Raw genomic sequence first — 115,343 nt, forward strand, 5'->3', positions numbered from 1 at the left:
TTTTGACATTCACTAAAAACTAAACACTCAAAACTCACAACTGGAGAATTTTGACTCAGAATTTTGTTGAACAGACACGTTAACACTTTTTAAACGGGTTTCATTACGTCTGATGCACAGATTCCGTATATTGTGAAATCGCTTCCAAATGAATTTATTAGGGAATAATTACTATGTCTGACGCAGTTACCAAAGACAAACCGACCACGAAAGCCGAAACAAACGGACAAGCTCCGCAGCAGAAATATCAGCCCACCCACAGTGTGCGTTTTGTGACGGCTGCCAGCCTTTTTGATGGGCACGATGCCAGCATCAACATCATGAGGAGGATTTTGCAGGCGACCGGGGCAGAGGTGATTCACCTTGGGCACAACCGTTCGGTAAATGAGATCGTGCGCTGCGCCATCCAGGAGGATGCCCAGGGGATTGCGATCAGCTCCTACCAGGGCGGACACGTGGAGTACTTTAAGTATATGGTAGATCTGCTGAAGGAATACGGAGGCGAGCATATTAAGATTTTTGGCGGCGGCGGCGGTGTGATTGTTCCGCGTGAGATTGAGGAGCTACATGACTATGGGGTAAAACGCATCTTTTCCGTGGAAGATGGCAGCAAGATGGGCCTCCAGGGGATGATCAACTTTATGATGGAGGAGTGTGATTTTGATACCAACACGATCCGCAAAGCCGATCCTTCGAAGATATCAGTGAAAAACCACGTCGAGATCGCCCGGTCGATATCGGCACTGGAAAATGGCAATAAGGATGTTCTGACGTTTGATGATGAGATCCTGAAGTCGGGCGGTAAAACGGTGCTTGATGGCACAAAAATGAGCTCCATTCCGCTGATCGGGATCACCGGCACAGGCGGAGCGGGTAAGAGCTCACTGACCGATGAACTGATCCGCCGATTTCTCACCGAGTTTGAAGATCTGACGATCGGTGTGATCTCCATCGATCCGTCGAAAGTGCGGACCGGCGGTGCGCTGCTGGGTGACCGCATCCGGATGAACAGTATCGATACCGAGCGGGTATTTATGCGAAGCATGGCCACCCGGGCATCCAACAAGTCGATCAGCGAAGCGATTAAAGGCGCGATCGCTGTTTATAAAGCGGCAGGGTTTGATTTGATTCTTGTGGAGACGAGCGGGATCGGTCAGAGCGGCAGCGAAATCACCGAAATCACCGACATTCCGATTTACGTGATGACCCACGAATACGGTGCGGCCACCCAGCTGGAGAAGATCAACATGCTGGACCTTGCCGAGATTGTTGTGCTGAATAAATTTGAGAAAAAAGGATCGCTCGACGCCCTTCGGGATATCCGTAAACAGATGCAGCGCAACCGGGGCGACTGGCATATCGATCCGAAAAAGATGCCGGCATACCCAACCATCGCGGCGCAGTTTAACGATGAGGGCGTTCACCGCTTATTCAAAGCGCTGGTGGACAAAATTAACGATCACTACTCGATAGGCTGGGAGACAAAACTGTATCAAAACGCTAAACCGGCCGAAGATCTGCATACACAGGCGATCATTCCGGGCAGGCGTCAGCGTTATCTGTCCGAAATTTCTGAAACAATTGAGGGCTACCACGAGTGGGCGGAACAGCAGGTGGAGGTCGCCTCGAAGCTCGACCAGGTGGAAGGGACACTGCAACAGCTCGAAAACTGGAACCCGGAAGAGAAGCCGGTCATTGGCGAGAAGCTATCCGAGATGAAGGAGCATTGGATTGAGCGTTTGGATCCGCTGCCGAAAGGAATTCTGGATGGCTGGGATGAGCTGTATGAACGGTACCAGCAGGATCAGTTTGAGGTGAAAATCCGTGACAGAGTGTTCAAAAACGATTTATACCGCGAATCGCTCAGCGGCACAAAAGTACCGCGCATTTCGCTACCCAAAACCAAAAACAGCGGCGACAAACTGCGGTTTGCACTGAAAGAGAATCTGCCCGGCTACTTTCCCTTCACGGCAGGCGTATTTCCGTTTAAACGCGAAGGGGAGGATCCCACCCGGATGTTTGCGGGAGAGGGCACGCCCGAACGGACCAATAAACGGTTTCACTACGTAAGTGAAGGACTTCCCGCCGCGCGCCTTTCCACAGCGTTTGATTCGGTGACGCTCTACGGTGAGGATCCCGATATACGTCCGGATATCTACGGAAAAATCGGGAACTCGGGTGTGAGCATCTGTACGCTCGACGACATGAAAAAACTCTACTCCGGATTTGAACTTACCTCGCCGACAACTTCTGTCTCGATGACGATCAACGGTCCCGCACCGATGATCCTGGCGATGTTTATGAACACGGCGATCGACCAGGAGGTGGAGCGCTACCTGAAGGAGAACGGTAAATGGGATGAGGCGAAGAAGAAAATCAAGGACATTTTTGACAAGAAAAGCCTGCCGCAGCCGGAGTATGGCCTCGATCTGCCCGCCACGAACAACGGCTTTGGCCTGAGCACGCTGGGAATCAGCGGCGACCAGCTGGTGGACAAGGAGACGTACGAAAAGATTAAATCGGATGCCATTAAAGTGGTCCGCGGAACGGTTCAGGCCGATATACTGAAAGAGGATCAGGCGCAAAACACATGCATCTTTTCCACCGAATTTGCCCTGAAGATGATGGGTGACGTTCAGAGCTACTTCACGGAACACGGTGTTCGGAACTACTACTCCGTGTCGATTTCCGGCTACCACATTGCTGAGGCGGGAGCCAATCCTGTTACGCAGGCGGCTTTCACGCTGGCCAACGGCTTTACCTACGTGGAGTACTACCTCTCGCGCGGACTCGATATCGACGATTTTGCCCACAACCTCTCTTTCTTTTTCAGTAACGGCCTCGATCCCGAATACGCGGTGATCGGCCGTGTGGCGCGACGCATCTGGGCGATTGCTATGAAGCACAAATATAGCGCCAATGAGCGGTCACAGAAGCTGAAATACCATATCCAGACCAGCGGACGATCGCTGCACGCGCAGGAGATCCAGTTCAACGACATTCGTACCACTCTGCAGGCGCTGATGGCTGTCTACGACAACTGCAACTCACTGCATACCAACGCCTACGATGAGGCGATTACCACACCTACGGAAGAGTCGGTCCGCCGTGCACTGGCGATCCAGATGATCATCAACAAAGAAATGGGATTGACCAAAAACGAGAATCCTCTGCAAGGCTCGTTCATCATCGAAGATCTGACTGACCTTGTGGAAGAAGCGATCCTGGCCGAGTTCGACCGCATTACAGATCGCGGAGGCGTTCTGGGCGCGATGGAGAGCATGTACCAGCGCGGAAAGATCCAGGAGGAGAGCCTGTACTACGAATCCAAAAAACACAGCGGTGAACTCCCGATCATCGGCGTAAACACCTTCCTGAACGACAAGAAATCAGAAGAGGACGATAAAGAGATCGAGCTGATCCGCTCCACCGAAGAAGAGAAAAAGCAGCAGATCGACAACCTGGAGCGATTCCAGAAAATCAACACCGACAAATCTGACGAAGCCCTCAAACGCCTCAAAAAAACAGCCCGCGAAGACGGCAACCTCTTCGAAGAGCTGATGGAGACGGTAAAAGTGGCCTCGCTGGGTCAGATTTCCCGTGCGTTGTATGAGGTAGGTGGTCAGTACCGACGGAATATGTAAAGTGAGTCTCCCCACCGAGGTATCGGCACCAGGTGTGGCTCGAGGGGAGTGCCGAAGCGGCAGCGTAGGCGAGGGGTGTTCATTGGTGTATCGGTTATTTGTTTTTGGGAATGAGCCGACATGGTATTTCTCAAGAACAAAACTCTGGCAAACTTCGAATCGAAAATAGAGATGACATCCCTTGATCTGGCATGAAACCCTCAGAAATACCATGTCTCTTCCTATTTCGATCCCAAATCTCCCCAGCAAAGCATCGGCATTTAGTGTGGCTCGAGGGGTGTTCATGGGGGGGGTACCAATAGATCCGTAATGCCTTTCTAAGACATTGCGGATCTGATGTAAAGACATGCCAAGATCTCGCTCCTCAAACAAATTGCCCTCACACCTTATCCGATCCGGTTTGCAACTCCTGTAAACTTTTATCTGCGACAAGACAAAAACGAGTCGGAATATTACAGGATAACACTTTTCCCACTGTTTGCGGTAGTGGGGGAGAAAAAGTATTATTAGCGCGAAGCAGATTTTAGTAGACTGCGGGGAAATATATGTTAGGCTGCCGAAGCGACAAAGAAAACTTAAATCAGATGATAGGAACAATCCACGTAGTATTCGCGATAGCAGCATTGCTCATAGGAGCGGTAGTAGCCTTTCGACCGAAAGGCGGCCGTAGGCATCGGATACTTGGCTATTTTTACGTCATCTTTCTACTTTCAGTGAACGTCAGTGCGCTTTCGGTCTACGAAGAGGCGGTCGGCATGGGGCCATTCCATATTCTTGCAGTAATTAGTCTCGTCACGCTTATCAGCGGATTCATTCCGGCCTTCCTGCGTCGCCCAGTATCTTCGTGGCTTGATCTTCATGCCTATTTTATTAGCTGGTCATATGTAGGATTGGTGGCAGCAGGTATAGCACAGATCGTGACAATGAGTTCTAGCCTGCCAGCACAGTTTACAGTGGGACTGCCATCCATTTTGGTTGTATTAATTGGAGGCGTACTCATCCACACACGGGTTCCAAAAATTCTTGCAGGTCTTGGCTCGGGCAGGCGTCAGCCTAACAAAGTGCATTAACTGGGGACGCGGACGAGGCTTCGGTTTCCGAGGTTGATTGTTTTAAATTTTTAATCGTTTATTTACTCATAATCTCCGCGCCCGTTATGCGTTGGGACGTTATGTAGCAAAACTTTAAAAGCCAGTGTGGATTCAATCAAGCAACAAACTCCAAAACTCAGATCAAGAGTATGTGAACTTTTTATACAATCATGAAAAGTTTTATATAATGGATAACCATCTTTGTGCCGCCTGGTGTTGGTTGCAAAAAATTAAGAAGACCAAAGGTATAAACCTTTTTCATGTTGACAGGCATTATGATTGTTTATTATTCTCTAAATTTATGAATTCATAGGTTGTAGAAAAGGGTATAAACTTGCAATCTCTTAGCTTCCAAGATTATCGTAATCTAACAACGCAAAATGGTAACCCAAGTAAGCTTTTTCGCTTTGATAATTATATTGGAAACCTATTAATACCATTCCCACAGATTTATCATTTAGCCTATTTTGCAACACATAAAGATGATAGTGACTGTATCAATATCAAAATTTATGAGCCATCAATAATTGAAATGAATACAAATATTCATCATTGGATAAAGTCACCTCATTGGATTTTAAATATTGATATAGATTACTTTTTTACGGAGGATTCAAATGGAAATATATACCAATTTGTTTCCGATGCTTATATACAAGAATTTTTAAAAAATATTGACTCATGTCTTGATCATATTGATGTAGTTACAATAGCGATGAGTCCAAATTTTTGTGGAGGATGGGAGAATAGTTATAGGATTCTGAAACTCATCACAAAATATTTCAATCTGGATTTTCGTCTAAAATCACTAGAGTAAATAGTTATAATTAATGACTAAAAATCCGTTAAAAGTAATTTATACTATCATTTCCATCCCTTTAGGGCTAATAGGACTAATTAGTTTGTCGCAGAATATCTTTCTGTGGAAACAATTTTTTGTAGATTTTGCAGCCATTTATGATGCAATTGTTTATCCAGTATTTAGACTAATACCAATTGATCTTCATGATCGCTTAAAGGACTACTTCTTTGTTGGCATACTTTGCGGTTTTTCTTTTATAATGGCTTTAGATTATGGAAATAAAAATGAATTATTTAAATCACATGGCAACATTAAGGCTGTCAAAGCCTTCTATTTTTTCTTATATCTATTCTTTTGGCCATTAGGTCTTACTATTAGTATTGCACAGTCAATTGGTTTTGCACAAAATCATGCAGAGCGGAAAATAAAGATTATGTTTTTTTATTGGTTGTTATCAATTTTGCTAATCTTCATTGTTATAGTTGTAATTAATTATCAACTGTAGTGATTATTCTTCAACAATATTTTCCCAAAATAATAAGTAAAAAACATTAACAATCTAATAAACCAGCTACATAACAAGTTAAGGCATGGAACGAAGCCTGCCGAGTTCCATGCCTTAACTTGTTATAATGCTTTCTCCAACCTTCTGTATTTAAGCACAAATTTTGGTATATTTAGAGTATGAATTCAGCTACTAATAAGAAGAATATCGACACCATTTCCCGCGAAGCTATGAAGTCACAAAGAGCTTCATTTCGTATTGAAGGGATGAATATATCAAAGAAGAGAGCTGATCAAATTCGACGAGAAGTGGTCCGGGAGTTTCAAAACGGTTCTACTTCTTCAAACTCCTGAATAGCCTGGTCATCGGTTCATAGTTTTTATCTGCTGCTGCCTGAACCGCTGCAATATATTCCGGCATACTTTTCTCGGAAATCATTTCAAAATTGAATCGCTCAAATCCCCTCTTTAAAGCTATAAGATCTCCAAAAAGTCTCGCTGTACGTCCATTCCCATCTCGAAACGGGTGAATGAAAAGTAGTTCAGCATGAAGTGGCGCAGCGAGTTCAATTAGTTCTTCATAATTTTCAAATGAATCTGGTAGTGGCTTCAGGAACTCTTTTTCAAATTCCTCGACGGCAGCAGGTAGAAATCTGGCAGCGGGGAACATGAATCCACCTTTGGACAAATTAACTTGTCGCAACTCTCCTGCAAATTTATATAAATGACTGAATGCTGTTTTGTGAATAGATGAAATAAACTTCCAGTTAAATTGGTTTATATGATCCAGTTCCGATTCGAACTTGATTTCAGCTCTAAGAAATCCCCGGTATTCTTCTTCGGCGATTTTCCCGGGATCTTCTAATCCGAGCTTATTCGGCAGTATTTCATCTTCAGATTCAGGTGTGTGGTATTTCATAGTTCAATTATACTATGGTATCGGGTGAATCGCATTATAACAAGGTATTTCAAGCGGATTTTGCGGCCCATCGACTTAATTAAACCATTGCCCTTGTAGTAGTTCATATATTTTACCACTTTATTTATTTAAACGGTAAAACCGCTTAGCCTCCAAACCGTTATGTTTACAAAAATATCTGGTATCCAGGATGAAGCTAAAAAATAATAAACTCCTTATTAGCCTTTTAATTACGGCTGTTTTTATTACTCTGTTCGCAATTCCCTGGAAAACGGGGAAAGATGAAGTCTACTATCTATGCGGTAATTTCTCGGCTGGTGAAATGAAATCAAATGTAATCAGGCAACTGGAAACAGCTAACCTGTCCAGATATACACACAAAATTGATGTAAACGGATCAGTTATTGTGTTCAGTAGTCGGCTCTTTTTTGTTACGAATCAATGTTTTATCAAATTAGATTCAAGTGAAAAAGTTGTGCTTGCGAGCTATAAGTAAACCTAACAATCGGTTACGGCGAACTCGAACACGGCTTGGACCTTTAATTATTAATTACTCGGCTCGCCGCTTAATCGCCAGGCCGTTATACGGCTTAAAATAAACTTCAGTAAAGAGATTGGAGTGTAACATGAAACAATATATTGACGGATTTGTACTCCCGGTTCCACGAATTCACCTGAACGAATACAAGGGTGTGGCTGAAAAAGTAGCTGAAATTTGGAAAGAATATGGTGCAATTGCTTATTTCGAGTATGTCGGAGAAGATTTAGAATTGGAAGGAACACGTTCTTTCATTGAAGTAATGGATTTGAAAGAAGATGAAGCAATTGTATTTGGATGGGTTTTGTTTCCTTCGAAAGAGACTCGTGATTTAGCAAACGAACAAGTTCCCAACGACCCAAGGATGGCAGAATTAGTCGCACCGTTGACCGACCCTAAAAGATTAATTTTTGATGCCGAACGAATGGTGTATGGAGGCTACCGGTCGTTCGTTTAATCATCCAAATCATCCAGTCAGAGCGCGTATAACATCTTTAAAATGGACCTTGTCAAGGATATTATAGTTTTCCCGCATAAATTTACAAATAGGTCTTAATGATTAAGTTCAATAAAATGAAAAGAATATTATCATATGTTTAGGCTCTCACAGTATCTTTCTATTTTGGATTCTCATTTAGCGAAATAGTTACCAATCAAACCGATATACAAACAGATATGAATCGAGTGACAGGAGTGGGGGGAATATTTTTTAAGAGTGAAGATCCTGAAAAAATTAAACAATGGTATAAGAAGCATTTAGGACTTCAAACTGATCAATGGGGTACAAATTTTGAATGGAGACAAGCAGAAGACAGTACTAAAAAGGGATTTACTCAATGGAGCCCATTTAGTGAGACCACTTCTTATTTTGAACCTTCACAAAAGGATTTCATGATCAATTATCGAGTTCAAAATCTTGAGTGGTTAGTTGATCAACTCGAAGAAGAAGGAGTGAAAGTATTGGATGAAATTGAGACTCATGAGTACGGTAAGTTTGTTCACATTTTAGATCCGGAAGGTAATAAGATTGAGTTATGGGAACCATACGATGAAGAATATGACAAAATTGTTGAAGGTCGGACAAAATAGTTTTGTGAACATGAGCGCAATGTCGTTATTAGCATATAAGTTTTTTAAAAATTTACCTATGAGTATAGAATAATGTTTGCTGTTCGTGAATCAGGCTGGGGGGTAATTAGCATATTTTTGCTGCTTCAAGCTATTCTAATTGTAGTCTTAGTTCATTACTCTCCACAGATTTTTATTCCGATTGCGCAAAAGACGCAGTGGATCCTTCATCCGGATTTGTTATTTGCCGCTACTCTATTTCTGATTGTTATAGTTGGTATTTTATTTGTTTACGGGCGGTTGAAACCAGTTGATATCGGTTTACATTTTCCTCAAATACCGGTTGCACTCTTGATTACAGCCGGATTATGGGTAATTACCCAAACATCATTGATTCTTACCTCTTTGATTGTCACAGGTACGGTGGAGACACACTCTGACTGGAGTCAACCAGGAGTTATTGCTAACCTGGGCTTTTTTGCAGCCATGCTGCTGGGTATGGCTACGTATGAGGAGGTTGCATTCCGCGGATATCTTTTTCCCCAGCTATATAAGAAATTCGGAGGTTCACACAACCTGCGTTTGCTCTATGCTGCTGTTGTTTCATCATTTCTATTTGCAATCGTACATATTCCAACTCGAATAATTAATGCTCAGATGTCGGTAGATGAGCTGTTTGTACAAATGGCAATTCTGACCGTAGCTGGTCTTATTGGCGTTGCGCTGTATGTTCGAACCCAAAACCTGTTTGTAGTTATTGGGATACATGCCTTGATAAATGCTCCTTTGCCACTTGTGCATTCACCCGTGTCACCTTTTATTATTACATCGGTGTTATCCGGGATTCTGTGGATTATATGGCCATATTTACAAATTAAAACTCCTTCCAAATTTACATAGTTTTAAAGCCTATGCCCCATTTCAGATTTTAATGCGCATTCATTAAATTACAGATACGCATTCACTTAAATCTTCTGTTATGAGCAAAAAAACACTCAATCTCACCATCGAAGAAAGCATCAAAGTGCGGGCCAAGCGGATTGCGAAAAGTCGCGGAATCAGTGTCTCGCAGTTAGTTGAACAGGCAATCATCCGCGAGGAAGATCCGGAGGAGTTTACGCCAGAACCGGGAAGCGGAGTTGAACAGTTAATGAATGCTATACCCGAATCTCAGAAACTGGATAACTACAATTACAAAAAGTTGAAATTAGAAGCCCTTAGAAAGAAATATGACCTCTAATAGAGTTCTGATTGATACAGATATATGCATTGATGCAATTCAAAAAAGGAAGCCTTTTGACGTTCAGGCACAGATAATTTTTGATTATTCTGAGAAAGGTATCATAGAGGGTTTCGTGGCAGCACATAGTTTCGATACGATATTTTACATTCTTAGTCAGACAGCATCTCAACAAAATGTGTATCAGGCTATTAATGGACTTCGAAGAACCGTTGATATTGCAAATGTGTCAAGAGAAGTAATCGATCAGGCTCTCAAAATAAAATGGCCCGACTTTGAAGATGCTATCCACTACCAGGCAGCACTTGCTGCGGGGTGTGATGCTTTGGTAACCCGGAATCCAGGCGATTTTAAAAGTGACGACCTGCCAGTGTTATCACCTCAACAATTTTTGTCTGAAATCAGAGAAAGTGAGGGCTGATAGGATATTTCTGTTACCTGGTGACATCTTCAGAGTAGTGAATGCTGTGGCACAACAAAATACCATCGCATAAATCCTTTGTCAGAGGGATATTCATGACGGTGAAAGAACCGCACCGAAGGATTTCAGGGAGACATTGCGGATCTGCTGGCCAAATCGCTTTTCTAACAACTACTCAAAACCATTACAGAATTGCATTTTTACCAGAGGAATAGTACACTTAACCGATTAAGTTGAAGCGAGAAAAATCAATATTCTACCGATCCTTCTACCATTATAATGAACTATGCATTCACACCGTCAATCGGTTCCCAAAATTGTGAATTGAATAAAAATAAAACAGCAGCCTTAAGAATATTACTATAAAAAGTTAACCACATGAATACCCTCAAAAATCATGTTCTTTCGATCTTCATTTTTTACTTTGCAATTACTTTATTTTTCCTGACTGGAAGCAATTCAGATGGTGGCCATAAATCTGTTGACCAGGAGAACAGTATCGATCGTCATGCACTTGTCACCCGTCATAACCCCGTGCTGACTGAAATAAATCGATTATCGCCTCTCTCGGTGGGTAACGGCGAATTTGCCTTTACGGCGGATATCACCGGGTTGCAGACCTTTACCGATTTTTATAACCGGGATGAAGACAACGTTCCCGCTCCCGGTCCTGATGGTTTTCTACAGCAAAGAGAGATTGAAGGGGCTTCTCCTCTTGCCACACAATCGCAATGGGGATGGCACAGTTTTCCGAATCCGGAAGGACATACCATGGCCGACGCCACCCGCATGTATGATTCCCATGGGCGTGATGTGCCCTACGCCAGCTTGCAAAACACACCTGCAGGGGACTGGCTTCGGGAAAATCCGCATCGCCTCAACCTTGCGCGGATCGGTTTTGAACTAAAAAAGAGTGATGGTACTGTTGTAGATATTGAAGAGGTCGAATCGGTCCGGCAAGAGCTGGACTTATGGAGCGGCACCCTTCACAGCCAATTTGAGGTGGAAGGAAACCCGGTTTCCGTAGAAACTCGTGTGCATCCTGACCATGATATGCTTGCGGTTACGGTCGATGCATCCTCACTTTCGCACGAACAGATCGGGGTGGTGATTGCATTTCCGTACGGCAGGGGACTTCATGCCGGGGACCCGTCCGACTGGTCGAAACCCGAACATCATACAACGAATTCCATCAGCAACGGAGATGACTACCGGGAGTGGCACCGTATTCTCGACGAGGATGAATATTTTGTAAAGCTGGCATGGGACGAGCGTGGTGATGTTGAGAAGCGGGCCGATCACGAGTATTTTCTTTCCTTTTCCGATACCGGAAACCCTCTCTCATTTACCGTTGCATTTTTGGAGGAACAAGTCACGGATGACCTGCCTGATGCCTATTCCACAAAAGAGACTGTTGAAGGGTGGTGGAATGATTTCTGGCTGAGAGGTGGCGCGATTGACCTGTCAGAGAGCAGCGACCCGAGGGCTCATGAGCTGGAAAGGCGAATCGTTCTTTCTCAATACCTGATGGCGATCCAGAGTTCTGGTTCTATGCCGCCACAGGAAACAGGGCTTACATATAATAGCTGGTTCGGTAAATTTCATCTTGAAATGCATTGGTGGCACGGCGTCCATTTTGCATTATGGGATCGCCTGGATATGCTCGAAAACAGCCTGGATTGGTATGATGAGATTATGCCCGTTGCCCGTGCAGCTACTGAACTGCAAGGATACGAGGGGATACGATGGCCCAAAATGGTAAGTCCGGACGGCCGTGATTCACCATCCGGTGTGGGAGTTTTCCTGGTATGGCAGCAGCCTCATCCTATCTATTACGCTGAACTGGTACACCGGCAAAAACCCGGTCAGGAAACTTTAGAACGATTTCGGGATGTCGTCTTCGAAACCGCTGATTTCATGGCGAGCTACCCCAGCTGGGTTGAAGAAAAAGGAGAATATGTGCTTGGGCCGCCATTGATTCCCGCACAGGAAATCTTCCCGCCGGAGGAGACGTTTAACCCTGGTTTTGAACTTGCATACTGGAAATTTGGACTGGAAACCGCACAGCAATGGCGTGAAAGACTGGGATTGGAAAGAGATCCCGAATGGGACAGGGTTCTGGAAAACCTCTCCCCACTGCCGGAGAAGGACGGTTTATATGTAAATACTGAGTCGCATCCCAATACCTTTACCGATGCGAACGAGCGACGAGATCATCCCACCTTACTGGGTTCGTGTGGATTTTTACCCTGCAATGGGGTTGACAGGGAGAAGATGAGAAGAACCCTGCACGAGGTGATGGATTCCTGGAACTGGGATCACACCTGGGGCTGGGATTACCCCCTTGTTGCGATGACGGCGGCCCGGGTGGGGGAACCAGACATTGCTATCGACGCATTGATGATGGATGTTCAAAAAAACACGTATCTGCCCAATGGCCATAACTACCAGGATACAAGACTCACCCTATACCTTCCCGGCAATGGCGGAGTACTTACGGCTGTTGCCATGATGGCCGGCGGATGGGATGGCGCACCGGATATGGATGCTCCCGGGTTTCCACAGGATGGGAGCTGGGTAGTAAGGCACGAGGGGTTGATCACAATGCCGTAGTAAACAGAAATTTCTGTCGGCGGGTAGCAGAATCAGCAAAAAATGCAAAAGCTGGTAGCTCAGATGCATAAGAAATAGTAATCTCATCAAAAAAAAGCAGTTCTGCTATCAACAGAACTGCTTTCGGATACTACGAATTATAAATGCAGTGATGTACATTTATAGTCTTGATTATTGGGGTTCCACTACTGTATTGGCATCAAAAATAGCTGCTGTTTGAGCTAAAACCCGGCCATTGAGTGAGGCGCCGGTATTCAGTGTGATGCCTGTCATCGAAAGGATGATACCCTCAAAATGCGAGGTTGTGCCTATCGTTGCTTCTCCCGCTACCTGCCAGAAGATATTTTTGGCTTGTGCACCGCCGCTTAGGGTAATGGTAACATCTGAACTCATGGTGATATTTTCGGCGATCTGCAAAATCCAGACATCATTTTCATCACCTGAAAACGTTACATCTTCAGTAACCAGAACGGTGTTGCTCCATTTGTACAGGCCGGGTGAAAGTGTTCTGCCGCCAATTTCACCGGTGTAGAGTTCGACAAAATCGGGTGCTGTTCGTCCAGCGGCATCGTCGTACGCAGTGGTCATATTTTCAACGGCTGTTGTTAAGTTTGCAGGTGTTGGGTCCGTCATATCAGCGGCGTAAATTCTTCCGGTAACCTGGTCAGATGTTGAATACCCTGTTGCTGATGTCTGTGAAAAGCCTGTAATAAAGCTTTCGGCCATTGGACTTAATCCCAAATCGCCTGTAAAAGCGGATGTCGTGTTATTATTTATAGCCGATTTTGCCAGAACAACATAATTTCCGGCTGTTCCGAGATCTACAGCTTCCAGCTGGTCACTGCTGCCTCCGGTTGTGAAACTCCACGAATTATCATTGGCAAGCGCAACACCTTCGAGACTTCTGGCATCGGCTGATACAGTTACGGTGTAATCAGTTTGGGCAGCCAAAACATTTTCAGAAGTAAACGTGGCCGTAGTACCGGAATAGTCTACACTTCCGCTAACGGGTGTCGATCCTTCCTGAAGTCTAATGGTTGAGTTGTTAATCGTTGACGGATCCATTGCCTGATCGAAGGTGATTTCCACAACCTTGTTTCGCTCAATATTATTTTCATCATTCATCGGACTGGTAGAGTAAATAACAGGTGCATCGGGATCGATATCAGGATCTGTACTATTATCACTGCACCCAATCATAAATGAGGTTAAAAAAAGTGACGCCATCAGTATGGCACTAAAAAATGTATTTGCTTTCATAAGAATGGGATTGCCTGATTTGTCAGGTTTTTGTGATATGATTAACACACCAACAAGATATCTCATCAGGCTGCAATAAGTGTTACAAGAGGGTGTGCCTGAGGTTGCATGTATCACTGAATCTGACCGATATAGCTGACTTAGTGATTTTACAGCAGTTACAGGTGGCCGACACAAAACTGCCAGGACTCTTGAAGGAAGCTGAAAGACTCGGCTGTCTGCAAAATCCATTTCCCCTATTCGAAAGCGTGTTTTTTCTTACGTCGGGAATTGGACAAATTTTTTTCTGTAACTACATGTGTGTGCACGCAATAAGGATTCAGTAGAGGCAAATAAAAAACAAGAAAAATAAATAATTTTAGTTATTTCTTTAAATCCTTTGCTATTGATGAGTTGTATCATGAGGTTATCTTATGTACAACTTTATAATTTAGCATGAAAAAAATACTCTTTTTTTGGAAAGAATTAGGAGCAACTTTCTGGTTTCTTCCGGTTTTAATTATCGGCTTTTCAATTCTGTTGTCTTTTCTCCTTGTTTATGTAGATAGCTTCATAACGATTCCAAGAGAAGGGTGGACTCGTTTCTTTTTAGTAGAAAGCCCTGATTCAGCACGCAGCATCTTATCGACTATATCCAGTGCAATGATGGGTGTAGCCGGGACTGTTTTTTCCATTACACTGGTTGTTTTAACGCTCGCATCTTCACAATTTGGTCCGAGGCTCATCAAGAACTTCATGTATGTCCGGCTCAATCAGGTAGTACTGGGTTTATATATTTCAACATTTCTCTACTGCCTGCTTGTATTAAACTCAATAACAGACAGTGATGGTTTCACCTTCATACCTTCCCTATCTATTCTTGTGGCCATTTTTGTCACCATAATAAATATTGTTTTACTCATCATTTTTATCCACCGAATCGCCGTAAGCATTCAGGCTGATAAAGTGGTTTCTGATATTTCAGAATATATGTTTGAACAAGCCGAAACACTGTTCCCTGAAAAATTAGGGGAGGAAGAAGTTAATGAAGACCATGTGTCTGCTTCTTCTGCAGTTTCAGGTTATTTGAAACAGGCTCCTGTAATTTCACCAAAAAGCGGATATCTTCAGTATGTGGATGGTGAAGCTTTGATACAAACCCTGTCCAGGCAGGATGCACTCGTAGAATTGTACTACAGGCCCGGAAAGCATATTGTTGAAGGTGAGGAAATTGGATTGCTCTTTTCGAATGGAGTATGGGAAAAGAAAGATTTTGATAAGATTTTTAAACCATTTGTAATTGGGAATACAAAAACTTCTCAACAAGACCTGGAATTCTCTATCCAGCAGCTGGTCGAAATAGCGGCGCGAGCACTGTCTACCGGAGTAAATGACCCATATACAGCTATGGTCTGCATTGATAACCTTACGTCGATTATGTGCTATTTAGCGCAAGCAAAATTCCCTTCAAAATATCGGTTTGATGATGAGGGAAATCTCAGAATTATTGCTGACACATTCAACTTTGAGGGTGTTTTAGATTCTGCTTTCAACCAAATACGCCAGTTCTCAGGGGGAAGTCCTGCAGTTATTATAAGGATGATGGAAGCATTGACAATCATTAATGAATTTACAATTAAGGAGAGTCACAAAAGAGCTGTACTTAAACATGTTGTAATGGTTTTAAGTAGTGGCAAGGATAACTTTGAAGAGAAGAATGACCTTAATGATCTGTCTGATAAAGCGGTGAAGATTTTCAAAAAATAAAGGACCAACAGTGTCATTTTATTGATGCCGATACGTGTATAGCAGTTGGTGATCACCGGATATATTCGCTTTGCCTGGTGAATTGTATAACCTGGCAGAGTAAAATTTAGCCCTTAACTCCATCATTTCAATTACAACATCTCAATGATTCTTAATACAGAGATACGTGAATCATGTAACAGCTTCCATAACTGTGTAACGCTTAATTTCAGCAATAATCATATTTTATAGGAGGTCTGAGCTCCAGATGAATCCCTCCTTAGATTTTATCATTGGGTAATAGAATTTTGAATTACTGAAACCCTAAAAAACAGATATGACAATCAGAGAAAAATTAGAAAAGTTAGCTACCGAAAAAAACGAACCATGCGTTACCATTTCACTGAACACATTCCGAACTCACCCCGATAATGCTAACGATTCAGCTCAGTTACGAAATCTTTTAAAGGAGGCTGAAAAACGGGTAATCAGCGAATTTGGCAAAAGGCCGGTGTCGTCACTATTGGAGCGACTTTCAGAAGTAGAAGATGAAATAGATATAAATTATAACCTGGACAGTTTACATATCTACATATCCAACGATACAAAAGAGATCATCAAATCGGCCTGGCCCGTTAAAGAGAATGGCGTATATATTTCAGATACATTTAACATTCTCTCTTTGATGAAATCGTATATAAGAAGTGAAGAGTATTTTATTCTCTTGCTCTCTCAGGGGGGCGTTAATCTCTACAACGCAATCAATGACGGCATTATTGATGAAGTAAAAAATGATGATTTTCCGTTTTCTGAAACCAGTTACACCAATACAAATTCAGAAAGAGTCAGCGATTCAAAACGCCTTGACGATTTGGTTCGCGAGTTTTTAAATACGGTTGATAAGGCTGTTGTAAAAATGCACAGCGCAACGGGCCTGAACTGTGTTGTAATTTGCACGGAAGACAACTACAGCCGTCTGATGCAGGTTGCCGACAAGCCGTCAATATATATTGACTATGCAAGCATTGACTATAACGATACCGAAAAACATACGATTGCAGAACAAAGCTGGGAGATAGTAGAGGAATTACAAAAAAATCGTAGAACGGAGGCGATTGAAGAGATCAAAGAAGCTGTTGGACAAGATGCCGTTTTGACCGATCTCCAGGAGATATTTCAGGCATCCATTGATGGACGCGGCGACCTGTTAATTGTACACCAGGACTTTTCCCAACCCGTAATCATGACCGGTGAAAGAACGTTTGATTTGACAAAAGATATAAACCAGGAAGACGCCATAGACGATATTACAAGTAACATTGCCTGGTCAGTATTATCGAAAAGCGGCAGAGTGATTTTTACCGGGCAGGACGAAATCAAAGAGCTTGGAAAAATCGTTCTTAAAACGAGATACTAAACACTACTGTCGTTATTGGCGAACAGGTTGCTGAGAGATTGCCAATCCTGCAATAAATCCTAAAAAGAAAAAGGACGAGGGATAATCATACCAAAATTACACAAGAACTTATTACCACACCAATAATTCCAGCTTCAGGTGAGCTGGGCAAAAATATATTAACATGAACAAATCAAAATTTTCCGGACTAAAAGCAATTTACGTCAACTGTACTTTAAAAAAATCACCCCGGGTGAGTAATACCCGCGGGCTGGCGAATGTTTCGATATCTATTATGGAAAAAGAAGGCGTGGATGTGGAAACCATTCGACTGATTGATCATGTAGTTCCCCACGGCGAAGAAGCAGATATGACTGAACACGCGGAAGAAAAAGACGAATGGCCCGAATTATTTAAGCGTATTATCCAGGCAGATATTCTTGTGGTAGCCACACCGATATGGCTGGGGGAATTATCATCCGTGGCAAGAAAATTTATTGAGCGGCTGGATGCCATGAGTGAAAAGCAAAATGACAAGGGACAGACTATTTATTATGGAAAAGTGGGAGCCTGTATTGTTACCGGTAATGAAGATGGCATCAAAAACTGCGGAAAAGGCATCCTTTTTTCCCTTCAGCATATTGGCTATACCATCCCGCCCCAGGCCAGTACAGGATGGATTGGAAAAGCCGGCCCGGGTCCCAGCTACCTGGATGAAGAATCAGAATCCGCTGATCACGAGTTTACTAATAAGACAATCACGTTTCTTACGTACAACCTGATGCATCTGGCAAGTTATCTCAAAGAAAAAGACGGTTATCCCTCCTATGGAAATTCCGAAGAAAAATGGAATGAAGGTGAGCGCTGGAAATTTGAAAAGCCGGATCACTAATCTTAAGAACCTTTGCTCAACTCGGCTTAAAGAAATTTCTCAATAGCTGTACATGTTCATCAGCGGATTAAAATTGCTGATGGTGGTATAGGTGTAATTGCATTAGACGTTAAGGGAATTTTTGACAACTTTTTTTAGAGATAGAAAAATTTACTACAAATTCTCTTTATGGAACCAATTGCATGTATGTATATGACTTGCATATCCTGCAACAGGGAGGTTCAAGAAGCAATATATAATTCTGAATTCCTCCCGAATCTTCTAACGATGACTATCCTTGTAATCCCAATAACGGTTTCCAGATCCGGATAATCGTTTGTACTGGCCGGAAAATGATTTTATTAAGTCCGTTTCTGCTTACAATTATCCGTTTCTGTGAAGAAAAAAGCCTCCTATATCATGTCATTAAAATCTGAATCGAAAAGTCTTCATTTCTACTGTCGCATTGCTATGGGATTGCTTGCGCTGGCAATGATTTTCTTTACTGTAGTCACTTTGTTTCGCAGCGACGCCTGGTGGGTACGAATTTTCGATTTTCCGCGCGTACAAATTGCGTTATTGATCATAATAGCGCTGGCAGGCTATGCGGTGCTGCGTATATACGGAGGATTGCGTTTTTGGGAATATGCTCTTGTTGGAGCAATGGGACTTGCGCTGATCTGGCAGCTCATTTCAATCGCTCCCTATACAATATTATATCCAAGGCAGATGTCGGACAGCCATGCTGAAGACGATTCAAACCGTATTTCAATTTTGATCTACAATGTACTCCACGATAATCGGGAAGTGGCAGCCCTTCGCGATCTTATTCGAGATACCGATCCTGACCTCCTTTTACTGAGCGAACCGACCCAGTGGTGGCTTGAACATCTTGATGGTTTGGAAGATGACTATCCTTACACGCTTTATCAGCCACAGGAAAATCATTATGGAAAGCTTCTTTACTCCAGGTTAGAGCTGATAGACCCGGAAGTCCGGTTTTTGATTGATCCGGGAGTTCCGTCGATTTTAACAGGGTTGCAGCTTCGGTCTGGAACAATTGTGACTCTCTATGGTGTGCATCCGCGCCCTCCCGGTCTAAAACGTCCTGAAGATCAGGAAGAAGGTGGTGGCAGAGAAGCCGGGGGAGAGGATGATGAAAATGGCGAGCGCGAAGATTCAGATATGAGGGATGCCGAGCTGCTGCTTATTGCCAGAGAAGTAGGTGAACTTGGGGACGTCCCGGTTATCGTGGCCGGTGATTTCAATGATGTGGCCTGGTCGCGCAGCACGCATCTTTTTCAGAGGACCAGTGGTTTGCTTGATCCACGGGTGGGTCGGGGCTTTATCAACACCTTTAATACCAGAAGCCGATTCATGCGCTATCCGCTTGATCACGTTTTTGCATCCCGTCATTTCCGGCTCGTGGAACTGCGTCGTCTTCCCGATATCGGATCCGACCACTTTCCCATGCTCGTAGTCCTTGACTACGATCCCGGTGCCGATTCAGATGAAGAACCCCGTCCGGCCGCCGGTGATGAACAAGAGGCTGACGAGGCGATTGAAGAAGGGAAGAATGAGAACTGAAATATTTTAAAAGAACAGAATCATAGAATTTAGTGAAGAAACGATATTCTACAGCATTTCAATACTTATTTATTCGGCCTCAAAAGATCATCTCCTTCTTCAGGAGAACGTGACATTCGGGCCTGTTTCAAGATATCCTCATCATTACTTTCTAATTGTCCTTCTGTCTTCGTTATTACTTTTGAATCCTCTGCAACCTGTCCACTCACCGGTTTTTTCTTATCGGAAGTTGCACTCTTTCCTGGGGGTTGAATAGTTACTTCATCCAGGAATATTCTTTCTCTTGAATCATCAGGCATGGAAACTCCCTCAGCTAAATATGCATTTTTGATCTGCCTCAATACGGATGATTTTACCTTGAGTATATTATGCCTGCTTCCGTCCACCCAAACATAGAACTTCAAATTTATCGTGGATGAAGCCAGCTCATCAACTAAAACCCAGGGTTCAGGATCTTTTAAAACGGCGGGGTGAGCATCAAAAACTTTTGCGGCGAGTTCCTGTGCCGTAGCAACACTGGCATCATAACCAATACCAATAACAAATCTGATTCTCTGGTTTGGATTGCTTGTGAAATTGAGGATGCTGCTTTTGTAGACGGTGGAATTCGGGATTTGCATATGGTTGCCATCGAGGGTCATAAGTAAGGTAGCCCTAATGGTAAGTCGCTGGATAAACCCCATATTGTCATTGATCTCAACCAGATCCCCCGCATGAAAAGGATTTTGCACGCTCAGGAAAATACTGGCGAGGAAATTTTCCGTTATATCCCGGAATGCGATCCCCAAAACTATACCTAATAAACCTGTACCTCCCAGTATCGTGAGGGCAACATTGGTTAAATCGGCAACATGAAAAACGATATAGATACCCAGGATAAAAACAGCAATGGCAATGCCCCGAGCGGCAATATCCTGTAAAAGGTCGTTCATCTGACGATTCCTTAAATATGCCCGGGCACCTTTAGCTACCAGCATGGATATCCCCCAGAAAATAACCAGCACCACGATTCCGAAAATCAGGAATGGAACCGCGCTCATAATATTTCGCCATAATTCCTGCAGGCCGGTAAAAGCGGGCTCATAATCCCATATATCCGGGTCCCGGACCTCAATTCTGTTTACAACAGCGGTTACATCCTGTGTATTCCGGGCCAAATCTCCTGCCCAACGTTTATGATCGCCGGTTTCTGTGGATCCGCTTAGAAAAACAACACCATCATTAACTTCAACCTGCGGATTTTCAAACCATTCAGTTGCAGTTAAAATGCCGGCAAGCCGATCCCGTATCTGGGAGTCCTGTGCCAATGGAGCAACATCAACACGTTCGGGAGCGGCAGTTTCATCCGCTTCAGTCGATTCTGTCTGGGTTTGACCCTGCGCAAACACGCTGAACGGTACGAGAAATAGCAGGAGAAGCAGTATAAATAAGAAATGATCTTTTTTCTGCATACAGGTCTCTTAATTACGTCAATATCATTTGTTTAGAATTGCTTTTTATGCATCAGAAATATGGCTAACAAATTGCTTAATCACAATTTGTATGTTCGTTTGCGGGGTGGGCGCCACTTGTTGTTGATTTTTTTAATCATAAGTGGGTTAATTTCCCGACCCTCTGGGGAGGAAAGGATAAAAGTCCGGGGCTGTCCAAAAAGAGCATCATCCCGTATCTGAAACAAAAATTAAAGTGTTCACGATTTTAAATTAGCACTTATGGGGCCGGGGATGGGGTAAGAAGCCCGAATGCTCGATTATAGTACACCTGAAAAGATGTTTTATTGATCGAAATTTTTACGATTGAAAAGTATCGAACTCAGTAAATGAACTTTACAATACTTTTTCGCTTATTCGAAGAAAATCAGGACTAATGGCAGATTACAGTTTATGAGGAATGTGATTTAAATCCTTTTCTTTTCATCTGTCCCCAGCTTTTCTTCCCTTTTATAAAATCAATCAACCCTGTAATTTGCCACCAGGCGTGAATCTGTCGATACCCGAGATTTTCCACAAATGAGTAGAGGATCAATATGAGCACATCTTTTGAACTGCTGTAGGTCTTGAATGCGATCTCTTCGGCAAACACCGAGATTAGTGACACAATCATGCCGTAGACAATCGATATTGCAGCAAACAGAATTACAAAAGGAACGCTCATGTAACCGGGAATCAGGAAGAGGGCGGCGATATAGATATAGCTTCCGAGGATTACAATCGGGCCGATCAATTCAAAAATCAAAAAAAACGGAAGTACAAACAGTCCGATATGTTTATACTTTGGATTGAAAAACATGTACTTGTGGCGCCACAGGGAATCTGCAAGTCCGCGATGCCATCGGTTCCGTTGATTTTTCAGGCTTTTATAGTCAGTTGGCACTTCTGTCCAGCAGATCGGTTCGGGAAGAAACCGAACGTGATACTCCTCCTTTTTCTTTAAAAAATGGCTGTGCATCCGGATGATTAGCTCAATATCCTCACCAACCGTATCGGGCAGATAGCCGCCCACTTCCAGTAGAGCCTTACGATCAAATATCCCAAAAGCCCCGGAAATAATGACCAGGCTGTTCAGATAATCCCATCCAACGCGCCCAAACAGAAACGCACGTATATATTCCACAGACTGCAGCCGGCCCCAGAACGTATCGGGCACGTGGATCGCCTCAATTTCGCGGTTCCTGATCTTGCATCCATTAATCACACGTATGATACCCCCGGCAGCTATCGTATTTTTTTGTGTGATAAATGTTTGAATCAGCTTTTTTAAAACATCCTGTTCCAGAATCGAATCCGCATCAATTGCACAGATAAGGTCATTTTCCGACACATTAATACCGGTGTTCAGGGCATCCGCTTTCCCGCCATTTTCCTTGTCGATCACGATCAGGGATGGGATGTCCGGGGATTGATAGATTCCACTTACTTGCTGATGGGAGATCGTCTGCTGATAGTAGAGATCCGTTTTCTGCAGATCAAAATGGCTGATCAGTACACCCAGGGTGTTGTCACTGCTCCCATCATTAATCACGATAATGTCATATTCCGGATATTCCAGCCTGAGTAGTGATTCTATAGATTCAACAATATTTTCAGCTTCATTGTAGGCCGGAACCAGGATACTGATAGTTTTATAGAGATTCGACTGAAACAGGCCGGAGGGCTTAATTACATTACTGAGCAGCATCTGTTTGCGAACATAGATCAGCGAACTCACCACTAATAGCAGGTATACGGTATTGATGCTGAAAAAATAGGCGATGATACTCCATTCGATAACATTAATCATAGAGTCCCTGGGGTATTAAATCAGTATCTGACCGGTCTGATTTTCTTATTGGTCAGTATTCTGATGCCTGTTGTGATACTATTTATAACTTTTACTTTATTGAGCTCTTTACCGGATGGATTTTGTACCAACCGTATGTTGTTGATATAGTACATAATCTGGAGCAAAATGTTCTGAAGCAGAGTATGTCCTGTTCCGGGATGCTGAACAAGAATTTCGATTACCTCTTTTCGAATTTCAAACTCCATATCGATTATACGCTTTTGTATAAACTGCAGATGCTCCGTTTCACCCATATGGTTCAGGGCCTTTATGCTCGCAAGCCGGACTTCCGGGTCTCTGTTCCTTGCATATTTCATCAAATCAGATGACGATTCAAGTATCTCTAATTCTCCGAGCGCTTTAATAAGTGCGATTATCAGTGGTTTTGTGGTTTTACTTAAGGTTAATTTCTTAAAGTACTCATACAGAAATTCACTGTACTCATAGAAGTTTTGTTCCGCAAAATAGATTACTATAATCCGCTTTCGGTCAGGGGGAAGATCGTTCCTTGCAAGCATCTCTTTTAATGACATGGAGGTGATAGCATGGAGTTTTTCACCATCCCGGTAGAAGATATGGATCAGTTCTCCAAACATGAGGCTTGAAGCGTCGTTACGTTTTAAAAAACGAATGAGAGCACTCTCGCGCACCGAAATGTCGCCGGATGACTGCAGTGCTTTTGTCGCAGCATATGCAAGCTTGACATTTCCTGATTGGCTCAAAGTATTCAATCTGCCAGTTACCCTTTCATCATCCACTCCACACTTTTCAAAGTAGAGGCAGGAGAGGAGTTGATTTTTACCTGACCGGCTAAAGATTTTTCTCGAATAAAAAGAATGAAAAAGAGGACGTTTGATCAGCCAGACAAGCTTTTCATTTTCTTCCCCCTTCATGATGTCAGAAAGTTCTTCAATGAGTTCCAGGAAGTAGACAAGATCCCGGGTTCGTTTTTTGACCCTGGCAAGCAGCTTTTCTGCATCCTCCGGCTGTTTTGCTGTTTCTACAAAATGAAAAAGTTCAGTAAGATAGAGATCCCTGAATTTATCCCTGTACCTGTTCCATAACTGGTTTCTCGCCCGGGTCCAGAACGTATAGCTCACCAGGGCGATAAAGACCAGAATCAGGCAGCATAGTAGTACCAGTACGATATGGAACATCGGTGTTGAATACACATTCAGCTGGCTTTGAGAAGTTTTTTAACACGTACGATAAACTCTCTCTTCTGAAACGGTTTTGTAATGTATTCATCTGCTTTCATTTCAAAACTCCTTTCAATATCCTCCGAACTGGATTTGGCAGACATCATGATGATTTTAGTCTCTTTGTGCAGCTCATCACTTCTAAGTTCTTTCAGGATTTCATACCCATTCATGCCGGGCAGCATGATGTCGAGCAGGATCAGGTTAGATTTATGTTTCTTTGCATACTCGAGTCCTTCCAATCCATTTTTAAAGGTGATTGTATCGCATTTAAATTCACGCTGCATGATACGTTCAATGAGCATTTGAGTGACTTTATCGTCCTCAATAATTACAACTTTGTGCTGATCCATGATCTAAACGTCCTTTATTGGGCCTGGCAGATTTCTATTAATAATGTTATCGGCAAATAACGTTTTAACTATACCCTTATATAATTGTGATTTTCCTCAATTGATGTAAAAAAGAAATGGTTTATTATCACCATTATAGGGTGATTTTTAACGTCACATTATGTTCTCATATAAATCCTTCAAAAATCTGAAATAAATAGAACATTTTAAAAAGTCTGATTTCTGCAAAGAAATGCAGCACGAAAGTATACGCTTACGTCTCGCCCTATACCCTTGTTCTAATTGGCGTACAAGTGACTGCTATTACCCGTGAAATTTTATGATATTGGTTTTTGTATACCCCCGGTTGAAAATTATAATATATTCGGGTTAATATTTTTGCATTTGAACAGGTGAGTTGTTGAAAGAAATGATTTTATGGCCAAATTAAAGAAAAAGGTGCTTTTTGTTCTATACCCCATAAAACTCAGGCTATCCATGTCGAAGCTATGGCTTGGGAAAAAGCTTGGATTTGTCCGTTCGGTGATGATTATGCCGTACCAGGGCTTTGGCAACGGGAAAGAGTTGTTTTTCCTTGGACGAGTGTTGGGGGACAGGCAGATCGGCCTTTCACAACCGGAGGACAGCAAGTGGCGGAATTTTAAAAAAATGTATAAGCGCTTCATGACATGGAAAATTCCGGATGCGAGGCTGGAAGCATCTTTTGATGGCGTTTCAAAATCGGTGCTATCCGACGAGAAAGGATATTATGAATTCAGAATGGAACTGTCTCAGCCCTTAAGGGGGCACAATCCATGGCAAAAAGTTCAGGTGGAGCTGGTAGATAAGGTGGTTAAAAATCAGAAATCCCCTGTTGTTTACAGTGATCTGTTTGTTCCCCCGGAAGATGTGGAATTTGGGGTTATTTCCGATATCGATGATACCATTGTACCCACGGGTGCCACAAGAGTGTGGGAAATGATGAAAACAACGTTCCTGGGCAATGCACAAACAAGGGTTCCTTTTCCGGGGGTAGCTGCATTTTACCAGGCACTTTCAAAAGGACTTGTGGGACACGAAAACAACCCCTTTTTCTATGTATCGAGTTCTCCCTGGAATTTGTACGATTTTCTGCGGGAATTAATGACCATTCATAATCTTCCGCAAGGCCCCTTAATGTTAAGAGACATTGGTTTATCCAGGGAACAGTTTTTTGCCGGAAGTCACTCCGAACATAAGCTGGTACAAATTGAAAGAGTATTTGAAATTATCCGTGACATTCCTTTTATCCTGATCGGTGATTCCGGTCAGCATGATGCTGAAATTTACCTCCAGGTGATCAAGGATTATCCCGGCAGGGTGAAAATGGTTTATATTCGAGATGTTGATCCTGCCAGCCATGAGAAAGTGCTAAAAATAGCAGGGGAAATCGAAAAGCTGGGGGTTGAAATGATGCTGATCAGTGATACGATCGAAGCCGCCAGTCATGCGGTTTCCAAAGGATGGATTCTGGAAGAGGATATCGCCGATATCGCGGAAGAAAAGAGAGAGGATGAAGATTTAGCTTGATCCTGAATTTAGATAACCTCATAAAGATGCCGACGGATTTACGTAAACGCATTGAAAAAGACAATCAGACGATAGTCCCCAACTGTATCAACCTGATATGTGAAATGTAAAGTTAAAGGCATGGGTAAAAACTGTATCAATTCTTACCTCTTACCCGGTAACGACTCCGGGTTGATCATCATCATTGCGGGACAACTCACGTTTGCAATTGTTTTTGCTATGATTCCGTGCATGGTTAACAGATTGGAAAACAATCTTTTAACCCCAGAGCAGATGATTTCGATCATTAGCGTGGGATGGCTAATTCTGGCTGTGGCCAATGTGTCGTTTATCTGAGCTCATTGCAGATTTAATGAACGGATTTCCGGAAATTTATACGGGTTTTGCTGTTTGAAATCTTGACGCCAAAAGAACTACCACACCATTTGAAATCTCGCGAATCCACCATCTAAAATAGCCGGGTCTTGATTTTCACGCCGAGTACCCCAGCCGGTGTAGCGATCACCATCGAGATCTAAAGAGGTGCCGATGGTCAGTTTTGAATGATCGGTGAAACGGAAACTGATGCCCAGTGTGAGCCGCTCATTTCGCGACACAATCTGGTTGTGATAGTAAAAGCGATAGCTGATGGCTCTTACGGTTTGAGAATAGCTGTCATATGCAGGGGTACGCCAGTCTCCGTTATGTTCCAGATAAAGCGATATCAGCCGGCCTTCAGGGGCGTAGAATATACGGGATTTATTGAAACGCCTGATCTCGTTGAAGTCAAACGGATAACTTTGGCGATGTACTAATGGATCCTGTGCCGCATAAGCCTCGGGATTTTCGTCGAACTGCTGATCGCGGTTGCGCTCAATCCAGAACCATTGCTCAACACCAAAACTACGCCAGCGGTACGTTAGATAGAATCCACCGCGATGCTCTGTTTGGCGGTTGCCGTAATCAAGTTCGTACTCCGATCCGGTTGCGGGTTTTCGCTGCATCCGTGTAAATGTTCGTTGATAGATAATCCCTGCAGTACCACCGGGAAACAGAACTTCAAAAAGGGCCGCCTGGTAGTTGACCCATTCTTCCAACAAAAAGTTCGCATCCGGAAAATCGCGCTGTGATACATCGGCTATACTGCGTGGCTGAACTGCCACAACTGCCTCACCACGAAAGCGCCAGATCAACGGACTCTCCAGCCGCAGCGTATACAGATTCGGTCTTTGGGAGTAGGTGTGCTGAAACTCAGGCTGAGACTGTCGCATATTGGAGATCCCGCTTACAATATTATTGGCCCAGTCGAGTAGCGTAACATCAACCGTGACAAATCCCAGATCACGATTGCCAAATCGGTAGAAAAATGAAGCGTCCAGGTCTGCTTTCATATTGCCGAGTGTGTGTTGAAGGCCCAGTGTATGAAGATTCCCAAATCGGTGATTATAGCCCAGGATAAATAATCCCCGCCTGGCACGGATATCTTCCTGCTGGTAAGCCCATATGTTGAATTCACTGTTTTCAGTGATATTGATTCGATTCCTGAACTCGCTGCGAACCGCGAAAATTTGAGTGTCCAGGCTGCCAACAAATGAGCGGAACCCATTGTTGGAGGTAGTCCAGTCATAATCATCAAAGTAACTAAACCGATAGGTCAACAGATCAATCTCGTATTCCATAGGCATATCCTGGGTATGCATGCGGAAAAGTCCGCGATCGTAATAGACGCCGCCCATATTGTTAGACCGGTCGAGGATATGCATCCGAAGGTGATTTTCCCATCCGGAGAGAGTTGCTCGCGGAGAGTCAGCTCCCTGACCTGCAGCAGAGGAAGGCAGTACCGACCATAGCACGAGGCAAAGACTGATCATCCACAGCATAGGATGGATTGCTTTGGCGAGATTCTGGCTCAATTGGAAATAGTTTAATTTTACTAATCGTTTTTTTAAAAATAGGAATTGAAAGACTTTAGGGGTGCCAAAGGTTAAAAGTCCTACTCCAGTCTACTCATCTTTTTTTACTTTCAGACCCTATTCATCCCAGGCTTTAAAGACGGTCGCAGCCCCGGTTGCAATAACAAGCAGTCCAATCCACGGCTCCAGGCCTGAAGTTGGTGTAGTTATTTCTGGAACTGATAAAAATGTGTACAGAGTAAAAATTATTCCTGACAACAGAACTACGATTCCAATCACCTTCATAAACTCCCCATTTCGTTTAATTTGATATGTACATATATCTTTAATCTACCATTAAATAAAATAAATTGTCAGATTTTTGGATACAAAATTATGAGATTGTATGCTTGTACTATAATCTTAATAACGTTATTTGCTGCGTAGTTGTGATGAAAGTAATCTGTAAAGAATTACATTAATTTCTAATGTTTGAATTTGCAATTATTGGAGCATTTGGTATCAACTGACGGTGGAGTTTTAGATTTTACTTCCTTTATTGTGAAATATTGCAAACGAAATGATGACCACCCCGGCAGATTGTTTACTTGAACATATCGTACAAAACGATATCTTAACAATCTTGTGTTCGGGTATATACTCTAAACCATAGTATCATCATACTTTTTTATGGACATTGTCTGGATCGGACTGGCATTTTTTCTTGGTTTATTGCTCAATCGAGTTCATATCCCGCCACTGGTTGGTTATCTGCTTGCGGGAATTGGTCTTTCGTTTACAGGTTACGAACCCGGGATTTTACTTCATGAAATCGCTCACTTAGGAGTTATTTTTCTTCTTTTTACTGTAGGGCTGCACATCAGCTTGAAAAACATACTGCAGAAAGAGGTTCTGGGAGTTGGTTTAATACATCTGATGATATCTGCAGGGATTTTTATTCCGGTAGGCCTCTACTTTGGACTGAGTACGGAAGCGGCTGTTATCGTGGCTATAACTCTTGGTTTTTCGAGTACCGTTTTGGCAGCAAAAGGGCTTGAAACGCGAAATGAACTGAGTTCGTACTATGGCCGCCTTTCAATTGGGATTTTAATTGTTCAGGATTTAGTAGCGATTGGAATTATTGCGTATGCCGGTGGTGGAGTTCCGTCACCATGGGCAGTTATTTTACTTGGTCTTCCCCTGCTTCGACCGCTCCTGTCACGCCTTCTTTATATCGTTGAGCGTGATGAGTTGTTATTGTTGATGGCCCTTTCACTCGCAATGGGGGGTGATGCACTGTTCGAAGCGGTGAACCTGAGCGGTGAGCTGGGTGCACTCGTCATGGGTATGCTTTTTGTGAATGATGAAAAAGCTGATCAGCTTGAAAAAAAGATCTGGGGCATAAAAGAAGCTTTTCTGGTTGGTTTTTTCCTTGAAATCGGACTCGGCGGATTCCCTGATACATCAGGTTTCTACTTCGTAGGGGTCCTCTTGTTGCTTCTGCCATTGAAAGCAGTTCTGTTTTATGGACTTTTTGTGGCTTTTAAACTTCGCTCGCGAACCAGTTTCCTTTCAACAGTAACTCTCACAGCGTACAGTGAATTTACACTTATTGCCGGAGCTGTTGCTGCATCAGCCGGTATTATACCGGGAGAAGTAATTGTGATTTTAGGGTTGCTTACTGCAGTATCATACGTGATTAACTCAGTTCTTGTCAGGTACGAGGATGTATTGTGGCAACGAACCAGTTCACTCCTCCGAAGATTTGAGCGCGATGTAAAACACCCGGATCACCAGCCGGTATCTCTTGGCGCTGCGCAATACCTGGTAATTGGAATGGGGCTGACCGGACAGGCCGCTTTAAAAATGTTTAATCAGGAAAACCAGGCTGCTGTAGGAATTGATATAAATCCAGACCGGGTAAAGCAAATCCTGGATGAAGGATACCGTGTGCTGTATGCCGATGCACAAGATGCCCTTTTCTGGGAAGAACTGGATATGCAGAAAGTAAAAACAATACTCATCGCCATGTCGGGCGATATCTATACCAAGGAGTTTATTGTAGAACAGCTTCGCCGAAAGAAGTATCGTGGAACTATTCGTGTATTAACACAAAATGAACGGGAAGGTGAACGGATACTCAAAGCCGGCGGAACTCCGGTTTCGGTCCCGGCTGTACAGATGGGGGAAAAACTCGCAAAGATGAGTTTAGAAGAGCAGGACTGAAAGAGAATACATCCGGAAGGGAAGTTGAGTGTGTCCAGGGATGCTAAGTGAATACATTACCAATTACGTTTCCTGTAGATTTTAGTTTTTCAAAGCCAGTTAGCGCTACTGTCAAGTCACTATTTATTTGTCGGGTTAATGAAATACCTTCATCCGCTGTCTCCGCGTCATCGGATGAGTGGATAGGGGTAAGATATTACTCTATAAGATTATGCTCTGGATAATTTAAAATAAGGACAATTCACCGGATGAAGCGAATTCATCTGGAGAAGATTTGCACCAAACATACCCGTCAATATATCAATGACACGACACTACACGACACTCAGCATTGGTTTTAGGAAGATTAAAAAAGCCCACGTATGTTATAAAGATTTCTAATTTAGATGATTAACTTCAATTAACTGGTTATGATAATATTCAATCGCTGCTGTTTTTCCTTTAAAAAGGCACTCTTCACACTTGCTGTCCTGGTACTATTCATCAACCTCTCTTTTGCACAATCTCCCGTACCGGAGGATGTTGAGGTTGAGCATCTTGCAGATGGATTCACCCTTAGCGAAGGGCCGTTTTGGCACCCCGACGGTTATTTGATTTTCAGTGACGTATCAGAAAGTATCATCTATAAGTGGACGGAAAGTGGCGGAGTTGAACCATTTTTAGAACCATCCGGAGAGGCTAACGGTATTACTTCAGATCTGTTCGGTAACCTGGTTATTGCCCAGCATGATGCACGGCAGGTAGGAAGACTCGAATCCGATTTAGAAACCATCACACCGCTGGCTACAGAGTATAACGGAAACCGGCTGCACAGCCCGAACGATCTGGTCGTAAAGTCAGATGGTGCGATCTTTTTTACAGATCCTCCGTGGGGTGGGAATGAATCAGAAATAGACTTTCACGGCGTATACCGAATCCCGCCAGATGGGGGTCCGATTCAACTCCTGGTTGATGACCTGGATTATCCAAACGGACTCGCATTCTCGCCTGATGAAAGCAAACTTTACATTTCAGAAACACTCAACAGTTATATCCATGTGTATGATGTGGTGGATGATTCAACTCTTGCAAACGGATCGGTATTTGCGATCGCTAATCAGCATGGAGACAATCCCCAAAGCGGGGCAGACGGCATTAAAGTGGATAATGACGGGAATGTATGGGCTGTAGGGTCTGATGGTGTAGCAATATTTTCCCCCAACGGTGACCTGCTCGATATAATCCCGGTTCCCGAATCCACAACCAACCTGAACTGGGGAGGAACAGACAGACTGAAGCTTTTTATCACAAATTTCAGCGATCTCTACAAAGTAGATTTGGGACCACTTGAACGTCCCGATGCCCCGGTCAACCTCGTGGCAATGGATTCCGAAAACGGCGTATCACTTCAATGGGAAGGCACCGGCGAAAGTATCAGGCATTTTACGGTTTACAGGAGTGCCGACGGAGAACCGTTTGAGAAAATTATCGCAGCACCCTTCAATAATTTTGTTACAGATACGGATGTTCAATCCAATGCCGCATACACCTACAAAGTAACGGTTACGGATATCATGGGGTTTGAATCCGGTTTTTCGAATGAGGCAGGGGCGATGAGTACCGGTTTGGATGAGAGTCAGTATCAAATAGACAGTCACAAACTTCAGCAAAATTATCCTAATCCATTCAATCCTTCCACAAATATCACGTTTTCACTCGAAAATAGCGGACGGGCAGCTCTGAATGTTTACAATCTCAACGGCCGTCTGATTGATTCCATTTTTGAAGGCACAAAAAGTGCCGGTTTTCATGAAGTGGTTTGGGATGCAAGCCGATTTCCGTCCGGACTCTACATTTACACGTTGAAAACAGAGCGCGACAGCCATTCAAGGAAAATGCTATTGATAAAATAAGATCATCAACTGTTTGGGGGTGATTGGCTATTAATTCAAAGAAAGTGTGATTGGTTATCACCCTTACCACTCCGGATGGATGATTGATAAGTGTAAAAAACACACTAAAAATATTGAATCTAAGCTGTATAAATCAGAAATTGAATACAGAGTCGGTTATGAATTCGCGAATGGCCATAGGTTTGGAGTTACAAGAAACAAAGAGATGAATTCTGAATCTTCATTTCCGCATCGGAGCCGGTATAAATGGGAGTTTTATCAATTTTAAAAAGAGCGAGCTATGAAACATACATACCAATGTCTTAAAAAGTACAGAATTGCCTTTTTAACACTAATGATTGCACTGTTTTCTTCTGTACATCTGAGTGCACAACAAAATGCCCCGCTGTTTTCACAATTTGTCTATGAAGGGGACGACCAGATTTATAAAGATCATCCCCTGGAAGAGGATGAATTTTACACACCGATTCTGCAGGGTACCTATCCCGATCCGGCGATTGTGCGCAGAGGTGATGATTATTTTATGGTACACTCTTCGTTTTCGATGTGGCCGGGTATCCCGATTTTCCACTCCAATGATCTTGTTAACTGGACCCAGATAGGCCATGTGTTAGATCGAAAATCACAGCTTTTCGTTCAGAATGCGGGGATCAGTGAGGGGCTGTACGCACCGGCGATCAAATACAATCCGCATAATGAAACTTTTTATATGATTACCACCCAGTTTGCGGGCGGAATCGGGAATATGGTCGTTACAACCCAGGATCCTTTTGAAGGATGGAGCGATCCATATCCGCTTAATTTTAACGGAATTGACCCATCTCTTTTCTTTGATGATGACGGCAAAGCATTTGTTGTGCATAATGACGCTCCTGATGAAGGAGAAGAACTTTATGAGGGCCATCGTGTGATTAAAATCTGGGATTATGATTTAGAAGAGAACCAGGTGATTGAAGGTACCGATAAGATTATCGTGGATGGCGGGGTTGATATCACTGAAGAACCCATTTGGATTGAAATGCCGCATATCTACAAAAGAGACGACGGCCGCTACTACCTTTCATGTGCAGAAGGGGGAACCGGTGACTGGCACAGCCAGGTCGTTTTTGTGTCTGATAATCCGCGCGGCCCATATAAACCGGCTGACAACAATCCGATTCTTACCCAGCGTTATCTGAACCCCGACCGCGAAAACAGAGTGGAATGGGCTGGGCATGCTGATATGGTTGAAGGTCCGGATGGAGAACTTTATGGCGTGTTCCTGGCAATTCGTCCCAATGAAGAAAACAGAGTTACAACCGGCCGGGAGACTTTCATTTTGCCTGTAGACTGGAGCGGCGAATTCCCCATTTTCGTGAACGGGCTTGTACCTCTGAAACCTAAACTGAAGATGCCGGAAGGTGTGGAAAACAAAACCGGTCAGGATGGATTTTTCCCGAACGGAAATTTTACGTTCACGGAAAATTTTGAATCTGAAGATCTCGATTATCGCTGGATCGGCATGCGAGGACCGCGTGAAGATTTTATTTCAGTGGATAGTAACGGATTAACGATAAACCCGTTTGACACAAATATTCATGACACGGCACCTATTTCTTCTCTGTTCAAGCGGCATATGCACGACACATTCACGGCAACAGCCACACTGGAATACAGCCCGCAATCCGAAAACGATCTGGCAGGTCTCGTGAATTATCAGCGGGAAACGTATCACTACGTGTTTGGTGTCACCAAAAAAGATAATGAGCACTATATTTTGTTACAGCGAACCGAGGATGGGGAATCCACCATTGTTGCCAGCACAACCATTGATGCCGACAATCCGATACATCTTCAGGTGAGGGCTGATGGAGATGACTACCGCTATTATTTTTCAACAAACGGAACCGACTTTACTAATGTAGGCGGTACGGTTTCAGCTGATATCCTTTCCACCAACATGGCCGGCGGATTTACCGGTGCGTTGATTGGCTTGTACGCAACATCGTCGAACGATGCCCGGCCTGAATAGAAAATGAGCCTGACAACCCTCCAGGAGTTTTGAACTCTTGGAGGGTTCTTAATTCGACTGACGAACTCAGACCTCCAATGTTTTAGAAACCTTGGAGGTCTCTGGTTTTAATGCAATTGTGAAGGAGATTTGATTATCTGCGGTTGGAACGGTTCTGGCCTCATCATTAAATTCAGCAATATTGGGCCGGACTTCATAAATCCAACTGTCGGCATCGCTGGCTGAATCGTACTTCATAAATTGCCAGTTATCATTTATGGAAAGGATTTACCTGGCATTTTTCGAGCGGTCTGCTTCACTGCATATTGTGGTAAAGGTAGAGAGGGGAAACGAAAAAATCCGTACAGACAAAAGAGTTATTTACTCAGACTCTGATAGCCTAAAATATTTTTCATGATTGGTGAAGATTAGGTTGGCTCCTTAAGTTAGATCAAACTGATTTTGTTCAATTCGATATATATTTTGCGCAGTATTACTTTGGGATTAGGTTAATAATTGTATCTTTTTAGAGTACAAAGAAATATTTGTATTATTTTAGGTAAATGAGTTGGAGGTAAAAAGGCGATTATTGCTCAGATAGAGTCATTTTTTGTGCAGCTCTCACATTTAATAAAATTTGAATACACATGAGATATATATTAGGAATTTGTCTGATTTTGTTGGTCAGCGGATGCACCAATAATTCACACGAGGAAACAAATATGGTGTTAAAAGATGCTTTCGACGGTGACTTTTTAATTGGATCGGCTGTTAATGAAGGCATCATATCCGGCGGGGATGCCGAAGGTCAGCGAATTGTGATGGAGCATTTTAATACCATTACGGCTGAAAATGTGTTGAAGCCGGAACCGATTAACCCCGAACCTGGAGAGTATAATTTTGGCCCGGCTGATGCTTTTGTTGAGTTTGGAGAGGAAAATGATATGTTTATTGTCGGGCACGCACTGGTTTGGCACAATCAAACACCGGACTGGTTTTTCCATGATGAGGATGGAAACCCCAATTCCCCGGAAGCCCAGATTGAACGTATGCGGGAGCATGTTGAGCTGGTGGCCGGACGATATGCCGGCAGGGTTGATGCATGGGATGTGGTAAATGAGGTGATCGCCGAGGATGGTTCCTATCGCCCCACAACATGGGTTGAAGGCGTGGGAGATGGTGATGAAATGGTGAAGCAGGCTTTCCGTTTTGCTGAGGAATTTGCCCCGGATACGGAACTTTATTATAACGATTTTAACGCATGGCGGCCTGCTAAGCGAGATGGTATCATGAGATTGGTGCGCATGCTGCAGGATGAAGGAATCCGGATTGATGGAGTAGGAATCCAGGGGCACTGGGGCCTCAATTATCCTAAGAATGAATATATAGAAGCCGCAATCGATTCATTTTCTACACTGGGAGTTAAAGTGATGGTCACTGAGCTGGATATAGATGTGCTGCCATTTACACGAGAAGGGCAGGTGATCGGTCAGGCGTTTAGTCATTCCCAGTTTCAGTTTGAAGAGTTCAGAGAATACCTGGATCCTTACTCTGATGGGCTGCCGGATGACGTTCAGCAGCAACTGACAGATCGTTACGCCGAAATTTTCCAGATTTTTTACGACCGCCGGGATAAGTTAGATCGCGTTACGCTTTGGGGGGCTCACGACGCAATGTCATGGAAGAACGATTATAATGTACCGGGACGAACAAACTATCCGCTGCTTTTTGACAGAGATTATCAACCGAAACCTGCGGTGAATGCCATTACAAATATTCCGGAATAACTTGCGCCGAATCCGGTTTAAATTAAGATCATAAACAACGCTCCGGAGATATGGTATTTCTCATGCCACCCAATCCAGTTCAAAAATCAGATGTTGTAATAGGTGTTTTGCTTTGCAAATCTCAAAACCCTCAGAAATACCATATCTGAGGGGCTGTGAGTTTTGGAAGAGAGAGATATGGTATTTCTCAAGCTAACCAATCCAGTTCAAAATTTAGATGTCGTAGTAGGTGTTTCGTTTTGCAAGACACAAAACCCTCAGAAATACCATATCTGAGGGGCAATGAGTTTTGAAAGGCTCAAGATCTTCAGAAATACCATATATGCCAACTGAGTTTAATCGTTCATGCAGGATCTGATCGGCTGGTCATAGTACTTTGAATAGGAAATAGAGGCACATGAACTCGTCCGAAGAAAAATACAATCGCCGGACGTGGCTTAGATCTTATTGTAGTTCTAATAGATGAGGTGAAAAAGTACGAGTGATTTAAAACTATTAGACTTTCGTTGTCGTCTTACCAGCAGAGATCCTGTATGAATTGAAACGATAACAAATCACTCATGGTTTATGCCTTTTTTAAATAGAAAACAGATTTTACTGTCATTCATAGCTACGTTTTGCTTTACACTTGGTTTTATGACGTCACAATCGATCCAAAAAACCAACTGGGTGGGATATATGGTGCATGGAATTGATGCGCCGGTTGAACGATCACTTATCCCTCAGCCCGATGGCTTCAAGACCAAAGTAGAAGGTCAGGTCGTTATCGGCTTGCGGGATGATGGCGTAGTGGTGTGGAAACATGTTGAGAGTGAGGAAACATCAGCCCGTTAAACTTTCCCACGGTTCACCAATTCTAAGTATCCAGTACTTCAACCATATCATCAACCCGATTAGAGGTGCCTTCATCAAAAGGATGAAGTCCGATGACCAACTTTCCGAGAAATCCTTTTCTTGATTTTAGCGGAATAACGGCTGCTCCATCTATTATTTCAGCTTCGCTTCCCCTGTTTTCACCCCACGATTCATCTGAAAAATTGTAGCGGATGTTCCATTGGGTCAGGTTGCCGCTCTCTGCCTGAGTGGCTCGTATCGTAATATTTTCCCTGAAAATATTCTCTTCAGGAATCCGCTGACGTGTAAAGATACTTCCATCAATCCGGTACTCTGTCGTACGGACGGCAATATCTGCGGAGAAAACGAGCGTATGTCCAGATTCGATTCGTTTGGTGTCGAGCGGTACATTAAACAGAATCGGCATTTTTGGTTTTGAATTTCCGTCGGGAAACATCTCATCAAACTTTTTGAAAACGGCGGAGTGATTTTCGGCACGCCGGTCACTCAGCCTGAAACGTGACGCCCTTGGCATCACCACCGATTCAAACAGATAGGAGGCCCGGACTTTTCGCCCCTCATCTTTCGCTCTCTTCACAGAGGGGGGGGAGCGGTAAATGATCGGCGTAAAGCACGGCTTTTACCATCATATCTCCAAACAGAAACCGGACCAGGTTCTGGTAACCCTCTTCAGAATTCACCATTCCGTAGTGTCCGCTGTGGCTGTGGTGGGTATACGTTCTTGGTGCTCCCTGAACAGAAGCGTTACTGATCATTACAAGACCATCACTCATCGGTCCCACCGCAAGTTTCATCGCATAATAATCGCGATGATTGGTACCAACAAGGCAGAAAAAACGCTCAGAAGGAAACTTATTATTCAGAGAGTTTACTTGTGCTCCCGATGGCAGCCCAAGGTATTCTGCCATATTCTGACGATTAAAATTGTTCATATCCCACGTGCCAAGAAAGCGGGGTACGTTTGTTCCGCGGATATCAATCCCGTTATGGGGTGTTCCATAGGTAAAGACCTTATCCACACTGTTTTTCGCTTCCGGTTCTCCCACATTATCGTTCTGTAACAGACACCGCGCGATTAGTCCGCCCATAGAGTGAGCGACCAGGTAGACCTTAAACATCCTTTTTGCTTCATCATCATCTCCGCAAACCTGGTGTTTTACCGTTAGGATGAGCTCGCTGAGCTTCTTTGCGGCCTCTATGATGGATGGAGCTCCGCCGCCGCTTCCTATTTCTGAATCGGCATCATCATAATAGCGGTGAATGATGATGCTTTTGGCAGGAATTTCGCCCTCCAGTTCAGCACCGTTTCCGTAGTTATCTGCGTAACCATAATCTTTCATCAGGCGGATCAGTGGAGATTCAAAAATGTGTCGTTTGACTTCCCCGGTCCAATCCTGCCTGATTTTTGTTGAACCAAGATTAAATCCCATATAGGGTGTAGAAACGGTTTCATCGATTGCATCCTGCGTCATCGCATATCCGCGGATGTAGATTATTGGATAGAAAGGTGGTTTGATTCGCGGCATACCGTTACCTCAGGATTTGATGTTTAAACTTTTTAGAAGAGAACCGGATATTGTACTGATGATCGCATTTTGTAGTTTATTCATCTGCACAACGGCCAGCCCATGTTTTTTGATCGCTTTCATTTCGATCAGGTTTTTGTCGGACTGAAGGAGCCATTTAAACTCATCTTTACTCAGTTTTCCTTCCTCTAAAAGATGTGCGCGTCGTTCAAGATTCTCCTTCCGGCGAATGGCAAAATCAGTACCATCACTTACAATATCGTCGACATAATCCCGCCCAAACTCTTTACCGATATCGGCAAGATCTGATTTGAGAGTATTCAGAAATTGATTAAAATCGATCATTGGACATCTCCCGGCCTGATTTTCCCGCTTTCAAGCCCAATGATTGTATCAAATCCTTCAGCGATGTTTTCTTTTGCTTCAGTGATAAATACGTCTGACATCGTCCCGCTCTCTTCCCATAGGCTGAGAAATCCGCCCATCATTTCCCCGTCAGGGTCGATCATAATACGCCAGAGTCGGGCCGAATGATCATTGTCCGGTCGGCCGTTTGCAAATTCGTATGCTCTTTGAAGGCCAAGACGCAGCTGATCCGCCTGCTCTTTACGATCCTCGTACGGCTCTGTGGCTTGATTCATCAGATCGAGCGAAGCGACTTTCAGTTCTACAGCTTGTTGATAGGCGTTTTCGCTGTAAAGTGATATCGATGGTGCGCAGCTTTGAATGGTTAACAGTGCAATCCATAAAACGAAGATGGCTGCAGTTCCCCGATTACGTAAAATTCCCCCCGGCATGTTTACCTCCCGTATATTTATTTATCAATGATAACCCCTTATAAAACCCGGTGCCTTAATTTGTAATTAATCTATTTTAGCAGGCAGTAGCAAACACAAATTTATTTCCGATAAAAAAATATGAAAGTAGGGGAAGAGGACGAGGTGTAGGCAAAAGTGGAAAGGATCAAAAAAAAATCCGCTATTTTTAAATTAAAATAGCGGATTGTTAGATAACTTTCAGAACTGTAAATCTGTAAAACTGTAAAACTGAAATAGGTTAGTTGTCCCGGGTCAGCACACCTTTCAGGCGCTGAGCTTCTGTAGCTTGCTGACTGTTCGGGTAATTATCCAGAATTCGATTTACCATGCGGAGTGCGTTGGTATCATCCCCGGCCTCACGATAAGCTTGTGCGGCTTCCAGAAGATTCAACGGTGTGGTGGAATTATTCTCGTTCCATTCAGCGGCACGTACATACATTTCAGCAGCTTCTTCATAGCGGTCGAGTTCGGAAAGTATAATCGCATGGAGTGATATCGGGGCGACACCCATAATTCCACTTGGCACATCAAACCGCTGAATGCGATCAAGTGCATCTTCATAATTGCCGAGTTCCATTTCGGAAACGGCAGCATAATAGTTTGCAAGATTTCCGGCGGATGTTCTGCTATAGTTATCTGCAATCTGTACAAAACCAAGGGAAAAGTCATCTTCATCCCCTAAAAGAGCAGTTTCATAGTTGCCGCGCATAAATTGTTCTTCTGCTATTCCGAGAAGATCCTGCGCTTCCTGTTCCTGCTGACCTGAGTAGACAAAATAACCGACAATTAACCCGATTACGAGCAAAACGCCAAGCACTCCGCCAATGACGGTCGCTTTGTTCTGTTCGTAGTAATACATGAACCGTGAGGAATATTCTATCAGAATATCCTGTTCTAAGTCTTCTTTCTTAAGTCCCTTACTCATATAAAGCCGTTCAAATTATTTTATCTTTAAGCCGTGAAAGTTATCACTGTTTATCGTTTTAACCAAGTGAAATTGAACCTTCAATCTTATTTGGGAACAAAATTTTGAAAGAATTCAAAAAACACCACCTTAGAATGGATTGAACGGATAAATATTACTGACTGAGACATGAAAATATCATGAAAAGTGTGGATGTGGTAGTTGGTGAGTCAGTGTTATTGAGGTCGTACGTTGAAGTAAATCACACAATGTATGACTCTTTAATTGCCAGTGTCATTAAAGTTAGATTTGGGTTCAAATTAGTTATACCATACAGATTTTTAGAATGATAAAATTTGAAGCTCATCGTATTTTCGATCAGTTATTTCTTCTCTCTCGTGACGTTCGATAGCTCGGTGTAATTCAAAAACACACTTTATTTTGAATTTCAGCTTTTTAGCTATGGAGATAACATTTAGCCCCATTTGAGTCAGGCTGGTTTCATCTCTCCTTCGAACAGTTTTCCCATCTGTTTTTTTGTTGTTCCAAGTCGTAGAAGTGCTTTAATCATCAGATCTAATGATATACCTTGATCACCACCTTCAAGTTTGGCAATACGAGACTGGCTTGATCCAATGGCCTGTGCAAGCTGTTCCTGGGTCCAGCCTTTTTTTGCTCGTTGAGTTTTTACCAGTTTGCTGATATCCAGACGAATATCGATATAGGTTTCCTCTTCTGGTGTAAGTTCAAGAAAATCGGAGGCGGAGCCCACGCGATATCCTTTTTCTTCCAGTATTTTGCGTTTCTTCTTATCCATAATATTTCCAGTCTATCCTACTGTTTGTAATGAGACAGCCGTTTTTTGCATACATCTATGACTTTCATCGGTGTCTTTTGAGTTTTCTTGGCAAAGACCTCCAATATGACAATGGCATCATCATCGATGAAATAGATGATGCGCCATGTTTTATTCTTGCCATTGATTCGGAGTTCATGACATTTATTTCCAACCGCTGGCATGGGTCTGGAATCCGGCATTTCAACCATATCACCTTTTTGAAGCCTTCTTAACAGAAAACCGGCTTTGAGTCTGGCATCTTCTGAAAAAGGAGGTGTCTTTACTTCACCCTGAATCCACACTAGTGGTTTATCATTTTCAGACATAGCTTAATATGTCGAATTTGACATAAATACGCAATAACATAGCCCGGAATTCTACAAGCATTTAAGCGGGTTTGGCTGCCCATAGATTAAAGAAAAGGCAATGCAATTGTAGAAATTCCGAGTTTTCAGCACTTAAATACCAAACCGCTATTCGACGTCTTTTATGGAATTATAATTTCTTATACAAATAAATATATGCAGTATAAAAGTTGGTCCGACAGCGGTAAATCAACTAATTAAACTTAAATATTTACATCAGGAGAGATCAGCAGAGAGTTCATTTTTTGTTAAAACTCCGCTTTGCAGGGTGTAAAGCGAATCACACCGGGATGCAATTTCCTCTTCGTGAGTGATCAGTACGATGGAGAGGTCACGATCTTTACGCAGTTCAAATAACATGGATAGAATCAGTTCTGTATTCGTTTCATCGAGGTTACCGGTGGGTTCATCGGCGAGTATGATGGACGGATCGTTCATCAGCGCCCGCGCCATGGAGACCCGCTGCTGTTCACCGCCGGAAAGTTGTGAGGGACGGTGAGTCAGACGGCTTCCCAGGCCGAACCGTTCCAGCAGGGCAGAGGCTTTTTTTTCCGCGGTTTTTTGACCGATTCCTTTGATGAATGCCGGCATCATTACGTTTTCGATGGCTGTAAATTCGGGCAGCAGATGGTGAAACTGGAACACGAACCCAACACTATTGTTTCTGAAATCTGCAAGCTTATCCGGCTTCAGTGAATAGACTGAATCTCCTTCCCAGTAAACGTCGCCACTATTGGGGCGATCGAGTCCGCCGAGAATATGCAAGAGGGTGCTTTTCCCACAGCCGCTGGACCCCACAATGGCTACAATTTCGGAAAGGGCCACAGAGAGTTCAATGTCTTTCAGGATTTCGAGCTTGCCGGTGCCTGCATCTGTATCAAAAGATTTGGCGATGTGTTCAGCCCGTAATACCGGTGTGCCGGTTTGTGTCATGGTTTGCTGTTTTGGAATTCTGGATAAATGATAGAATCAATGTGGGTGCATTTAGCCGTTTCTGTATTGATCTCGGCTATGACTCCACACAGCCGGTTCTCTTTATCGGCCACAAGGAATCGCTGAGGTGTACCGAGCAGAAACCGGTTGATAGATGTTTTCTTTTTCATGCCAATAACGGAATTGAAAGGACCTGTCATGCCCGCGTCTGTGATGTAGCCGGTTCCCTGCGGAAATATCCGTGCATCATTGGTGGGAACGTGCGTATGTGTGCCCACGATTACGGATACCTGTCCGTCGAGATGCCAGGCCATGGCCAGTTTTTCAGCGGTGGCTTCGGCATGGAAATCAAGAAAAATGATATCGGTTTCCTCTTTGATTCGTTTTATCGCCCATTCCGAGGTTGCAAATGGATCGTCGATTTGCTGCATAAATGTTCGGCCCTGCAAATTTAACACCCCGATTTTTTTATCACTTCCCGGCAGATCATAGATTCCAAAACCAAATCCCGCATTCCCTTTGGGATAGTTGAGCGGACGAAGCAGGTTGGGGTCTGTTTTCATGTACGAGAAAATCTTCCATTTATCAAACGAGTGATTTCCGCCGGTAATTACATGTACGCCAATATCATAGAGCCGCTGAACAATAGTCCGGTTAATACCGCGCCCTTCGTGGGAGTTTTCACCGTTGGCGATCACAAAATCGGGTTGATGTTTATCAAGAAGGGGAGGGAGCATCGTTTCGAGAAATTCGAGACCCGATTCGCCTACAATATCTGCTATAAAAAAAATCTTAACCGTGTCTGCTGCCATATCTGGTTGTTAAATTTTAACGGGCAAATGGAGCAAGGTACAAAATGTAGAGCTCAGGATTGGAGTGTTCTTGATTGATCCTATGGATGATTTCACTCTGGATTACGTTACATATCCGGCCACAGAGATGAAGTGGCTCAGGCTTCCGGCGAGAACAAAGATGTGCCAGATCCCGTGAGAAAAGCGGTGTTGGCTGTCGAGAACATAAAATATCACGCCAAATGTGTAGAACATTCCACCGGCAATAAGCCAGTAAAAACCGGCTGTTGCAAGATTACTCACCAGTGGATCGATTACAATAATAACCAACCAGCCCATCAGGAGGTAAATGATGAGCGGCAGGATCCGGTGTCCTTTACTTGGAATAAGATCAATGATAATACCGAGCGTAGCCAGCCCCCAGACGATGGCAAAAATGGTCCACCCGAGATCCCCGCGAAGTGTAACAAGCGTAAATGGCGTATATGTTCCTGCAATAAGCAGGTAAATGGAGACATGATCGAGTTTCTGGAAGATTTTTTTCAGCTTCCCCTGTACACTGTGGTAGAGTGTTGAAAATGTGTAGAGTGTGGTGAGCGTGGCTCCGTAGATAATAAAACTGGTAATTTTCCAGGCATCACCGCGGGTTACGGCAAGGTAGATCAAAAAAATAAATCCAACAGCCGATAAGATGGCTCCGGCAAGGTGGGTATAGCTGTTAAATCGTTCGCCTTTATACATAGTGCTTCTCAAACCTAAATATTGTCGATCCCATTCCGCTGGATGGGTCAGGAGATTTCGGTAATCAATTTCTCCATCTTGCCGTTGATCTCACGCATCAAAAGCTCCTCACTTTCCTCAGTAGCTGCAACTTCCTGCCGCAGTTCAAACAGTTCTCCTGCGATGCTGAGAGATGCGAGGATCATAGCCGTAGAGTCGGGCTGATTGGTAAGCTCCTGGCGGTAAATTCGGAATTTTTCATCAACAAATCCCGCAATTTTTTTCATGCTTTCCACCTCGCCTTCTTCCACTTTCAATGGAATCTGTTTGCCGAGTATGGTCACTTTAATAGACTGCATGGAGATCCCGTTATTCTATATGTTTATTAATTTTATTGATCAGGCTCTTCACCTGGTGCCGCATGGCAATTCGTTCTGATTCACTGATCTCAGAGAAAATATCGCCCTGTTTTTTCTGAAGTCCTTCCAGCTTGTCCTTAAGCCGTAAATTTTCACGTTTCAGATCTTTATTCTGTTTTTTCAGCAGGGTAACCTGCTGACGAATCTGATCCAGGTAGTTTTTAAAGGTCTCTTTTTGTGAACCAAGGTCGGCCATGGGTAACAGAGGCTTATGATCTTAACTTTGCGTCGTAGGTGCGTTCAAGTTGATGTACAACTTTTTTAACAATAGGTTCCACATCCTTGATCGACAATGTTTTATTAGAATCTAAAAAAGAGAGCCTAAAAGCAATACTTTTTTTATTGGATCCGATATTCTCTCCTTCATAAACGTCGAACACCTCAATAGATTTTAGTACAGATCCCGCTTCTTTACGGATCGATTGCTCCAGTTCCGATGCTCTCACGTCCTGGTCGACAATGAATGCGGCATCAAAATCAAATGCCGGGAAACGGGAGACTTTCTGAAACCGGATATCACGGTGAATTGCATCGATAGCAGAGAGTTCCGTGATGTTGATTTCTGCAATGTATGCGGCGTGATCAATATCGAACCCTTTTCGAAGCTTCTCGTCAACCACGGAGATCGATCCAACCACTGCTTCACCGATGGTGTAGTTGAGTCGGTAATTACTCACAGCTTCTTGTTCCACCATTTCGGCGATACCAAGCAGTTCAAAAAGGGCTTCAACGTCTGCTTTCAAATCAAAAATATTGAAAGTCTTCGCATCCCCGGTCCAGGAGTCGTGGGATTTATAACCGCATAATCCCAGCAGCAGATGCGTGTGCTCTTCCACACCATCCACCCAGGTTCCGTCATCAGAAGCGTTGAAAACGTGACCAATTTCGAAAAACCGGAGCTGCTCTTCGTTTCGGTGAAGATTGTATTTTACCGCCTTCAGAAAGCCGCCGGAGAGATGGGGGCGAAGCGTTGTATTTTCCTGGGATACAGGATTTAGTGTGTCGATATGATTCCCCTCATGCGACAGAAGCGTGGCCTCTTTTTTGGAGAGGAGCGAATTCGTTGTGATCTCTTTATATGCGAGAGACACAGCATAACCGCGAATTCTCTCAACCAGATTCTCCCAGTCGGTGAGCGGTTCCGGTGTTACAAAGGGAGCCGTATCTGGACGCGGGATCCGGTTGTAATCATACACCCGGCCCACTTCCTCAATCAGATCCACTTCCCGTGAAACATCCGGACGGAAATGAGGAACCGTGCAGTTCAAAGTGTTTTCATCTGTTTGCTCGGTTTCAAATTCCAGGAGATTCAGAATCTTTTCCGACTCCTCCAGGGAGAGATCCGTACCCAGCAGCGAATTAATCCGTGAAATCCTGACCGATACCTTTTTCTGCTCAGGTTTTACCGGGTGGATATCAGCGTAGCCATTCACGACACTGCCGCCGGTGACTTCTGCAATCAGGTCTGCCGCACGTTTGGCTGCACGAACCTGCAGTGTTGGGTCGATACCACGCTCAAAGCGGTAGGAGCTGTCGCTTTGCAGGGTAAGCGCCTTGGATGCCTTTCGGATGGATGAAGGATCGAAATAGGCGCTTTCAATGAGAATGGTTTTGGTTTGATCGGTTACTTCCGAATCTTCTCCGCCCATCACACCGGCTACTGCAACCGGCTCTTTTTCATCACAAATAAAAAGTGTTCCGGCAGGTACGGTTCGCTTTACATCATCGAGCGTGGTGAAGGTTTTTTCTTCATCAAAATCCTGGACAATAATTTTTTTGCCGGCGATCTTGTCGTAGTCAAACGCGTGAAGCGGCTGACCGATCTCATGAAGCACATAATTGGTGATATCCACCACGTTGTTAATGGGCCGCAGACCGATGGAGAGAAGTCTCTGTTTCAGCCAATTCGGGGATTCCTCTACCGTAACCCCTTCAACCATAAAAGCGGCGTAACGATGGCATTTCTCACTGTTTTTGATGGAGATCTCAATTGAATCAGATAAGTCATTTGCTGGTTTATCAACCTGGGTGTACGGAGATGAGAGTTCTGCCTCAAGGACGGCTGCAAGATCTCGTGCAACACCGATATGGCAGGCGGCATCAGGGCGATTTGGCGTCAGCCCGATTTCAAGAACCGTATCCTGTTCGATATTGAGGGCCTCATTGAGCGGAGTTCCGATTTTGAGATCATCATTCAAAACCATAATTCCGGAGTGATCTTCACTCAGTCCGAGTTCTGCTTCGGAACAGATCATTCCTGATGAACTTTCACCGCGGAGTTTCATTTTTTTGATGGTCAGATATTCTCCGTTTGGCATCGGTTCGGGCATGGTGGCACCTACTTTTGCAACGGCTACTTTTTGTCCTTTAGCAACATTGGGTGCTCCGCAAACAATCTGAGATACTTCATCACCGGTATTTACATCACAGAGCTGCAGTTTATCCGCATTTGGATGTGACCGAACAGCCTGAACTTCACCGACGACCATTTTGTCAAAACTATTACCGATCTGTTCAATCTCTTCCACTTCAAGACCCAGAAGCGTGAGTTTATCTGCAATTTCATTCGGGTCGAGATCGGTTTCTACGTACTGTCTGAGCCAGTTAACAGAAATTTTCATAATCTAAAATATATAAAGCGTTTGATGAGCGTAAACTTATTTGAACTGTCGGAGAACCCGGATGTCATTTTCATAGAGGGTCCGGATGTCGTCAATACCGTAGCGCAGCAGGGCGATCCGATCCACTCCCATTCCAAAAGCGAAACCGGTGTACGTTTCTGAATCCACATCAACGGCGTCGAATACGTTGGGATCCACCATGCCGGCACCCAGGATTTCAAGCCACTGACCGCCTTTTTCATTGTTCCACCAGATATCCATTTCAAGGCTTGGTTCCGTGAAAGGAAAGAAGGAGGGACGCACCCTGTATTTTACGTCGCTTCCGTACATCAGTTTGGCGAACATCACCAATGTTTCGATGAGCTCACCGAGGGTTACATTTTCATCCACATAAAGGCCTTCCACCTGGTTGAACTGGAAGTAGGATTTTGCCGTAACCGCTTCATTTCGGTAGACGCGTCCCGGCATAATCGATCGGATAGGCGGCTGGGTATCTTTCATCAGCCGGATCTGTACGGGCGATGTATGTGTTCTCATCACCAGGTTTTCATCAGGATTTTCCTCCGAGCGCTTCACGAAAAATGTATCCTGCATATCCCGGGCGGGATGGTCAGGGGGAAAGTTCAGCGCCGTAAAATTGTGAAAATCGTCTTCCAGCTCGGGTCCGTCAGCAATATTAAAACCGAGGCGCAGGAAGATCTGTTTGATTTCGCGCAGTGCCCGGGTCAGCGGATGGAGAGAGCCGGTGTACTTTGGAGTGACCGGAAGGGAGATATCATCCGCTGCACCGAATGTGACGGCTTCTTTCCCGGATAAACTCTCTTTTGCGGAATCAAAGCGTTCCTGGGCAAGATTTTTCACCTCGTTCATCGCTTTACCCATGGCGGCTTTCTGGTCATTCGGTACTTGACCCATGAGCTTAAACATATCCTGAACTTTTCCATTACGCGAAAGAAATTCGAGCCTGAACGCTTCAAGTTCCTCTTCTGAGTTGATGGTGAACGAGTCTATCTCCTGTTTCAGAGAGTCAATTTTTTCGATCATAAACGATGGATATGTTCTGTAGCGTTTGGTGTGAAAGTTAACGGCGGTTCGTTATTGGCAAAATAGCGGTGAGATTATATAAAAAAACCGGCAGTCCAATTTACGGGAACTGCCGGTTTATAGAAATGTACAGCAAACCGTTACTTCGCGGCTGCGTTTACAATTTCAGAAAATGTTTCAGGATCGCGCACTGCGATATCCGCCAACATTTTACGGTTGATCTCCATCTCATTGGATTTCATACCGTTAATAAGTTTGGAATAGGTGGTTCCGTTCAGGCGGGCAGCGGCGTTGATACGAGTAATCCATAGCCTTCGAAAATTCCGTTTCCGGTTTTTTCGGTCGCGGTATTGGTACAAAAGACCTTTTTCAACCGCGTTTTTAGCAACAGTATAAACGTTTTTACGTCTGCCCCAGTAACCTTTCGCCTGGTTTAAAATCTTCCGGCGACGGCGACGGGAAGCCACCAAATTTCTTGATCGTGGCATTTTTGTAACGTTTTAAAAAGTTAATATTTATCGGAAGCGTTAGCTGTAGGGGAGAAGTTTTTCGATCGATTTCTGATCGTTCTCGTGTACGAGAGTACTTTTCCCGAGCTCATTTTTCCGTTTTGGTGATTTCTTGGTCAAAATATGGCGTTTAAACGCTTTCTTGCGCTTCAGTTTTCCTGAACCGGTTCGTTTGAAGCGTTTCTTAGCACCACTGTTAGATTTCATTTTAGGCATAGTATCTTCTATTATCCTGAAAATTTAAAGACTTGCAATATAGGAAGTTTAAGTTTCCGAATAAAGAGTAGATCAACTTTTTTCAGGGGACAGTATCATAATCATCCGGCGACCTTCCATCGTGGGCCTGGACTCTATTTTACTGATGTCGCTGAGCTCCTCTGCAAGATTCATAAGAAGCTCTTTTCCCTGTTCGGTGTACAACATGTCACGGCCGCGAAATTGCACGGTAGCTTTTAATTTATCCCCATCTTCAAGGAATTCACGCGCATGGCGTGTTTTAAATTCAAGATCATGATCATCCGTCTGCGGGCGGAAACGAAGCTCTTTCACCTGGATGGTGTGCTGTTTCTTTTTGGCTTCTTTTTCTTTCTTCTTCTTCTCATACATGAATTTTCCAAAATCGATCACCTTGCAAACGGGTGGTTTTGCATTAGGTGCTACTTCTACCAGATCTTTTTTAAACTGCTCTGCAATCTGGAGAGCCCTTTCAAGGGATACGATTTCGTGTTCTTCATCCGGACGGATTAACCGAACTTCGTCGGCGCGAATTTCGTCATTGATATTCGGCCGGTCATCATTCCGTTTTCTTCTTTGAATTCTGCGTCTTGCGATAAGTTACCTCAATGTTTAATTAACTGTTATGTTCAGGTGGCAAATGTTTCTCTGTCACCTCTGTGTCTAATTTATAAATAAAATCTTTAAGTGAAAACGTTCCAATGTCACCCTGTTTATGTCTTCGGGCGGAGACGGTTCCGCTTTCCTGTTCTTCTGAACCCACAATAACCATGTATGGTATTTTGGACGTTTCCGCATCCCGTATTTTAGAACCGATTTGTTCACTTCTGTGATCAGTCTCTACCCGTATTCCGATTTTCTTCAGCTCTGCGGCTACTTCATCAGCATATTCTGAATAATCTTCGGAAATGGGCAGTACTTTAACCTGGAGCGGTGACAGCCAGAGCGGGAAATCTCCGGCAAAATGTTCGATCAGTATACTAACAAATCGCTCCATTGATCCAAACGGTGCCCTGTGGATGATCACCGGTCGGTGTTTTTCATTATCCGAACCTACATAGGTGAGGTCAAATCGTTCCGGCATCACATAATCAACCTGAACGGTTCCAAGCTGCCATTTTCTGCCGATGGCATCGCGAATAATGAAATCAATTTTGGGTCCGTAAAAACTCGCTTCACCTTTAGCGATGCGATATTTGAGTCCCATCTCATCGGCTACTTCACGAATTTCATTTTGCGCGCGATCCCAGTATTCGGAGTTTCCGCCATATTTTTTCTCATTATCATCGCGGAAGGAAAGACGAATATCAACCGGCATTCCAAATGTGCTGAATACGTGTTGTGTAAGCTCAATCGTGTGTTTGATTTCACCTTTCAGCTGATCGTGTGTGCAGTAGATGTGCGCATCATCCTGCGTAAATCCGCGAACGCGCGACAGTCCGTTTAATTCGCCGGATTGCTCGTAACGATAAACACTTCCAAACTCTGCGAGTCGGATCGGCAGCTCCCGGTAGCTTCTCAGGTCTGAGGAGTAGATGCGGTGGTGATGCGGACAGTTCATCGGTTTGAGCATATACTCATCACCTTCAACCCCAAACGGATTAAACTGCGAATCCTGGTAGTAGGGGTAGTGCCCTGACGTTTTGTAGAGCTCAAGATTGGCAATGTGAGGAGTAATGACCTCTTTGTAACCGCGTTCGAGCTGTTCCTCGCGTAAAAATGCTTCGAGTGTTCTGCGCAGTGTTGTTCCGTTTGGAAGCCACATCGGCAGGCCGGGCCCCACCATGGAGTCCATCATATAGATTTTCAGCAGCTTGCCAAGTTTCTTATGGTCTCGGCGTTTGGCCTCTTCAAGCTGTTCAAGATGCTCTTTCAGCAATTTCTGTTTTGGAAAAGAAACCCCGTAAATTCGGGTTAGCTGTTTGCTCTCCACATCACCCCGCCAGTAAGCTCCAGCCAGGCTGGTCAGTTTTACCGCCTTCACCAGCCCTGTATGAGGGATGTGGGGTCCGCGGCAGAGATCCGTAAAGTTTCCCTGCTTATAAAAGGTGATCGTTGAATCTTCGAGGTCCTCAATCAGGTCCACTTTATATTCATTATTCCGTTCCTTGTAAAATTTGAGAGCCTCCTGCTGACTCACCACTTCACGGGTGAACTCCGATTTGTTACGGGCCAGTTCAATAATTTTGTTTTCAACTCTTTCAAGGTCATCCTGCCCAAATGAGTGGTCACCAAAATCGATATCGTAATAAAAACCGGTTTCAATAGGAGGGCCAATTCCAAATTTTGCATTCGGGTAAAGTTCCTGAACGGCTTCGGCAAGCAGGTGGGCTGATGAGTGCCAGAACGTATACTTTCCGTCTTCGTTATCCCATGTATTTATACTGATTTCACCATCTTCGGTAAGTGGCAGGTCAAGATCAAGAATGGAGTCGTTAAATGTGATGCTCAGAGCATTCCTTGCAAGGCCTGTGGAGATACTTTCGGCAACCTGGTAGCCGGTTGTCTGTTTCGGAAATTCTTTTTGAGCGCCGTCGGGTAGGGTTAGAGTAATAAGATCGTCAGGCATCAGTTTTTTTGAAATACTCTTTTAAATGGAGTTAAATTTAATATATTGCAATGTAGTGCAGTGTCACTTAAAATACGAAATCATTCCGTAGCATTAAACTATAATATCATCACGAATACCGGAATTGGGATGACCGGTCTGAGAGTTTAATAAATTTAGGTTTTACAATTTTAACGACATACAATTTTTAAGGCCACAACACACAACATTTACGGCTGGGGGAACCCGAGAGTGGTAGCGCGGTAGAACTCTATCTCCAATGTTGGATATGGTTTTAGGATGAAGAGGAAAAACTAAGAGACCGATACGTTGTATACACAATCAAATCAATCGTTTTTTAACAGCGAATCGATATTTGTTGTCGATATCGATTCACTCTACATATTGGACGCAAATTCACATGCAATTGAACAGTATGGCTATTCGATTGATGAGCTGAAATCAAAAAAAATTACTGATCTTGGCAAACGAGTAGAACTGACTGGATTTGAAGGCCCGGACCTGGATCAATCCGTGATTCATCCAAGGGACGTATGGGTTCACCGAAGTAAAGATGGGACTGAATGGATGGTTCAGATGACTCACCAAAAATTCAGGCATGCCGGCAGAGCTGTCAAAATGGCCATTGCGCATAATATCGACCATCTTATATCTGATGATGAGGTTCAGATCAGCCGATTGCCAAAAATTGACCTGATCCGTACACAGATGCCATTTGGGCTGATTGAGTGGAATTCAAAGCTGGTTGTACAGGATTTTTCTGAAAAAGCAGAGATGATATTTAGTGCTGATCATGCAGAAGTCATCGGGAAAAAAGCGGAAGATCTCTTATTTCTGCCGGATAAATTTGTAAATCAATTTCGCGAACGAATTTCATCCCGAATTGAAAACGGGGATACTTATTTTGTGATAGAATCAAAAATTGAAGATCCGCTCTACGATCAGAAAATCTGTTTGTGGCATAACACGGTTATGCGCAGTGAAAATGGGGAGCTGTTGAGCGTGTATTCGCTGATTGAAGATGTCACCGATCAGAGAAAATCGTATGTTGAACTTCAGAAGTCGGAAACCAAATTCCGTGTGATGAACGAACAGTCGTTCGTTGGAATCTATATTCTGAAAGACCGGTCATTTGTGTATGCAAATCCCAGGCTGACTGAAATTACCGGTTATAGTGAAAAGGAGCTTCTGGACGATATTAAATTCAGGGATCTCGTTCATCCAGATGACATTGCACATGTGAATGAACAGCGTAAAATCTGGGAGGCAAATCCTAAAGAATCGTATGATTTCAGCATAAGAATCATCTCAAAATCAGGGGAGGTTCTGCACATTAAGACATACGGTTCATCCATTGAAAAGGATGGTGAACGGGCTCTTTTAGGTGTTGTAACTGATCAGACCCAGCAGATAAAAGCCCTCGAAAGTTACCAGTCTCTTTTCGATTGTATAAACGACAGTATGTACATCCAGGATGTAGACGGAACGTTTATTGAGGTTAATAAAGAGGTCGAAAATACCACCGGATACTCAAAAGAAGAGATTATCGGGAAAGATCCTTCATTTCTCGCTGCTCCCGGAAAAGTGGATATGGAGGACGCAAACCGAAAGTTTAAAAAAGCTCTCACCGGTAAACCTCAGTCATTCCGGTGGTGGGGGAAAAAGAAAAACGGTGAGATATACCCAAAAGACATCAAACTTTCACAAGGTAATTTTTTTGGTCAGGATGTTGTGATCGCCGTTGCAAGAGATGTAACGGAACAGGTGCGGCGGGAAGAGGAGTTGAAGCGCAACGAGGAGTTATTTGAACAGCTTTTCAGAAATTCGCCTCTCGGTATTGCCATGCTGAACAGGGATTCTGAAATTGTGCAGGTGAACGACAGTTTTGAGTCGATGTTCGGGTATTCGGAAGATGAAATTGTAGGGGAAAACCTGGATGATCTGATTGTACCTGAATCAGAGATCGAAGAAGCTAAGGCCTTGTCTGACCGTAAAACCACATTTACACTCACTAAAAGAAGAAAGACAAAATCGGGCGAGCTGATTGATGTATTTATCTATGGTGTGCCAGTTGTGATTGACGGGGAGACAATTGCAATCTATGGAATATATACCGACATCACCGATCGTATTCGTGCCGAAGATAAAGTAAAGCAGTCTCTGGAGGAGAAAGAGATTCTGCTTGCCGAGATTCACCACCGGGTGAAAAACAATCTTGCCGTGATCACCGGGTTACTGGAGCTTCAATTTCACAATCTTGAAAGTGCTGAAGCGAAGAGCGCACTCCGCGATAGCCAGATGCGAATTAACTCCATGGCCCTGATTCACGAAAAACTATATCAGAATGAAAGTCTGTCGAATATCGATTTTGGGGTGTATATCGATGAGCTGGTTCGTGTGATTGTGAAATCTCACAGCAAAGAAGGGGTTAATGTAAATGTGAAGATGGAGGCGGACCCCATTGATTTACCCATTACCAAAGCGATTCCGTGCGGACTGATTATCAACGAGATTGTGACCAACTCAATGAAATATGCATTTCCGGCCGATCATGAAAACCCTGAGATTGCCATTCAGCTGAAGCAGAAAAACGGAGGGGCACAAATACTGATCTCCGATAACGGTATTGGCTTGGAGAAACCGTTCGAGCAGATGGGTGGGAATTCCCTGGGTACACTGCTCATCCGAACTCTCAGCAGCCAGCTTGAGGCGGAAATGGATGTAGACGGCTCCGATGGGACCTGCTATAAATTGTCCTTTGATCTCGAGAAATCGTAAGAAGGTACTTCCCGGAACCTTATCAACGAAAAAATTTCGCGAATTCTCCGATGACTGATTTTGGATGACTTAGCACTGATACGACACTTTCTCAAATTGAATATTTGCCATTCCGATGCTATTTGCTTGAAAGGAAAAAACTCCCGTCCCTCTAAATTTTCTCTATGACAGGCAATTATTTAAAGCGGAACGTTTCATGTTCAAATTGCAGAAGCAGGTCTGTAAGAGAAGCGAATGCCCGCGCAGACCGGCCGGCAGTCCACTTTGCTTCTCTCCAGTATACGCCTGAATTTGATTTTGAGTGACTCTCACTCATCCAGTCTACACGTCCGGTCACGGTCCCATCTGCTATTAACAGGTTGTATCGTACATATGTAGTCAATCCTATATCGCGCCCTTCTGTATTGATGCTCATCAATTCCCGGTCTCTTTCAATGCGGTGCCCCTCTCTGATTAGAGTTTCTGAAATCGTATCAAAAAGTTCATCATCAGACAATGATGTCTCAATAATCACCTGATTTGCCTCAGAGGGTATTTGATTTGATACTCTTTCATCAATTATATCCTGTGTATGAATGCACGATACAAAAATGAATAGTAACGAGCTTAGGAAATACGTTTTTTTCAAGGTGAACCATCTTTTTTCTGATTATATGTACATACTCACTTGCATAAATGCCGATAATAGGCAAAAAACAATAGTGGTTCAATTCCCCGATCCCATGAGCAGGTAATGATTTTAATATCATCTCTGAAAAGCATTCCATCATTCTGTACAATATTTGTACAATCCCTCTTTACCTAAATATTACCTTCATAATTTAAAATTATATTGAATAAAGGTGCAATCTAAAAATCAACGATTGGGGCATTATGGGAAAAGAAATCAAGTCACCATTTTTTAATAAATTATCAAGACGTGAATTTGTAAAAGCATCATCCATAACGGCAGGAGGTCTTTTACTGGGATCATTGCCGCTCGGTACGTCGGCTTATGCAGCCGGCAGTGATATGCTGAAAATAGCACTGATCGGATGCGGCAGCAGAGGGACAGGTGCCGCGGCTAACGCATTGAGTTCAACTGAGGGAGTACAGCTTGTTGCAATGGCGGATATCCTGGAAGAACAGCTTGCTGACAGCTATAGAATATTGTCCACCCGCTATGCTGATACGGATAAAGTAAATGTGCCGGAAGAGCATAAATTTGTTGGGTTTGATGGTTTTAAAGATGCAATCTCACTGGCGGATGTTGTGCTTCTCACAACTCCAACATTTTTCAGGCCGCTCCATTTTGATGAGGCAGTCCACCAGGGAAAGCACGTTTTCATGGAGAAACCGGTAGCTGTTGATCCTGCAGGTGTTCGCCGGGTGCTTGAAGCCGGTAAGAAGGCGAAGGAGCAGAATCTGAACGTGGTGGTAGGTCTGCAGAGACGTTATGATATGCGCTACCGCGAACTTCACAGGCGCCTGCAGGATGGTCAGATCGGAGAGATTATTTCGGGACAGGTTTACTGGAACCAGGGCCCGTTTTTTATCCGGGAACGACAGCCGGGATGGTCAGAGCTTGAACATCAGATAAGAAATCATTTTCATTTTATCTGGCAGGCAGGCGATCAGGTTCTGGATCAGATGATTCACAACATCGATGTGGCAAACTGGTACCTGGGTGAGCATCCGGTCACTGCACAGGGTATGGGCGGACGCGAAGTGCGGACCGGTAAGGAGTACGGGCAGATTTTTGATCACAATTTTATCGAATATACCTATCCGAGCGGTGCCGTTATTTCTGCACAGTGCCGGCAGATACCGGGTGTTTTTAATATCGTAACCGAGCGGTTCAACGGCAGCAAAGGATTTCTGTCGACCGGCGGGCCCGAAGGCCCCACGATACACGACCGAAGAAAGAATGAACTATTTCGGTATGAGGGTGAGGACGATCCGAGTCCGTATGATCATGAACACGTAGAGCTGTTTGATGCGATACGGAGCGGGAATACAATCGACAATACGGAATACGCATCTATATCAACCATGACCGCAATTATGGGCTTTATGGCAACCTATTCCGGGCAATTTCTGGAATGGGATGAAGCTTTGAATTCAGATAAACGAATGTATCCGCACCATGACCTGCTGCCGGAAGATGTGACCTGGGATACCCCGGCTCCGGTACAGCCGAAAGAAGATGGATACTATCCGGTTCCGGTGCCCGGCGTAACTGAAGTACTCTGATTTTAAATTTTGTTATGCAAAATCAGATGATCGGAATTCAGGGTTGTTTCCCGTTTCGATGTGGTAATATTTAGTTCATTAAATTTGAATTGACCCGGCTGCTCAACAAATGTTAATCCTGTAATTTGTTTAACAGACGAATTCCGTTCATCATCGCCCGCCCGTCGTGGTAATTTGTTTTCCAGATATGACCTTTGGCGTCGTACCTGGAGTCGGGCGATTTATCCAGGCCGGATTCATACCACCCACCATATTCGTGATCGATGAAATATTCGTTAATGTAGTCCCACATCTGCAGGAAATAGCGTTGATACTCCATTTCATCATCCGGGTATAGCAATGACATCAGCAGCAGTGCATTTAATCCTTCTGCCTGTGCCCACCATGTTTTTGTATCACGAACAACAACAAGATCTTCGTCTTTATCGAAATAATACCCTCCATCATAAAAACCCCCATTTTCATGATCCCAACCGGTTTTGAGCGAGTGATCCACCATCTGTTTTGCATAGTGGTGTGTCGTGGAATCATTCCGGATTCCAAGTGTTTCCGAGGCTTCGATCATTAAAAAAGCTGTTTCTACATCGTGCCCGAAAGAGACGTGGTCGAAATAGTAATTTTCCTCTCTGACCTGATCCGATGAATCGCGGTAAGACACCGGTGTCCAGTCCGCTTCAGAAAAGAGTACCAGGTAACCCGGGTCGATTCGGATGGTATCCCGTATGAGTGTAAGCATTTCGTTTAGCCGCTCTTCCAGCAGGGGATCGGGCCATACATGGTAAAGTTCTGTAAACGCTTCAAGCAGGTGAATGGATGAGTTTTGATCTTTTGGGGGAGTGCGATCGAGTCCGGTTGTGAGCGGAGTTCCGTCCCGTTCCATAATATTGAAATAACCACCATGTTCGGCATCGTATGAATGGGTTTCAAGCCATTGGAAAGTATCAACTGCCAGTTCAAGGGCATCCTGATTGCCGGTTGCCTTTACGTATGCTGCCAAACCGTAGATCGCAAAAGCATTTCCATAGGCCTCTTTTATCGTGCGGTCGTTGAGATTTTGCACAACCGAGTCTTCTCTGCTGACCTGGTTATAAAAACCGCCATATTCCTGATCCCACATCACTTCTTTTAAATAGTGGAATCCGTGTTCAGCGGCTTTTAGTAAACGGTCAGTTTCCTTGTCATCAACAAACTCAGCAGCAATGGATGCTGTCCAGATGAGCCGGGACTGCGATACAATCATCCGTGGCTGCTGATCGTCCGCATTCCACTGGTAATTAAACCGGGTGTTGAATCCTCCGGATTCTTCATCCACTGATGCCGGATACCACGGATTTAAGATGTGATTCATCAGATGAGATTTAAACTCCCCGGAGAGCGACTTCCGTAATTCAGGATCAAGCGTGCCGGCAGGATTTCCGGCATGTTCATCACTGGCATTACATGCAGCAAATATCAGAACGGGCAGTAGAATGACAATTAAAATAAAACTGGTCATCTTTGTGAGTCTAACTCTGTAGTTGAACATTATTAGCGGAAAAAATTAATTGAACTTCGTGCAGGATCACTTTGATCTCTGAAAATATCTTTGACAGGTTACTAAATATTCTAAGCAGAATCACAACGGTTTACGTGAATTAGAAGAGCAATCAATTAGTTAGCGGATTGAAGCTGTCTTGAATAAATAAAACATGATACTGTGTTTTTCAGCAAAGCCCTCTTTTATTAAATGAGTGATCTGATACCTGGACGTGATGATCCAAAATGGATATGATTAAGGCTAAGTAACTCAACACTGTTTTCTCTCTCCCTGGTAAATCGGCTTATTCATTGTTTATTCAATTTAGGGCAGTTACAAGATTTATATAAATATCTGCCTTTTATATATAACGGTTATTGTCAGCAGAATAAATATGTTTTTGTACATATAAAGAGACATTAACATTTAAAAAAATATTTCAGAGGGGAAATATGGGAAATATAAAAAAAGTTAATCCCTATACTCACGAACCTAAAAAGGGAGTATCCTGGAGAGCTATTTTTGCAGGAACGTTGACGGTATTATCAATTCTGCTGATTCTCAATCTAATAGGACTCGCTATTGGACTGGGTACCATCGAGCCTACCGAGGATGCCAACCCATTGAGCGGAATTGGTACCGGGGCCTTGATTTGGTGGGTCGTCAGTAATTTAATTGCACTCTTTGCAGGTGGATTTGTTGCTGCCCGTGTCGGTATTTCACTTACTGATATCAGTGGTGTTGTTCAGGGAATTATGACTTGGGCTCTGTATACGCTTATCTCAATATGGCTATTAACCACGGTGGCCGGTACCATTATATCGGGTGTCGGAAGCGTGGTTGGCGGTGTGATTTCCACAACTGGAGATGCTGCAGGCGATGCAATTGCACCGGCGATTGAAAGGGCTGTTGAAGATCTTGACGAATCCCTTGACGATGCTAAAGAAGAAATTTATGCTCTGATGAGAGATGCCGGAACGGATCCTGATGAACTGGAATCTGATGTAGAGGAAGGCGTCGCTCAGGGTCTCAGGGATGGTGACGTAGAACAGGCTTTCAGAAATGCCCGTAACAGAATAACCCAGACCTTCGAAGAGGTGGACAGGGATGAGCTCGTCAACATTCTGGCAGAACGGACCGATATGTCCCGGGGTGAAGCTGAGCAAGCTGTAGATAATGCACTGGCCGATTATGAATCACTGCGTCAGGATGTTGAAGAATTCCTTGCCGAGGCCGAAGAGGAGGCAAGAGTGCAGGGAGAAAAAGCGGCTGAAGCAGGAGCCAAAGCCGCAGGTTATCTGTCTGTAGCTCTCATATTTGGATTGTTTGCCGCTGCAATAGGCGGTGTATTTGGTGTCAGAGATCTCAGGGATGATTATGAGGCTCATTATGTGCATCACAAAACTGTAGCTGAAAAACATGTGTATACAGACCCGCACCCTGTTAGTGATCCGAATCCACCTAACAGACCGCACCCGTCTGATTCACCTAATCCATCTGATGGTCCGAACCCGAACCCGCCTGACAGACCAGGGAAATAATGGGCGGTAGGTCAAATAAAATCCCCATTTCTCTCATGGATCGATATGGGAGAAGGGGAATGACATTCACAGTCACGCTTGGTCAAAAAAATGATTTGTAAGCACAAAGATTTTCCCAAAAATAATGAGGGATTAAAACAGTCTTAAAACTCAAAACATAACCTCAATAAATAAAAAAACAAGATCATGGCAAAAAATAAAAAAGAAGGAAAAACAGCTAAAGAGATAGAAGATTATACTGCGGAAATCCCATCAGATGCCTATCTGTGGACCGCTTTTAGTGTAATGGGTGTGTCATTAACCCTTAAACTTCTGCAAAAAAACGACCATGCATTGTTTGTAGGTCAGTGGGCCGCTCCAATTTTATTGATGGGAGTATATAATAAAATTGTAAAAGCAGAAGGGTCAGATTAACTAAAGAAGAGAAATCAAGGACCTTGAATAAAGTAATATCAAAGGAAAATAAGCTTCCCGGAGAATCCGAGTCATTGCCGGATGAAGAATCGGAAATGGCGACGAAGCTTTAAAGAGTTTATTTAAAATTCTTAACAATCTTGTAAAAAAACAAGATTTTAATAACAAAAACAGTAACAATCAAAAACCCTAATATTATGAAATCAAATATTTTATCTTCATCATCAATTACCGGACAAAATGTCTACAATCTTAAAGATGAAAACATAGGTGATATCAAGGACCTAATGATCGATCCGAACAATGCAGAAGTTGTATATGCTGTATTGTCTTTTGGAGGATTTATGGGCATTGGTAACAAATTATTTGCCATTCCAATAGAAGCCCTTCAGTTTTCAGATAAAGACGAATCAATACGTCTGGATGTCGATAAGGAGAAACTGGAAAATGCCCCCAGCTTTGACAAAGACAACTGGCCAATGACAGCCGATAACAAGTTTGTCGATTCTGTATACAGCCATTATGGAGTTCAGAACCAGCGACATGCTTCTGTTTAGTCAAAACTGTTTTCTCTTAAAGTAGATTTAAATCTATTTTTTTGAGGAGGCCAGTTTTTTACTATGAAATCAACAGGTATCCTTCATTTTAAGATTCTATTAAAATGTAGGGATGCCTTTTTTATTCTACTATACCGGAATATGCGGCAAATATAGATTTAAATTTCTTACTTTTATTCTTTAAGTCCATCGTCCTCTGCCTGATCTTCTGCCCGATCCATGTCCTCCTTATTTTCCACTTCGTCATTTTCATTATCAATAAGCGCATGCTCTTGTCCCAATCCCACGATCAGTATAATGTTATGGATGATTTTATACAGCATTAAGATCACCGCAACCATCATACCGCTTAGCAACGAGGAAACAAATAATATCAACCAATAGATGGTACTATACGACGATGTTGGAATGTTTTCCGCCTCGGCAAACGGTATATTGAGAAATTGAAAGAATACCAGGGTTAAAATAAACAGGAATGATGCGAATCTGGCCAGGCTCAATACCTGTTTATAGTGATATTTTTTCAATTTAGAATTGCTTGACGAACTGATACCGAGCAGGGTTAAAATCAGAGCCAGGATTGTCGCTGATGCTAATATAATCGTATTGAAAAGTGTACTAATGCGCGGAATAGTTGTTTCAATGAGCTGTATCGCTTCGAAGCCTGAGAGATTTCCGAGAAGATAAACGGCGGCACCCGAAAATACCGCGGTTAATAACCCGCCAGACAACGGCATTTTATATTCATTAAAAAACTTATCCATTCTTCTTTCTCTCTATATATTAATTTTTATTTTTAAGTGATTTAAATAAAGTAACAGACCGTTAAGCATATTCACTATTATTCTGGTACGGTAATCATTCATTTATTTATGTAATTCTGAATAAATTCAGCGGCAAATAAACGTCCGTCATTCCATTGGGTCTCATTAAAATATTCAGAGACAATCCCCTGCAGAAAATCTGGATAACGAACAATCGATTTACCGATAACTACACTTGGGTGCTCAAATCGATATATAGCAACTATGTTACTGAATGGTGGGCAAGTCCGTGTTAAAACCGGAGTGTATAAAAAACGGATGTTATATAACCAATAGCCATTACTCCATTACCTGAAACAGTAAAAACGGTAATTTCATCGCTTGCATACCGGTTATATTTCTCTGACACTGTTGTTCTTCGAGATCCGTTTCTATTCAATTACATCCTTTAGCAGCGAATATAAAACCTGAAATAATAGGTATTCAGGGTGAAAAACCCGTGGTTAATAAGTTACGATGAAATATCGTCACACCCTTTGTAACAAGGTCTGATAACATTGCATATTTACTGCTTATTAGACTGAATCAGTTTAAACTCCATTACGAGTATAAAAGGATACTACTATTCTTATCTCTCTTCCGCTTGCTAAATTATTTATAAGGTAAATCTGTAACAATTACTTAAATAGATATAAATAATTAACTAAGTAATTTTCATAAAATGAAAATCCAATGAATACACGAATTCTAACATAAAAACGAAATTAAACACATGTCAAACGATAAATACCGGGAATGCATAGAAGCGTGTAATGCGTGTGCTGTTGCTTGTTCGTACTGCTCTACGGCTTGTTTGCAAGAGGATGATGTTAAGATGCTGACCAGATGTATTCAACTCGATCAGGATTGTGCAGATATATGCCAACTTGCTGCCAAATCTATGGCCCGGGGATCCGAATTTTCAGACCGGATATTTCTTATCTGTGCCGAGATATGTGAAGCTTGTGGAGAAGAATGCAGACAGCACAAGAATATGGAGCATTGCCAGGAATGTGCAGACGCCTGTTTTGAATGTGCAGACATGTGCCGTGAAATGATAAGCATGAAAGTACCCGCGTAGTCTAATATAGTTTAAGTGATGAATTTTTAAAGGAGTGTCCCCCTTCCGCCATAGGCATCCATGCGGGGGAAGGAGGCAATAGGGGATGACCATTTTATTTATCAGTTTGGTTTTGGACCATTCTAGATTATGATGAACATCCCCCTGCTCTCTCCGTTCGCTTTCCCCCTTCAAAAGGGGGACTCATTTTTCCAACCCAGAAGATTAAGAATTGAACCAATTATAAATTAAATCAAGTTAATACCATGGCCACATCAGATAACAAAAAAAATGAGAGAAGAGATATAGATGAGAATACAAAAAATGAGGATTTAGAACAGTTCCGGGAATCCTCTGATGGTGAATACCTGACGTCGGAACAGGGAGTACGGATCAATCATACCGATGATTCTCTGAAAGCGGGTGGCCGCGGACCGACCATCATGGAAGATTTTCATTTCCGTGAAAAAATGACCCATTTCGATCATGAAAGAATTCCCGAACGAGTGGTTCATGCCAGGGGATCGGCCGCTCATGGATTTTTTCAGCCCTATGAAAACGCAGCTAAATTCAGCAAAGCCGGTTTTCTACAGGATCCATCTCAAAAAACACCCCTGTTTCTGCGAATTTCAACAGTTGTGGGCTCACGTGGTTCTGCTGACACCGTGCGGGATGTGCGGGGTTTTGCCACTAAATTCTATACAGAAGAAGGAAATTTCGATCTGGTTGGCAACAATATGCCTGTGTTTTTTATCCAGGATGCGATAAAGTTTCCCGATTTAGTCCACTCCATTAAGCCTGAACCGGATAATGAGGTGCCCCAGGCTTCAGCTGCACACGATACTTTCTGGGACTTTGCGTCACTAACGCCGGAAACAACTCATATGCTGATGTGGGTACTATCTGACCGCGCACTCCCACGCAGTTTACGAATGATGGAAGCTTTTGGAGTTCATACGTTTCGGTTGATAGATGCCGACGGAAAATCCCGTTTTGTAAAATTTCACTGGAAACCTATCCTCGGTATTCATTCACTGGTATGGGATGAAACCCAGAAACTGGCCGGAAAAGATCCTGATTTTAACCGGAAGGATCTGTGGGAAGCGATCGAAAATGAGGACTATCCGGAGTTTGAACTGGGAATACAGGTTGTGGAAGAGGAGGATGAACACTCTTTTGATTTTGATATTCTGGATGCCACGAAAATCATACCAGAAGAAGAAGTACCCGTCACACCGATCGGGAAAATGACGCTCAACCGAAACCCCGATAATTTCTTCGCTGAAACAGAACAGGTGGCATTTCATGTAGGTAACGTCGTTCCCGGTATCGATTTCACCAACGATCCGCTGCTGCAGGGGCGTCTGTTCTCCTACCTCGATACGCAGCTCACTCGTTTGGGCGGACCCAATTTTGCGGAGCTGCCGATCAACCGTCCGGTAGCTGATGTACACAATAATCAGCGGGATGGTTTTGGCCGGCAAAAAATCAACAAGGGTAAGGGATCCTATCTGCCAAACAGTGTACGGAGCGGCTGCCCGATGCACGCACCTGAGAATATGGGTGGTTATGTACATCATACCGAAAAAGTTGACGGGCATAAAATCCGGGAACGCAGCGACAGTTTTAAGGATCATTTCAGCCAGGCAACGCTGTTCTGGAACAGTATGTCGAAGCCGGAAAAAGATCATATTGTGAAAGCAGCCCATTTTGAACTTGGAAAAGTGAAAGATAAAGAGATCCGTAAGCGGGTTATTTATGAACTGTTTAACCATGTGGATCACGATTTTGCAGTGCGGGTAGCTAAAGGCGTGGGCATTGACCCGCCATCTGATGAGCCGGTTAAGAACCATGGAAAAAAATCACCTGCGCTGAGCATGGAAAACACGGTGAAGGATTCCATAAAAACCCGGAAAATCGCTCTTCTTGCCCTGGAAGGATATAATCATTCCCATGTAAGCCAGGTAAAAGATGCATTGATGAAAGAGGGGGCCCAGGTGAAAATTATTTCCGAACGCGGAGATCCAATACAAAATGGTAAAGATGAGGTTGAAGTGGATATGACGTTCATCACGACCGGTTCCATCATGTTTGACGCGGTATTTATTCCGGGCGGCAAAGAGAGTGTGGAGGCATTGAAGGAAAATGGAAATGCTGTCCATTTTGTGAATGAGGCCTATAAACACTGCAAGCCCATTGCAGCAGTTGCAGAAGGCGTCAGTTTTCTGAAAGTGTGCAGGCTCCCGGGTGTGACCCTGCCGGGTCCAGGGTCAGACGAGGTAACGAACGTAAAAGGAATCGTTGCTGGAAATTCCGATAACCTGGAATCCTTCACGAAAGAGTTCATCCGGGCGATCGCCCAGCACCGGCACTGGGACAGGGAGGATATTGATAAAGTGCCGGCGTGATTGTTTGAACTGAAATTTGCCCATTATGTCACTGGAAGTGATGTAGTGGGTAGTTTAAATTAATTACTTTTGGTGAAACGGATTGGCAATTATGCTACTGTAAATATTTGCCTTATATGTTTATGCTTCTTCAAAACAATTCATAAACATAAAACTCAATTCCCTCATCCGTTTCTCCGAACGTATATAAGTTTCCGTTTTCATCAACAGTTATTTGATTGAAGCGCCGATCCAATTTATAGGCATCAATCAAATTTAAATCCCAATCATATTTATGAATAATATTGCCACTTAATCTCTCATCGTCCCAGAGCTGGCCGGAATACAATCCATAAATATAATTTTCATTGGAGTCTATATTCACGTAAGAAACAGCTCCGGCATTAAAGGGCCATTCATTTCTGATTTCCATGTTTGGCTCAGGGTTTTGTGCACCCTGAATTCGTTTTATTAGATTTCCATCACCATCATACATTTCTATAAAATCGGCATTCACTGAAAACAGGTATACGTATGGTTCATCTGGATGTACAGTTCCATTAGAACGCCATCCTAAAGCGAGATCTCTTCGCGAAAAATCTTGATTAAATTCTATCAGGTCGCCAAATTCTGAAATAGTCTCGCCATTAGAATCCATTGTAATGAATCGACTCCCAAAAAAAAGGCCAATTCCTATAAATTGTTCATTTGTAAAGGAATAGATGCTGGCGGGCCTGCCTGTAGTACGCAGGTGGATATCATTATAAGACGCCAATTCCCCTGAGGCAGGGTCATAACTTACCATCTTCAGTTGGTTACCATCGTAGATGTAGATTAGTGAATCAGTAGCTATAATATCATTAATTTCTAAAAACTCTCCGGGTCCTTCGCCTCTTGTTCCTAAACCTTTTTCATAAATCAAAGAATGAGTATTCGAGTCGGTATTTAAAACATGAAATGACACGTCTGGATTTTGAGCCTCTGTCACATATAATTTTCCATCAATGATTCGGATAGTATTGGGATTAAATATTTCAGAGAATGAAAAACTGCTTTTTACTTCTACAGGTTTGTAATTCAATTCATCTTCAAATACTGAAACCTCATTATCACTATTGCAGCCAAATGCTGTAAATAAGAAAAAAAAGAGTGCCACAAATTGCCGCGTTTGATTTAAGTTCATTTTCTCAGGCATTTTCAAGTTTTTGATTTGAGAATAATAAACTGCTCTGATAAGTAGTATAACGGTCTTGGGCTTAAGTAGCCGGTTCTGGCTCTTGGATTAAAACTTCAGCTGGGATACCAAGCTTTCGGTACAAGATTTTAATTTGACGTAGAGAAAGTGATCGTTTACCAGATAGAATTTCGCTCGCCCGTGATTTCGAACCTAAAATTTTTGCCAAATCTTTCTGCTCCATACCAAGTTGGTCCATTCTAAACTTAATCGCTTCAACCGGCTTTGGTGCTTCAATGGGGAAGTGCTTTTTTTCGTATTCATCCACTAAAATTCCCAATATTTCCAATTCGTCACCTTCTATACTTCCAGGCTTGGCATCAAAAATTTCTTCGATACGATCTAATGCGTTTTGATAATCGTCTTCGGTATGTATGGGTTGAATCTGCATAATAAATATCTGCTTTAAATTGTCGTTGCATCAATTTTATCGTATTCGGCATGAGTACCAATAAAACGGATGAATACCTGTCCATAGTCGTAATTAATTTTGACTACTAACCGATAGGTATTGCCCTTAATATTGAAAACCACTCGATTATCAGGAAGAATACTGGCGTGTGGATAATTATTCTTGATAACTGAAGGTGTTTCCCATTGGGAATTTTTTGCTTCAGAAAACCACGCTTTTAAAGCATCTTCACTATCCGAATGATTGTTCCAAAACTCACGTAATGTTTTTCGGGCAAATACTCGCATAGAAGAATATAGAAAGTTCCACTATTGGGAACAATCGAAAAGATAGGTTAGAAAACGGTTTAATGGCCGATTTGATTATTGGTTAGATTCGATGATCTCTTCTACTTTTGTTTTGAGATCCAAAATATCTTCTGTTGCCACAACCCAAACCATTTCAAGGGTGATACCAAAATATTCATGAATGATGACATCCCTCATACCGGCAATTTGGCGCCAGGGGATATCGGGATGAGTTTCTCGAATTTCTTCAGGCAGGTGCTTTACGGCTTCCCCGATAATTTCCAATCTCCGAAGTACAGCATCCTGTTTCTCTACATTTTCATAAAATTCATCTTCCGAAACACCATCAAGAAATCTCTGGATATGTTCAATGCTCTGTACTATATCCTGAAGATAGACATCTGGCTTTCTTTTGCTCATAGCACAGGTTCTTCATCCCTGAGGATATCCTCTTTCAAGGCTGGCTTGATGGCTTCATATTCCACAAGATCAACCTTCATGCCTAATTTGTCTTCCAGTTCCTGTTGAATCCCGATAAATTCCAACAGACTGATCTTTTTATCGATTTTAACAAGCAGGTCAAGATCATTCACCACAGATTCACCTCGCGCAGAAGACCCGAATATTCCGGCTTTTTTGATGCCGTACTTTTTAAGGATCGGTCTGATTTCCTTTTTTATGTCGTCGAGGTTATTCATGATTTTGATCTGTAGTTACAAAGACTAATATAACAAAAGATAAATGAATTTAGCTTATAGCATGATCACCGTGTTAAATGCCATTAACATTTAATTCCTCGACAGTTCTCACGCCGCATACTCCATCGCAGAATATTCGATTTGATTGTTATTCGTAAATACGGACTATGACCGGGCATATTCCCCGACTACTAAAAAGCGGGGAGTGTCGCGGAACAATAAAAAAGTGGTGGAGCGGGGTTAAATGCATTCGTTGTTTTCAGATGGAGAAATTAAAAACCCGAATTACTCCGTTCCGGTTAGAGAGAAACATAATTCTGTGCAGGATTAGTTACTGCCAAAAGATCAATGTGGTATTTTAAACTTCGATATATACAAAACTTAAAAAGTATTGTATAACAGTCTTTATCCTGACTATTTGCATTTTCCATTTGTGAAATAAATTTCACGAAACTCACAACAAGTCAAACGTTCAGCATCTGAATAATTGCACAATATATGAAGAGCATCTTCAAACTGTGCTCCTGTACAAAACACATAATATTTAAATAGATCGAACAGCTATGATTCAACGAATATTAGTAATATTGACAGTAATTATAAGTACGGCTGTTTTTACAGCCAGTGCACAATCTGCAGCAGATCGCGCAGGAATCTCCAATACGTTGGGATTTGGACCACGACTCGGTTACTACAGTGCCCAGGATGCTGATCAGGGAAGTTTCTATTACGGTATTCAGGCGAGATTCCGGCCGGGAGCTATCGTTGGAATAGAGGCAGCCATAGAGTACAGACCCGGACAGGAGTTCGGGTTTGGTGACAGCACGGTGGAGACAAGTTTTGTGCCCGTAACGCTCTCACTGCTTCTGTTTGCACCTGTAAGCGAGTACTTTGCACCTTATGGGGTGGCGGGGCTTGGCGCTTACTTTACCAAGTACAGTCCATCAGATGTACTTGAAGATCTCGGCTTCGAAAGCGATAGTGATTTCAATCTTGGATATCATATAGGGTTTGGTGCGGAGGTACCGTTTAGCGGTAACATCGCCTTAAGCATTGACTATCGCTACATTTTCCTAAATCCGGACGAAAATGAGGAGTCATTCGAAGGCGCCAATTTCAATGGTAATACCATCTCGGCCAGCCTGATGTTTTATTTTTAATTCATAAGTGGTCTGATTCCGGGGCTGTCCAAAAAGAGTGTCATCCCGCACCTGATGCGCTCATTTTTTAACCCGAAGCGAGTTCTCCTGTCCCAAATACAGGCAGGAGATGACGGATCGGAGTCCGGTATGACGGAATTGATGAATGAATGTTCAGTTTTCACGCTCTTTTTGGACACCTCAAAAGATAGAAGTCCCCCATTGAAGGGGAAACGATCCCGAAAGCGTTTGGGAGGAGTGATTGACAACTTGAATACCTACACATACACCGAGGCGCTATTCAAATGTTTTAACTAATAAAAGTGATGACTGATTATATAGAATCCTGATCTGTATGATGTGGTATCTGCACTCATTTTAAGAAGTTCTGTATTAATCTATTTTCACTTCACAGTCTCACATAAACAGCAACTAAGAATTCTTAAGGTATTTAATATGAACGGTGCAACAGCAGCAGAGCTTCGCAATATGAATGATGAAGATGTTATGGAACAGCTTCAGGTCGGTGTAATGCAAGCCTTTGACATTATCGTTCACAGATATAAAGATAGACTCCATTATTTTCTACACCGATATACTCACAATCATGAAGATTCTGAAGATCTTGTTCAGGAAACATTTTTAAGAGTATATCGAAGCCGTAATTCTTATCAGCGGATTGCAAAGCTCTCTACATGGATTTATACCATTGCATTGAATCTCGCAAGGAGCATGTATAAAAAGAAGCAGCGAATGAGCTTTATTTCCATTCATGCTGATGAATCAGATCCTGATGACCGGAAAATGGAGATTACAGATACTAATATTCTTCAGGATGATAAACTTCATTTTAAAAATTGCATGATAGAACTTGAAAAAGCTTTATCGGAACTGAATGATGATTTCAAAGAAGTAATTATTTTAAGAGATGTACAGCAATTAACCTATGAAGAGATCTCCGTAATTACGGGGGCAGTAATGGGTACCGTTAAATCGAGAATTTATCGCGCCAGGAATCAACTTTGTGATTTAATCGGAGATTTTGTTGAGCTTCCTATGAATTAATATAAACTTAGCATTTGCATCGGTATAGTGTCTTTTCATAATTCTTAATACAGGGTCTTTATCCCTTATCTGAGATAACCTTACAGGTGATCAACTACACTTCATTTTATTAAACCCATTTTATGTGAAGATTATTTTCGAAATCATGTATGACTAACTCAAACTTGCTCCGGACAACCGCTGGATTCAGATGGGAACTCTGCTCGTGTGAGACTGAATGATTAGACCTGGATCTCATTAACGCTGTTTGGCCTTAACAACTCCGCCTTAGCTGCTCCAAAATCCCGCTTGCGTTCATGTGCTGTTACCAGCAGTGTTTCTTTTTTTGCTCATATTTTTCATACAATAGTACTTTGTCATTTTATTGTTTTGACTGCGGTTAAAACATTCAACTCTACATAAACAAGTGTAATTATAATTGCTACTTCTAAGGAAAAATAAGTCAACCCAAAAGATACTCTGCAGGTTTCATTTCTTTTTCCACAACCTTACCATAAACTTCGTCATAGATTTTTCAGCACAGTTTTTAACTGCACCCTTACAATCCTCAATAGCTTCTATTATGGCATTTTCAAATTCTGAGAAATTCAATTTTCGAACTCATTCATTAGTGTGCCTAACATTTAATTCCGCGACAGTTCTCACGCCGCATACTCCATCGCAGAATATTCGATTTGATTGTTATTCGTAAATGTGTGCTATTACCGGTCATAGTACTCGACTCCAAAAAAGCGAGGAGTGTAACGAAACCATAAAAAAGACATGGATGAGATTTGGTGTGGCGTTAAATGCATTCGTGGTTTTCAAATGGAGAAATTGAAACAGCGAATAACTCCGTTCTGCTTTAAGAGAAGCGGTGATTCTGTGCTGAATAAATTGCTGTCTGCGCTATCGGTAATGGTAAACTTTGTTGGCCAGTCTGTTATAGGCGTATCTTCACTAACGGTTCACACCCATTTCTGAGACTACTTGGGAGCGTTTGATTTCTCTTGTTTGTCCAGCAATTTGATAAATAATGACATAGAGCTTTTGAATGTAAAGTAGTATTTGGCTGAATAGAGCGTAAACAGAAAAAATGCCAGTAAGAGTGATAATCCAAAAGTAAGGCTGAACCAGTTTGGATCTGCGCCATAACCAATGAATGCAACAATTGTAAAGTACGCGAATGTAATTATTCCAATTGCAGCAGCCCATATAAAATACCTTGTTTCAGTGATCAGTTTCTGAGCAAACTCACGAAACTCCCCATTTTTTAACAACTGTTTGTCTTTATACGAAAGTAGTAAGTAAGAGGTATTCTTAAACTGATCTGCAAAAAACTCTTCAATTGTTTCCTGAGTTATCAGTGAAGTGTTAGATGAATTATCATTTTGAAGCATCTCATATAGTTTTATGATGGTCATTTCAGACAGTATCTTCCACAGAATATTTCATTTCTCTATTATTCGCAAATGCCGGATATACCGGACATATTCCATGACTTCTAAAAATCGGGATGTGTCACGGAGCAAAAAGAATAGGATAGATCGGGTATTTAATTCGGAGTTTATGTTTACAATACGGGTGTTCTCTTACGGCCATGAAAACGACGGGTTTAGGGTGATGAAATATCCCGATGAGCATCGGATGGAGATGTACAGCGCAGATATCGAAAGAGATGCGGGTTCGTTATGAGGATAGTTCACAAAGAAACGTTCTGCCGGCACACTTTGTAATGCTGGTAAGGCAGGAGAATATCAGTTAAAACCGTCTGCCGTTCGATGAACAGACACATATCCCGGAAGTCTGCTGATAAACGAACTAACATTTCTGCTGCGAGCCGATGAATTGTGAAGCCAGGAAAAACACTTACATACTAAAAGAAGATATGGTGCCGGCACAGTTGTGTGATTAGGCGAAATTGTCATAAACTCTGCATCTTTTTTACGTAAATGTGTAATAGTGAGTATATCTCAAACTGCCTATATTTTTATTGCAATCATATGATGGATGAATTCAACTATTTATGTGTGATAGTTAAAGTATAATTGTGCCGAAAACCTCCCGATGGGGCAAAGCCTTCGGTAAAATCATTAACAAACAAGTGAGATGAATAAAAATAAATTGATCAATTCTCCGATAGGGATTGATCGCTCCGGATGGAAGAAAGTTTTAAAGAGGGTTATGGAACGTATTGTTGAGGATAATATACCTATCGTATCAGCCGGTGTTGCGTTTTATGCGTTTCTGGCAATCTTCCCCGGTATTATGGCCCTGTTTTCTATTTATGGATTAGCGACAGACGCTCAGTCGGCCCAGGAACAAATCACAAGGCTGGCAGAAGTGATGCCCGAGGAAGCTATTTCATTAATCGAGGGAAGAGTGAATAATTTAATGGAGACCTCAGCTACTGCGCTTGGCTGGGGAACCCTGTTTGGGATCCTGATTGCTCTATGGAGTGCCAATCGGGGGATTAAATCTCTGTTTACCGGACTTGATATTGCCTACAGTGTAGAAAACGGCAGAGGCTTTATTAAACAATATGCCGTGACCCTGGCTTTTACGCTGGCAACCATTGTTGTGATCATCGTGAGCCTGGCATTTATTGTACTGTTTCCTGTTTTGGTTAATACGATTGGATTTCCAGAGACGGTTGGAAGCCTTATAACCTGGCTCAGGTGGCCTGTGCTGGCTATCATTGTCATTACGGCTATTAGTTTAATCTATCAACACGGACCGTCACGGGAAACTCCGGGATTTCAATGGGTGGTTCTTGGTGCTACAATGTCAACCATCGTATGGCTGATAGCTTCCTGGGGATTTTCCGTCTACGTTAGTAATTTCGGAAACTATGGTGAAATGTATGGATCGTTATCAGCGGTAGTGATTCTGTTATTCTGGCTGTTTATTACCAGTTTCATCATTCTCTTGGGAGGAGAACTAAACCGCGCAACTGAAGCGTATGCTAATAACCGGCTTGAACCCTCTGATTAATACTATTCGGATATGGTGTTTAGAAAAACATGGTGATCATGTCCTGCATCCAAATCTGAAGGTGTTTTATATAGTGAACATTGGAGCCAATATTAGCTCAGTAGATCACTTCCCTCAGTCCGCCAATTTGATGACCTCTTTCCTCTTCCAGAAGGAATTTTATTCCCGGATCAGCGGCAATGTGCAGCAGCGAAAGGACCCCCCAGTGGCCGGGGCTCCGTCAAAAGGAATTTCAATCACTTCAATTCCCCTTTTTCTCATCTCTTCAACTGCTCTTTTTGATTGCGGATGATCCCTCGCGATTACCAAATCCCTGGATATAGAAAAAACATTCGTTGCAAGAGCTTGCTGTTCTTTCTTATTAACCTTAATCAGGTCGTATTCTTTTTCAAAAAAATCAGGGATGGGTTTGATGCCATCCATATAAACCAGGGCACTGTTTTCTCCAACCGGGTTAAAGGCGCAATCCAGGTGAAGTACGTTTTCTCCCTTTTTCAAATCCGTTAAATACACAGGTATGACTTTCATCTGATCAGTGAAATTATTAAGCAGCCATTCGTACCCTGCAATGTTGGTGCGCTGGCTAAGTCCAACAATAATCCTTCCCTTATCCACCATAATATCACCTCCTTCGATAAGGCAATCGACCGGTGGAATAAGGACTACAGGCTCTTCTCCCGTGAAATTCCTAATGAGTGGAAAGATGCCGGCTACTTCATACTTCCGGCTCCTTTTGGCCATATTGCAGACTACTATCTTGTTTCCGATAACGGTTGCAACATCACGTGGCGTAAGCTGATCGTAAAGAAAATTCCCGACATGCTCCGGAATGAGAACTTCCACACCATTTTCTTCAAGTGCTTTCTGAAATGCTTCGAATTCTGTTTTCAACTGATCTTCTGATGGATAATCATTTCTCTGGCTTTCATCCAAAAAACTTGTGTATGCCTCTTCTTCATGAAACCCTTTCCACCGGCCAATGATTACGGTTTTCAGCGTATCGGTCTCGTTAAACTGCGAAAATGTTCTTTTCATCATACTATGGATTCATTTCTCATTTGATCTATTTCATTCAATGTAATGAAAACAACAGCTGTATTTACCTGATCACCTAAATAAAGCAGAAAATTTCATTTTCCAGTGGGTAGACTACTCTATCAAGTCTATCAAGCGGAAGCATGATTTCACTTTAAATCGATGCGCCAAATTCTGTAAATAGTCTGCCATTTATCGGATGAGGGACATCTGTGATCAACTCGAGTAAAAACCTAAAGGTCCGGAAAATCAGCTTTACTTTTCAGGCTTTTGGCATCTGCCGTGGGAAAATCATCCGGAAGGGGATAGGTTACAGTACCTGTGGCTGCCCATTCAACTGCACGAATCATGGTTGTCTGAAATCCCACACATCTGTAGGCTTCAGGATAGATTTCCCCGCTCCACAGATGTCCCAGGCTGGAATTATACACTCTTCCTTCACCATAGGAGACAACCCATTCCACAGGCCATAAACGCTGAGTGTCTGTGCTGTCATAGGCATAGGATAAGACGTCCAGGTTTTCTGCAGGCCCGCGGGGATAGCTGTAAACTTCTGTGTGAGCCGTTTTCCACTGTTTAGGATAATCCTGGTTAATCGGGTGTGGATTTAGAATATGGATGACCGCATCAAATCGGTCTCCGTGACCTGTGCCCTGACCCTCACCGGGGGGGATACGAATAACTTTCTGACCCTCGCCGATTTCGAGTGCGTAGCCAGACGTTTGGGACCGCCAGCCAAGGCCGATCATTTTATCATATTCCTCCCAGTGAGAAAATGCATTGTTTGCAGAGTGAAGAATATAGAGGCCGCCTCCATTTTTCACATACTCCTCAAGTTTCTTTTCCGCATGTTCAGGCCATTTTAAACTTTGATCATGGATATTATTGGTGTTTTGAATAACAACAGCATACTGATCGAATTCAGGTAACCATTCCTGCCATTTTGTGCTATCCGAGGGAACGGTGGATACATCCACACTAAAGTGCTCGCTGCTTTCAAGAATCCATTTTGTTACAGCCGTGGTTTGTTTCCAGTCATGATTGCTGAACCCATCAATGATCAGGACCGGGATAGCTGTATCATCCTGGGCATGACTTTTGGATATAAAGCTGATTATAAGAACAAGGGCAATGATTAATTTTCTCATAGTCTGGTATATATTTAAAAAGGGCAACCTTCGAATATGTGTGTGGTGTCCATGGGACTCAAGGGGAGAATCCATTTGTTGTTAATTTCCCCGGGTTCTCACTCTGATCCATTGGCAACGAGAAATTCGTTTACATCCAGCCAATGTATAAAGGCATCGAACCAGCGATTGCTGGTGCGGTCCGGATTCCCAAGTCCGAAACCGTGCCCGCCATTCTGGTATAGGTGGAACTCAACCGGCACATCTGCTTCGAACCAGGATTGAATTATTCCGATCTCACCGTGGAAGAGAAAATCATCAGCAGCGATAACATTGAACATGGGCGGGGCATTTTCTGGCACCTCTACCGCATTCATGCCACCATAAATCGGGCCGATAAAAGCCAGTTCCATAATCTCAGAATTAAGCGTGGAATACATCGTGAGACCAGCCCCGGCAGAAAAACCGATCATGCCCAGCCGATCGGTGTCGACACCCCATTCATCAGCCCGTTCTACAATCATATTGTAGGCGGCTTCTGCATCCTCAAGTTGATCTGACAGGTTCCGGCGCGGTCTGCTCGGTGGTTCTTCCTCTTGGGATGAAGTATCAGATGCAGCTTCAAAAGTTCTATTCATCGATTCCCTGAAATCATCAAGTAACTCCGGGGTTGGGTGAAGCCGGTATTTGAGTACAAAGGCAGCGATTCCCCGTTCCGCAAGAGCTTCCGCAACCTGCCAGCCCTCGTTACTCAATGACAACCATCTGAAACCACCACCGGGCGCCACAATAACGGCCGCGCCATTTGCAATGTCCGGATCGGGCAGGAAAGGGGTAAGTGTAGCCGTGGAAATATTTCGAGCCATTGGATCGCCCCACTGACGGAACCAGGTCTCAGGGGATGGTTGGTCCTCAACACCACCTGTACCAAGCTGAATAGCGTTCGGTTCATCAGGATTATCCAAAGGGTAAATCGTTCCGTCCTGTGCTATGACGGATGATGTGAGGAAGAATGAGAACGCAGCAATGAAGAAGCAGACCAGGGTTGTACTTATATTCAAATTCATATTTTTACCGGATATAGTTTAATATTCAAACTTTAGAGTAATAATAATCTGATAGAATTGCTATAACAGACTGCTACTTAGTTGGTTGACACTGATTTAACCCTGCGAATTTGCTTGAAATATTTCGTTAGTCGTCACTTTAAAAAATGTTAGTAATAACAGAGTTCATTTATACTGCCTGAAGTAGTCCCAGAGGTGGTTTTCACATCAGACTCTTGATTATGGTTTGATGCCGGTGTGCATCCATTTGTACAAAATCCGGCTGCCAATAAAAAAAATCACAGAAAAGAGAATTCTATAGAAAAGGGACAAAATCTTTGGGAATTCGTCAATTGAAAGGAGAGTACCTGCGGGGAATGGTTATCAGAAAAAAGGTGAGCGGGATGATAAATTTTTTACCTACATGGGGAATTGAAATATTATATCGAATAAAAACACTCCGGCTTAGGATGAATATCTTCTTGCCGAGACAAAAATTTTCCCTCTATTTTACCTCTTTTTTTGTAAATACATACTCATATTTGCGATTATTTTCCTTCTCCTAAAGATTAAGGAAAATAAAAAAAGCCCTTCAGGATAACTGAGGGCTTTTATATGTGGGTTCAGGCAGATTCGAACTGCCGACCTCATCGATGTCAACGATGCGCTCTAACCAACTGAGCTATGAACCCGAGCATAGAAGATAGCATGATCAGCGGATGAAATGCAATCAAAAAACAAGAGAGTTCTTTCGGCTGTCCCCAAAGGTTTGTATTTTTCTGTTCTTTTGAATTTTCAAATTCACTCATGATTAACAGACGAAAAGCCCGCGAAGCTGCACTCAGGTCCATTTATGCAATTGAAGTGGGTGGCAATACACCGGCAGAAGTATCTCAGGAGATCGTAAAAGTCCTGCTCCTGGATGACCGGGACGGTGTGAAATTCGCCAATGAAGTGATCGTTCAAACAAACAATCACGAGGCGGAATACGATACGCTGATTTCAAAACATATTAAAAACTGGGAAGTCAGTCGTTTGGCAACACTGGATAAATTGATTCTCAGAATGGCCATAACCGAATTTCTCTATTTCGAGGAGATTCCAACAAAGGTAACGATAAATGAGGCTATTGAGCTTGCAAAATCCTATTCGACACGAAAAAGCGGCACATTTGTAAACGGAATTCTTGACGCTATTTTAACCGATCTCACAGACGAAGGTCGTATCGTGAAAAAGGGGAGAGGCTTAATTGAAACATCACGAAGTTAAATGGACGAAAAAATTGTAGCGATTGGCGATATCCATGGGTGCATCAAAACGTTGGAAGCATTATGGAAAAAACTGGAACCGTATGAAGATTACATCCACTTGTTTGTGGGTGATTATATCGACAGGGGACCGGACTCTAAAGCCGTAGTTGATTTTCTTCTGGATGTGAAGTCGGATAGAAAAACGGTATTTCTTCGAGGTAATCATGAATATATGCTCCTCAATTCTCTTAAAAGCGGCAGTTCAAGAAACTGGATGATGAATGGCGGTGAATCTACACTGAAATCGTATGGGGATAATATTTCAGTTTCTGATATTCCCCCGGAACACATTGAGTTTTATAAAAAAACCCGTCTGTTTTACGAATCTGAAGAGTACTTTTTTGTACATGCCGGCATTCCGCCCACACACACGGTTGAACAGAGTATAAATGATACCTCTGCACATGATTATTTTTTATGGGGGCGGGATCACCTGAATGCGTTTGCCCCGCCATGGGAAAAAACCGTTGTATTTGGCCATACCCCGCAACCGTTTCCAATCCAGCAGCAGGGGATGATTGGCATTGATACAGGGTGTGTATATAATCGTACCGGACTCGGGAAACTGACGGCTGTCCGCCTTCCCGAGAAAAAGTTTATGCAACAAAAGTGTCTGGATTAAAAAGCTGACTGAATACTTTTAAAGATAGTATTCAGGTGCGCAGATTGTATTGTATTGTGAAGTATATCACTGAAATTGAATTAAAAAACTGAGTTTTATAATGAGTTTGAAATGTGGAATCGTTGGCCTGCCAAATGTGGGTAAATCAACACTTTTTAATGCCTTAAGTAATGCAGGAGCGGAAGCAGCTAATTTTCCATTCTGCACGATTGATCCCAACGTAGGACTGGTAACGGTACCGGATACCCGCCTGGATAAACTTTCAAATCTTGTAGAGCCGAAACAGACCCTGCCCGCAACAATTGAATTTGTAGATATTGCAGGGCTCGTAAAAGGGGCCTCTGAAGGAAAAGGGAAGGGAAATGCATTTCTGTCTCATATCCGCGAAGTGGACCTGATTGTTCACGTTGTACGCTGTTTTGATGACGGTGATGTGATTCATGTTGAAGGATCTGTGGATCCGGCTCGGGATATCGGGATTATAGAGGATGAACTGATTCTGAAAGATCTTGAATCGGTTGAAAAGCGATACGATACTCTTAAAAAGCAGGTACGCAGCGGGGATAAAAAGCTGGCAGCAGAATTTGCCGTAGTGGAGCGGCTGAAAGAGCATCTGGAAGAAGGAAATACTGCCCGGACTTTTGATGCGGACGAAGAGGAAAGAAAAGCTTTTAAGGATCTTTTCCTGCTATCCGCCAAACCTGTGCTTTATGCCTGCAACGTTTCTGAGGAGGATCTGAATACCGGAAACAGCCACGTGGAAACGGTAAAAGAGATTGCGGCTCAGCACGATGATCAAATTGTTACTTTTTGCGCTAAAATTGAAGCAGAGATCGCAGAACTTGATGAGGATGAAAAAGAGATGTTCCTTGAGGAACTTGGTGTTGAAAGTGCCGGACTGGATCGCCTGATTCAGGCTGCTTACAGCAACCTTGGACTGATTACCTACTTCACAGCCGGACCGAAAGAGGTTCGGGCATGGACTATACGCAAAGGCTATAAAGCGCCTCAGGCAGCCGGCGTGATTCATACCGATTTTGAACGTGGATTTATCCGTGCGGAAACGATCGCGTACAACGATTATGTGGAACTCGGCTCAGAAAAAGCGGCGAGAGATGCCGGTAAAATGCGCCAGGAAGGGAAAGATTATATCGTGAAAGACGGCGATGTCATGCTGTTTCGATTTAACGTGTAAGGCAGCCATCAGTAAAGAAACAAATAATCGGCCGGTTCAGAACTTAAAATAAACGAACAGCCGGCCGAAATTTTTGCTGTCTTTATCGATCCGGTGGTATTTCTGTTTGATGTGTTTCTGATCCAGGAAACGAAGCACCTTTTTCTTTAGCTGTCCGGACCCTTTTCCAGGAATGATCTCCACAGTCTTGATCTTTTTCTCGAGTGCTTCATCGATGATGTTTTCCAGTGCCTCATCGATCTTATCTCCTTTATTGTAAATATCGTGCAGGTCAAGTTTCAGTTTTGCCATACGTCACGTTCTATCTACTTTTGAGTTCGAATGCCAAACACACTTTGAAATCGATCAATATAAAATTTAAAGCTCTTTACTTCAGGCAGTGTGTTCGAAGGGAACCACTCAATTATCGTTTTCCTCTTCAGGATCCTCGTACGGTTCGAATACATCCGGGTCAACCGTAATCAAATCAACAAAACGGATGTCTGCTGTATCTGCAGGGACATTTGACGGTTCAATTCTCTCGTGTACAACCCATGCGTCTGGGTAGCGGGGTTTGAGCATATTTGAGAAATGAATGGCCTGGTTCCGGTCCTGAAAGTCGCCTGCTCTAACGCGGTAGTTTGGGGACCTGAAGATCACGTAGGCGTCCGGCTCGTACCCGGCAATGGTCGTATCAGCCCATGCTACAAAATGGTCTCTGACAGAATCGGCTGCAGCGACATTAGTTGTGGTAAAAAGCTGAACTCTGAACCCAACATGAGGATCGCGCTGGCGTTCGTTGGTTACAATTTCCCCGAGATACATCTCAGGAATCACCTGCATCGATTCGGAGTAATGCTGACCGAGATTACTGCGGGTTCTGGCCAGCAGCCGCTGTTCCTCGCTAAGGGTTTCATCAAGCATCGGATCGTAATCCTCATCCTCTTCGGTAAGTTCATAGAGTGACTCAGGCCTCTCATCTTCCTCAGCAGCCGGTTCTGTTGTACCGCAGCCATAAAGAGTGATCAGAAATAGAAGAATAAAGATCGTTTTCAATCGCATATATAATTATTTAGATACCAACCGGATGCCAGGTTGTTTTGATTTCCTGGAAATCCATGATGTAATATGGAGTTTCATGAGAAAGATCCTGCCAGTTATTTCGGTTCAGGTGCTTTCTACGTTTGACGTTTAAAGCACAATTCTCATCGATTTGTTTCCTGATTTCTGAATCTTCATTTGCATTAAAAACAGCATTCAAATCCATGTGGCTTGTCAGATGATCCACCATTTCACTTTGAAATCCGGTGAGAATATTTACCACACCCGCCGGCACGTCCGAGGCGTGCAGGACTTCTCCAAAACTTACAGCCGTTAACGGTTTTGATTCCGAAGATAGTATCAGTGCACTGTTCCCACCTGCAATTACAGGCGCCATCATACTTACCAATCCGAGAAGCGGGCTTTCGTCCGGTGCCACAATTCCCACCACACCTGTAGGATCGGGCATACTGAAATTGAAGTGGCTGCTTGCAACGGGGTTCACACTACCGAAAACCTGACTTATTTTATCGGTCCATCCGGCATAATAAATAAGCCGGTCAACGGAAATTTCAACTTCTGCAGCGGCCGTATTCTTTTTCATGCCCTGCAGTTCCAGCTCCTTAACAAACTGATCGCTTCTCCCTTCCAGAATTTCCGCGATCCGGTAAAGTATTTGACCGCGGTTATAGGCCGAACGGCTTTTCCAGCCGGGAAATGCGCCGCGAGCCTTCACCATTGCGTCCCGAACATCTTTTCGGGTACAGCGGCATGCGTTGGCAATCAGTTTTCCGCTGCTGTCTTTCACAGGGTAGGTATGTCCGGATTCACTTCGCGGGAAATTACCGCCAACATACGTTTTATATGTTTTCAAAACATCGATTCGCTTGCTCATATCTGTGTCAGTCTTTTAAAAGTTATACCAGTTTCACGTAAGGATACAATCCGTGAAGGCCGCCTTCGCGTCCCACACCACTCTCTTTGTATCCGCCAAAGGGTGAGGTCGGGTCGAATTTATTGAAGGTATTGGCCCATACTACGCCGGAGTTCATTTCAGCCCCGGTCTGAAATATTTTTGATCCGCGATCGGTCCATACTCCGCTTGAAAGGCCATAAGGCGAATTGTTTGCTTTTTCGATCGCTTCAGCCGGTGTGCGGAATGTCTGAATGGTGAGCACCGGTCCAAAAATCTCTTCCTGGACAATACGGTTGCTTTGTGATACGCCTGTAAAAATGGTGGGTTTGCAGAAATACCCATTTTCAGGAATGGAACAGGAGCTTTGGTACATCTCTGCACCTTCGTTTTTTCCAATCTCTAAATACTCTTCAATCCGCTCAAATTGTGCCCGGGAGTTTATGGCACCGATATCTGTGTTTTTATCCATTGGATCGCCTACAATGAGGGTCTCCATGCGGTCTTTCAGCTTTTTGATGAGCTGATCCGCAATTCCTTCCTGCACAAGTAATCTGGATCCAGCACAACAGACATGGCCCTGGTTAAAAAAGATGGCATTAATAATCCCTTCCACGGCCTGATCAACAGAGGCGTCCTCATAAACAATATTCGCTCCTTTGCCGCCAAGTTCTAGGGTATACTTTTTGTCGGTGCCTGCTACAGCATTCTGAATGATTTTCCCGACTTTGGTTGATCCGGTGAATGCGATTTTGTCAATATCTTCGTGATCTACAATCGCTGATCCGGTTTGACCCGCACCGGTTACGATATTTACAACTCCGGCGGGCAGATCTGCATCACGACAGATTTCGGCAAATTTCAGGGCGGTTATGGATGTGGTCTCAGCCGGTTTGAGCACAACCGTATTTCCAGTTGCAAGGGCAGGGGCAATTTTCCAGGCAAGCATCAGCAAGGGGAAATTCCACGGGATGATCTGACCGCATACGCCAACCGGTTCCGCTTTTCGGCCTGGAAATGCGTAATCGAGTTTATCAGCCCATCCGGCATAATAGAAAAAGTGAGCGGCAGCCAATGGAACATCCACATCACGGGATTCACGAATCGGTTTTCCGCCATCGAGCGATTCCGTGATGGCAAGATCCCTGGCCCGTTCCTGGATCATCCGGGCAATCCGGAAAATATATTTGCCTCGCTCTTTCGCTGATATTGTGCTCCAGCGTTTTTTAAAGGCATTCCTGGCAGCTTTTACGGCGCGATCTACATCCTCGGTGGTGCCTTCGGCCAGTTCAGTAAGCGTTTCTTCCGTGGCCGGATTAATTGATGTAAAGGTTCGACCCTTGGCCGGTTTTACAAATTCCCCATCAATGAAGTGACCGTAGGAAGATCTGATTTCAACCTTATCTGTGCTTTCCGGAGCGCTGCTATACTCCCAAAATGAAGCAAAATCGAGTTTGCGATCAGCATTAGGGGAGGTTGGTTTTGGTGCACCGTTGGTTGTTTTCTCCGTTTCGGTGGATGTTTTTGTCTCAGACATAATGTGATAAAAAAGGTTTAAAAAGAGTTTCGTTGCTTTAGTACGAAATGATAAAACGTATCAGTCATTAGAAAAATAGATGTTGCTCTGGTAAACACCGGTTTCCTGTTTTACAATCTGCATCAGGAGGTCGTTGGTTAACGAGCTTGCTCCGAAACGGAACCATTCGTTGCTGAGCCATTCCGCACCGAGAGTCTCTTTAACCAGCACAAGATATTGAAGCGCCTGTTTTGCTTTCCGAATGCCGCCTGCCGGTTTCATACCAATTTTTTGCCCCGTTTCACGATAATAATCACGGATTGCTTCGAGCATCACCAGTGTTACGGGCTGTGTGGCTGCGGGTTGAATTTTTCCGGTAGACGTTTTGATAAAATCTGCACCTGCATGCATGGCAATATCGCTCGCCTTTCTCACATTAATGAGTGTTTCCAGTTCCCCGGTTTCGAGAATTACTTTGAGATGAGCGTCACCGCACGCTTCCTTTACGGCTGCAATTTCATCAAAAACAAACGAGTAATTTCCTTTCAGAAACTCTCCCCGCGAGATCACCATATCGATCTCATCTGCGCCCTGTTCTACGGCAAATCGTGTATCATCAAGTTTGGTTTGAAGTTTAGCCATTCCGCTCGGAAATGCGGTTGCCACACTCGCCACCTTAACGCCGCTTCCCTCAACCGTTTTTTTGGCTATGGCAACCATTGTAGGATAGACACAAACCGCGGCAACAGAAGGAAGATCGGGCATTGGTGCATACGGTGTGATCGCTTTTCGGCAGAGCTGAATCACCTTGCCCTCCGAATCTTTACCTTCCAGGGTGGTATGATCGATCATACTCAACGCAAGTTTGAGCCCCTGAACTTTAGACTCCTTCTTGATGCTTCGTGAATTCAGCCGGGCGACCCGTTCCTGAACACCAATTGTATCTATTGGTACGGTTTGTGAAAAATCGGGGGTAGTAGTGGTACTCATAAAATCCAATAAAATTTGCGGTTGCGTGAAAGGTACGGAACTTCAAAGCTGAGTAAAAGAAGTTGAAAAAAACAAAAAGGAAAGGTAAATTGGCGTATATTATAAAGTAAAATGGCGAACCCATGAGCAATAAAAAAGATCAAACCTATCCAACGCGTACCGGTGAAGAGCACTCGTTTAAGGCAGAAGAACCATTCATTTCCTGGGATCTGGCCAAAGCAGCTTCTGTAGTTCATACGGGCATTCATACAACAATTCTTCAAACGATTCAAAACCGTCTGAACATCTCCAGGCTCGAGCTTTCCGAACTGCTTTTGGTTTCACCCCGAACTCTCGACAGAAGAAAGAAAGAGGAGTTGCTCCCCGCCGACGAATCAGAGCGAAGTTACCGGGTAGCGCGCCTTACCGATCTGGCTGCCGAAGTTACCGGAAGCATGGAAAAAGCCTCAGAGTGGTTCAAAAAGTCAAACTATGCACTCGGCAACAAAACTCCACTCGAAATGATGCGAACCGAACCCGGTGCGCGTCTCGTAGAACGAACATTAAATCAAATCAGGCACGGGATTCCTGTTTGATTTAAAATCGGGATTCAGAATCTCATTGTATGAATATGAAAGTGTGGAGAATTTGTCACAAAGAGTACGCAGATAGTGCGTTTTCAGGAGAAGGTGCGAGATTGTACGGCGGCAGATTTAACAGTGAGGGAATTCGGGCGGTATACACCTCCGGTTCACTTTCGCTGGCACTGCTTGAACTTTTGGTACAGATTGAAGACAGAGAATATCTCGACCGATGTGTTTGTTTTACTGCAGTGATAAAGAGCCGGCACTGTTTTCAGCCGAAACCTGACGAGCTGCCGAATGGTTGGGATACCATTCCATATGGAAAGTCTTCACAGGACTACGGTGACAGGTGGATTACGGAGCGTAAATATGTAGCAATGAAAATCCCCAGCGTAGTGGTTCCCGGTGAGTTTAACATCGTTATCAATCCGGAGCATCCAAAATTTGCAGAAATCGACATCTCACCGCCAGAACCGTTACGGTTTGATCCCCGGTTAAAGATACAATCTGGACTTTGATCAAAAAGGATAAACCTGAGTTCTATTATCAGTTCAGAAGTGGGAATAGCTGATGGACATCCCTCTCACCGCTCCCAGACTTTCTGACCCACCCCCGTCCCCTCCCTATCGCGCCCTAACGGGACTTGATAGGGAGGGGAGCTTCAATACATGTTTTGACATCTTAAAAAATAAATAATGCCAACGAATGAGAGTGTAAATTCTCACAGGCTTATAAGGGGAGAGTTTTTCATATATAATTTGAGGTGATTTTAAATCGAAGTCAGTTTTCAAAGAAATTCAAAAGCCACTCCGAATTACAGATAAAAGAAAAGCCCGATTGAACTGAATCAACCGGGCCTTTTTATATTTAGTCTAAATGCTCAGAATGTTTATTGAGGCTCGGGGCCGGCTTGAACTATGTTTTTAGCGGCCTGCTTTTTGAATTGATCAAAATTGTCAGCGAACATACCAGCAAGGTGATTCGCTTTTTTGTCGTACGCCTCTTTGTCATTCCATGTATTTCGCGGTATTAAAACTTCGGATGGAACTCCATCTACCAATGTTGGAATGGAGAGGCCGAATATCGGCTCTTCGTAATATTCCACACCTTCAAGGTTACCGGCAATGGCTTCACTCAGCATTTTTCGGGTGTGAGAGAGTTTCATTCTATGGCCGATACCGTGGGGGCCGCCGGTCCATCCGGTATTCACCAGCCAGACGTGCGAATTGTGCTTCCGGATTTTTTCTGCGAGAAGTTCGGCATAGACGGTTGGGTGCAGCGGCATAAACGGCGCACCAAAACAGGCTGAAAAAGTTGCCTGTGGTTCATTCACTCCCCGTTCAGTTCCGGCTACTTTTGCGGTATAACCGCTGATAAAGTGATACATCGCCTGTTCCGGCGTTAGTTTAGAAATGGGAGGGAGGATTCCGAAGGCATCAGCCGTAAGAAAAATTATGTTTTCGGGATGTCCGCCTTTGCCCGTTTCGCTGGCATTGGGAATGTAGTGAATCGGGTATGCACACCGTGTATTTTGCGTAAGGCTGGCATCATCAAACTGGGGATGCCGGCTGTCATCCAGAACAACATTTTCGAGAATAGTACCGGGCATCTGTGTTGTTTCGTAAATTTCCGGCTCTTCCTCTTTTTTCAGGTTGATGGTTTTTGCATAACATCCGCCTTCAAAATTAAAGATTCCGTTTTCGCTCCAGCCGTGTTCATCATCGCCGATCAGCGTTTTATCTACATCGGCAGAAAGGGTGGTCTTGCCTGTACCTGACAGGCCGAAAAAGACAGCAGTCTTGCCTTCGTTATCCATGTTGGCTGAACAGTGCATCGCCATCACATTTCGTTTGGGGAGGAGGTAGTTCAGTACCGCAAATATTCCCTTTTTTACTTCACCTGAGTAGAGCGTGCCGCCAATAAGAATAATTTTCTTCTCAAAATTGCAGAGAATAAATGTGTTTGTCCGCGTGCCGTCTGTTTCGGGATCAGCCTGAAAGTGGGGAGCCGCAAGCACGGTGAATTCCGGTTCGTGATTTTTCAGTTCATCTTCATCCGGGCGGATAAACATGTTGTGTGCGAAAAGTGCGTGATATGCGACTTCGCTGACAACCCGAACATTCAGCTGATATTCTTTGTCGGCACCTGCATGAAGATCTTTCACATAGAGATCTCTGTCAGCAAGATGGGCTACAACTTTATCGAACAGGTTGTCGAAAACATTTTTGGAAATGGGTTTATTCACATCGCCCCAGTCGATATCATCGGTGATGGATGGCTGATCGACAACAAATTTGTCTTTGGGTGAACGGCCGGTATACTTCCCGGTTAAAATCCGGATTGCCATCTTATCTGTGAGAACACCTTCACCATTCTGGATAATGTGTTCGTAAAGCTGGGAAGGGTTTAAATTCCAGTATACATTTTCAGAAGTTTTCACCCCAAGATAGCTTAGATCTACGTTACTTTTGGGCTGACTGAAATAGTCGTTTTTCATAAAAAAATTTATTGCTGTGAGGTTTATTTAAAATTCTTGTGCGCGTATTCAGTACAGGATTGTAAGCGCTTTTTTGATGCATTAGCTTCAAATAGACGCAAACAGGCAATCTTAATTTATTTCATAAGAATGCTTTAAAAATATAAGCTCTAAATATACCGCTATTTCCCTCTTTTTTGTAGTTTTAATAATTGTAATCTGAGTGATGAAAATCAGTCGCTGATATGTACGATTTGTTCACCCGTATATTTGGTAAGCAGTTCGCGTATGGTTAACGCCCGGGCACTATCATACCCTTCAATACCAGATAGAATAGCATATGACTTGAGGAGATATTCGGTACCGGATTCTGGTTCGTCCTTTTCGAACGAATGCTTGCCCATTTGCATGAGTGCAAGTCCGTATTCAACGGAATGATCATTATGAAGTTCTTTTACCCGGGCAAATCCTTTTTCCAGATAGTAAGCCGCATCATCCAGAAACTCTGGTCCTAACATACTCAGTGCTTCACCAATTCCCATCGAAGAACGTGCAATAAATGAGCTTCCTTCAGGTAAATGATTTGTAAATATGGTGTGGGCTGTATCATAAAGTTCGAGAGATTTTTCATACTCACCTTTCAGCATATGAAGTTCTGCAATGCTGAATGTATTGATACCTGTCTGCAGCTGGTCGGGGCCAAAAAGTCTTGTATTAATCTCAAGAGCACGGGAAAAATAGCTTTCTGCTGCTTCGAAATTACCGGTGTTTCGCTTCAAAATGCCCATATTGTTTGTAGATAGCGCAACTTTTGGATGGCTCTCCCCAAAAAGTGAAATTCTCATATCAAGAGCTCGGCTCAGTAATTCTTCAGATTCTTCAAAACGGCCCTGATTAAGCAATAAAGAGCCGAGGTTGTTCATACTCATGGCAACATCGGGGTGAACTGTATTATATAATTTTTCTCTTTTCTCCAGTACATCCCTATACCTGATTTCGGCTTCTTCAAGATTTCCTTGTCCATGCAAAGTTACTCCCAGGCTGCTGATACTGAGCAGTGTTAGAGGATCTTCTGAACCAAGTTTCTGTTCATAAATGTCAATCAGTGACCGGTAGAGTTGTTCAGCTTGATCCAGCTTTCCAAGTCGTCTGTAAATATATCCCAGTTCTGTATTTGCTTCTGATAACGCGGCTTGTTCCGGGCCAAAAATTGCAGAACGCTGTTCAATAACTTTTTCAAGAATATTTTGAGCTTCAAACAAGTCTCCGCGCGAGCTGAGCAGCGATCCCAGGTGCTCATAGCTGGAAACTGTTTGAATATGTGATTCGCCAAAAAGTCCGGTTCTGATTTCAATGGCCTGTGTGAGCAGCTCTTCTGCTTCTGAAAATTCACCGAGCTGCGTTAAAATTCGTCCCAATACTTCAAACATATTGGCCTGAATTTCAGGCTGACTGGAGAGGTATGATGTTCGTTCGATACCTCGATCCAATAAATCCCGTGCCGACACATCATCTCCCCGCTGCACTTCCGGGTCACTTCCCTTAAAAAGATCCAATACAAAATTGGTGACCTGATTCGCCTTGGCAGCTTCTATTCTGGCAATGTCCCGCTCTTTCTGCACCTGGTGTGTGTAAAACATCATCGATATAACGGCAATCAAAAAGAAACCTGCAGCAGCGGTGAGAAATGTGCCATTTCGTGCTACATATTTTTTTGTTTGATATAGATTTGATGGAGTCACAGCCTTTACCGGGTAATTCTTCTCATAACGCTCGATGTCCTGTAGCAGATCATCTACGGTTTGATACCGATCCTCCGGTTTTTTCTTCAAACATTTCAATAGGATAGCGTCTATATCTACCTGTAATGCTTCTTTCAGAACATAAGGAGATGTGTTTCTTTCAAGTGCAATTTGTTGCTGTGTGGCAGAAGACAATGAAGCGAATTTATCAGACGGGTTAGCCGGTTGATACGTTTTTATCACTTCATGAATCTGATTCCCTGTTTTCTTTTTTATGGGCAGTGGATGAACACCGGCAAGCAACCGATGAAGAAGAATTCCAAGCGCATAGGTATCGGATGCTGTAGTTATTGGCTCGTCTCCAAGCTGTTCCGGTGCAGCATTTGTAAATGAAATATATGGTGATTTCTGAATACCATCAGGTTCATCAATCCCGGATCTTTCGGGCATTACAAGCTTTGCAATTCCAAAATCCATGATTTTTACCACACCTGATTTTGTAATCAAAATATTTTCGGGCTTCAGATCGCGGTGTATAATCAGGTTTTTGTGCGCATACCGGGCCGCTGAACAAACCGATTTAAACAGTTCGATGCGTTCCTTCAGATTCAACCTGTTTTCATCGCAATATGTTGTGATCGGCATCCCATCCACATATTCCATAATCAGGTAAGGGATACCGTTTTCGGTGACGCCTCCATCAAATAGCCGTGTTATATTTTCATGGGAGAGGCCAGCAAGTATTTGCCGTTCCTGTACAAACCTGGAGTAAATCTCGGAATTGGCTTTGCCGCCTCTGATAACTTTTATCGCCGCAGAATGATTGAACTGTCCATCGGTTCGCTCAGCAAGGTACACAGCACCCATTCCGCCTTTTCCAAGCAGGTGTGTAAGTTTGTATGAGCCGACTTTATCTCCAATCAGCTCTTCATGATGGATTTTTTCAGTGTGATTGGCTGCCGCAAAATCTGCCACTTTATCTTTAACATTTTTTTTGGCACTGAAAAAAGTGTCTGCCTTTTTAATTGAATCGAGAAAAGCGTGAACTTGCTTGCGGCATTTGTCATCACCTTTACATTGATGTTCAATGAACTCAGTGCGTCTATCAGGGGGTAAAATCAAAGCCCTGTCAACAATGGATTCTATTCTGTTCCACTCTTCGGTTGTCATGATTCGATACTGAAATAGATTGGTATATTTGCCTTCGCAGCACCACCTAATCTATAAATATTACGAGCAGCTGCCAAATAATGATCGTGAATGATCAGATAATTATGATGAAATGTTATCACAAAGCTCGCCCGTTGAAAGGTAGATAAGCGTTCAGTTCAGTTCCGTTATGAATTCCGTTCGGCTTTTTCAGAAAATAGTGAACGAGGGGAGGGGCAAAAATGATCGCCAGGAAAATGTGTCCGGTGAATTTGTAGATGATCGCTGCAATCAGCAGGCAAATCAATACAACGATGCCGGACACGTACCAGACTTTTTGTTGACTGTTCATAGATTCAGTCAGGTTATTAATATTCTATCCAACTTCGGATCTGAGAACCTCAATCGGTGATTTTTTGAAGATATGGCGGCTTCCCGTCCACCCGATGATTGTGGCTGCCAGAATTATAATGAGGGAAAGCAGCAGCAGGGATGTGAGGTCTGGCACGAACGTAAGGTCAAAATAGAAATACGCCAGGCTCCAGCTTGCAATCATCGCAAGAATCAGTCCCGTGAGTGTAGCCAGCAGACCTAAAAGTACATATTCGATGGTTTGAATGCTGCTTACCTGTTTTTTGATTGCCCCGAGCGTTCGTAAAAGTACCGATTCTCGCGTGCGCTGTTTACGGCTGATGGATATGGAGCTTGCCAGCACAATCAACCCGGTAATAATACTGAAGAGAGCCATAAACTGAATCGCCATAGAAATTTTATCCAGAAACTCCTGAACGCTCTGAAGGGCAATGCTGATGTCGATCGCAGAGATATTGGGATAATCGGCCACAATTTCCCGCTGTATCGCGTAGGCCTGATCATCACTGTCAGCCTTAACGATAGTCGCAAAAAACTGCGGGGCATTTTCAAGTACATTCTCCGGAAACAGTACAAAGAAGTTTGGTTCGGGCCGCTGAAAATCCACTTCACGAATACTCGCTACTACCGTTGATACATCTACACCCTGCACGTTAAATACAAGCGAATCACCAATGGCGAGGTTCAGGTCGTCCTGAATCTGCTGCGCTACGGAGATGGGAACCGTGGACTGAATTCCATCACCCTCACCAACCCACTCTCCCTCGAGAATTTCTTCTGAATCGTTTAGTTCACTCCGATAGGTGGATCGGTATTCCCGCGTTAATGCCCACCGGCGAAGATTAACGGTAGTGTCTTCACGAGCTTCCCGCACGGACTGTCCACGGATTGAGCTCAGGCGCATGGATACAATCGGGACATTTTGCATAATCGTACCGCCTTCTTCTTCGATGATCCGGTTCACGCCTTCATTCTGATCATACTGAATATCGTACAACACAATATTCGGAAGTTCTTCGTTGGACTGCAGGCTGATCCGCTCAAGCAGCATCTCCTGGCTGAGATAGAGCGTGCCTATCAACAACATGCCCATCCCGAGTGTGGTGAGCAGCATTGGCGTTTGATTGTTAGGCCTGAATAGATTGGCCATTCCCTGGCGCCAGACGTAGGGTAAGGATTTTAACCGAAGCCCTTTTACCGTTTGAATCAACACCAGGGCTGTAAACCAGAGAAGCGCCACAGAAATCATCAGACCGACAGTAAAAAAGATCGCCGCTAAAAGGCTGTCCGTTGTATATGCAATTAAAAGAACTATTATTGAAAATGTGATCGCCAGTGTAACCCAGCGGACAGTAGCGGATAAATTTTTAAAGGGAGAAAAATCTGATGATTTCAGCGTGAGCATCGGGGAGATGCTGCTGATGCCGATCAGCGGCAGAATCGAAAACCCAACACTGATTGTGAGTCCGATAAATAAACCGAGCAGAATGGCCGGTATGGAAATTCCCTGAACGATTTCAAACGGCAGAAAGTCGGTAAACAGCAGCGGAAGATAGGATTGCAGAATAAGACCGATCGCTGTACCAATTGCGGCTCCCATCAAACCCATACCCGCAATTTGTATTCCGAAAGCGCCAATGATTTGATGCGCCTCCATTCCCAGGCAGCGGAGTGTGGCCACCGCATTCGTTTTTCGTTTGATGTACACATAAACCGCGCTCGCAACGCCAAGGCCACCAAGCATCAGCGCGATAAAGGCGATCAGTCCGAGGAATTTACTCAGGTTGTCAACAATGGCATCAAAATCCTGTTTGCGGGATTCGACGGTTTCGGTACGAACACTGTGCTCTCTTCCGAGCGGACGAAACTCTGATGCAATCCGCTCGGCATCTTCGGCACTCTCGAGCGTAAGATACTCTTTATAAGTCACCCGGCTGCCTCTCTGGAGGAGGCCGGAGTCTTCAATTAAATCTCTTGAAAGGTAAACCCGCGGCCCGATCAGCGAGAACGCGGCAGATTCACCCGGCACATTCTTCAATTCACCGGAAATTTGTAGCCTGATCTGACCCACCTGGATACTGTCACCGACCGAAATGCCAAACTGACGCATAGTAGACTGCTCCAGAAGTGCAGTCTGATCCGATTGATAATTTGCGGATGCTTCTTCTGGCTCTGTTGTGATGGATCCGTAGAGAGGAAAAGGTCCGTCAATTGCCCGGATCTGTGACAGACGGGTATCACTTGAACTCAGAAACTGTACCATAGAGTTAAATTCTATGGAATTGGCCTGGCTTCCCCCGACTGAATCGATAAATGCGACGACCGGCTCCGGAAACGGTTCAGAAGACCGGAATTCAAGGTCTGCCCCGAGCAATTCTCTCGACTGATCATCTACGGTAAGCAGAACATCACTGCGGAATGAGAGAATGGCAACCAGTGCGGCAACACCTGCAATGACGGCAGATGTGTAGAGCAGCAAGCTTTTCCATTGAGGACGCGCATCTCTGAACGCCAGGCGCCATGTAAAAGGGGAGAGGAGACTTCGGATCAGTTTCATTCAGCGATTGTGGGTTCTGCAGCAGCAGTTACGGTTTCGTTGGCAAACGTATCGGAAAGAATATTGCCGTTTTTAAGTTCTATAATCCGGTCGCATTTCTCGGCAAGGGTTCGGTCGTGGGTAACAATTACCAGTGTGGTACCCAGTTTGTTATTGAGATCAAACATAAGCTGCTCGATCTGTGCCCCGGTCTCACCGTCGAGGTTTCCTGTTGGCTCATCTGCAAAAAGGATATCGGGCTGGTGAATAAATGCTCTCGCGAGGCCTACCCGCTGCTGCTCTCCGCCGGAAAGCTGACTGGGATAGTGGGTCAGGCGATCACCGAGTCCAACTTCATTCAGCAGTTCACTGGCTTTGGCTTCAACTTCGCGGTAGGGTGTGCCCCTGAGTTCTACAGGAACCATTACGTTTTCAAGTGCGGTCAGTGTTGAGATCAGCTGGAAGGATTGAAATACGAAACCGATCTGCCGGTTTCTTACTTCTGATAATTTTGATTCATCCATAGATGATATTTCCCGGCCATTCAGGGATACGGATCCGGAAGTGGGCTGATCCAGTCCCGCACACAAACCGAGCAATGTGGTTTTACCGCTGCCGGAGGGACCAATAATCGCACAAGTAACCCCGGGATCGATGCTCAGTGTTATATTTTTCAGAACTGTGAGCTCTTTGGATCCGCTCGTAAAGGTTTTTGTTAAATTATTTACTTCTAAAATTGGTTTGTTCATACGAAATTGATCTTAAAATTATTTCCTGACAAAAAAACTGGTAACGTTCTGTACCTTCGTGCGTTATAAACGGCCGGATCAAAAATTTAAATGGACAGAGATCATCAGCCTAAACGTTATGTGAAAGCACGACGTCTGTATCAAACGATCGGACGAGCCATTCATGCTAAGGGTGGTTATATTTAAAATGACTCGAATTAGCGGGTAATCTCATCCAAAGATTTTCAAAACATTATATTAGTTACAATACGCTACGTAAAAGGAACAAGTTAACAACATGGGGATTTAACGAAACCATTCCTATAACACACGGATTTTTTTATGAACTTTATCAAACGTCTGCTCATCATAAAGGTTGCAGTTGTATTTTTATTGCTAATCTCAACTACCACGACTTCCGGGCAAGATCAACATTCAATACTTTTCTTTGGTGATAGTATCACGGCAGGGTACGGGCTTGATGAAGAACAGGCATATCCTGCGCTGATTCAGGAGAAGATCGATTCACTCGGTCTGGAGGTTCGTGTGATTAATGCCGGATTGAGCGGAGAAACCACGGCAGGCGGGGTTCGGAGGGTTGAATGGATACTGCAGCAGGAGATCGACATCTTTTTTCTTGGTCTTGGCGGAAATGATGGTTTGCGGGGGATCGACCCGGCCAACACAAAAAGTAATCTTCAGCAGATTATCGAAAAAGTGAAGCAGAAAGATGAGAATATCGAGATTATTCTTGCCGGTATGGAAGCCCCGCCCAATTTAGGAGACGACTACACAACACGCTTTCGAAATGTTTTTTCTGAATTAGCGGACGAAAACAATCTGATTTTTATGCCTTTTCTGCTCGATGATGTTGCCGGAGAGCGTGAACTCAACCAGCCGGATGGTATTCATCCAACAGCGGAAGGTCAGCAGATTATCGCCGATCACATCTGGGAAATCATTAAACCGCTGCTGGTGGATGTGCCGTAGTATGAAATGAATCCAAAGGCATCAAAAACACCATCCGGAAATTGATCAATACTTAATCAAAAGTGGTTTAATCCCCCCTTTGAAGGGGCTCATCTTTTAAACGCGTAAGCGAAAGCGAACGGAGAGAGCTGGGGGATGACTCTCTGAGTTCGGAAGGGCCCATTTGTAGTTGTTAAGCATAAAAGGTCATCCCCCATTGCCCCCTTCGAAGGGGGACACTTCAAAATAAACTCGATATTGACCAAAAAGTTATGGATTCTAAGTTGATACCTCGTGGGCTCTGCCCCGAGGTAGTTCATTCAAGCAGTTCAAAAATTACGGTAACCCGCTTCTGCACGGATACCGTTTGTGAAAAATCGAACATCGACGGACCTGAGTCACTCATCGCCCGTGCCTGAAACGCTTCGCTCACAGATGCTGAACGAAACGGCTGATCTGATGAGTGTTCGATTCTGATTATCTTTCCGATTTCCCTGTCTGAGGCAAGAGCTAAAATTTCAGCATCTTTTCGAGCATTTTTTACGGCCTCCCGAAGAGCTTCATCACCGGCCTCTTCCATTTTCGTTGAGGACAGATTTCCCGAAAAATTATCAAATCCATTCTGAATCAGCGTACGCTGTAGTTCCCCAAGCATTCGTATTTCATCAAGCTGAATTCGAATTTGTTGTGATGTAACCGAGTGGATTTCCCCATCACGCTGACGATTCGGACGAATGGTTGCCGGGCGATAGTTGATCTGGTCGTCCTCAATCTCCAGCTCTTTCAGCAGATCAGCGAGGAATGATTCCCTCTCCCGGTGCAGCTCAAAAGCACGATCAGCATCTTCATGATTGATTGAAATATTGACAGACATAAAAGCGATATCTGCAGGCGTGTTTGCTTCACCAGTGGAATGGATGGTTAGTGTATGGGAATCCGTATAATTCTGTGCAGTCACAGAATTTGCGGCAAGTAAAATACCGAAAAGGGTAAGGACGATGACACTACGTTTCATTGGCTGTCTCCATTATATATAGTTGTTTAAGAAAGGAATAAATCGGATAACACCGAAAATACCAGCTTATTGTTTAAAAGCACTGATCTAAACTACTACTTCATTAAGTTTTTGTTTCATGTAATCATTTGAAAATATTCATGTTACGATATTTGTCGGAGCAAATTGTTTTGGAAGCGCTTGCATTAGAGCCAAAACAGAGTTTTCTTTGAATAGATTAGCGCTGCCATCAATACTGCCGGTAGCTCTGAATTCATTAAATAGCAATCAAATACGATTTTTATGATTACTAAAGTTACGGGTTTTTTTACCGTGGTGATATTGATGACTGGTCTGCTTTTATCAATTGGGAGCAGCCCGATTCAGGCTATGGATCGAAATGATATGCAGATCACTGTTTCAGGGACAGTCTACGATGCAAATACAGGCAATCCGCTGACCGGAGTGAATGTAACGGTCCAGGGAAGAGTGATCGGTACCTCTACAAATGCAAACGGTGAGTTCAATCTTCGTGTGAATGACGAACCTCCGATTACACTTGTGATTTCAATTATAGGATATATTTCAGAGAGAATTGAAATTACAGAAAACAACGTTACCGATCTTCGAATCAAAATAGAAGAGCAGACCATACTCGGTTCCGATGTGGTTGTCTCTGCCTCAAGAGTGGAAGAGAGTATCCTTGATGCACCGATCAGTATCGAAAAAATTGATGCAATCGGTATTCAGCAGGCTGCAGCGCCCTCTTTTTATGATGCGATTGCAAACCTGAAAGGAGTGGATTTCAGTTCACAAAGCATGACTTTTAAATCTGTAAACATGCGGGGATTTGCTGCAAACGGAAATTTGCGGTTTGTTCAGCATATCGACGGAATTGATAACCAGGCTCCCGGACTCAACTTTCCCGTTGGAAACATTGTGGGGATTTCAGATCTCGATCTTGAAAGTGCTGAGCTGATTCCCGGAGTAGCATCTGCGCTATATGGGCCAAATGCCATCAACGGAATACTTCTGATGAACAGTAAAAGCCCGTTTGAATACCAGGGTTTTTCGGCTATGATCAAATCAGGGGTCAACCATATTGATTCCCGCGATGACGACCCGTCGATGTACAATGATTTCTCTGTTCGTTATGCAAACGCAATCAACGACAGACTTGCCTTCAAGGTTAATGCTTCGTACCTGCGGGCAAACGATTTTAGAGCAAGCGATCGCCGTGATACGGGACCTGCCACATTTGGAGCAATTGAGCGGGGTGATACTGAGCGCGGGGACAACCGGGTGTACAGCGGCCTGAATGTTTACGGACAGCCGCTGCTTACCATCGGAAATATTGCCGATGGCGTGATTGCCGGAGGCGGAGCGCAAGGCGCACAAATTGCGGCCATTCGTCCGCTTTTACCGGATGGCGAGGCCGGTGCATTTACGCCGGACGGATTTGTGGAGAGTTCATTTGTGGACAACACCACCGAAAGCCTGAAGCTCGGCGCAGCTCTGCACTACAGGCTGGCCGATCGGTATGAGCTGCTCGGGCAGTTTAACTGGGGCAATGGAAGTACGGTTTACACGGCGAACGATCGGTTTATCCTGGATGATTTCATTATCTGGACCGCAAAGCTCGAGCTTCAAAACCCAAACTATTACGTGCGGGCATACACCACACAAGAAAATTCCGGCGATACATATGCCGCAAACACTGTTGCATCAAGAATCAATGAACGAACGTTTATTCCGGCATACTTCCAAACATTTGCAGGTGCCAGAACACAGGGTGCTACAATTGATGAAGCACACGCACAGGCCCGTTCAGCCGGACGAAATGCGCAGCCGCAGCCGGGATCCGAAGAGTTCGATGCGTTGTTTAATGAAATTCGTGATATCCCCATCTCAGAAGGCGGTGCCAAATTTCTGGACCGCACTGGAATGTGGCATGCCGAAGGGCAGTATAGTTTCCGCGATATCATCGATCCGGACGTGGTGGATGTAATTGCAGGAGCGAACGTCAGAAGATTTACACTGAATTCGGAAGGAACACTTTTCGCACTGGATGAGGATGGAAATGAGTTTAACCTGGATGAATTCGGGGCGTACGTACAGCTTTCTAAATCTGTTTTGGATGATCGCCTGGATCTCCAGGGATCCCTTCGATACGACAAGCACCAGGATTTTTCCGGCCAGTTTTCTCCACGTGCTTCCGCGGTTTATTCCATTGCAAATAATCAGAATATTCGCGCCTCGTATCAGCGCGGATTCCGGATTCCATCAACACAAAATCAACTGATTGATCTTGACGTGGTAGCCCGGAGACTTTTGGGAAATAACCGTGTGATTATCGACCGATATCTGCTCGAAGAAAATCCTGTATATCGCTCAGAAAGTGTGGAGGAGGCCCGAGAGGCACTCGCAACCGGTGCATCAGCTCAGGAAGCGCGTAACTTGTTGGAAGGGGTTGATTTTGAGCCATTTCGGACTGAGAAGGTGACGACATTTGAATTGGGATATAAGTCGCTCATCCGTAACAGATTATTCCTGGATGCTTATTACTACTACAACATCTATGAAGATTTCATCGCCGAAATTGAATTTATGCAGGGGGTTCCGAATGGCATTCGTCAGGATCCGGGTTCATTTGACGGCGGATCAGCTGATGGCCAGGATGAGATCATCAACCAGACTGTAGCTACGCAGCGTTTCGGTATTAACATCAATGCGGATGGCACGGTGCGGTCGCATGGTTTTGCGGTTGGAGCCGAATACAGCCTGCCGCGAGGATATAATATTGGCGGCAACGTTTCTTTTAATGAACTGATTTCTCAGCAGGATCTGCTGGATCAGGGCTTTCGGGCGAGTTTCAATACCCCAAAATATAGATATAACCTGTCGTTCGCGAATCGTCGCGTGACACAGAATATTGGATTTAATATGACCTGGCGATGGCAGGATGCCTTTCAGTGGGAATCTACATTCGGCGAAGGGGTGATCCCTGCGTTCGGAACGATGGATGCCCAGGTAAGTTTCAGGCTGCCGGCATACAATTCCATTCTGAAATTTGGCGGAAGCAACGTGTTGAACAATCGTTATGAAACATCGATCGGTAACCCTACGATGGGCGCCATTTACTATGTATCGCTCACCTTTGATCAACTTCTGAATTAATACAATGATGCATATGAAATCTATCTACAGACTTTTAATCACAGTATTATTTGCAGGATTTGTTCTGTATGGCTGCGATGGCGAATTCGATTCTCTTGTGGATGCCAATGCAGATCGAAATCCGATTCCCGATACCGAAATTGAGGCATCCCAGGGCGATGCCGATTTTACCAATTACGTAGCGATTGGAAATTCGCTTACCGCAGGATTTATGGACGGGGCTCTCTATAATAACGGGCAGCGGTTCTCATTGGGTGCCCTGCTTTCTGCCCAGTTTGAATATACCGGCGCACCATCCACGTTTAATCAGCCTGATATAAATTCAGCAAACGGATTTAATACACAAGTAAATACAGGTGATGGAGTGGTGCTTGGCAGATTTAAACTCGACACAAACATCCCCGGACCCTCGCCAACCGTGAATGGTGATCAGATTACACCCTATGATGGATCAGCATCAGCGCTGAATAACTTTGGAGTGCCTGGCATACGCGTAGGGGAGCTGCTCACTCCGGAAACAGCCGAAAACAACCCGTTTTATGGGCGTTTTGCATCAAGTCCGGGTTCATCAACGATCCTTGAGGATGCCATCAGTGCAAATCCCACATTTTTCTCCCTCTGGATAGGCAGCAATGATGTGTTGGGATATGCGCTGGGCGGTGCAACAAATCCATCAGCACTGACATCAACAGAAGCTTTTCAGAATAACTTTTCTCAGGTTGTAGAGCAGCTTGTTGAGAATACATCTGCCCAAGGCATTGTAGCAAACATTCCACCGGTGCTTGCGGTGCCGCTTTTCCAGGCCGTACCCCGGGATGCTGTGGAACTGGACCAGGCGACTGCGGATCAGCTCAATGCCGGTTTCAGTGGTTTTGATCAGGCGCTGGATGCTATTGTATCCTTTTTGGGGCACAGCAGTGAAGATGCAGACCGGCGCAGAGTGAGCTACCAGGCCGGGAACAACCCGATTTTAATTGTAGATCCAAATCTGGAGAACCTGGGTCCGAAATTCGATACACTCCGTCAATTCGGCGGAATCACCCAGGAACAGCGTGAAGCCCTTCAGCCGTATGTCCGGTCCCGGCCTATTGAGACCGGTGAACTTGTGTTATTGCCTGCTGCCAGCGTTCTGGGTACACTCGCCGATCCATCTAACCCCAATACTCCCATAGGCGTGGTGATTCCGTTAGGAGCTCAGTATACGCTTACTCAGGAGAATATAGTTGAGATTGAGACCGCACGCGGGACATTCAATGCTATTATTGAATCGGTTGTCGATAACGCAAATGCCCAGGGCGCCCGATTGGCCTTTTATGACACCAACGAGCAGGGAAGTGCTTTTTCGCAGATGTTTGGATTTGATGGAAGCGGGCCCGGAATTACAGTGGATGGTATTGACCTTGAACCTGACTTTTCACCGTCCGGAGTTTTCTCAACGGATGGTGTTCACCCGAATGCCCGCGGCAACGCCATTCTTGCAAATGAATTTATCCGTGCCATTGAAGCTGAGTTTAACGCAACGATTCCGCGGGTTGATGTGCTTGCCTTGCCCAGTGTTTCACTTTGTGCCGGGGATTGTGTGAGTCAGCAGGGCGGAAGTTGAGGGTGATTTGAAATATCCTCATCCGCTGACTTCCCGTCATCGGATGAGTGGATAGGGCTAAAGGTTAATTTAAAAATCGGACATTTCACCGGATGAGTCATTCTTGAATTATATACTAACTCGGAATGTCTCGATTTTGCATAAAACTCATCCGATGACCATACACCATATTCCATAAAAAAAGCCACGGTTTTTAGCCGCGGCTTTTTTTGTATGATCAAAAAGTGATCTCGGTTTGTCTGTCAGATCAGCGGATGTACCGGTTGAAGAGGTTCTCAAGCAGTTCCTGCTTACCACTGCGCACTTCCGGTTCACCATTTTTGGCAGCCAGGTCCCGAAGTTCTTCAATGGTTAATTCACCATTTTCAAATTTCTTCCCGTTACCGGAATCGAATGAAGTATAGCGGCCTTCACGAAGTTCTCTGAAGTTCGAATTTTCGAGAATGTTGTCTGCTATAATCAAACCACGTGCAAACGTATCCATTCCACCGATATGAGCATGGAAAAGATCTTCAAGATCGGTGGAATCTCTTCTAATTTTCGCATCAAAATTGAAACCACCTGGTGCTATTCCGCCATTGTCCAGCAGAATGATCATGGTTTCTATGGCGTCATACAAATTGGTTGGGAAGTAGTCGGTATCCCATCCATTTTGATTGTCGCCTTCATTGGCATCGATACTGCCAAGCATTCCAGATTCTGCCGCTACGGCAATATCATGTGCAAAGCTATGTCCGGCAAGCGTTACGTGATTCGCTTCAATGTTGAGTTTAAAATCATCCATCAGGTCTTGTTCACGCAGAAACCCGATAACCGTTGCTGCATCATAATCGTACTGATGTTTTGTAGGTTCCATAGGCTTAGGTTCAATCAGGAAATTTCCTTCAAAACCAATTTTACGACCATAGTCTCGTGCGGATCTCAGGAAAGTTCCCAGATGATCCAGCTCACGTCTCATCATGGTGTTAAATAGATGCATGTAGCCTTCCCGGCCTCCCCAGAAAACATAATTTTCTCCGCCCAGCTCTACGGTGGCGTCAAGTGCGGCTTTAACCTGAGCGCCTGCGTGTGTGACCACAGCAAAATCGGGATTCGTCGATGCTCCACTCATGTATCGTTTGTGCGTGAAAAGATTTGCAGTACCCCAAAGAAGCTTCACTCCCGTATCTTTTTGATAATCTTTTGCAAGATCTACCAACGTTTGCAGGTTTTTTTCAGATCCTTCTATAGAATCGCCTTCAGGAGCAAGATCGCGGTCATGAAAGCACCAGTAGGGGGTCCCCAGTTTTGTGAAAAACTCAAATGCTGCATCAAGACGAAACTTTGCGTTTTCGAGCGGATCATCCGTTTTATCCCATGGAAATACTCGGGTACCCACGCCAAAAGGATCGCTGTTCTCATTGCAGAAAGAGTGCCAGTAAGCAATTGCAAACCGGAAGTGGTCTTTCATGGTTTTACCGGCAATAACTTTGTCTTCCTGATAATATTTAAATGAAAACGGATTATCAGAATCCGGGCCTTCATACTCGATCTTATCAATATTTGGAAAATAAGGTGTACTCATTCTTTTATTCTTTTTTATAATTTTGAGTTTAATTCATCAAGCCAAATGGTATAGGCTTCAAGATATTGTTTTCTTTTTTGAGAAGTGGGCTCAATCACATCAATTTTTGTAAGCCCGTTGAAAGCATCAGATGTGCTGCTATAGATACCCGCTCCAACTCCGGCACCTCGTGCTGCACCCTGTGATCCGTCTGTGTCGTAAAGTTCCAGGCGGGCACCGGTGGTGTTTACAAACGCTTCTCTGAATAAAGGACTCAGAAACATATTTGCGTGGCCGGCACGAACGGTGTGGATTTTCATACCCATATTTTCCATGATCTGGAAACCGTAATAGAGTGAAAATACAATCCCTTCCTGTGCAGCACGAAGCAGGTGTGATGAGGTGTGACGGTTAAAATTCAATCCGCTGACAGAAGCACCAAAATCTTTGTTTTGGAGAATTCTTTCGTTACCGTTCCCAAAAGGTAGTACCGTAACGCCGTCTGATCCGATCGGTACTTCTGATGCCAGTTCATTCATCTTTTCGTAAGACAAACTTTTATCGACACCCAGGTTTTTACGGAGCCAGCTATTTAGAATGCCGGTGCCGTTAATACAGAGAAGAACTCCGTATCGGGAATTTTCCTTATCGTGATTAACGTGCACAAATGTGTTAACACGGGATTTTTCATCATAATCCGGCTCATCGATGATTCCATAGATTACTCCTGAGGTCCCGGCAGTTGCGGCAACTTCACCCGGATTTAATACATTCAGTGAAAATGCATTGTTGGGCTGATCTCCCGCCCGATAGGTGACCTTCGTACCTTCTTTAAGCCCGAGAGTTTCTGCAGCAGCAGCTGACAGTTCACCATGGTCGCCAAAACTCTCCATTGCCTCGGGTAGTAGATCTTCAGAAATACCGTAGTGATCGAGAAGCTCGGTGGCCACGCCATTTTTCCTGAAGTTCCAGAAGATTCCTTCTGAAAGGCCGGAACTTGTGGTGCAGATTTTGTCCGTCAGCTTCATGGCAATGTAATCACCGGGAAGCATAATTTTATCAATCTGCTCGTACAGTTCAGGTTCATTTTCTTTCACCCATTTCAGTTTTGAGGCAGTGAAGTTGCCGGGTGAATTGAGGAAATTTTTCAGGCAAAGCTCCTGGCCCAGGGAATTGAACGCTTTTTCACCGATTTTTGATGCGCGACTGTCGCACCAGATAATGGAAGGACGGAGCACATTTTTGTTTTTATCAACGGCAACGAGCCCGTGCATCTGGTACGCGATACCGATCGCCCGGATTTGATCTCCGGAAATCTTATCCATCTCCAGGATTTCGTGCGTTGATTTAATGATGTGTTCCCACCACATTTCAGGGTCCTGTTCTGCCCAGCCGGGTTTTACAGCCTGCATCTCCATTTCCTGTTTGGGTGAGGTTGCCGATCCGATCGCTTTTCCGGTATCCGCATCAATTACGGTAGTTTTGATCGACGAGCTGCCGATATCATACCCGAGTAAATAGTTTTTTTCAGACATCTTAAGTTCTAAATAGTCAAACGTTTATAATAATAAAATAACCTGTCGGGATTGGCTCCGGACAGGTTATTTAAAAGTTAAATGCTCATGTAATATTTGATTTAAGGCAGAGGTCCGGTCTCCGGAGATTCTCGTTTCTCGAGAGTAACCGCTTTATATCCACCCTGTTTCTTATCACGAATGTAGAGTACAAGGAATACAATCGCAACGAGGAATGCAACCGGTCCAACCCACAGGAACGACATACGTCCGCCGTAGTTATCTGCTGGGCGAAGAATTGAGTTTGCTTCTGCGGCGAGATCCTCTTCTTGCTGCAGACCGGAATCTACAATAGAACGAAGGGCATTTCCGGTTAGATTACCGTCCAGTTCGCCATTTTCGCGATAGAATGCGAGAGCTTGCTGGTTTCGTTCAAGTACGGTGCGAACATCTACTTCTCTGTATCCGAGTTCGGCAAGTACAGCTGGATCACCGTCAGCCTCTTCAGCTTGTTGTACATATCCAGGGAAACGATCTTCAACCTGTTCCATAACCTGAACGGTTTCCTGTTCATCAAGTGCATCGGGCAGATAGCGGTCGGCAATTCCACCCATAATAGCGTTGGAACCTCCGGCAGCAAAAAATCCCATACCGATTAGCAGAACAATACCAAGAGAACCGGCTTTTGGAAAGCGTTCACTCATTAATCCTACCATGGTTGGGAAGAAGAATGCAACACCACAGGCAAAGATGGTTCCTGCAAATAGAAGGGGTACAATTCCGGTTTCGATGAAAGCAAATAAAAGAAGTCCGATACCAGTGAGAATTGATGCACCCAATAACATCCCTGTTGGTGCAAAGCGTTCAACAAATGGTCCGGCAAAAAATCTCAGAACCACCATCAAACCACTAATCCATACAAATACGAGCATTCCGTGAACACCGGCGGCCTGCAGCACCTCTGGAATCCATCGGCTGGGTCCCATCTCAAGGGAGAGAGTGATCATTTTCAAGAAGATCAGTCCCCAAACAAGCGGGTGGGTAAAAGTGTACCGAAACATCTCACCAATTGGAATGCCTGCCGCTGCAGTTTCAGTTTCTGGAAACTTCTCGGGCAGCAACATAATTCCGTAAATAATAATGGGAATGTAAATGATAGCGATCTGTATCGTCCAGTGACCAATATTAATCGGGCCTACAGTACCAGCCTGAACCATCAGCCATCCTAAAAGTCCGCCGACAACCATGGCTCCGGGGAAGAATGCGTGAAAGTGATTCAGTTTAGTGGTTTTGTTTTTCGGAAAAAGCGCTGTTGTCAGCGGGTTTCCGGCAACCTCAATCATTCCATTACCGGCACCAAATCCAATCGCCCCCATAAACAGTATCCAGAATGCACTTGGCTGACCGGCAAATGGGAATCCCAGCAGGAAAAATGTTACACCCGCAAGGTGAAAAATAAATGCCCATATGGTAGCTTTTTTGAGGCCAATTTTTTCCAGAAATGGCCCGATTGTTAACAGAGAAACTGCCATTCCCCATAGAGCAGCACCACCAATATATCCTACCTGCGCATTGGTGAGTATAAACTCAGTTTTGAGCTGATACAGGATATTACTGACGAGTACAAAAGAGAAGCCGGTGGGTACAAGCGCAAGACAGATACCGGCAAATATCTTCTTGCGGTTAATGTCTTCTAACTGTTTTGGTTTATCCATAGATTTTCTGAGTTCAGGTTAGTGGGTAAAGTGGTTAGTTGTTTGGTTGAAAGTTCTTAGAGTATAACCCGCGGTTGTTATAGTAAGTGCAAAGTTGATAGCAATTCTGATTGCGTCATTTTATTAGAATTCTTTGTTACTACAAGTGAGGTAAATTTAAATCGAAAGCGCTTTCCTGTCTTCACAAAAAACGTACAAAATCTTACCATTTTCAATGCCAAATATCCAAAAAAATTATTCAATTTTATTTTAGCTAAATATTTGAAGGACCAAAAGTTAATAAATGTAAACGAAACACTTATTTATTCAAAAATATAATCTGCAAAATCCCACTGCTCAATCTGCTCCTTTGTAAGAGCCTCGTCAGTAAGTATTGATTTCACCATCCGCACCGGAATGCTTCCATTTTTGAGAATGGTATCATGAAATTCCACAGCACTCATCTCACCGGTTTCTACCAGATCTTTATAGAGAGAGTAAAACTGCATTCCTCCAATCATATATGCAATCTGGTAGAGGGGACCGTAGTTGCCGGTGAACGATCGGCGAACTTCTGCCTCAGCATTGGCATACTCATGGCCCACACGCTCAACCAAATAGTCGATGCTCTGTTGCGGGGTCCAGTTGCCCAGGTGGTAGTTCAGCGAAAAGATAATTCGGGCATATCGGTGCGTTCTCCAGAAAAGCATTCCAATTCTGTCTTCCGGGGTTTCGGCAAAATCGAGATCCCAGAGCAGCAACTCCCAGTAAAGCGCCCATCCTTCGCCCCAGAAAGAGGTTCGGAAAGGGGATCTGTAGGTGCTGTATCGGCGATTATAAAAACCTTGAAGATGGTGGCCGGGGATCAGCTCGTGCTGAACAGTAGCGCGGTTAAAGTGCGGATTATTTCCGCGAAGGCTCATCATTTTAGCATCGTGATCCATCGTATGGGTGGGGTAGGAGATACTGATTACTTCACCGCCGGTAAAAAACGGGTTGATCAGCTGACGTTCAGGGGTCATCATCCGCATTCTCCAGACTTCATCTGCGAGTTCAGGAACGGTAATTAAATCACGTTCTTTAATGAAATCCACGGATTCCTGATGCAGCCTCATGATCAGTTCCGGTTTTTTACCCGGTTGTACATACTGCTCTTTCACATGTTCAAGTGCAGCGTGCCAGTCATCCCCGTAGCCAAGCTCCCGGGATGCGCGCAGCATTTCCTCCTCCGCTTTTGCAAACTGGTGTTCAGCGATATCAATCAGCTCTTGCGGGGAGTAGCGGATCATTTCCAATTCCAGCCGCTTCTCGATCTCTTCCCGGCCGATTGGATTTCCAACAATTCCGCTGTCGTCCATCTGTTCAGCCTCTTCATCAAAATATCCTTCAATAAACTCCGCATAGTCCGAAATGGCTGCATCAAGTTTTTTCCACGGTTCTTCGGTCCACCAGGTAAACTCAATATCGTACCCGTGATAAAATGTGTAGGCATCATCCAATGCGCGATGAATATCATTCAGCGCACGATTTGCCGCACGGGTTTGCCGATTCAATAGATACGAAGAGTTCGATAATTCCTCTTTAAGCTCCCCGATTTCCCGGGCCCAGTTGTCCATACGGTTTGCTGCCTGTTGAGCATCAGGCTGTGTGCCGGATCTGCGATCGTTGATGAACTCCATGATATCATCGAGGTCGGGCAGCCATTCACGGACAGATTCAAACTCCTGCTTGCTCTGATCCAGAAAGTAGACATGCCGATCGATATGAGTTTTAAGCAGATGAAAATCGACCTGGTTTCGGTGGGTCAGATTATCAAAATCGATGGCATCAAGCCGATCGTACCAATCACTGTAAAACTGTTCAAACCTTTCGAAATATTCGTCCGAATTCTGAACGGAGTACCGCCTGTTGAGCACCGACCGGTCTTCATCAAAAATATAAATGAGCTGTTTGATGTTGCTCTCTTCATCAGTATCAGCAGCGAAAAGGGAAGTTGCGTTTGCCAGGGATGCGCACAGGATTATGTACGTGAACCACAAAACAGCGGAGGATTTGAGTATCGTATTCATGGACATATATTTTTGATTGGTTTTAAAGTGGTTTGGCTTGATCGGTATCAGCCTGCAAATCGGTTTGGGTTGATCAGTGAGTGATTCAGATCTGATTTTCCCTCCGTAATCAAATCAGCCACAATTTTCCCGCAGGAGGGAGCCAGGCTCATCCCCATCATAGCATGGCCGGTTGACGCGTACACATTCTTCAGCGAGCTCACAGTTCCCACATACGGCATTCCGTCGGGTGAGCAGGGACGGAGGCCGGTCCAGACCGGGTGGCCTTCCAGGTCGTTCATGCTGAATTCCGGAAGGTATTCACAGACCGATTTTTTCAGGCCGTTCATTTTTGCCCGGTTGATGCGGGTGTCTGTACCCACAATTTCCATCGTACCGGCAAAACGGAGGGAACCAAACATCGGGGTCATCGTAACTTTTCGTTCCGCAAATATTCCGCAGTTAAGAGGGCGTTTAACCGGTTCTTCAATCGTAATACTGTAACCTTTTCCTGCCTGCATCAACATCTGTGTTCCAAATTTTTTGGCGATGCCGGCAGACCACGCACCGGCACAAAGTATGTAGGTGTCCGCTTTCCACTCTTTGCCGTCACTGCTGTGGAGAGTTCTGATTTTACCGCCGGATTGATCCATCTTTTCAATTTCCGTATTCCAGTGAAAGGTCACTCCGCGCGAAACCAGTAGTTCTTTCAGGGAATCCATGAGACTGCCGGGATGGAGATGGGCATCTTTAGGATAGTAGGTAGCCCCGATAATATTCAAATTAAGATCGGGCTCCATCTCTTTTACCTGATCTGCAGTAAGAACTTCGGCCGGAACACCCAGCTGCTGCGCTATTTCAGCGGCTTCAACCTCTTTTTTAAGTCCTTTTTCAGTATTGCAAAACATCAGCAAACCGCGCTTTTCATAACCGAAAGAGCTGTTTTCTTCAGATTCGAAATCGATCAAAAGTTCACGGCTTGCCATCAGCAAATCACGCAGAACGGGTCCGGCTTGTTTAACATGTTCGTCAGTGGAGGCTTTTTTAAATTCCCAGCCCCATTTCAACAGATCAAGACTCAGGCGCGGACGAATGTAAAACGGGCTTTCAGGTTCAAGCATCCATTTTAATCCCTTACTGATAATTCCGGGAGAAGAGAGTGGAATGATGTGGCTCGGCACAATCATACCGGCATTTCCGTATGAGCAGTTATCTTTGCCGGTGTCTTTATCCAGTATGGTAACTTCCAAACCACGCCGGTTCAGATAATATGCGGTGAAAAGCCCTGCTATTCCCGCACCAATAATTATCACACGATTGCTTTCCATTCTCGTAGTTATGCTGCTGATATTAAAGTTAAAAATCCGGAATCCAACCGGATCGATTCAGATTACCTGGAAGCCGTGTGCGTAGGGATCATCATCGTCGATAGTAATTGTATTGTACCCGGTAATTCTGGCCCACCCCTCAATACTCGGAATGATCGCTTCTTTATCCCCGAGTTGAGTATTTTTCTCAATTCTGCCGATAAACCGGCTACCAATAAAACTTTCATGCACAAATTCATCCCCGATAGCGAGTTTTCCTTTCGCGGCCCACTGTGCCATCCGGGCTGAGGTTCCGGTTCCGCACGGTGAGCGGTCGATCGCTTTATCTCCGTAAAACACAGCGTTCCGGGCTGTGGAGTCGGGATCGATTGTGTTTCCGGTCCAGAGCATGTGGCTCAGGCCACTGATCGTGGAATCTTCCGGGTGGACAAAGGTATAGTTTTCATTCAGCTGGCTGCGCAGTTCCCGGCTCCAGCCGATCAGCTGATCGGCTTTACATTCATGAATGCCGGGAAAATTTTCCTGCGGATCGACGATGGCGTAGAAATTTCCGCCATAAGCTACATCAACCTTTAGATTTCCAAGATCTGGACAATCCACTTCCAGGTTTTCCGCTTCGAGATAGCTGGCAATGTTTGTCAGCTTCACCGAGGAAACCCGGCTGCCCTCCATCGTGTACTCCACATCGACCAGGCCGGCGGGAACCTCAAGTTTCAGTTTTCCTTCGGTTTTTGGGGTAACCAGGCCTTCCTGCAGCATAATGGTAACCGTGCCGATAGTACCGTGTCCGCACATCGGCAGGCATCCGCTGGTTTCAATGAAGAGAACCCCAATATCGTTTTCAGGGTCGGAGGGAGGATAGAGAATACTGCCCGACATCATATCGTGGCCGCGCGGTTCAAACATCAGTCCTTTTCGGATCCAGTCGAATTCCCGGAGAAAATGCTGACGTTTTTCACTCATATTTTTCCCTTTTAAAATCGGTCCGCCGCCGGCTACAAGCCGAACCGGGTTCCCGCAGGTATGAGCATCAATGCAAAAAAATCGTTTTACGGCCATTCTGTTTTACGTAGTTAGTTGTTGATAGACAAAAATAGCCGCACTTAGATCTTCCAGTGCATGCCCGGTAGATTTAAAAAATGTAATTTCGTTGCTATCTTTTCTTCCAGCTGATTTGCCCTGACACAAATCAAACAGGGTTGCTGCAACATCCTCTTTTTGTATTACACCGTCGGCAAGTGGTATTGCAAGATCACCTGTTTCGTGCCATGCATCATCATGGTCTATAAAAAGAGTAGAGCGCTTTAATACCTCGTTATCAGATTCCCGCATATCGGTTCGATAAGCACCTACCATATCAAGATGCTGACCAGGTTTAAGCCAGCGGCCATAAATCAATGGGTCGGTACTCATTGTTGCGACGGAGATGATATCTGCTTTAGGAACGGCTTGAGAGAGATCATTTATTACCTCAAAATTCTGATCCATGCCTGCCAGCTGATCAATTACAAGTTGACCTTTTCCCTCGGTATGTTCCCATATATAAACTTTCTTTATAGGGCGAATCGTACAATGGGCTTCAATAAGTTCGGTGCTTAATGTACCTGTACCTACCATTAAAAGAGTTTCAGATTCAGGCCGCGAAAGAAAAGATGACGCTACTGCTGATTTTGCGGCTGTCCGGCGGGCAGTAATGCCACTGGCATCAAACAAAGCTATCGGGGATCCGTTTTTTGCGTCAATAAGTATATAGAGTCCCTGTATACTTGGCAGGTTAAACTGTTTATTATATGGCGAAACGGTTACGGTTTTAATACCCACATACGTACTGTTTTGCCATGCAGGCATAAGCAGCAGTGTTGAGGCAGTATCGCCTATTCCATTGTCGAAATTTTTATGCATACGCTGAGGTACAGTATAATTCCCGACAAAAGCTTTTTTTAAGAATGGTATAAAATCCTTGAATGGAAGATGATTTAGGGTCGTTTTCTTATCAACTTTAAGCATCTTAAGAGATTTGTAAAATCATTTGAACGTAAAATTATTTTCCAGGAAGGAATTTTTCCCTTTTAAAACAGAAAAGGCCATCTGTAAACAGAATGACCTTTTTTTGTCTGCATAGAATTATTTTGTCAGTGTTCCATCTACTATGCGATGAATCTTAAGCGGATTGTCATTTTTAAGCTCATCAGGAAGCAGTTCTTCCGGGCAGTCCTGGAATGCAATCGGCCGGGCAAAACGACGGATGGCGCCGGTTCCCACCGATGTAAATTTGGAATCGGTTGTAGCAGGAAACGGACCGCCATGCTGCATCGACGGACAAACTTCAACGCCGGTAGGTGCATTATTAAAGATCACCCGTCCAGCTTTTTCCCTGCCGATGTTAATCAGCGGGGCATGTGCAACAAGCTCTTTTTCCGTGCCCATGAACGTAACGGTAAGCTGACCATTCAGTTTTTTAGCAACTTTCTCCATCTCACTGCTGTCTTTACACTTCACAACAATGGTAAACGGTCCGAACACTTCTTCCTGCAGTTCATCATTCTCCAGGAAAACTGAAGCTTTAACGGCAGCAAGGGATGCGGCTCCGTTGAGGCCGGTTTCATCGGCCGGACTTGTAATAACTTCAACGCCGTCCTGACTCAGGATCTCTTTGCGTTGTGCCCTGTAATTTTTGGCAACTCCTTCATTCAGCATACAGTCCGGAGTATATCCGGCGAGTTTTTCGCCAAGAGTTTTTGCAAACGTATTCAGATTGTCGCTTTCGATACCGATCAGAAGTCCGGGGTTGGTACAAAACTGACCTTTACCCAGCGTTACTGAACCTGCATATGTTTCTGCGATAGATTCTGCGTCAGATGAAAGTTTCTCATCAAGCAGAAATACGGGATTGACGCTTCCCATCTCTGCATAAACGGGGATCGGCTCATCACGGGCCGCTGCATTTTTGAAAATTGCGGTTCCTGCCGCGAATGATCCGGTAAAGCCGACCGCTTTTGCAGAAGGATGTTTTACAAGCTTTTCGCCAACATCTGCTTTACCGTTTAGTGAGCTGAATACTCCATCCGGCATTCCGGTGCGTTCAGCTGCTTTCAGGATTGCACGGCTGACGAGTTCATTCGTTCCGGGATGCGATTCATGCGACTTTACAATTACGGGGCATCCTGCAGCAAGCGCAGAAGCGGTATCGCCGCCGGCGGTTGAGAACGCGAGCGGAAAGTTGCTCGCCCCAAAAACGACTACCGGGCCCAATGGAAAGAGCATATTCCGGATATCTGCTTTCGGGAGGGGTTCGCGGTCGGGTTGTGCGAGATCAATCCGGGCATCCACCCAGGAACCGTCGCGCAGCAATCCAGCAAACATTTTGATCTGGTTCACGGTTCTGCCGCGTTCACCCTGGAAACGTCCCTCGGGCAGACCCGATTCTGCAACTGCCCGTTGAATGAGCTCATCACCGAGATTTAAAATCTCTTCGGCAATGGCTTCGAGAAAGTCAGCCTTTTTTGCACCGGAGAGGTTTTTATACTGATCAAATGCACTCCCGGCTTTTTTAAATGCCTGTTCAATTTCCTGTGAGGTAGCAACGTAAAATTTTTCAGGAAGCTGTTCATTCGTCTCCGGATTGGAGGCCTGGAGAAATGAATCTCCCTTATTTGAATGAGTTTTTCCAATAAAGTTTTTGCCTTCTATCATTAAACTGGTTGTTTTTGATTAACAAGATATTGCGTGATTTTCGGCCGCGCTTTCATGGCGCTGTCGATTACGCCTAATACATGTTCGCGTTCTTTTCCGGCGAGTTTAAGGCGCGGCTTGCGTACATGTTCGGTGCCGATTCCGGTTGCAACTTCTGCAAGTTTAATGTTTTGTACAAGTTTTGGATTAATATCGAGTTCAAGCAGGGGCATAAACCATCGATATATCTCGGCGGCTTCATCCACTTTGCCCGCTTTGCACAGTTCATAAATGGATACGGTTTCTCTTGGAAATGCGCATACAAGGCCTGCAACCCATCCGGATGCTCCAAGCAAAAGTGTTTCCATGGCAAGAGTATCCACACCACATAACACGCTAAATCGATCTCCAAACCGGTTAATCATGCGGGTTACGTTGGTTACATCCCGGGTAGATTCTTTTACGGCCTGAATATTCTCGTGTTCTGTGAGCTGTTCAAACATATCCAGCGTAACTTCAATACCGTAATCCACGGGATTGTTGTAGATCATTATCGGCAATTCAGTAGATTCCGCAACAGCCTTAAAATACTCAACCGTTTCGCGGTCATCGGCTTTATAACGCATGGGCGGGAGCAGCATCAATCCGGCAGCACCGTTCTTCTGAGCATCCAGGGCGGCTTCAATCGCAGCATCCGTTGTTGGCTCTGCGATATTTATAATCACGGGAATGTTTCCATCAACCAGTTCCAGTGTTTTTTCAAGAAGCTGAAGCTTTTCCCCGTTTTTTAGTGTACTTGCTTCACCTAAGGTACCTCCCAGGATTATACCGTGAATACCCGCATCGAGCTGGGTGTGAATATTTTTCTCGAATGTTTCAAAATCAAGAGAACCATCTTCGTTGAACTTGGTAGTGATTGCGGGATAGACTCCTTTCCAGTGAATTTTCATATAGTTTTTATCTGAATTTTAATTGAAATGTGCAGCTCAAGAACTATGATTGGATATACAATTGGTGCTTTATAAACAAATACGTCCCATTAACATAGCCAAACCTTAACATTGTACATCCTACTAATATAATCGGTCGATCATAGCTCTTTTGCAACTTCAAAAAAATGTAAGGCCAGAATCGCCTGAAAATCTTCTACAATTTTGATTTATATAGTGTATATGTTCGTGAATTTGAATTCGTTTTTAATCCTTTTACAACTTTAAAAACCGTTGTGGAAGGGGTTTTCCATACATTGGTTACAGGTTTCAGTACATCGTTGCAACGTATTTCTTTTCATAGCAATATACCGGTCAGGGCTGGTACTATTTTGTTCTATGCGCTGTAAAAATTCTCTTTTTTAATACAATCTTACACACTTTATCCGGAATTTTGCACATTACAGATCAAGATACGTGTATGTTAACAAAATGAAGGTGATTACTATGCGGGACAAATCGATTTACTTTCGTCTGCCAAAAACCGGCAAAAAAGGGTTCTTGCTCGAACATGACTACCTGCCACATTTTTACGATAAACTTCACTACCACCCGGAGCTTCAGTTAAAATATGTTATGGAAGGTACCGGTGATCTTTTCGTGGGTAATACGTTCACACATTTTGAACCGGGAGATCTGTTTCTGATCGGATCCAACCAGTCGCATGTGTTCAAAAATTCTCCGGAATATTTTGAGGAGGATAGTAAACTTATGTCGCATTCAGTTTCTGTATTTTTCCAGGAAGAGTCGCTCGGAAACGGATTTTTTACGATCGAGGAGATGGCTGATATCCAGAACCTGATTGAACGGTCAGGCAGGGGGCTTCAGTTTTCGGCACGAACAGTGCAAAAAGTAGAAGACCGGATTCGTGCACTCGTAGATATCGAAGGATTTGAACAATTTCTGGAAATTTTATCCATCCTGAATGAGCTTGCTACCTCGGATGAATATGAATACCTGGCGAGTATTAACAGCCCGGAACCGTTGAGTGACAATGAAAATCACAAGATCAACGAGGTGATTAATTACATTTTCATGAATTATAAAGACAATATAAAGCTGGAAGATGCAGCCAATATTGCAAATTATAGTCAGGCCGCGTTTTGTCACTTTTTTAAACAGCACACCCGGAAAACATTTATCCAGTTTTTGATTGAAGTGAGGGTCTCAAAAGCGTGTAAAATGCTGCGTGACAGTGAATTGAATGTCTCTCAAATCTGCTATGAGTGCGGTTTTAACAACGTTTCGAATTTTAACCGCCAGTTTAAAAAAGTAACGGGGCTTTCACCTACAGCCTACGTGAAAAAATATGAAGAGCGGGTGGAGAATATTTCGCACGCATCTTAAGAACCAACCCAAATTTATTCGAAATAAAGGATACGATTTTGCCTCAACTTTAAAACTTTTCATTCCAGTTCAGTTAGTCACAACTGAACTGGAATGAATGCTCAGCAAGTGATCTGAGCACTGAATACCACCCGGGAACTTCACCCGGCCTGGGGTGAAATCGATATAATGCATTTAAATTTCTTCAATGTATTTTTTCCAAAATCTAAGATGAATAGAAATAGTTATATATGATTCATAAAATACAATTTTTAGGAATTATCGGATTTGTTGCATGTATAATTATTTCCTGTACACAAGAGCAGCATTCACCCAATCATCTTTCCCAGGATTCCTTCATTCAACTACCGATAGAGACAGCCTTTGAGTTTACAGAATCAGCAGATATGGCATTTCGTTATATCCGATCGATGAAAATAGACGATAACGGCAATGTACTTGTAACTGATCCCACTCAACCGGTTGTATTCACGTTTGATGCGGAAGGGAATCTGATTCAGAAAATCGGAAATAATGGTCAGGGACCAGAAGAATTTCAAAATGTAGGTTCAATTATACTCGCTCAAAACAGCTTATTAGTTACTGATGGTATTTCTCTTAAAATCGAAGTATTTGATTACCGGAATGAGATGTACGAACACGCACGTACAATAAATGTTACTAAGCAAAACCTCCTGGGCAATTTGTTAGGGCTGACGGAAGAAGGGATTCTGATCAAAAATGACATTTTGCTCAGTCCCTCCGGAATGAATAATTCTTCAGAAACACCCATAAGTTTTATTAGCCGTGACGGGGACATTCTTCAGGATACTTTATTCAAGGTACCTATTCATGAATTCGTTGTGGACGATTCACAAATACCATTTGTAGCAGGCAGAATCTTTGGAAATACCAAGCAGTTGGCGTTTGATCGCGAAAGCAAGGTATACTCGCTTTGGACTGAAAACTTAGACATCAATTATTTCACACTTGATGGTGAAAAACACGAGGCATTTTCTTATTCGCTACAGCCTGTGGCTATAACGAATGCAGAACAAGATAGTGCCCTTAACCAATGGCAAAATCCTCAGCGTACGATAATGCGTCAGCATATGCCTGATGTAAAACCTGTTGCGAGCAAATTAGTAGTTGATGATCAACAACGTATTTGGGTGGAACTTCTTTCTGATGAGCTGGATCATGGATGGTTCGCCTTTACCCCAAGTGGTGAGCCACAGTTCTATATTGAAATACCACACCACAACGCATACCTCCAGGATATCCGAGGAAACACGGTTCTTTGGAATTACACTGATGAAGACGGGAACCCAAGTATTGTGGCCTCCACATTCGAATTACCAGAAATATAACCAGCCCATTAACGGGGTACAGACTTCATAGATTTATATGAATTGTCTATTGAGAAAACAATTTTGTGCCTGTCTTATGCATCAAACCGATTTAATGAACAGTAAATCACAACTCTTTCCCGGCATCGCGGTGCTGATGCTGCTTTTTTTATTTGGATGCAGTGAAGATTCCTTTGAAGCAGAATGGCACCAGGAGGATGGATATCGCTGGGCTGAATTGCCGGTTTCCGATAGCGGGCCGGTGGGCTTTGAGATGATTCCGTCTTCACGCACTGGTATCACCATCAATAATTTTCTCTCGGATGAGCGGATGAACGAAAACCGCGTTCTGATGAACGGTTCAGGCGTTGCCGCCGGAGATATCACAGGGAACGGGCTGCCGGATCTCTATTTTGCCCGGATTGACGGCCCCAACAAGCTCTACAAAAACCTTGGCGGATTTCGCTTTGAGGATATCACAGAGCAAGCCGGAGTTGCCCACGAAAATCACCTTTCTGCCGGAGCTGTGTTTGCTGATGTAAACGGAAACGGGCATCTCGATCTGCTGATCACATCCATCGACAGTGAAAATGCACTCTACCTGAATGACGGCGAGGGCCGGTTTGAATACCAGGAAAACAGCGGGCTGGGTCCGGCTCGCGGCAGCATGACAATGGCTCTGGCTGATG

General features: G+C 43.9%; 103 protein-coding genes, 1 tRNA gene and 1 pseudogene (1 of these 105 running past the window's edge). 45 read left to right on the forward strand and 60 right to left on the reverse strand.

Annotated elements, in window-relative coordinates:
- Positions 1-173 precede the first annotated feature (173 nt).
- From DYD21_RS04775 to DYD21_RS04790, 6 genes and pseudogenes are all read left to right on the forward strand, one after another.
- Positions 174-3,644, forward strand: coding sequence for a methylmalonyl-CoA mutase family protein (locus tag DYD21_RS04775; RefSeq protein WP_116033507.1), 3,471 nt, complete (start codon positions 174-176; stop codon positions 3,642-3,644).
- Between the two features lie 584 nt (positions 3,645-4,228).
- Positions 4,229-4,552: pseudogene (locus DYD21_RS21460) on the forward strand (DUF2306 domain-containing protein); the annotation flags it as partial.
- A gap of 15 nt (positions 4,553-4,567) precedes the next feature.
- Entirely contained in the window at positions 4,568-4,714 is a 147-nt protein-coding gene (locus DYD21_RS21290; protein ID WP_233505478.1) for a hypothetical protein, read from the forward strand.
- 208 nt (positions 4,715-4,922) lie between these two features.
- A complete protein-coding gene (locus DYD21_RS21465) occupies positions 4,923-5,048 on the forward strand; it encodes a hypothetical protein (RefSeq protein ID WP_370051354.1) in 126 nt (41 codons plus the stop codon).
- 21 nt (positions 5,049-5,069) lie between these two features.
- On the forward strand, positions 5,070-5,552 hold the full coding sequence (locus tag DYD21_RS04785) for a hypothetical protein (protein ID WP_116033512.1): 483 nt from the start codon (positions 5,070-5,072) through the stop codon (positions 5,550-5,552).
- Positions 5,553-5,565: 13 nt separating this feature from the next.
- Positions 5,566-6,042, forward strand: a complete 477-nt coding sequence (locus DYD21_RS04790; protein ID WP_116033515.1) for a hypothetical protein — start codon at positions 5,566-5,568, stop codon at positions 6,040-6,042.
- A 333-nt stretch (positions 6,043-6,375) separates the two neighbouring features.
- On the opposite strand, the gene DYD21_RS04795 is transcribed toward DYD21_RS04790, so the two are convergent.
- Complete coding sequence (locus DYD21_RS04795; RefSeq protein WP_116033518.1) at positions 6,376-6,960, reverse strand: Fic family protein; 585 nt, start codon at positions 6,958-6,960, stop codon at positions 6,376-6,378.
- A 626-nt stretch (positions 6,961-7,586) separates the two neighbouring features.
- Here DYD21_RS04795 and DYD21_RS04805 point away from each other — a divergent pair.
- From DYD21_RS04805 to DYD21_RS04830, 6 genes are all read left to right on the forward strand, one after another.
- Positions 7,587-7,955: a DUF1428 domain-containing protein gene (locus DYD21_RS04805; RefSeq protein WP_116033523.1), complete on the forward strand. Its 369-nt coding sequence runs from the start codon at positions 7,587-7,589 to the stop codon at positions 7,953-7,955.
- A 218-nt stretch (positions 7,956-8,173) separates the two neighbouring features.
- The gene (locus DYD21_RS04810) at positions 8,174-8,587 is read left to right on the forward strand and encodes a VOC family protein (RefSeq protein ID WP_116033525.1); all 414 of its coding nucleotides are present in this window, start codon (positions 8,174-8,176) and stop codon (positions 8,585-8,587) included.
- Positions 8,588-8,659: 72 nt separating this feature from the next.
- Positions 8,660-9,466: a CPBP family intramembrane glutamic endopeptidase gene (locus DYD21_RS04815; RefSeq protein WP_116033528.1), complete on the forward strand. Its 807-nt coding sequence runs from the start codon at positions 8,660-8,662 to the stop codon at positions 9,464-9,466.
- Positions 9,467-9,545: 79 nt separating this feature from the next.
- Positions 9,546-9,806, forward strand: coding sequence for a DUF6364 family protein (locus DYD21_RS04820; RefSeq protein WP_116033530.1), 261 nt, complete (start codon positions 9,546-9,548; stop codon positions 9,804-9,806).
- A complete protein-coding gene (locus tag DYD21_RS04825; protein ID WP_116033533.1) occupies positions 9,796-10,227 on the forward strand; it encodes a PIN domain-containing protein in 432 nt (143 codons plus the stop codon). The genes DYD21_RS04820 and DYD21_RS04825 overlap by 11 nt, the downstream gene beginning before the upstream one ends.
- A 378-nt stretch (positions 10,228-10,605) precedes the next feature.
- Complete coding sequence (locus DYD21_RS04830) at positions 10,606-12,840, forward strand: hypothetical protein (protein WP_199535462.1); 2,235 nt, start codon at positions 10,606-10,608, stop codon at positions 12,838-12,840.
- A 171-nt stretch (positions 12,841-13,011) separates the two neighbouring features.
- Here the strand turns inward: DYD21_RS04830 and DYD21_RS04835 are convergent, their stop codons facing one another.
- Entirely contained in the window at positions 13,012-14,100 is a 1,089-nt protein-coding gene (locus tag DYD21_RS04835; RefSeq protein ID WP_199535463.1) for an ice-binding family protein, read from the reverse strand.
- A 435-nt stretch (positions 14,101-14,535) separates the two neighbouring features.
- On the opposite strand from DYD21_RS04835, the gene DYD21_RS04840 reads away from it, so the two are divergent.
- From DYD21_RS04840 to DYD21_RS04855, 4 genes are all read left to right on the forward strand, one after another.
- Entirely contained in the window at positions 14,536-15,846 is a 1,311-nt protein-coding gene (locus DYD21_RS04840; protein WP_116033535.1) for a DUF2254 domain-containing protein, read from the forward strand.
- Between the two features lie 316 nt (positions 15,847-16,162).
- Positions 16,163-17,242 carry a hypothetical protein gene (locus DYD21_RS04845; RefSeq protein ID WP_116033538.1) on the forward strand — a complete coding sequence of 360 codons (1,080 nt, stop codon included), beginning with the start codon at positions 16,163-16,165 and terminating at the stop codon, positions 17,240-17,242.
- A gap of 163 nt (positions 17,243-17,405) precedes the next feature.
- Entirely contained in the window at positions 17,406-18,113 is a 708-nt protein-coding gene (locus DYD21_RS04850) for a flavodoxin family protein (RefSeq protein ID WP_116033540.1), read from the forward strand.
- Between the two features lie 399 nt (positions 18,114-18,512).
- Entirely contained in the window at positions 18,513-19,679 is a 1,167-nt protein-coding gene (locus tag DYD21_RS04855; RefSeq protein WP_116033543.1) for an endonuclease/exonuclease/phosphatase family protein, read from the forward strand.
- Between the two features lie 65 nt (positions 19,680-19,744).
- On the opposite strand, the gene DYD21_RS04860 is transcribed toward DYD21_RS04855, so the two are convergent.
- The 4 genes from DYD21_RS04860 to DYD21_RS04875 form a co-directional block, all read right to left on the reverse strand.
- On the reverse strand, positions 19,745-21,130 hold the full coding sequence (locus tag DYD21_RS04860; RefSeq protein WP_116033546.1) for a mechanosensitive ion channel family protein: 1,386 nt from the start codon (positions 21,128-21,130) through the stop codon (positions 19,745-19,747).
- 430 nt (positions 21,131-21,560) lie between these two features.
- On the reverse strand, positions 21,561-22,958 hold the full coding sequence (locus DYD21_RS04865; RefSeq protein WP_116033549.1) for a glycosyltransferase family 2 protein: 1,398 nt from the start codon (positions 22,956-22,958) through the stop codon (positions 21,561-21,563).
- Between the two features lie 20 nt (positions 22,959-22,978).
- Complete coding sequence (locus tag DYD21_RS04870) at positions 22,979-24,157, reverse strand: HEAT repeat domain-containing protein (RefSeq protein ID WP_116033551.1); 1,179 nt, start codon at positions 24,155-24,157, stop codon at positions 22,979-22,981.
- A gap of 17 nt (positions 24,158-24,174) precedes the next feature.
- Positions 24,175-24,552, reverse strand: coding sequence for a response regulator transcription factor (locus DYD21_RS04875; RefSeq protein ID WP_116033552.1), 378 nt, complete (start codon positions 24,550-24,552; stop codon positions 24,175-24,177).
- 417 nt (positions 24,553-24,969) lie between these two features.
- On the opposite strand from DYD21_RS04875, the gene DYD21_RS04880 reads away from it, so the two are divergent.
- On the forward strand, positions 24,970-26,100 hold the full coding sequence (locus DYD21_RS04880) for an App1 family protein (RefSeq protein ID WP_116033553.1): 1,131 nt from the start codon (positions 24,970-24,972) through the stop codon (positions 26,098-26,100).
- A 120-nt stretch (positions 26,101-26,220) separates the two neighbouring features.
- The gene (locus DYD21_RS04885; RefSeq protein WP_116033554.1) at positions 26,221-26,436 is read left to right on the forward strand and encodes a hypothetical protein; all 216 of its coding nucleotides are present in this window, start codon (positions 26,221-26,223) and stop codon (positions 26,434-26,436) included.
- 77 nt (positions 26,437-26,513) lie between these two features.
- On the opposite strand, the gene DYD21_RS04890 is transcribed toward DYD21_RS04885, so the two are convergent.
- A complete protein-coding gene (locus tag DYD21_RS04890; RefSeq protein WP_116033555.1) occupies positions 26,514-27,992 on the reverse strand; it encodes a hypothetical protein in 1,479 nt (492 codons plus the stop codon).
- Between the two features lie 117 nt (positions 27,993-28,109).
- Positions 28,110-28,277 (reverse strand): hypothetical protein, encoded by a 168-nt coding sequence (locus tag DYD21_RS20970; RefSeq protein ID WP_158551414.1) that lies wholly within the window; start codon positions 28,275-28,277, stop codon positions 28,110-28,112.
- 384 nt (positions 28,278-28,661) lie between these two features.
- Between DYD21_RS20970 and DYD21_RS04895 the strand changes: the two genes are divergently transcribed.
- The 3 genes from DYD21_RS04895 (at position 28,662) to DYD21_RS04910 (ending at position 34,100) form a co-directional block, all read left to right on the forward strand.
- Entirely contained in the window at positions 28,662-30,197 is a 1,536-nt protein-coding gene (locus tag DYD21_RS04895) for a cation:proton antiporter family protein (protein ID WP_116033556.1), read from the forward strand.
- A 410-nt stretch (positions 30,198-30,607) separates the two neighbouring features.
- Entirely contained in the window at positions 30,608-32,089 is a 1,482-nt protein-coding gene (locus tag DYD21_RS04900) for an SMP-30/gluconolactonase/LRE family protein (RefSeq protein WP_116033557.1), read from the forward strand.
- A 280-nt stretch (positions 32,090-32,369) separates the two neighbouring features.
- Positions 32,370-34,100, forward strand: coding sequence for a glycoside hydrolase family 43 protein (locus DYD21_RS04910; RefSeq protein ID WP_116033561.1), 1,731 nt, complete (start codon positions 32,370-32,372; stop codon positions 34,098-34,100).
- 66 nt (positions 34,101-34,166) lie between these two features.
- Here the strand turns inward: DYD21_RS04910 and DYD21_RS20975 are convergent, their stop codons facing one another.
- Entirely contained in the window at positions 34,167-34,337 is a 171-nt protein-coding gene (locus DYD21_RS20975) for a hypothetical protein (RefSeq protein ID WP_158551415.1), read from the reverse strand.
- A 389-nt stretch (positions 34,338-34,726) separates the two neighbouring features.
- On the opposite strand from DYD21_RS20975, the gene DYD21_RS04915 reads away from it, so the two are divergent.
- A complete protein-coding gene (locus tag DYD21_RS04915) occupies positions 34,727-35,866 on the forward strand; it encodes an endo-1,4-beta-xylanase (protein WP_116033563.1) in 1,140 nt (379 codons plus the stop codon).
- Positions 35,867-36,433: 567 nt separating this feature from the next.
- On the forward strand, positions 36,434-36,700 hold the full coding sequence (locus DYD21_RS04920) for a hypothetical protein (RefSeq protein ID WP_116033566.1): 267 nt from the start codon (positions 36,434-36,436) through the stop codon (positions 36,698-36,700).
- Positions 36,701-36,722: 22 nt separating this feature from the next.
- Here DYD21_RS04920 and DYD21_RS04925 read toward each other — a convergent pair whose 3' ends face one another.
- The 18 genes from DYD21_RS04925 to thrS form a co-directional block, all read right to left on the reverse strand.
- A complete protein-coding gene (locus tag DYD21_RS04925; RefSeq protein WP_147303500.1) occupies positions 36,723-37,298 on the reverse strand; it encodes a hypothetical protein in 576 nt (191 codons plus the stop codon).
- Positions 37,279-38,247, reverse strand: coding sequence for a hypothetical protein (locus DYD21_RS04930; RefSeq protein WP_116033570.1), 969 nt, complete (start codon positions 38,245-38,247; stop codon positions 37,279-37,281). Before DYD21_RS04930 ends, DYD21_RS04925 begins: the two co-directional genes overlap by 20 nt.
- A gap of 9 nt (positions 38,248-38,256) precedes the next feature.
- Positions 38,257-38,592, reverse strand: coding sequence for a hypothetical protein (locus tag DYD21_RS04935; RefSeq protein WP_116033573.1), 336 nt, complete (start codon positions 38,590-38,592; stop codon positions 38,257-38,259).
- The gene (locus DYD21_RS04940; RefSeq protein WP_116033576.1) at positions 38,589-39,044 is read right to left on the reverse strand and encodes a hypothetical protein; all 456 of its coding nucleotides are present in this window, start codon (positions 39,042-39,044) and stop codon (positions 38,589-38,591) included. The genes DYD21_RS04935 and DYD21_RS04940 overlap by 4 nt, the downstream gene beginning before the upstream one ends.
- 259 nt (positions 39,045-39,303) lie before the next feature.
- Positions 39,304-39,990, reverse strand: coding sequence for a tetratricopeptide repeat protein (locus tag DYD21_RS04945; protein ID WP_116033578.1), 687 nt, complete (start codon positions 39,988-39,990; stop codon positions 39,304-39,306).
- Positions 39,991-40,459: 469 nt separating this feature from the next.
- A complete protein-coding gene (locus tag DYD21_RS04950; RefSeq protein ID WP_116033581.1) occupies positions 40,460-40,786 on the reverse strand; it encodes a helix-turn-helix domain-containing protein in 327 nt (108 codons plus the stop codon).
- Between the two features lie 17 nt (positions 40,787-40,803).
- Positions 40,804-41,133, reverse strand: coding sequence for a type II toxin-antitoxin system RelE/ParE family toxin (locus DYD21_RS04955; RefSeq protein ID WP_116033584.1), 330 nt, complete (start codon positions 41,131-41,133; stop codon positions 40,804-40,806).
- A 255-nt stretch (positions 41,134-41,388) separates the two neighbouring features.
- A complete protein-coding gene (locus DYD21_RS04960; RefSeq protein WP_116033586.1) occupies positions 41,389-42,105 on the reverse strand; it encodes an ABC transporter ATP-binding protein in 717 nt (238 codons plus the stop codon).
- Positions 42,102-42,917, reverse strand: coding sequence for a TIGR00282 family metallophosphoesterase (locus DYD21_RS04965; protein ID WP_116033588.1), 816 nt, complete (start codon positions 42,915-42,917; stop codon positions 42,102-42,104). The genes DYD21_RS04960 and DYD21_RS04965 overlap by 4 nt, the downstream gene beginning before the upstream one ends.
- Before the next feature lie 102 nt (positions 42,918-43,019).
- Entirely contained in the window at positions 43,020-43,637 is a 618-nt protein-coding gene (locus DYD21_RS04970) for a hemolysin III family protein (RefSeq protein ID WP_116033591.1), read from the reverse strand.
- 47 nt (positions 43,638-43,684) lie between these two features.
- Positions 43,685-43,975, reverse strand: coding sequence for a cell division protein ZapA (locus DYD21_RS04975; RefSeq protein WP_116033593.1), 291 nt, complete (start codon positions 43,973-43,975; stop codon positions 43,685-43,687).
- A gap of 10 nt (positions 43,976-43,985) precedes the next feature.
- The gene (locus tag DYD21_RS04980; protein ID WP_116033596.1) at positions 43,986-44,231 is read right to left on the reverse strand and encodes a hypothetical protein; all 246 of its coding nucleotides are present in this window, start codon (positions 44,229-44,231) and stop codon (positions 43,986-43,988) included.
- Positions 44,232-44,244: 13 nt separating this feature from the next.
- Positions 44,245-46,656 carry a phenylalanine--tRNA ligase subunit beta gene (gene pheT, locus DYD21_RS04985; protein ID WP_116033598.1) on the reverse strand — a complete coding sequence of 804 codons (2,412 nt, stop codon included), beginning with the start codon at positions 46,654-46,656 and terminating at the stop codon, positions 44,245-44,247.
- Between the two features lie 36 nt (positions 46,657-46,692).
- Positions 46,693-47,700, reverse strand: a complete 1,008-nt coding sequence (gene pheS / locus DYD21_RS04990; protein ID WP_116033601.1) for a phenylalanine--tRNA ligase subunit alpha — start codon at positions 47,698-47,700, stop codon at positions 46,693-46,695.
- Positions 47,701-47,840: 140 nt separating this feature from the next.
- Positions 47,841-48,188 carry a 50S ribosomal protein L20 gene (gene rplT, locus DYD21_RS04995; protein ID WP_116033603.1) on the reverse strand — a complete coding sequence of 116 codons (348 nt, stop codon included), beginning with the start codon at positions 48,186-48,188 and terminating at the stop codon, positions 47,841-47,843.
- A 39-nt stretch (positions 48,189-48,227) separates the two neighbouring features.
- Positions 48,228-48,425 carry a 50S ribosomal protein L35 gene (rpmI, locus tag DYD21_RS05000; protein ID WP_116033606.1) on the reverse strand — a complete coding sequence of 66 codons (198 nt, stop codon included), beginning with the start codon at positions 48,423-48,425 and terminating at the stop codon, positions 48,228-48,230.
- A gap of 72 nt (positions 48,426-48,497) precedes the next feature.
- A complete protein-coding gene (gene infC / locus DYD21_RS05005; RefSeq protein ID WP_348636177.1) occupies positions 48,498-49,040 on the reverse strand; it encodes a translation initiation factor IF-3 in 543 nt (180 codons plus the stop codon).
- A 19-nt stretch (positions 49,041-49,059) separates the two neighbouring features.
- Complete coding sequence (gene thrS, locus DYD21_RS05010; RefSeq protein WP_116033611.1) at positions 49,060-51,012, reverse strand: threonine--tRNA ligase; 1,953 nt, start codon at positions 51,010-51,012, stop codon at positions 49,060-49,062.
- 309 nt (positions 51,013-51,321) lie between these two features.
- On the opposite strand from thrS, the gene DYD21_RS05015 reads away from it, so the two are divergent.
- Complete coding sequence (locus tag DYD21_RS05015) at positions 51,322-53,790, forward strand: PAS domain S-box protein (RefSeq protein ID WP_116033614.1); 2,469 nt, start codon at positions 51,322-51,324, stop codon at positions 53,788-53,790.
- 175 nt (positions 53,791-53,965) lie between these two features.
- Here DYD21_RS05015 and DYD21_RS05020 read toward each other — a convergent pair whose 3' ends face one another.
- Complete coding sequence (locus DYD21_RS05020) at positions 53,966-54,304, reverse strand: hypothetical protein (protein ID WP_158551416.1); 339 nt, start codon at positions 54,302-54,304, stop codon at positions 53,966-53,968.
- Between the two features lie 359 nt (positions 54,305-54,663).
- Here DYD21_RS05020 and DYD21_RS05025 point away from each other — a divergent pair, with 359 nt between their 5' ends.
- Positions 54,664-56,022: a Gfo/Idh/MocA family protein gene (locus DYD21_RS05025; RefSeq protein WP_116033620.1), complete on the forward strand. Its 1,359-nt coding sequence runs from the start codon at positions 54,664-54,666 to the stop codon at positions 56,020-56,022.
- Between the two features lie 112 nt (positions 56,023-56,134).
- Here DYD21_RS05025 and DYD21_RS05030 read toward each other — a convergent pair whose 3' ends face one another.
- Positions 56,135-57,517 (reverse strand): AGE family epimerase/isomerase, encoded by a 1,383-nt coding sequence (locus tag DYD21_RS05030; RefSeq protein ID WP_158551417.1) that lies wholly within the window; start codon positions 57,515-57,517, stop codon positions 56,135-56,137.
- Positions 57,518-57,990: 473 nt separating this feature from the next.
- On the opposite strand from DYD21_RS05030, the gene DYD21_RS05035 reads away from it, so the two are divergent.
- From DYD21_RS05035 to DYD21_RS05045, 3 genes are all read left to right on the forward strand, one after another.
- On the forward strand, positions 57,991-59,079 hold the full coding sequence (locus DYD21_RS05035; RefSeq protein WP_116033626.1) for a hypothetical protein: 1,089 nt from the start codon (positions 57,991-57,993) through the stop codon (positions 59,077-59,079).
- 186 nt (positions 59,080-59,265) lie between these two features.
- Positions 59,266-59,493, forward strand: coding sequence for a hypothetical protein (locus DYD21_RS05040; protein ID WP_116033629.1), 228 nt, complete (start codon positions 59,266-59,268; stop codon positions 59,491-59,493).
- 197 nt (positions 59,494-59,690) lie between these two features.
- The gene (locus tag DYD21_RS05045) at positions 59,691-60,050 is read left to right on the forward strand and encodes a PRC-barrel domain-containing protein (protein WP_116033631.1); all 360 of its coding nucleotides are present in this window, start codon (positions 59,691-59,693) and stop codon (positions 60,048-60,050) included.
- 173 nt (positions 60,051-60,223) lie between these two features.
- Here the strand turns inward: DYD21_RS05045 and DYD21_RS05050 are convergent, their stop codons facing one another.
- Positions 60,224-60,814, reverse strand: a complete 591-nt coding sequence (locus DYD21_RS05050; RefSeq protein WP_116033634.1) for a hypothetical protein — start codon at positions 60,812-60,814, stop codon at positions 60,224-60,226.
- A gap of 772 nt (positions 60,815-61,586) precedes the next feature.
- Between DYD21_RS05050 and DYD21_RS21470 the strand changes: the two genes are divergently transcribed.
- Entirely contained in the window at positions 61,587-61,934 is a 348-nt protein-coding gene (locus tag DYD21_RS21470; RefSeq protein ID WP_116033636.1) for a four-helix bundle copper-binding protein, read from the forward strand.
- Positions 61,935-62,179: 245 nt separating this feature from the next.
- Positions 62,180-64,321: a catalase gene (locus DYD21_RS05060; protein WP_116033638.1), complete on the forward strand. Its 2,142-nt coding sequence runs from the start codon at positions 62,180-62,182 to the stop codon at positions 64,319-64,321.
- Between the two features lie 130 nt (positions 64,322-64,451).
- Here DYD21_RS05060 and DYD21_RS05065 read toward each other — a convergent pair whose 3' ends face one another.
- The 5 genes from DYD21_RS05065 to DYD21_RS05085 all read right to left on the reverse strand — a co-directional run bounded on the left by DYD21_RS05065 (position 64,452) and on the right by DYD21_RS05085 (position 66,931).
- Positions 64,452-65,495, reverse strand: a complete 1,044-nt coding sequence (locus DYD21_RS05065) for a BF3164 family lipoprotein (RefSeq protein WP_116033640.1) — start codon at positions 65,493-65,495, stop codon at positions 64,452-64,454.
- Between the two features lie 61 nt (positions 65,496-65,556).
- Positions 65,557-65,925 (reverse strand): type II toxin-antitoxin system HigA family antitoxin, encoded by a 369-nt coding sequence (locus tag DYD21_RS05070; protein ID WP_116033643.1) that lies wholly within the window; start codon positions 65,923-65,925, stop codon positions 65,557-65,559.
- A 14-nt stretch (positions 65,926-65,939) separates the two neighbouring features.
- Positions 65,940-66,233 carry a type II toxin-antitoxin system HigB family toxin gene (locus tag DYD21_RS05075; RefSeq protein ID WP_116033645.1) on the reverse strand — a complete coding sequence of 98 codons (294 nt, stop codon included), beginning with the start codon at positions 66,231-66,233 and terminating at the stop codon, positions 65,940-65,942.
- 75 nt (positions 66,234-66,308) lie between these two features.
- Positions 66,309-66,653, reverse strand: coding sequence for a DUF86 domain-containing protein (locus DYD21_RS05080; protein ID WP_116033648.1), 345 nt, complete (start codon positions 66,651-66,653; stop codon positions 66,309-66,311).
- On the reverse strand, positions 66,650-66,931 hold the full coding sequence (locus tag DYD21_RS05085) for a nucleotidyltransferase family protein (protein ID WP_116033650.1): 282 nt from the start codon (positions 66,929-66,931) through the stop codon (positions 66,650-66,652). Before DYD21_RS05085 ends, DYD21_RS05080 begins: the two co-directional genes overlap by 4 nt.
- A gap of 563 nt (positions 66,932-67,494) precedes the next feature.
- Here DYD21_RS05085 and DYD21_RS05090 point away from each other — a divergent pair.
- Both DYD21_RS05090 and DYD21_RS05095 read left to right on the forward strand, forming a co-directional pair.
- Complete coding sequence (locus tag DYD21_RS05090; RefSeq protein WP_116033652.1) at positions 67,495-68,091, forward strand: porin family protein; 597 nt, start codon at positions 67,495-67,497, stop codon at positions 68,089-68,091.
- A 435-nt stretch (positions 68,092-68,526) separates the two neighbouring features.
- Positions 68,527-69,135, forward strand: coding sequence for an RNA polymerase sigma factor (locus DYD21_RS05095; RefSeq protein WP_116033655.1), 609 nt, complete (start codon positions 68,527-68,529; stop codon positions 69,133-69,135).
- Between the two features lie 965 nt (positions 69,136-70,100).
- On the opposite strand, the gene DYD21_RS05100 is transcribed toward DYD21_RS05095, so the two are convergent.
- On the reverse strand, positions 70,101-70,514 hold the full coding sequence (locus tag DYD21_RS05100) for a hypothetical protein (protein ID WP_147303501.1): 414 nt from the start codon (positions 70,512-70,514) through the stop codon (positions 70,101-70,103).
- A gap of 97 nt (positions 70,515-70,611) precedes the next feature.
- On the opposite strand from DYD21_RS05100, the gene DYD21_RS05105 reads away from it, so the two are divergent.
- Positions 70,612-70,809 carry a hypothetical protein gene (locus DYD21_RS05105; RefSeq protein WP_116033659.1) on the forward strand — a complete coding sequence of 66 codons (198 nt, stop codon included), beginning with the start codon at positions 70,612-70,614 and terminating at the stop codon, positions 70,807-70,809.
- 414 nt (positions 70,810-71,223) lie between these two features.
- Positions 71,224-72,108 (forward strand): YihY/virulence factor BrkB family protein, encoded by an 885-nt coding sequence (locus DYD21_RS05110; RefSeq protein ID WP_116033661.1) that lies wholly within the window; start codon positions 71,224-71,226, stop codon positions 72,106-72,108.
- Positions 72,109-72,267: 159 nt separating this feature from the next.
- Here DYD21_RS05110 and DYD21_RS05115 read toward each other — a convergent pair whose 3' ends face one another.
- The 4 genes from DYD21_RS05115 to DYD21_RS05130 form a co-directional block, all read right to left on the reverse strand.
- The gene (locus DYD21_RS05115; protein WP_158551418.1) at positions 72,268-73,143 is read right to left on the reverse strand and encodes a dimethylarginine dimethylaminohydrolase family protein; all 876 of its coding nucleotides are present in this window, start codon (positions 73,141-73,143) and stop codon (positions 72,268-72,270) included.
- A gap of 233 nt (positions 73,144-73,376) precedes the next feature.
- Positions 73,377-74,291 (reverse strand): ThuA domain-containing protein, encoded by a 915-nt coding sequence (locus DYD21_RS05120; RefSeq protein ID WP_158551419.1) that lies wholly within the window; start codon positions 74,289-74,291, stop codon positions 73,377-73,379.
- A 98-nt stretch (positions 74,292-74,389) separates the two neighbouring features.
- On the reverse strand, positions 74,390-75,337 hold the full coding sequence (locus tag DYD21_RS05125) for an alpha/beta hydrolase (protein WP_116033668.1): 948 nt from the start codon (positions 75,335-75,337) through the stop codon (positions 74,390-74,392).
- Positions 75,338-75,934: 597 nt separating this feature from the next.
- Positions 75,935-76,008: transfer RNA gene (locus DYD21_RS05130), tRNA-Val, on the reverse strand.
- A gap of 115 nt (positions 76,009-76,123) precedes the next feature.
- Here DYD21_RS05130 and nusB point away from each other — a divergent pair.
- The 3 genes from nusB (at position 76,124) to ychF (ending at position 78,443) form a co-directional block, all read left to right on the forward strand.
- Positions 76,124-76,585: a transcription antitermination factor NusB gene (gene nusB, locus DYD21_RS05135; protein ID WP_116033670.1), complete on the forward strand. Its 462-nt coding sequence runs from the start codon at positions 76,124-76,126 to the stop codon at positions 76,583-76,585.
- Entirely contained in the window at positions 76,586-77,248 is a 663-nt protein-coding gene (locus tag DYD21_RS05140) for a metallophosphoesterase family protein (RefSeq protein ID WP_116033673.1), read from the forward strand. It begins immediately after the preceding gene.
- A 100-nt stretch (positions 77,249-77,348) separates the two neighbouring features.
- The gene (gene ychF / locus DYD21_RS05145) at positions 77,349-78,443 is read left to right on the forward strand and encodes a redox-regulated ATPase YchF (RefSeq protein ID WP_116033675.1); all 1,095 of its coding nucleotides are present in this window, start codon (positions 77,349-77,351) and stop codon (positions 78,441-78,443) included.
- A 36-nt stretch (positions 78,444-78,479) separates the two neighbouring features.
- Here the strand turns inward: ychF and DYD21_RS05150 are convergent, their stop codons facing one another.
- From DYD21_RS05150 to deoC, 5 genes are all read right to left on the reverse strand, one after another.
- The gene (locus DYD21_RS05150) at positions 78,480-78,734 is read right to left on the reverse strand and encodes a Smr/MutS family protein (RefSeq protein WP_116033678.1); all 255 of its coding nucleotides are present in this window, start codon (positions 78,732-78,734) and stop codon (positions 78,480-78,482) included.
- Positions 78,735-78,842: 108 nt separating this feature from the next.
- Positions 78,843-79,478, reverse strand: a complete 636-nt coding sequence (locus DYD21_RS05155) for an SPOR domain-containing protein (RefSeq protein WP_158551420.1) — start codon at positions 79,476-79,478, stop codon at positions 78,843-78,845.
- 16 nt (positions 79,479-79,494) lie between these two features.
- Positions 79,495-80,358: an aldehyde dehydrogenase family protein gene (locus DYD21_RS05160; protein ID WP_116033683.1), complete on the reverse strand. Its 864-nt coding sequence runs from the start codon at positions 80,356-80,358 to the stop codon at positions 79,495-79,497.
- Between the two features lie 22 nt (positions 80,359-80,380).
- Complete coding sequence (locus DYD21_RS05165; protein WP_116033685.1) at positions 80,381-81,913, reverse strand: aldehyde dehydrogenase family protein; 1,533 nt, start codon at positions 81,911-81,913, stop codon at positions 80,381-80,383.
- Between the two features lie 60 nt (positions 81,914-81,973).
- A complete protein-coding gene (deoC, locus tag DYD21_RS05170) occupies positions 81,974-82,882 on the reverse strand; it encodes a deoxyribose-phosphate aldolase (RefSeq protein WP_116033688.1) in 909 nt (302 codons plus the stop codon).
- A gap of 122 nt (positions 82,883-83,004) precedes the next feature.
- Between deoC and DYD21_RS05175 the strand changes: the two genes are divergently transcribed.
- Together DYD21_RS05175 and DYD21_RS05180 are read left to right on the forward strand one after the other, a co-directional pair.
- Positions 83,005-83,457 (forward strand): antitoxin Xre/MbcA/ParS toxin-binding domain-containing protein, encoded by a 453-nt coding sequence (locus DYD21_RS05175; RefSeq protein ID WP_116033690.1) that lies wholly within the window; start codon positions 83,005-83,007, stop codon positions 83,455-83,457.
- A gap of 29 nt (positions 83,458-83,486) precedes the next feature.
- Positions 83,487-83,963 carry an RES family NAD+ phosphorylase gene (locus DYD21_RS05180; protein WP_116033692.1) on the forward strand — a complete coding sequence of 159 codons (477 nt, stop codon included), beginning with the start codon at positions 83,487-83,489 and terminating at the stop codon, positions 83,961-83,963.
- Between the two features lie 371 nt (positions 83,964-84,334).
- On the opposite strand, the gene pckA is transcribed toward DYD21_RS05180, so the two are convergent.
- The 5 genes from pckA to DYD21_RS05205 all read right to left on the reverse strand — a co-directional run bounded on the left by pckA (position 84,335) and on the right by DYD21_RS05205 (position 92,469).
- A complete protein-coding gene (gene pckA, locus DYD21_RS05185; RefSeq protein WP_116033695.1) occupies positions 84,335-85,942 on the reverse strand; it encodes a phosphoenolpyruvate carboxykinase (ATP) in 1,608 nt (535 codons plus the stop codon).
- Positions 85,943-86,154: 212 nt separating this feature from the next.
- Positions 86,155-88,833 carry a tetratricopeptide repeat protein gene (locus tag DYD21_RS05190; protein WP_116033697.1) on the reverse strand — a complete coding sequence of 893 codons (2,679 nt, stop codon included), beginning with the start codon at positions 88,831-88,833 and terminating at the stop codon, positions 86,155-86,157.
- Between the two features lie 118 nt (positions 88,834-88,951).
- Complete coding sequence (locus DYD21_RS05195; protein WP_116033700.1) at positions 88,952-89,164, reverse strand: hypothetical protein; 213 nt, start codon at positions 89,162-89,164, stop codon at positions 88,952-88,954.
- 24 nt (positions 89,165-89,188) lie between these two features.
- Positions 89,189-91,741 (reverse strand): ABC transporter permease, encoded by a 2,553-nt coding sequence (locus DYD21_RS05200; protein ID WP_116033702.1) that lies wholly within the window; start codon positions 91,739-91,741, stop codon positions 89,189-89,191.
- Entirely contained in the window at positions 91,738-92,469 is a 732-nt protein-coding gene (locus tag DYD21_RS05205) for an ABC transporter ATP-binding protein (protein WP_116033704.1), read from the reverse strand. Before DYD21_RS05205 ends, DYD21_RS05200 begins: the two co-directional genes overlap by 4 nt.
- Positions 92,470-92,790: 321 nt before the next feature.
- Between DYD21_RS05205 and DYD21_RS05210 the strand changes: the two genes are divergently transcribed.
- Complete coding sequence (locus DYD21_RS05210; protein WP_116033707.1) at positions 92,791-93,438, forward strand: arylesterase; 648 nt, start codon at positions 92,791-92,793, stop codon at positions 93,436-93,438.
- A 295-nt stretch (positions 93,439-93,733) separates the two neighbouring features.
- On the opposite strand, the gene DYD21_RS05220 is transcribed toward DYD21_RS05210, so the two are convergent.
- Complete coding sequence (locus DYD21_RS05220; RefSeq protein WP_116033712.1) at positions 93,734-94,432, reverse strand: SIMPL domain-containing protein; 699 nt, start codon at positions 94,430-94,432, stop codon at positions 93,734-93,736.
- 282 nt (positions 94,433-94,714) lie between these two features.
- Between DYD21_RS05220 and DYD21_RS05225 the strand changes: the two genes are divergently transcribed.
- Together DYD21_RS05225 and DYD21_RS05230 are read left to right on the forward strand one after the other, a co-directional pair.
- Entirely contained in the window at positions 94,715-97,588 is a 2,874-nt protein-coding gene (locus DYD21_RS05225) for a TonB-dependent receptor (protein ID WP_233505479.1), read from the forward strand.
- 13 nt (positions 97,589-97,601) lie between these two features.
- On the forward strand, positions 97,602-99,191 hold the full coding sequence (locus tag DYD21_RS05230; RefSeq protein WP_158551421.1) for an SGNH/GDSL hydrolase family protein: 1,590 nt from the start codon (positions 97,602-97,604) through the stop codon (positions 99,189-99,191).
- A gap of 247 nt (positions 99,192-99,438) precedes the next feature.
- On the opposite strand, the gene xylA is transcribed toward DYD21_RS05230, so the two are convergent.
- From xylA to DYD21_RS05275, 9 genes are all read right to left on the reverse strand, one after another.
- Entirely contained in the window at positions 99,439-100,755 is a 1,317-nt protein-coding gene (xylA, locus tag DYD21_RS05235) for a xylose isomerase (protein WP_116033716.1), read from the reverse strand.
- 14 nt (positions 100,756-100,769) lie between these two features.
- The gene (locus DYD21_RS05240) at positions 100,770-102,269 is read right to left on the reverse strand and encodes a xylulokinase (protein WP_116033719.1); all 1,500 of its coding nucleotides are present in this window, start codon (positions 102,267-102,269) and stop codon (positions 100,770-100,772) included.
- A 101-nt stretch (positions 102,270-102,370) separates the two neighbouring features.
- Positions 102,371-103,963 carry a sugar MFS transporter gene (locus DYD21_RS05245; protein ID WP_116033721.1) on the reverse strand — a complete coding sequence of 531 codons (1,593 nt, stop codon included), beginning with the start codon at positions 103,961-103,963 and terminating at the stop codon, positions 102,371-102,373.
- 302 nt (positions 103,964-104,265) lie between these two features.
- On the reverse strand, positions 104,266-106,011 hold the full coding sequence (locus DYD21_RS05250; protein ID WP_158551422.1) for a DUF885 family protein: 1,746 nt from the start codon (positions 106,009-106,011) through the stop codon (positions 104,266-104,268).
- 47 nt (positions 106,012-106,058) lie between these two features.
- Positions 106,059-107,318, reverse strand: coding sequence for an FAD-binding oxidoreductase (locus DYD21_RS05255; protein WP_116033726.1), 1,260 nt, complete (start codon positions 107,316-107,318; stop codon positions 106,059-106,061).
- A gap of 57 nt (positions 107,319-107,375) precedes the next feature.
- A complete protein-coding gene (locus DYD21_RS05260; protein ID WP_116033729.1) occupies positions 107,376-108,377 on the reverse strand; it encodes a 4-hydroxyproline epimerase in 1,002 nt (333 codons plus the stop codon).
- A 6-nt stretch (positions 108,378-108,383) separates the two neighbouring features.
- Positions 108,384-109,325 (reverse strand): ornithine cyclodeaminase family protein, encoded by a 942-nt coding sequence (locus tag DYD21_RS05265; RefSeq protein ID WP_116033731.1) that lies wholly within the window; start codon positions 109,323-109,325, stop codon positions 108,384-108,386.
- Positions 109,326-109,442: 117 nt separating this feature from the next.
- The gene (locus tag DYD21_RS05270; protein ID WP_116033734.1) at positions 109,443-111,011 is read right to left on the reverse strand and encodes an aldehyde dehydrogenase (NADP(+)); all 1,569 of its coding nucleotides are present in this window, start codon (positions 111,009-111,011) and stop codon (positions 109,443-109,445) included.
- Positions 111,011-111,940, reverse strand: coding sequence for a dihydrodipicolinate synthase family protein (locus DYD21_RS05275; protein ID WP_116033736.1), 930 nt, complete (start codon positions 111,938-111,940; stop codon positions 111,011-111,013). The genes DYD21_RS05270 and DYD21_RS05275 overlap by 1 nt, the downstream gene beginning before the upstream one ends.
- Positions 111,941-112,426: 486 nt before the next feature.
- On the opposite strand from DYD21_RS05275, the gene DYD21_RS05280 reads away from it, so the two are divergent.
- From DYD21_RS05280 to DYD21_RS05290, 3 genes are all read left to right on the forward strand, one after another.
- Complete coding sequence (locus DYD21_RS05280; RefSeq protein ID WP_158551423.1) at positions 112,427-113,326, forward strand: AraC family transcriptional regulator; 900 nt, start codon at positions 112,427-112,429, stop codon at positions 113,324-113,326.
- Positions 113,327-113,556: 230 nt separating this feature from the next.
- Positions 113,557-114,675 carry a 6-bladed beta-propeller gene (locus tag DYD21_RS05285; protein WP_116033742.1) on the forward strand — a complete coding sequence of 373 codons (1,119 nt, stop codon included), beginning with the start codon at positions 113,557-113,559 and terminating at the stop codon, positions 114,673-114,675.
- 94 nt (positions 114,676-114,769) lie between these two features.
- On the forward strand, positions 114,770-115,343 hold the beginning of the coding sequence (locus tag DYD21_RS05290) for an FG-GAP-like repeat-containing protein (RefSeq protein ID WP_158551424.1). 3,110 nt of this gene lie beyond the right edge of the window; only the first 574 of its 3,684 coding nucleotides appear in the window; its start codon is at positions 114,770-114,772; the stop codon falls past the right edge of the window.

This window comes from Rhodohalobacter sp. SW132 (assembly GCF_003390325.1).
In the GTDB taxonomy this organism is placed as follows: Bacteria; Bacteroidota; Rhodothermia; order Balneolales; family Balneolaceae; genus SW132.

Coding starts and splice junctions, on each gene's coding strand:
- DYD21_RS04775 (WP_116033507.1), top strand. CDS start 174: ATGTCTGACGCAGTTACCAAAGACAAACCGACCACGAAAGCCGAAACA.
- DYD21_RS21290 (WP_233505478.1), top strand. CDS start 4,568: ATGAGTTCTAGCCTGCCAGCACAGTTTACAGTGGGACTGCCATCCATT.
- DYD21_RS21465 (WP_370051354.1), top strand. CDS start 4,923: ATGGATAACCATCTTTGTGCCGCCTGGTGTTGGTTGCAAAAAATTAAG.
- DYD21_RS04790 (WP_116033515.1), top strand. CDS start 5,566: ATGACTAAAAATCCGTTAAAAGTAATTTATACTATCATTTCCATCCCT.
- DYD21_RS04795 (WP_116033518.1), bottom strand. CDS start 6,960: ATGAAATACCACACACCTGAATCTGAAGATGAAATACTGCCGAATAAG.
- DYD21_RS04805 (WP_116033523.1), top strand. CDS start 7,587: ATGAAACAATATATTGACGGATTTGTACTCCCGGTTCCACGAATTCAC.
- DYD21_RS04810 (WP_116033525.1), top strand. CDS start 8,174: ATGAATCGAGTGACAGGAGTGGGGGGAATATTTTTTAAGAGTGAAGAT.
- DYD21_RS04815 (WP_116033528.1), top strand. CDS start 8,660: ATGTTTGCTGTTCGTGAATCAGGCTGGGGGGTAATTAGCATATTTTTG.
- DYD21_RS04820 (WP_116033530.1), top strand. CDS start 9,546: ATGAGCAAAAAAACACTCAATCTCACCATCGAAGAAAGCATCAAAGTG.
- DYD21_RS04825 (WP_116033533.1), top strand. CDS start 9,796: ATGACCTCTAATAGAGTTCTGATTGATACAGATATATGCATTGATGCA.
- DYD21_RS04830 (WP_199535462.1), top strand. CDS start 10,606: ATGAATACCCTCAAAAATCATGTTCTTTCGATCTTCATTTTTTACTTT.
- DYD21_RS04835 (WP_199535463.1), bottom strand. CDS start 14,100: ATGAAAGCAAATACATTTTTTAGTGCCATACTGATGGCGTCACTTTTT.
- DYD21_RS04840 (WP_116033535.1), top strand. CDS start 14,536: ATGAAAAAAATACTCTTTTTTTGGAAAGAATTAGGAGCAACTTTCTGG.
- DYD21_RS04845 (WP_116033538.1), top strand. CDS start 16,163: ATGACAATCAGAGAAAAATTAGAAAAGTTAGCTACCGAAAAAAACGAA.
- DYD21_RS04850 (WP_116033540.1), top strand. CDS start 17,406: ATGAACAAATCAAAATTTTCCGGACTAAAAGCAATTTACGTCAACTGT.
- DYD21_RS04855 (WP_116033543.1), top strand. CDS start 18,513: ATGTCATTAAAATCTGAATCGAAAAGTCTTCATTTCTACTGTCGCATT.
- DYD21_RS04860 (WP_116033546.1), bottom strand. CDS start 21,130: ATGCAGAAAAAAGATCATTTCTTATTTATACTGCTTCTCCTGCTATTT.
- DYD21_RS04865 (WP_116033549.1), bottom strand. CDS start 22,958: ATGATTAATGTTATCGAATGGAGTATCATCGCCTATTTTTTCAGCATC.
- DYD21_RS04870 (WP_116033551.1), bottom strand. CDS start 24,157: ATGTTCCATATCGTACTGGTACTACTATGCTGCCTGATTCTGGTCTTT.
- DYD21_RS04875 (WP_116033552.1), bottom strand. CDS start 24,552: ATGGATCAGCACAAAGTTGTAATTATTGAGGACGATAAAGTCACTCAA.
- DYD21_RS04880 (WP_116033553.1), top strand. CDS start 24,970: ATGGCCAAATTAAAGAAAAAGGTGCTTTTTGTTCTATACCCCATAAAA.
- DYD21_RS04885 (WP_116033554.1), top strand. CDS start 26,221: ATGGGTAAAAACTGTATCAATTCTTACCTCTTACCCGGTAACGACTCC.
- DYD21_RS20970 (WP_158551414.1), bottom strand. CDS start 28,277: ATGAAGGTGATTGGAATCGTAGTTCTGTTGTCAGGAATAATTTTTACT.
- DYD21_RS04895 (WP_116033556.1), top strand. CDS start 28,662: ATGGACATTGTCTGGATCGGACTGGCATTTTTTCTTGGTTTATTGCTC.
- DYD21_RS04900 (WP_116033557.1), top strand. CDS start 30,608: ATGATAATATTCAATCGCTGCTGTTTTTCCTTTAAAAAGGCACTCTTC.
- DYD21_RS04910 (WP_116033561.1), top strand. CDS start 32,370: ATGAAACATACATACCAATGTCTTAAAAAGTACAGAATTGCCTTTTTA.
- DYD21_RS20975 (WP_158551415.1), bottom strand. CDS start 34,337: ATGAAGTACGATTCAGCCAGCGATGCCGACAGTTGGATTTATGAAGTC.
- DYD21_RS04915 (WP_116033563.1), top strand. CDS start 34,727: ATGAGATATATATTAGGAATTTGTCTGATTTTGTTGGTCAGCGGATGC.
- DYD21_RS04920 (WP_116033566.1), top strand. CDS start 36,434: ATGCCTTTTTTAAATAGAAAACAGATTTTACTGTCATTCATAGCTACG.
- DYD21_RS04930 (WP_116033570.1), bottom strand. CDS start 38,247: ATGCCGCGAATCAAACCACCTTTCTATCCAATAATCTACATCCGCGGA.
- DYD21_RS04935 (WP_116033573.1), bottom strand. CDS start 38,592: ATGATCGATTTTAATCAATTTCTGAATACTCTCAAATCAGATCTTGCC.
- DYD21_RS04940 (WP_116033576.1), bottom strand. CDS start 39,044: ATGCCGGGGGGAATTTTACGTAATCGGGGAACTGCAGCCATCTTCGTT.
- DYD21_RS04945 (WP_116033578.1), bottom strand. CDS start 39,990: ATGAGTAAGGGACTTAAGAAAGAAGACTTAGAACAGGATATTCTGATA.
- DYD21_RS04950 (WP_116033581.1), bottom strand. CDS start 40,786: ATGGATAAGAAGAAACGCAAAATACTGGAAGAAAAAGGATATCGCGTG.
- DYD21_RS04955 (WP_116033584.1), bottom strand. CDS start 41,133: ATGTCTGAAAATGATAAACCACTAGTGTGGATTCAGGGTGAAGTAAAG.
- DYD21_RS04960 (WP_116033586.1), bottom strand. CDS start 42,105: ATGACACAAACCGGCACACCGGTATTACGGGCTGAACACATCGCCAAA.
- DYD21_RS04965 (WP_116033588.1), bottom strand. CDS start 42,917: ATGGCAGCAGACACGGTTAAGATTTTTTTTATAGCAGATATTGTAGGC.
- DYD21_RS04970 (WP_116033591.1), bottom strand. CDS start 43,637: ATGTATAAAGGCGAACGATTTAACAGCTATACCCACCTTGCCGGAGCC.
- DYD21_RS04975 (WP_116033593.1), bottom strand. CDS start 43,975: ATGCAGTCTATTAAAGTGACCATACTCGGCAAACAGATTCCATTGAAA.
- DYD21_RS04980 (WP_116033596.1), bottom strand. CDS start 44,231: ATGGCCGACCTTGGTTCACAAAAAGAGACCTTTAAAAACTACCTGGAT.
- pheT (WP_116033598.1), bottom strand. CDS start 46,656: ATGAAAATTTCTGTTAACTGGCTCAGACAGTACGTAGAAACCGATCTC.
- pheS (WP_116033601.1), bottom strand. CDS start 47,700: ATGATCGAAAAAATTGACTCTCTGAAACAGGAGATAGACTCGTTCACC.
- rplT (WP_116033603.1), bottom strand. CDS start 48,188: ATGCCACGATCAAGAAATTTGGTGGCTTCCCGTCGCCGTCGCCGGAAG.
- rpmI (WP_116033606.1), bottom strand. CDS start 48,425: ATGCCTAAAATGAAATCTAACAGTGGTGCTAAGAAACGCTTCAAACGA.
- thrS (WP_116033611.1), bottom strand. CDS start 51,012: ATGCCTGACGATCTTATTACTCTAACCCTACCCGACGGCGCTCAAAAA.
- DYD21_RS05025 (WP_116033620.1), top strand. CDS start 54,664: ATGGGAAAAGAAATCAAGTCACCATTTTTTAATAAATTATCAAGACGT.
- DYD21_RS05030 (WP_158551417.1), bottom strand. CDS start 57,517: ATGACCAGTTTTATTTTAATTGTCATTCTACTGCCCGTTCTGATATTT.
- DYD21_RS05035 (WP_116033626.1), top strand. CDS start 57,991: ATGGGAAATATAAAAAAAGTTAATCCCTATACTCACGAACCTAAAAAG.
- DYD21_RS05040 (WP_116033629.1), top strand. CDS start 59,266: ATGGCAAAAAATAAAAAAGAAGGAAAAACAGCTAAAGAGATAGAAGAT.
- DYD21_RS05045 (WP_116033631.1), top strand. CDS start 59,691: ATGAAATCAAATATTTTATCTTCATCATCAATTACCGGACAAAATGTC.
- DYD21_RS05050 (WP_116033634.1), bottom strand. CDS start 60,814: ATGGATAAGTTTTTTAATGAATATAAAATGCCGTTGTCTGGCGGGTTA.
- DYD21_RS21470 (WP_116033636.1), top strand. CDS start 61,587: ATGTCAAACGATAAATACCGGGAATGCATAGAAGCGTGTAATGCGTGT.
- DYD21_RS05060 (WP_116033638.1), top strand. CDS start 62,180: ATGGCCACATCAGATAACAAAAAAAATGAGAGAAGAGATATAGATGAG.
- DYD21_RS05065 (WP_116033640.1), bottom strand. CDS start 65,495: ATGCCTGAGAAAATGAACTTAAATCAAACGCGGCAATTTGTGGCACTC.
- DYD21_RS05070 (WP_116033643.1), bottom strand. CDS start 65,925: ATGCAGATTCAACCCATACATACCGAAGACGATTATCAAAACGCATTA.
- DYD21_RS05075 (WP_116033645.1), bottom strand. CDS start 66,233: ATGCGAGTATTTGCCCGAAAAACATTACGTGAGTTTTGGAACAATCAT.
- DYD21_RS05080 (WP_116033648.1), bottom strand. CDS start 66,653: ATGAGCAAAAGAAAGCCAGATGTCTATCTTCAGGATATAGTACAGAGC.
- DYD21_RS05085 (WP_116033650.1), bottom strand. CDS start 66,931: ATGAATAACCTCGACGACATAAAAAAGGAAATCAGACCGATCCTTAAA.
- DYD21_RS05090 (WP_116033652.1), top strand. CDS start 67,495: ATGATTCAACGAATATTAGTAATATTGACAGTAATTATAAGTACGGCT.
- DYD21_RS05095 (WP_116033655.1), top strand. CDS start 68,527: ATGAACGGTGCAACAGCAGCAGAGCTTCGCAATATGAATGATGAAGAT.
- DYD21_RS05100 (WP_147303501.1), bottom strand. CDS start 70,514: ATGCTTCAAAATGATAATTCATCTAACACTTCACTGATAACTCAGGAA.
- DYD21_RS05105 (WP_116033659.1), top strand. CDS start 70,612: ATGACTTCTAAAAATCGGGATGTGTCACGGAGCAAAAAGAATAGGATA.
- DYD21_RS05110 (WP_116033661.1), top strand. CDS start 71,224: ATGAATAAAAATAAATTGATCAATTCTCCGATAGGGATTGATCGCTCC.
- DYD21_RS05115 (WP_158551418.1), bottom strand. CDS start 73,143: ATGAAAAGAACATTTTCGCAGTTTAACGAGACCGATACGCTGAAAACC.
- DYD21_RS05120 (WP_158551419.1), bottom strand. CDS start 74,291: ATGAGAAAATTAATCATTGCCCTTGTTCTTATAATCAGCTTTATATCC.
- DYD21_RS05125 (WP_116033668.1), bottom strand. CDS start 75,337: ATGAATTTGAATATAAGTACAACCCTGGTCTGCTTCTTCATTGCTGCG.
- nusB (WP_116033670.1), top strand. CDS start 76,124: ATGATTAACAGACGAAAAGCCCGCGAAGCTGCACTCAGGTCCATTTAT.
- DYD21_RS05140 (WP_116033673.1), top strand. CDS start 76,586: ATGGACGAAAAAATTGTAGCGATTGGCGATATCCATGGGTGCATCAAA.
- ychF (WP_116033675.1), top strand. CDS start 77,349: ATGAGTTTGAAATGTGGAATCGTTGGCCTGCCAAATGTGGGTAAATCA.
- DYD21_RS05150 (WP_116033678.1), bottom strand. CDS start 78,734: ATGGCAAAACTGAAACTTGACCTGCACGATATTTACAATAAAGGAGAT.
- DYD21_RS05160 (WP_116033683.1), bottom strand. CDS start 80,358: ATGAGCAAGCGAATCGATGTTTTGAAAACATATAAAACGTATGTTGGC.
- DYD21_RS05165 (WP_116033685.1), bottom strand. CDS start 81,913: ATGTCTGAGACAAAAACATCCACCGAAACGGAGAAAACAACCAACGGT.
- deoC (WP_116033688.1), bottom strand. CDS start 82,882: ATGAGTACCACTACTACCCCCGATTTTTCACAAACCGTACCAATAGAT.
- DYD21_RS05175 (WP_116033690.1), top strand. CDS start 83,005: ATGAGCAATAAAAAAGATCAAACCTATCCAACGCGTACCGGTGAAGAG.
- DYD21_RS05180 (WP_116033692.1), top strand. CDS start 83,487: ATGAATATGAAAGTGTGGAGAATTTGTCACAAAGAGTACGCAGATAGT.
- pckA (WP_116033695.1), bottom strand. CDS start 85,942: ATGAAAAACGACTATTTCAGTCAGCCCAAAAGTAACGTAGATCTAAGC.
- DYD21_RS05190 (WP_116033697.1), bottom strand. CDS start 88,833: ATGACAACCGAAGAGTGGAACAGAATAGAATCCATTGTTGACAGGGCT.
- DYD21_RS05195 (WP_116033700.1), bottom strand. CDS start 89,164: ATGAACAGTCAACAAAAAGTCTGGTACGTGTCCGGCATCGTTGTATTG.
- DYD21_RS05200 (WP_116033702.1), bottom strand. CDS start 91,741: ATGAAACTGATCCGAAGTCTCCTCTCCCCTTTTACATGGCGCCTGGCG.
- DYD21_RS05205 (WP_116033704.1), bottom strand. CDS start 92,469: ATGAACAAACCAATTTTAGAAGTAAATAATTTAACAAAAACCTTTACG.
- DYD21_RS05210 (WP_116033707.1), top strand. CDS start 92,791: ATGAACTTTATCAAACGTCTGCTCATCATAAAGGTTGCAGTTGTATTT.
- DYD21_RS05220 (WP_116033712.1), bottom strand. CDS start 94,432: ATGAAACGTAGTGTCATCGTCCTTACCCTTTTCGGTATTTTACTTGCC.
- DYD21_RS05225 (WP_233505479.1), top strand. CDS start 94,715: ATGATTACTAAAGTTACGGGTTTTTTTACCGTGGTGATATTGATGACT.
- DYD21_RS05230 (WP_158551421.1), top strand. CDS start 97,602: ATGAAATCTATCTACAGACTTTTAATCACAGTATTATTTGCAGGATTT.
- xylA (WP_116033716.1), bottom strand. CDS start 100,755: ATGAGTACACCTTATTTTCCAAATATTGATAAGATCGAGTATGAAGGC.
- DYD21_RS05240 (WP_116033719.1), bottom strand. CDS start 102,269: ATGTCTGAAAAAAACTATTTACTCGGGTATGATATCGGCAGCTCGTCG.
- DYD21_RS05245 (WP_116033721.1), bottom strand. CDS start 103,963: ATGGATAAACCAAAACAGTTAGAAGACATTAACCGCAAGAAGATATTT.
- DYD21_RS05250 (WP_158551422.1), bottom strand. CDS start 106,011: ATGAATACGATACTCAAATCCTCCGCTGTTTTGTGGTTCACGTACATA.
- DYD21_RS05255 (WP_116033726.1), bottom strand. CDS start 107,318: ATGGAAAGCAATCGTGTGATAATTATTGGTGCGGGAATAGCAGGGCTT.
- DYD21_RS05260 (WP_116033729.1), bottom strand. CDS start 108,377: ATGGCCGTAAAACGATTTTTTTGCATTGATGCTCATACCTGCGGGAAC.
- DYD21_RS05265 (WP_116033731.1), bottom strand. CDS start 109,325: ATGCTTAAAGTTGATAAGAAAACGACCCTAAATCATCTTCCATTCAAG.
- DYD21_RS05270 (WP_116033734.1), bottom strand. CDS start 111,011: ATGATAGAAGGCAAAAACTTTATTGGAAAAACTCATTCAAATAAGGGA.
- DYD21_RS05275 (WP_116033736.1), bottom strand. CDS start 111,940: ATGAAAATTCACTGGAAAGGAGTCTATCCCGCAATCACTACCAAGTTC.
- DYD21_RS05280 (WP_158551423.1), top strand. CDS start 112,427: ATGCGGGACAAATCGATTTACTTTCGTCTGCCAAAAACCGGCAAAAAA.
- DYD21_RS05285 (WP_116033742.1), top strand. CDS start 113,557: ATGATTCATAAAATACAATTTTTAGGAATTATCGGATTTGTTGCATGT.